We start from the raw sequence: 108354 nt of genomic DNA, 5'->3' as shown, positions 1-108354 counted from the left end.
AGCGTCGGAAGAGTAGGTCGTCGCCAGGCCTGCAAAACAGACAAAAACCTCACAACGTCCTCACCCACACCGCGGGGTGGAGCAGCCCGGTAGCTCGTCAGGCTCATAACCTGAAGGTCGTAGGTTCAAATCCTACCCCCGCAACCAAATTCCTCAAAGAATACAGTCGCTTGAGAGCCTCCCGCACGGGAGGCGTTTTGTGTTCCGCGCCCGTGTCAACACTGTGTCAACAGAACCCCGACGCCCCGTGTCAACGAATGGCGCCGACTCGCGCCCCACTCTCCGCTTGATCGAGACGCGCCCGCGAGCCTGATGGTCCCCGACACCACCACGGGAGACCACCCCATGCCGAAGACCAACGACGCCGCGCTCGCCGCCTTCATCGCGCGCAAGGCCGAGATCGACGCGGCGCTCGACCGCATCCGCGCCGCCAGCGAGGACCATTTCTTCGCCAGCCCAGAAGACGTGAACTGGGGCCATGTCACGGGCCTCGCAGACCACGCCGCGCTGCTCAAGCGGATCACCGACGCGATCTACGCCGAGGGCGAACATGCTCAGCCAGACGCGACCGGAATGTAGAGGAAACGGAACTGTCCGAAGCGCCCGTCGATGCGGGAATAATCGCGCCAGTTCATGGCATAGGCACCCTTGAGGACGATGGACGCTTCCCGTCCGCGCTTCGTCCCTGGCCCGGCGTGATCCGCCCAGTCCAGTATCCCCGTCACCGTCCGACCCTCACGCAGCTCGAACGCAACGTCGCTTGCGCCAGCGCTCTTCCGCCCTCTCCAATATGAGGGATCATTACTGAGCACGAGGACTGCGGCAGAAGCGCCGGGTCGGCTGGCCCGGAACTGTTCCATGCGCATGATATCTTTCAGCACGTCGTAACGTCGAGTGTCCTGTGCGCCTTGCGGCTTGAGCGCGAACGGCTCGCCATCGACCTGGTACTCGACGCGTTGGCACAGGTACTTCAGTTCCAGCGCCATCTCCTGACCGCCATTCCTGACCAGGATGTCGATGGCCGCATTGCTCGGACGGGCGAGCGGGTATTCGAGGCGTACCTGAAGATCGGGGTGCACTTCGCGCAGGTGCCACGCCAGCTCATGCTGAAGGTCAGCCTCCGAATGAAAGACCGGCCTGCGCGCGGCAAGGTCGGTGAGCAGTTCCGGGATGTCGAGGTTCAATCGGCACTCCTTGTTCGTGGCACCCTATTCGGAGCGCCGAAGCCCCTGCGATTTTCTATCGGCCCGCCCCCGTCACCTCAAGAAACAGACGCCCTGAAGAGGTTCTCGCAGGGGATGTCGGAGAAACCAACATCCCGAGAAAATCGCGTTGCAACCGCCAACGCGATTTGCCCGCGCCATCACGCCGCCGCCGTCGCGATCCCATCCAGCCGCACAGCGACGCTGGTGACGCCGTTCCCCGCCGCCTCGACCGCCACGCCGATGGGGAAGCGCCCGGCGGCCGGGGTGGTCACTTCCTTCGTCGTGTTGTCCCAGGCCACGCGCGCGCCGACGGTGAGGACCGCAGCGCTGGCCTTCGGCAGCTGGAACACGCCGGTGGTGGAGAGCTCGACGGGATCGCCCTCGGCCGAGGAATAGGCGGCGATGCCGAAGATGCTGCCGACGATCAGCGCGTCGCCCGAGGCGATGCCGCCCGCGGGCGTGGTGACGCGGACGATGTGGCCGTTCTGGAGGTAATTCTTCATCTCAGAGCCCTTTCGAGGATTGGATGCGGACGACCGAGATGCGGTCGGTCGCCCCCGCGATCTGTCGGTTGAGGTCCGCGAGCGCGGCGGCCATCTCGCCGTCGCTCGCGTAGGTGACGCGCTTGCCGTCGTATTCGACGGTGCGGACGCCCCGGTAGCGCGCGGCCATCAGGGCGTCCCGCCAGGCGGTGAGCTGGGCGAGGTCGGCCATCACGCGCCCGCGTTCATGAACCAGCCGCGGTGGTCGATGAACCCGGCCCCGAAATCCAGGATCACCCGGATCTCCACGCCGTCCACGTCCCAGCCCGAGCGGCTCTCGACCTGCGGGCCCTCCGCGCCCGAGAGATAGGCGAACTCCAGCCCGTCGATCTCGCCGGGATCGGCGGTGACGTACCAGCGGGTGGCGCTAGACAGGCGCGGCTCGACCACCAGCGAGAGCGACCCGGAGAACGGGTTCACGTCGGCCGCGGTCGCGGGCGCGATGGAGGCCAGCCACTTCTCGGCCGTGGTCTCCAGCGCGGGTGGGACCAGCAGGTTGCGGGGCGTCACGCGGATCGTGCGATCCTCGATGCCCTTCTGCGTGCGGAGCGCCAGCCGGGCGGCCGAGAGGGTCGCGTCGGAGATCGCCGCGCCGGTGCCCGCCTTGTTGCCGTGATCGGCGTGGAACAGCGTCTTGCCGTCGGATAGGGTCGGCCCGTTGCCGCTGCCCGCCTCGAGGAGGGTCACGAGGATCCGCGCCTCGGTCTCGGCCGCAGCCTGGCCCATGCGACGGGCGAGGTCCGCGAAGGCGCCGAGATCGTCGTTGACCAGCACCTGCCGGGTGATCCCGATCTTCCGCGCCCAGGTCTCGACCTTGTAGGCCTCGCGCGCCTCGGCCATGGTCCCGGCCTTGATCTCGCCGTGCTCGTTCAGTTTCTCCAGCAGCGGCGCCTCGCCCAGCATGATCTTGTTCACCGCGCGGAAGTCCCGCGCCGTGGTCTGGCGGCCGAGGCGGCGGATGCCCGAGGGTGCGGCCTGATAGGCGTCGCGCAGCACGCGGCCCACCGTGTCCCCGAGGATGATCGGGAAGTCCGATGTGGTGTGCAGCGCGCGGGTGACGAGGCTCGCGGGCGACAGCGCCATGGTGGACTCGCCGCGCATCGTCAGCAGTTCCTTCGCCATGTCGACGGGTGTCGAATAGGCGTAGCGCCGGGCCGGTTCGCTCAACTCGTGGCGCGGGTTGATCCGGGCGTAGAGCGCCTCGCCCATCTGCCGGGCGCGCAGGGTCGGATCGTCCTGGCTCTCGCCCATCTCGACGCGGACCTGCTCGGTGCGGATCGCAGGTGCGGAGCGCTTGGCCAGCGCCTCGAAGGCCGCGCGGCGGGCGGTGTCGGGATCGGCGCCTCCGTCGATCTGGCTGTCGATCCAGGACTGGTCCAGCCCGGCGATCCGAGCGATGGAGCGGATCTCGGCATTCGCCTCGGCGCGGGTCTGGGTGGTCGGCGCCGTGTCGGCGGCCCCTCGGGTGGTCGTGTCGGTCATCTCTGTCTCCATGCGAATGTGGGCGCCGGGATCGGCGGGCGTCGGCACCAGGGAAATCTCGTGGGGCGTCCAGCGCACGGCGGTCAGCACGCGCGCGCCGTTCTCGGCGGTCTCGGCCCAATCCTCGACGGAGTAGCCGACCGAGACGTGGCGCAGGATGCCCGCCAGCACGTCCTGCCAGACCGGCTCGACCTCGGGCCGCGCCGAGAACTGGATGACGGCGGTGCCGCGCTTGCCGTCGACGGCGGCGCTGCGGACGGAGCCCAGCACGTCGCGCACCGCGGTCTGGCGATGCGCATCGAGGACGCTGGCGCCCTCGAGGCGAGACAGGTCCACGGCCTCGGGCGCGAGGCTCAGCCGCTCGATGTATGGCCCCGCCATGTCGCGGCGGCGCACGGGCGCACCGGTGGACCAGACCACCTCGACGGTGCGGGCCTCCGGATCGGCGGTGGCGGGCGCCAGCGTCGCGCGACGCGTGAGCAGGCAAACGTTGTCGGTTCCGACGTTTGAGCGGCTCGATGCCGGGGTTGTCTCGGTCTCAGCCATCGGCGGCCTCCTTCTCCTGCGGCGACCCCGTCTGGCCGAAGGCGAGCCCCAGCCCCTCCGCGCGCTCGCGGTCGGCGGCGATCTCGGCATCGACCTGTTCGGCGTCGTAGCCGCGCTCGGAGATTGCCTGGGACCGGCTCTTGAGCCCGGCGCCGATCGCCATGATCTCGGCCTGCACATCCTTCATCGGATCGACGTAGTCGAACTTCGGCGGCAGCCATTCGCAGCCCAGGTAGGCGTCCGGGTTCCGGTCGAAGTCACGCGCGGGCAGGTCGCCGGTCAGCACAGCCAGCCGCACGAACCGCTCCCAGACGGGGCGGCAGAACAGATGCACCACCACGTTGTGCTGCAACTGCTCGACGCGGCGACGGAACTCGATGAGCCCGGCCCGGATCGAGGAATAGGTGACGCCCTCCAGGTCTCCGGAGACCAGCTCGTAGGGCAGGCCCAGCCCCGCCGCGACGGCGCGCAGGTGGTTCTTGACGAAGGGCGCGTAGGCGTCGTGCTCGGTCGGGTTCGAGAAGCGGATGTCGGTGCCGGGCGGCAGCGGGATCAGGCTGCCGGGCTCCATGCCCACGGTCAGCGCGCCGCCGGTGTTGGTGCCCGAGAGCCCGCCCGCCGTGCCGTCGGGATCGGTGATGAAGCCGGTGAAGAGCGCCGCGACCTTGGCCTTCACCAGCGCGGCGTCCTCGAACTGGTCGAGCTCATGCAGCCGCAGGAGCACCGGCGCCAGCCAAGTGATGCCGCGCAGCTGGCCCGCGGCGAGCGGCTTGAACAGGTGCAGGCAATCGGCGGCGGGGACGCGGAGCGGGTCCATGCGGAGAGACCCCAGCGGATCGCCCGGGCGGGAGGACAAGACCCGGTAGGCGACCCGGCGACCGGCGGCATCGAACTCGATGCCCGCGCGGATCCGCGCCCCGCCGCCGATCTCGCGGTGCAGATCCATGGGAACCTGCTCGCGATCCAGAAGCTCGAGATGGAGGGGAATGCTGGCGGCGTCGCTGGCCACGCGCAGCCGGGCGAAGCTCTCGCCGCTCTCGACCATCGCGCGCACGGCCATGGCCTGCAGACCGTAGAAATCCGCCAGCCCATCGGGGGCGGCGTGATCCGTCCAGCGCAGCCAGAGCGCTTGCAGCCGCTCGCGCACCGCCCGGTCCGGATGGGTGGATTGCGGCTTTATCCCGGCGCCGACGACATTGCCGACCAGGCTGTCCACCGCCGCCGCGACCCACGGATTGTTCCGCGCGTACCACCCGGCCCGCCGCGCCGCCGTGGTCGCCCCCGCCAGGATCGCCGCGTTCAGCCCATCGACCGTCCGCGCCCCCTCCCAACGCCGCCCGCAACCCGCAGCGTCGAAGCCGCGAGCGCGCGCGATGCCGAGAAGGCGATGGAGGAAGGTCCGCATGGGCGGGAGAATCGCCCGAAGTGGACTCTCAAGCTATTGGGAATGTTTGGGAATCCCAAGATGGGGGATGGCGCAGCGACGCGGCGCCGTGCTCTCATAGCCATACATCGGACCCTGTCCGTCCATCCTGCCCGCCCGCGCTCGGCGGGCGATTTATCCGCAACAGCTCTAACTTCACGTTTTGTTCTTGTTTCGCGTGTCAAATCCTGGCAGTATGACAAAAAAATACCTAGCGAGGGGCTATGCTTCAAACCGTTCAGCCAGACTTCTCGAGCCTGCGGCAGCAGGCGGGAATTTCCATCGATGAACTGGCACCTCTGGTCGGGTTCTCAGTGAGCACGCTCTATCGCTGGGAGCGGGGACAGACGCAGCCGCGCAAGGCGGCGCTGGCGTTACTTGAAGAAATCATTCGGCGCAGTCAGCCCCAAGAGGCGCCAGACGAGAAGTTTCGATTCGTGGATCTGTTCGCCGGGATCGGCGGGCTTCGTCGCGGTTTCGAACCGCTAGGTGGGCGTTGTGTATTCACCTGCGAGTGGGATCGATATGCTCAAGCGACCTACAAGGCGAACTACAACTGCGATCATGAACTGGCCGGTGATATCACCAAAATTCCAGCTGCCTCGATTCCGGAGCATGATGTTCTGCTGGCGGGCTTTCCGTGTCAGCCATTCTCGATCGCTGGGGTTTCGAAGAAGAACGCTCTGCGGATGCCGCATGGCTTTCTGTGTGAAACACAGGGTACGCTGTTTTTCGAAGTCGAACGAATCCTTGCACATCACCGTCCGAAGGCTTTCCTGCTGGAGAACGTCAAGAATCTAGTAAATCACGACCGCGGCAGAACGTTTGATGTCATTCGACGAACGCTGCGCGAGAAGCTCGGGTACCATGTTCACACCCGCGTGATTGACGCCAAATCTTTTGTCCCGCAGCATCGCGAGCGCATATTCATAGTCGGCTTCCGCGATGCAAGCGGCTTCTCTTTAGATGATCTCATACTGCCTGATCCTTTGAATGGACCGAAGCTCGGTAGCATTCTGCACCCGGAAGATGGAACCGAGGCACCTGACAAACCCTTTACCGACAAGGATGGACGCGTGAGTGCAAAATATATACTGACGGACCATTTGTGGGGTTATCTCCAGCAATATGCAGCAAAGCATAAAGCGCGTGGAAATGGATTTGGTTTCGGCCTAGTGGGGCCTGGTGACGTGAGTCGCACGCTTTCGGCGCGCTACTACAAGGATGGTTCGGAGATTCTTGTCAGCCGAGGGAACGGAAATCCGCGCCGACTCACCCCGCGGGAGTGCGCCCGTTTGATGGGTTTCGAGCGACCCGGCGAGGCCCAGTTCACGATACCCGTCTCGGATACACAGGCCTACAAGCAGTTCGGCAACGCGGTGGTTGTGCCCGTGGTTCAAGCAGTTGCTAAGCACATGGCTCCGTTCATTGGCGCTTCGGACGCAGTGGATCAGGAGGACCTGCAGAGAGAACTGCCGCTCGTTGGCTGATGTTGTAGACAAAGCAACGCGTAGCCGGATGATGTCTGGCATTCGGGGCAAAGATACAGCCCCAGAAATGCTGGTACGCCGAGCTCTGCATGCGCGCGGCTTTCGCTATCGTATTCATGATCGCAGACTGCCGGGGCGTCCGGATATTGTCTTCCCCAGTCGACGTGCTGTCATCCTCGTACAGGGATGCTTCTGGCATGGACATGACTGTCACCTCTTCCGTTGGCCATCTTCACGGCAGGAATTCTGGCGTGCAAAGATCGGCGGAAATGCAGAGCGGGACGAGCGAAATGCCGACGCATTGAAGGGCGCGGGCTGGCGCGTGCTTACCGTTTGGGAGTGTGCGCTGAAGGGGCGAACGCGTTTGCCAGTCGATGCAGTCATCGATGGCATAGCCGCGTGGCTGCACAGCGACACAGACGACTACGAAATCAGTGGCCGTGAGGGTGACTATGGCACTTGCTGATCTGACGGACTGGATCGATGGTTTCTCCGGTCCTTCTTTTGTTTGGTATGTTAAACGCCTTTCAGGGAACGACACGTTGGCCAACGGCTCCCACCAGGCAGGCCCATATATTCCGCGCTCGTTCCTGTTCGATATCTTCCCGTCGATCAACCGAACCGACGTCAAGAATCCTGATCTCCACCTCGATGTGTATATAGACTCCCATGCTGATCATCGGCGCGTACGAGTAATCTACTACAACAACAAGTTTCACGAAAACCCGCACGGCGGTCGCAATGAGGCGAGGATCACAGGTTTCGGCGGAGGCAGTTCGGCGCTTCTCGATCCGGAGAGTACCGGTGCGCTGACGGTATTCGCGTTTGTGCTTGATGAGAATGGCGCGGCGACCGAATGCCATGTGTGGGTCTGCCGGCACGAAACCGAGGAAGACTTGGTCGAGGATCGCATTGGGCCAGTCGAACCGAGCAAATGGACTATTTGGTCGCCGGACCGACTCGTGCAACCGTCGTTGTTCAGTTCTCAGCCCAAGCCACGAGCAGATTGCTGGCTCCAGCCCGAAGAGATTCCGCCTGCTTGGCTCGCGCGCTTCCCGAGCGGTGTAGAGATCATCCGCAAGGCTGTTGAACTACGGGCCGATACGGCGCTTGACCCGGATCATAGATTGATGCGCCGCCGCGAGTGTGAGTTTCAGTTGTTCCGCAGCGTTGAGGAGGCAATAGAGCTACCGATCATCAAGGCGGGCTTCACAACCGTCGATGATTTCATTTCGCGCGCACAGACGATTTTGCAGCGTCGCAAGTCCCGCTCCGGGCGATCTCTGGAACTGCATGCTCGAGAGATTTTTATAGAAGAACGGCTTTGCGAGGACGTCGATTTTTCACATGGTCCGGAATCGGAACCCGGTCGACGGCCTGATTTCCTATTTCCATCGCAGATGGCTTATCGCAACGTAGGATATCCTTCGGGCAACCTGCGAATGCTGGCGGTCAAAACAACCTGCAAGGATCGGTGGCGCCAAGTTCTCAACGAAGCCGACCGGATACGGGTGAAGCATCTTCTCACACTTCAGGAGGGGGTTTCGGAAGGTCAGTTCCGTGAGATGACCGACGCAGGAGTGAAACTTGTTGTACCATCGCCTATAGTTGCGTCATTCCCGAAGAGCGTTCAGCCGCATCTGCAGAGTGTGGAAAGTTTCATTGCGGATGTGCGACTGCTCCCGAAGCCGGATACCGAGTGAGAAAGCAATTTTTCTTACGACAATAGTCGCGTCGACCTGCGTGGGCAATAGACTCAGGTCATCCACGCCGATCGGATTACACGCCCGGCCTCGGCTCCCTGCCGCACCGGCACCGACGCCACCCCCTCCACCTCCTCGTTCAGCCTGAGGCCCATGCTGATGAGCCCGTGCAGGGCGGCGTGGGCGTAGACGAAGGTGTCGAGGGCCTCGTTGCGTTCGCCGTCGCGCTTGGGCTGCCAGGAGCGGATGGGGCGGCCCCGCTCGAAGCGGGTGACGACGCGCTCGGCGGTCAGCTGGCGGAAGTAGTCGGCGTCGAGGCGGCGCGGGAAATGGATCGCGCCGGGGCCGGGCTCGGTCAGGCGCAGGCGCGCATAGACGGCGTCTTTCACCGCGTCCACCCCGACGATGAAGAGCGGGATCTTGCCCTTGTTCGTCCGCGTCGGGCGGCGCGGCCAGACCGGGATGCCGGGCCCGCCGCGGCCCTTGATCGCCCAGATGCGTCGGGCGAGCCGGGTGCGGCAGAACTCGTAGGCCATCTTGGTGTGATGCCCGCCGGTGTCGATGGCGGCGGCGCGCACGGGCAGGTCGATCCCCGCGGGATGCGGGAAGGTCGCCTGCAGCACCATGTCGAGGTCGGACCAGAGGCGCGGCCCGGACGGGTCGCCCCAGAGCACGCGGTAGTCGATCACCCACGCTTCCTCGTCACGGCCCCAGCCGAGGATCTGAGCCTCAATCCGGTCGCCCTGCACGTCGACGCCCGCGGTCAGCACGGCCACCGAGGCGGGCAGCGCCTCGCCCCAGTCCTCGCGCCGGGCCATGAGCGGGTCGGCCGGAACGGTGTCGCCCGCCTGGTCCTCCCAGGACTCGCCCAGCTTGGTGTTGACCCAGACCTGCAGGCGCGCGGGATCCTTGCGGACGCGGCCATGCTCGGCAGCGATCTCGGCCCATGTCTCCCACGGGGAATAGAGCGCGGAGAGGTGGAAGCCTGCAGTGCGGCCGTCGCCCTCTGCGGTCGCGCGCCACTCGCCCGAGGCCAGAAGGCGCGGCTTCTCGTGCTCGTGATGGATGCCGCCGCAGGCCTCGCAGACCAGATGCGCCTGATCGCGCCGCCCCTCGGGCCAGCGGATGCGCGCCCAGGTGACCGGGGCCATGTCGCCGCAATTCAGACAGGGGACATAGTAGAAGCGCCGGTCGCTGTGCTCGAAGGCCGCCTCGATGCGGGAATGGCCCTTCAGCGTGGGCGTGGATACCATGTAGATCTTGCGCCGCCCGCGGAAGGTGGCGGTGCGCTGGATCGCGAGATCGACGGGATCCCCCTCGCCATCGGCGTCGCCGGGATAGCCGTCCACCTCGTCGAGGAACAGGTAGCGCACAGGCGTGGAGCGCAGGCCGACAGCTGAATTGGCCCCGGTCATCACCAACTGGCCGCCGGGGAAGGACTTCCGGAACAGGCTGTTCCCGGCGTCGCGGGAGCGGGGCGCGGCGACCAGTTCGCGCAGGGCGGGCGTCGCCTCGATCAGCGGGTCGATGCGGACGGTGGTGTTCCGGCGCACCATGTCGAGCGAGGGCATCACCAGCATGGCGATGCCAGGGGCGTTCTGGATGATGTAGCCGAGCCAGTTCAGCCCCGCCTCCGAGCCGCCGGTCTGCGCGCCCTTCATCAGCACGACGCGCTCGTAAGGACTCGCCGTCGAGAGCGCGTCCATCACGGCGCGCAGGTAGGGCGTGCGGTCGGTGCGCCAGCGGCCGGGCTCGGCCGAGGTGGGCGGCAGGATGCGGTGCCGGTCGGCCCAGTCCGAAACCGGGATCGGCGGTTCGGGGCGGATGCCGCGCCGCCAGGCGAGGTCGACGTCAGGCACCATCGCCAAAACTCCCGAGCGGCAGGTCGGCCAGGTGTTCGAGATGCTCACGCATCATCCGGTCGAGGGCGGCGAACGTCGAGCGGGGATCGGCGCCGAGTTCGGCAGCCAGCAGGGGCGCCGTGCGCTGGACCCACGCCAGATGCGCGTCGCGTTCGGCACGGGCGCGCGCGAAGACCGTGCGCCGCGCCTCGTCGGCGTCGATCAGCTTGCCCTGTTCGCGCTCGAAGGCCAGCCGGGCGCGCTGGACCTTGACGATCTCGTGCAGCCGCTTCGCCTCGGCCAGCGTGGCGGTGCGGGTGGTGGCAGAGGGCGCGCCACCCTTGTAGCGCCGGGCCGGGTCGAGGTTCGTCTCGATCCAGGCCAGCCCCTCGGCCACATCGATCCGCCCGTCGGCGCGCACCGGCAGGCCCTCGGCCACCAGTTGCGAGATGCGCCCCTTGGTCAGCCCAACGCGGGCGGCGAACGCGGTCTTGGTCTCGGCCCCGTCGAGTTTAGGCATGACCGGCCCTCACGCTGGCGACGCAATGCGCTGCGCGTCCCCACATACGGATCGGCCCGGGAGGAACCGCCGCTTTCCCGATCCTTCCGCCTTGACGCCGCCTCGGGCGGGCGGGCTCGGCGCCTCGAATGACGCACCGGTGACGCAGGAATGACGGGCTTTCGGGCGCAAGTCCCTGAAAGTGTTGAGATGACGCACCTCCCCCGCCATCCTTTTGAATAGGGGGGAATGGAATGATGGAGGGGGAGATGGTTTTCCCCCTTATCAAAAAGGTTGAAGCCAAGTGCGTCATCTCAACACTCTCAATGGGTTAGGGGCCAAATCGCCCGTTTGGTGCGTCACCATTGCGTCACCGTCAGGCCGACGAAGAACCGCCCGGAGCTGGTGCGCTTGTGCTGGATCCCCGCCACGCGGGCCTGCACGCGCTGCACGAAGCCGTTGATGGCGGGCAGCTTCTCGGGCTTGTAGCCCTCGGCCAGCGCCCAGTTCTGGAAGCGGAGGTGGGCGTCGCGCGTGGCGATGGTCGGCCCGCCGTTCACGATGGGCACGACCTTCACGCAGGCATCCACCCAGGCAGCGACGGGATCCTCGCTCAGCACCCATTCGAGGAGTTCCTCGTGGCAGCTCTGCGGGATTGCGTAGTTGCGCTGGCGGATCAGGCGCGACGCGCCGTCCACCGCCCATGCCAGCAGCAGGTCCGGTTCCTCGGCCGCGATGCGCTTGCCGATGTCCTCGACGCGCTCTTCCAGTGGGATCGTGCGGGTGAAGGTGATCAGCAGCAGGCGGCGCTGCACGCCCCGGTCCACCCCGCCCTTGAAGCTCGGCAGTTGGTTCGCGGCGAAGAGGTTCTGCGCCACGGAGCGGAACTCGACCCGGCTCTTGTAGACGTCGCGCCCCTCGATGGGATCGCCGGTGACGACCGCCTTGAAGGTGTCGGATGCGATGGCCTCGGCCGAAAGCTCGTCGGAGGCGTTGAGCAGCTTGCCGACGAGCCCGATGACATGCCGCTCGTCGCCCATCTTCGAGGCGGGGACCGAGCAGATCGCACTTTCGGGCAGGAGGCCGCGGGCCAGCTCGAGCACCTGGCTCTTGCCGTTCTCGGCGGTCTTGCCGTGCAGCACCACCGCACGCGGCTGCATCAGCCTTGTGGCGTAGCCGAGCGCCGCCGCGCCGCAGACCTCCGCGAGCAGCGCGGATTTCGCCTCGGCGTCCGGGTCGCCCTTGAAACTGCCGGCGAGCAGTCGTGCCAGCAGCGATCCCGCGGGCGGCGTGCCCGAGGCGCCGGGCTGCCAGTGGCCGGGCAGCGTATGGCGGCAGCGATGCTCGCGGTGATGCGCCTCGAGGTGCGGCACCCCCTCCGCGTCGAAGCGGATGAAGCCTGAGGCGCAGTTGATGCCCGCGGGCGGCTTCTCGAAGTATTCCGGCTCGGCGCAGAGCGCGGCGCATTCGTGCAGGACCGAGTCCACACGGGTCTTGGTCAGCTTGACGTTCGAGGGCTCGCCCGCGGGCGTGAGGAACCCGGCGCCGTCATAGGCGTGGACCGGCATGCGCAACTCGTGATCGGGGATCGCCTCCCAATGGGTGCCGCCGTAGCGCCAGAACTCGCCCTCGGCATGAACGATGCGCCCGAGGCGTTCGGTCAGATCCTCGCGCACGCGCCGCGACATCTCCACGTCCGAGCCGATGAAAAGCCGCTTCCGTTCGGTGTCGGCCTCCTCGGCAAGGAAGCGTTCGGCGGCCTCGATGCGGTCGCACACGGCCGCCTCGCCCTCGCGGACCAGCACATCGTTGAAGTCCTGCTCCTCGGGCGGGGTGGCGATCAGTACGGTCATGCCGCGATGCACGAGCTGGCTCGCGGCGCGGGTCATCTGGCCCTCGGCCTTGCTGCCGGGCAGGTCGCCGTCGCGGGCGACGATCACCGTGGCGTTCTCGGGCACCGGCGCGCGGCCGATGTTCGAGATGCCGAGGCAGGCCCAGGTTTCCTGTCCCGTCGCCTGCCAGACCGAGAGCGCGGTCTCGACTCCCTCGCAGAGGATGAGCGGTTCCCGACCGGGGAGACGCACGGCGGCCTTCGCGGCCCAACCATCGACGGCCTTGTTGGTGCGCTTGACCACCTTGACCGGGGCCTTCCGCCCCTCGGCCGTCAAATAGACCTGCTGGATCGCAAGCACCTCGCCCGCCTCGTCGGTGGCGAGCGCGACCATGGCGCCGAACTTGCCGAAGGCGTACTGGCGATAGCGGATGCAGTCGGGCGGCGTGGCGGTGATCCCGCGGTGCCGCAGGTAGGCGAGCACCGGCGTGGAGACGAGGGTCTCGGTGCGGCGCACGATCTCGGCTACCTTCGCGGCGCGTTCCTCGGGCGTCGGCTCCTTGGGCCTGGCCGAGCCCGAGGCGGAACGCGCGGGCGCCGCGGGCGGCGCTGCCGTCCAGGACGGACCGGCGTCGGGCTCACCCAGCCACGACCGCGCCCAGTCCCACGCGGCCTTGTCGTCCAGGCGCAAGCGATAGCCGATCAGCTCCAGCCCCGCGCCCCCGGCGCCATGTTCATGGTCGAACCAGCGGCCCTTGTTCGCGCCGTCGATTTCCACGGCGACGCTGCCCTTGGTGCCGAAGCGCAGGGTCTGCGCGCTGGAAAGCTCCCGGTTCGGTTCGCCCAGCAGCTCGCGGGCCAGGTCCGCGATGCGCTCCTCCAGCATGTCGGCCAGCTGGGCGACGGACATGCGGGTGGCGGCATGGGCGCGGCCGCCTGGCGGCGTGCCGTTGAAGTCGAGAGGCTGCCCCTGCACTGTCATTGGCGCGGCCCCTTCACGGTGCAGAGCAGGATCGGCATTTCGGGGGAGACCGCCTGCACGCGGTTGGTCCAGGCGATCTCCTGCTCGGGCCGGGTCTCGATGATCAGCCCGTTGCGCTGCGCCATGGCCATCAGCGCGATGCTCGAATAGGCCTCGGGCGGCGGGGCGCAGGAGATGATGGCGACGCCATCGGCCATGCCGATCAGCCGGTCGAGCGCCTTGCCGTCATACTGATCGGGGCCGAGTGCGCAGTCGGTGTCGTCGCCCACCATGACGATGAAGGGCCGCTGCAGCAGCTTGATGCCGCGATGGAGCCCGGTCGCGCGCTGGGGGATCACTAGGAAGCCGACACCGTGATCGCGGATCGCGTGGACGACGGGCAGCAGGTGCGGCGCATCCGCAGCGACCTTGGTTTCCAGCTGTTCGAGGATCGATCCGGTGAACTGGATGGGCGTGTCAGGCATTGGCGAAGCCCTCCTGCAGGGCGATCCAGTCCATCAGCGTGGAGCGGCGCGTGGCGATGCGGCTGCCCAGCCGGAAATGCGGCAGCGGGCGCTTCGAGCGCGTGCAGAGGTAGTAGACGCGGCGCTGGAACCGGAATTCGTCGGAGTCGAAGAGGAAGCGGGCGATCTCGGCGGCGCCCACCATCATGTCGGGCGCGAGCGTGGCGGGCGCGGTCATCGGCCCCTCCCGGCGCGCGGGGCGCTCGGCTTGCGGGAGGCCTCCTGTTCGCGGGCGAGCAGCCAGTCGCGCACCGCCTCGATGCGGTAGTAGACGCGGCGGCCGATCACCACGAAGGGCGGGGACTGGCGCAGCTGGCGGTCGCGCTGGCAGGTGCGCAGGGACACTCCGCGGCGGGCGGCGTATTCCTCCTCCGAGATGAAGCCGTCGAGGAAATCGGTGGGCGGGGCGACGGAGGCGGCCCTCTCGGCGCCTCCGGATGCAAGGGGGTGGGTCATTGGCGTCTCCTTCGTGCCAGGCGACGCAACGCGCCGCCGATGCCCGAGAGATGCCGACGTTCAGCCCCCCGAAAAACCGCCCTGAAAATGCCCCCGGAGCAATAATTTCAGGGGATTACGCAGTCCTTAGGCGAACTGCGCGCCACGCCTCGCGAAGGTTGTTCTCGATGGTCTTGGTGGTGGGACAGTCCCGCCGCGGATAGGTCTCGCGATACCACGCCTGCAGTGCGCGGGCTTCGGCGGCGAGACTTTCGGCAATCTCGCCCGCATCGACGCGGCGCTGAAACTCGATCCGGATGATGTCGATTCCCTTCTTCGGCCGTCCCGGCGTCCCGGTCGGCATGTGGTCGTCGGCATCAGGCGGCAAGATGTGGATGTCGTGCACGATGTTCGCGCCGACGCTGGCCTCGCCCTTCCGGACATTGGTGATGCGCAGCTGCCGCCACGCGGGCGCCGGGATCGCGTGCCACGGGCCGAAGGGCGGATCTTCCTGGCCGAACGCGGTGAGCTCGCCCGCCTCCAGCTTCGCCTTCATCGCGGCGAGCATGCCGTTCCAGACGCGGTGCAGATCGGCCCGCGCCGAGCGCGTCCGGTTGGCGGCGTCATGCGAGTCCTTGGCGTCCTGCCAGTCGCTGACGGACATGCTGAGGTAGCTCGGCCGCTTCGGGGCGTTCTTGCGGGCCTCGGTCGCGCGGGCGTGCTCCTCCCACATCTCGGCGGGCAGGAATTCCTTCATCGCGTCGGACAGCGGGATGGCGTCGGGCGGTGGCCCGTAGGGCTTCTGATCCGTCATTTCTGCTCTGCCTCGTTTGCGCTGAACTCCTCTGGCGAGCGCTGCAACACGAAGGCGCCCACCGTCTCGGCGGCCTTGCGCAGCGGGTCGTCGAACAGATGGGCGTATCGCTCGGTGGTCTGGACCTGCGTATGGCCGAGCATCTGGCCGATCAAGGGCAGCGACGCGCCCGCCGACACGAGGATGCTGGCGAAGGAATGGCGGATGTCGTGGATCCGGACATTCGGCTTGAACTCGGTCTTGGGCTCGCCCTTGCGGTCGAGGACCGGCTTGCCCTTCGCGTCCAGCACCGGCGCCTCGGCGCCGAGCCCCGCCCGGCGGCAGACCGAGACCCATGTCCGCTTGATCTCGGTGAGCGGCTTGCCGGTCGGGCCGGGGAAGACATAGGGGCTGGGCGGGACGCCCTGGGCCTCGGCCTTCGCCTTCGCGGCGGCCTTCATCTCGACCAGCAGCTGCACGGCCGGGCCCGAGAGCGGCACGCGGTGCAGCTTGCGCTGCTTGGTGTGCGCCGAGGGCTTGGTCCAGACGCCGTTCTCGAGGTCGAACATCTCCCAGGTCGCGCCCAGCACCTCGCCGCGTCGCGCGCCGGTCAACATCAGCAGCTTGATCGCGTTCGCGGACATGGGCTCGGAGTGGTCGTTCAGCGCCTGCGCCAGCGCGGCGATCTCGGTGCGGTTCAGATAGCGGTTCCGCTTTTCCTCCTGATTGCGGCGCACGCCCGAGGCGGGATTGTCGTCGCGCCATTTCCAGCGGATCGCGAGATTGAACGCCTTGCGCAGCACCTCGACGGTGCGGTTCGCGCGGACGGGCGTGCCGCGGATCTCGGTGATGTCGCGGTGGAGCGCATCGACATCGTCATGGGTGATCTGCGCGACTTTCATCTTGCCGAAGCGCGGCAGGATGATCTTCTCCCACATCATGCGCTCGTCGGCCTGACTGCGCTCGGCCTTCTTGGGCAGGTGCTCGCGCGCGTAGCGCTCCCACATCTCCTGCACCGTCGGCGCCTCGCGTTGCGCCTGCCGCTCGCCCATCGGGTCGTGGCCGAGATCGACCTCGCGCTTCATGTCCTTCGCGGTCTGGCGCGCGGCGGCCACCGTCCAGTCGGGCCATGCGCCGATGGTGATCCGGCGCTGCCGCCCCTCGGCGCGATAGTCCAGGACGAAGGACTTGGCCCCGCCCGGCGTCACCCGAAGGGCGAACCCCTTCACCTCCGCGTCCCACAGCATGCTCTGCCCGCGCACCGGCGGCAGGGCCTTCCGGGCGGCGGCTTCGGTCAGTTTCTCGGTCATTCCAGCCTCCCCGTGTCAACACTGTGTCAACACATCATATGGCTGTTTTTGTCGTTCGCTGGCGGCGAGTAACAGGCGGTCGCGCCGAATAGCCACGATAAAACAGCCGTCTAGGAGACTAGGCCGGAAAATGCGTCAACAATCAAGGCTCTAGATATTGTGGTGAATCTGGCTCATAACCTGAAGGTCGTCAGTTCAAATCTGGCCCCCGCAACCAAGTCAAAACAAAAGCCCACGAGCCATAACTCGTGGGCTTTTTGACGTCACGGCATTCATTTGCGTGAACGGCGCCCGGATCTGCTAGCCTCGACCGATGAGCCCCATGCGCCCGCCACCATTGCAATTGTTGCCCGCCTTCGAAGCCTCGGCCCGGCTGTTGAGCTTCAGCAAGGCGGCGGTGGAGTTGCATGTGACGCCGGCGGCGATCAGTCAGCAGATGCGGCAGTTGGAGGCCTATCTCGGCTTTCCGCTGTTCCAGCGGCTGACGCGGCGCGTGGAATTGACGGATGCGGGCCGCCAGTTCGCCGAGGTGGTCACGCAGACCCTGGCGACCTACAGGCGCGGGCATGCGGAGTTGATGGACCGCTTCATCAAGCCGTCGCTGCGCCTCGCCATGACGCCGCAGGTCGCGCATCGATACGTCCTGCCGCGCCTGTCGGAATTCCAGGCGCAACACCCGGGCGTCAGCATTTCGCTGGATGCCAGCATGGGGCTCGCCGATTTCGAGGAAGAGCCCCTGGATGCAGCGATCCGCGTCGGCGCCAGGCCGTGGCCCGGCCTCGAGGCCTGGTTTATCTGCGATTGCGACGCCGTCGTCATGGCGACGCCGGAACTGGCGGCACGCCACCCGGTGAACCAACTCGAAGACCTTCGGCATCATACGTTGATCCATCGCCGCAATCCGCAGTTCGGGTGGGAGGCGCTCGCCCAGCTTGCCGGGATCCCCAGGATCCCGAGTGCCGGCGATCTCGTCGTCGACTCCGACCTGGCCGCGCTTCACGCCGCCGAGCAGGGACTGGGCGTGGCCTTGAGCATCATGCCTTCCGGCTCGCCGGCCCAGGGCGATGCTTCGCCGGTCCGGCTGGTCCCGGCGCTCGCCCCCTTCAAGACCCCGCTCAAGGTCTATTTCGTCTTCCGCCCCCACAGCGGCAAGGACGACCTGCTCCGGGCCACATTCGAATGGCTCCGCGCATCCGTCGTGGCCGGGGGCGCGGCGGATACTTAAGTCCCGCTAATGCGCGGGAAAGAAATCATCGTTCGTCATTGATTCGGGTCGTCTCTAGCGTCGGTCGGGTCGCCTTTCCGTGAGGCCCGTGACCGGCTGGAACACCATGAACGCGCCCTCGCCGTGCCGCAGACCCCGAGGACGGGCATCTACGGTGTAATCGTGGGGGTATTGTAATGCGTAAGATTTCAGTACTGGCGTTCGGTGCCGCCATCGTCTTCGCGGGGCAGGCCGTCGCGAAAGTCTCGTCGCAGGAGGCCGATCGCCTGGGCAAGGACCTGACCCTGCAAGGGGCGATCAAGGCGGGGAATGCGGATGGCACGATCCCGGCCTATACCGGCGGGATCAAGGTGCCGCCAGCGGGCTTTTCCCCCGGCATGCACCCGCCCAACCCCTTCGCCGGCGACCCCATCGCCTTCACCATCACCGGTCAGAACGTCGACCAATACGCGGACAAGCTGACGGCGGGCATGATCGCCATGCTGAAGACGTTTCCCGCGTACAAGATGAACGTCTACGAGAGCCGGCGGTCGTGCAGCCTGCCGGCGCGGGTCGATGCGGCGACGAAACGGAACGCCATGACGGCCACCATGACCGAGGACGAGAACGGCCTGGCGGGCGCCCTTCTCGGCGTGCCGTTTCCCATGCCGCAATCGGGCGTCGAGGCGATCTGGAACCATCGCCTGCGCTACCGCGGGTTCAAGTTCCGCCGCTTTTTCGGCGGCGCCGCGGTGAATCGCGATGGCAGCTTCCTCCTCTTCAAGACCAAGGACGAGGGCATCCTGCATTACTCAGGCCCCGGTCTCGCCGAGGTCGGCGATGTCGCGGACGTCAAGCAGTTGAACAATATCGCCATCTCTTATCTGAACGTCACGACGGCGCCGTCGCGCCTTGCCGGTTCGATCGTTCTCGTCCTCGATACGATCAATGCCAAGGAATTGCCGCGCCAAGCCTGGCAGTACAACCCGGGAACAAGGCGCGTGCTGCGCGCGCCCGAGCTCGCCTATGACAACCCGCTGTTCAATTCGGACGGTCTAGCCACCATGGACCAGTTCGACATGTTCAACGGCGCCACCGATGCCTATACGTTCGAGCTTCAGGCCCCGACGGAGAAATACGTCGGTTACAACGCCTATGAGCTCATGTCCGACAAGCATTCCTACAAGGACTTGCTGCGGGAAGGCTTCGTCAATCCGGCGCTGCAACGCTATGAATTGCACCGTGTCCGGACGGTCGAGGCGAAGCTGAAGGAAGGCCGGCGTCACATATACGCCCGCCGCAGCTTCTATCTCGACGAGGACAGCTGGAACATCGTCGCCGCCGATCTCTACGACGCGCGCGGCCAGTTGTGGCGCAATCACGAAGGTCCGGTGGTCAACTACTACGACGTTCCGCTGTGTTCGTCCGCGCTCGAAGTGTCCTACGACCTGGAGTCCGGCCGCTACGTCACCTTCGGCCTGAAGGGCGAGGAACCGATGCTGAACTGGAACGCGACCGACGTCGACCACAGTCAGTTCACGCCCGATGCCATCCGCCGCCTCGGCGCGCGCTGAGACGGAGCAGGGCCATGACCAAATTCGTATGGCGCCCGGCCGCTCTGGCCACCGCCGCATGTGCGCTGACCCTGTCGGCGACGGCGCTCGCCCGCGAGTTCGACCTCGGTGAGGAGGTCTCGGGGACGATCATCATGTCGCTGTCGACGGGGGCGCAGCTTCGCGTCGCCGATCGCGACCTGCGTAACTATGGATATTACTACCACGATATGCCGGGAACCGGCGGCCTGACCTCGGCCGGCAACGACGACGGCAATCTGAATTTCGACAAATACGATCTCATCAGCCAGATCACGACCGCCAAGACGGAACTGAGCCTGCGCTGGAAGGAGTATACGCTCTATCTTCGCGGCGCCGCCTTCTATGATGCCGTCGCCGCCAATAATGACCTCGCCGATTTCAAGCCGGAGCTGCGTCCCTATACCAGTGGACGTTACAGCGCGGGTGCCGAGCACAAGGCCGACTGGGATGCCTATCTGCTCGACTACTACGTGAAGGGCTTCTACGACATCGGCGACATGTATCTGACCGTGGGGGTCGGCAGCCAGATCCTGAACTGGGGCGAGGCGCTGTTCACCATCAATGGCGTTTCGATGGTCAATCCGATCGATGTCGGCAAGATCCGCGTGCCGGGCGCCGAGTTGAAGGATGCCCTGATCCCGGTCCCCATGATCACGGCCAACCTCGAAATCGCCAGCGGGTTTTCGGTCGAAGGCTTCTATCAGCTCGATTTCGAGCCCTTCAAGCTGGACGCCTGCGGCAGTTTCTTCTCCTTCATCGACACCTTCTGCGACGGCGTCAAATATTCGTCGAGCTTCACCGATCCATGGGATCCGCGGAGTTATATGACCGGCGTCGGCGGCGATCCGTCCCCTTACGACAATGCGGCGACCGAACTGATCGCGGTCAACGCGCCGATCACCACGCTGGATGATCCGAGTACGAACGACTGGGGCGTGGCGCTCCGCTATTTCTCGCCCGAGCTGAACAATACGGAATTCCAGTTCTATTACGCCAACTACACGTCGCGGCTGCCGTCGCTCTACGCCCAGATGCCGGATCACTACGAACCGGGCACGGGCCAGGTCAATCTGGCAACCGTTCCTGTCCCACTGCTCCAAGGTATCCTGGACCAATTGGGCGTCGATCAGTTGAATGCCCTGACGTCGGCTCTGTCCGCCGTTCTCGGCGGCCCGGTGGCCGATGTCGCGGGAGCCCTGACCAATCCCTTGAGCAGTGTGCTCATCGACCCGCCCTTCGGGACGGCGCCACGCTCGACCGAATTGCGCAATCTCGACAATGCCGATCTCTATATCTACTACCCGGAAGGGCTGCAGATGCTCGGCTTCGCCCTCAACACCACCTACGACCCGCTTTCGATCGCCATCAACGCCGAGGTCAGTTGGAAGCACGACGTTCCCATATGGGTGTCGGAGCCGGCCTTCCTGGTCGGCATCTACAATGCCGCCGGCGGCGTGCCGATCGATCAGGCGGCGGAAGCCCTGACCGGGATCTGCGTGCCGGGTTCCGTCTGCGTGCCCAATCCCGGCATCGCGCCCGTCGTCGAGACCGGCATCATCGCGCAGGACGACAGCTATCCCCCTGGTCACATCGTCCGACTGGACGAACGCCATGAAGTCTGGCAGGCGGCGGTGCGCTTCATGAAGATCATGGGCGGGACGGACTGGCTGGTCTCGCTGGTGGGGGGCAGCCAGATGTTCGCCCTGGTCGAATTCGGCGCGCTCTATGTCGATCTCGACAAGGACAAGCAATATGCCGCCTATGGCCAGAACGGCTTCTCCGGCTTCATGACGCGGCCGCTCGACGTCGCGGGCTTCGAAGTGTCGGGGCCGATTTCGGCGACCGACCTCGGCTCCTATTTCCCCGCGACGTGGAAGAAGCCGACGCGCTGGTCGGGCGGCGTTCAGGGGCTGGTCTACTGGGATTATCCGAACGTGCTCGACGGCGTCACCATGACGCCTTCGATCGGCTTCTCCCACGGCCTGTTCGGTACCACGCCGGCGCCGACGCCGGGCTTCACCAAGAGCGTCACATCGCTCAATTTCGCGGTCCGCTTCGACTATCTGAACAATTGGTCGATGAGCGTGAATTACTTCAAGAGTTTCGGCGCCGGCGGAGGCAATGGCGGATCGCGCAATCCCTATATCGACCGTGATTTCGTCGGCCTGAATGTAACCTATATGTTCTAGGCGGTCGGCATTCCCTTTCACCCGCGCCCGACCCCTCCTGTGATAGGGCGCGGCACTTGCTCCGGGGCGTCAGTTCTCCCCATGACGCCCCGGATTTTTTTCGTCCTCGGCCTTGGCGGAGCGATCGACGGCGGATGCTTAAGTCCCGCTAATGCATGGGAAAGAAATCGTCGTTCGTCAGGAGCTCGAGCCGTCTCTAGTGTCGGCCGGGTCGCCCTTTCGCGAAACCCGAGATCGGCAGAGCTCCATGACCACATCCGCACATGCCCTGGGACAGACCCCTTCCGCTGCCGTTGGCCTCGCCGCGCCGCTGACCCTGAAGACGGGCACGGTTCTCAAGAACCGCATCGTCAAGGCGGCGATGCATGAGTCGATGGGCGACAAGATCGGCACGCCGTCGCGCTGGCTGTTGCCGCTCTATGAAGCCTGGGCGCGGGGCGGTCTGGGGTTGAGCATCACGGGCAACGTCATGATCGACGGCCGGGCGCGCAGCGAACCCGGCAATGTGATCGTCGAAGACGAGCGCCACATGGAATTCCTGCGCGAATGGGCCCGGCGCGGCAGCCTGAACGGCACCCAACTCTGGATGCAGATCAATCATCCGGGCAAGCAGGCCATGAACGGTCTGAACGCCGAAAACCTCGCGCCGACGGCGATCCCCTTCAAGCCCGAGTTGGCGCCCTATTTCCCGATGCCGCGCGAGATCCGGCCCGACGAGATCGAGGACATCATCGCGCGCTTCGCCCGGACGGCGCGGATCGCCAAGGAGGCGGGTTTCGGCGGCGTGCAGATCCATGGCGCGCACGGCTATCTGATCAGCCAGTTTCTGTCGCCCTATCACAACCGGCGCGAGGACGATTGGGGCGGCACGCCGGCAAGGCGCCGCCGCTTCCTGCTCGCGGTTTACGGCGCCATTCGCGCCGCCGTCGGGTCGGATTACCCGGTGGGGATCAAGCTCAATTCGGCCGACTTCCTGAAAGGCGGCTATGACGAAGACGAGGCCATGGAGGCCGTCCTGGCGATCGCCGAGGCCGGCATCGACATGGTCGAAATTTCCGGCGGCTCTTACGAGGCGCCGGCATTCACGGGACTGGAAACGCCCAAAAAAGACAGCACGCGCCGCAGGGAAGCCTATTTCCTGTCCTTTGCGGAAAAATTGCGTGCGCAAACCTCGGTGCCGCTGATGGTGACGGGCGGTTTCCGCACCGTCGGCGGCATGACCGAGGGACTGGAAAGCGGTGCGATGGATCTGGTCGGCCTCGCCCGCCTGCTCAGCCTCGACCCCGAAGTGCCCCGACGCCTGCTGGACGGGTTGGACCCTCTCCACGAGGTTTCGCCGCGACTGTCCGGCGTCGGGGCGATCGATCGGTCGCGGATGATGGAAATCCTCTGGTACAGCCACCAGCTGATGCGGATCGCCCGGAAAGGCAAGGCACGCCCGAAGGAGTCCGTCCTGAAGGTGGCACTCTTCTATCTGGTCAGCAATTTCATGCGCGGCGACATCGGCCTGCCCAAGTTCCGCGCCGGCTAGGCGGATCGCCCGACCTCACCCCGGCAACCCGACGAGACATCCCCCCAGGAGAAGCCCAAGATGGCCATCGGATTCACCCTCACGCCCGAGCAGATCCAACGCAGGGACCAGGCGCGGGCCTTCGCCCAGGCCCATCTCGCCCCCCTGGTCGAGCGGGTCCGCGAAACCGCCGATCCCTTCGAGGCGGCGCTCCTCGTGAAACCGGCGCATGAGGCGGCCGTGAAGGCGGGCCTGATCAAGGGCATGATCCCGGAATTCTGCGGCGGCACCATGGGCAGCGGCATCGACGCGGCGATCGTCACCGAGGAACTGGCGGCCGTCATGCCGGATTTCGTCGCCAGCCTCGGCGGCGTGCTGCTGGCGCTGACGCCGGTCTATTTCGGCGGCACGCCGGAACAGATGCAGCGCTTCCTGGTGCCGTTCCTGGCCGACGACGGCGCCCCCCAGGCGGTCATGGCCCTGTCCGAGCCGGCGGGCACCGCGAATTTCGCCGCCCCGGCGCCTGCGGAAGGTATTCGGACGACGGCCGTGCCGGACGGTGACGAATGGGTCATCTCCGGCGACAAGCAATGGTCGGCCAACCTCGGCGGTTGGGACGGCACGGGTCCCGAATTCATGACCGTCGTCGCCCGCACCCCGGGCGGCGTCTCCCTGATCGGTGTGGAGAAGGCGCATTTCACGGCCGACAATCTGGAGGTTCTCGAGACGATCGACATGCCGGGCCTGCGCGGTCACCTGACGCAGACGATCCGGCTGAAGGGCGTCCGCGTGCCCAAGGCCAATCTGATCGGAGAGGAAGGGCAGGGGCCCGACCTGGCGTATCTGGCCTTCACTGCCAGTTCGGCCGCCGTCGGGGTGATGGCGACGGGCACCATGCGCGCCGCCTTCGACATCGCCTTCCGTTTCGCCAAGGAACAGACGCGCGGCGGCGGCGTGCCGATCATCGCCCATCGCCCCGTCGCCGATCTGCTCAGCGAGGCCAAGGGAAGGATCGAGGCGACACGGCTCCTGTCCTGGCGCGCACTCGATGCCGTCGCGTCCGGTGACGGCGCCGGGCTGGAACTGGCGCTGCACGCCAAGGTCTTCGGGTCCGAGACCGCGGTCGACGTGATCCACAAGCTGATCCAGGTGGTCGGCGTCCAGTCGTACAACAAGGCGTTCCCGCTCATCCATCACCTGCTCAACGCCATCGCCTACCCCATCTTCGAGGGCGGCAACATCAGCGTCCGCCGCCGGCAGCTTCAGGGCATACTGTCGGCCGAGGGGTGGGACCCGCTTTCCGCGTCCGGCCTCGCCTGACGCGGTCGCGTGGCCGGCGGGCGCCATTGCGCGGCGCGCCCGCCGGTCACGCCTGGGCGCCGGGAGACCACATGCGGCGCAACCGTTCAAAACCGGAGAAGGAAGACCAAAATGGCACGCCGGCACTTCACGAACGAGATCATCCCGCGCGAGAACCTGGACTTCGGGCTCGACACATCGGTCCCGCGCTTCTGGTGGGGCGGCAATCCCTATAAGACGCGCCTGTTCGATTCGATGCAGTCGACCTTTCCCGACGGCGAACGCTATTTCATCGCCAGCGTCGTCGCCTTCCGGAAAGGGATCGACGATCCCGCCCTCGCCGAGGACGTGCGGCGGTTCTCGCGCCAGGAGGGGCAGCATGGCCTGGTCCACGAGCAGTACAACCGCATGATCGAAGCCGGCGGCGTTCCGCTCGCCAGGATCATCGCGCCCATCACCGGCCGGCTGAAGCGTCGCTCGGAAAGATTCTCGCCCGAATTCAATGTCGCGCTGACCGCCGCCGCCGAACATTTCACGGCGATGATGGCCGAATGTTTCTTCGACAAGAAATGGGTCATGGCTGACGCCGACCACCGCATGCGGGCGCTGCTGGCCTGGCATGCCATCGAGGAGATGGAGCATCGGGCGGTCGCCTTCGACGTGATGCAGAAGGTCGCCAAGGTCGGCTATGTCAAGCGGGCCTGGGCCATCCTTTACCTGAGCCGCGATCTGATCGACGTCATGTTCCGCGCGCCGCATGCCATGATGAAGGCCGACGGATTGTCGGCGCGCCGGCGCTGGACCCTGCAGATCACGAATATCCCCTGGCTCGTCAGGCTCTTCGGGCCCTTGATGTCGAAAGCCGGCGCCTATCTGGTCCCCGGATTTCACCCGCTGAAGCAGCCGCCGATGCGCAATTACGCCAAATGGCTGGAGGTCTACGCCCGGACCGGCGATCCGCTGGAAGCGGCCGAGGCCCTGGCCGCGGCGGCCGCCTGACGCGCGAGCATTTTGGCGGATCCGGCATCGCCTTGGCCATTCAGGCATGGCCCGCCCGTCTATCGTTTGACGCCTTGGTTCAGGCAATGGGCGGATATTCGCGATGTCACTGGCACACAACACCCTGTCGTCGGGCGGCGCCGTCCGGATGGCGGCGCTTCGTCTCTGGACGTTGCGCGGGCTCGCGGCATTCCTCGCGCTTTTCGTCGGCGCCTACGGCATCGTCGCCATCGACATGGGGCTGGTGAACTTCAGCGGGGCCGAGAACGCGGATATCGCCGCGCAGCGCCGCATGATGGTCGAGGCGGCGGAAAGCGGTGACGACGCGGCGGCGAACGCGGGCGTCATCGAACACTCCGGCCTCGGCCTTGCCCTGGTCGCCGAGGCGACCTCGCCCCGCTTCGCCTATGGCGAACAGGGGTTGAGCGAACCCCTGATCCACTACGCCGAAATGCCGGCGGCCAACGCCTATGTCCTCTCGGTGCACAATGTGGTCGGCGGGCTCGCCATGCTGTTCGGCGCGCTCCAGTTCTGGCCGGCCTTCCGCCGGCGCTTCCCGCGCTGGCACCGGGGCTTCGGCTTCGTCTATCTGATCGGTGCCAGCATCGGCATGGTGACCGCCATGGTCTATATGACCATGACTCCCGTCGCCCGGATGTACGACGAACTGACCTTCACCGTCGGTCTCTGGATCCTCGCGGTCGGGACGCTGGCCAGCCTGTGGCTCGCCATGCTCCACCTCTGGCGCCGTCAGATCCCGCAGCACCAGGCCTATATGGCGATCAGCTACGGCTTCCTGCTGACGGCACCTTTCACCCGCTATTTCTGGGTGCTGGTCGGCCTCATGGGGCCGGACCTGCGCCAGCTCGAAGCCAATTACGCCGGCACGGCCTGGCTCCTGCCGTTCTGCTTCCTGGCGTCCTACGGCATCTTCACCGTCACCCGCCTGCAGGCGAAGCCGCTGGGCGTGGAGCCGCTGCGCAAGGCCATGGCGGAGTTTCCCGGGCTGGCGGCGGCCGGTCCCTGGCTGGCGGGCGGGCTGATCGCGGGCGCATTGCTGGCGGCCGTGGCCGCGGTACAGCATTTCGCCATAGCGCCGGGCCTCTCGAACTTCGAGGCAGGGCGGGGGCTCGTCCCGCCCGGCGTCGTCGCCCTGGATGCGGCCGTGATCGGCGCCGACGGGCCGTTCCGCCTGATCTTCACCGGTGCCACGGTGGCGGGCCTGCTGATCGGCGCTCATATCCTCCACGCGGGCCTCGTCCAGGGGCGTGCGGTCGGCCGGGCCGCCGGCTATGGCCTGGCCATCGCTAGCGCCATCGCCGGCGCCACCATGCTGCGCTGGGGCATCGCCATGGGCCTGCCCAGTTTCGCCACCCTGGCCGGCGGCGCCACCTGGGCTTTCGCCGGGACTGCGGCCCTCGTTTTTTCCGCCCTCGTCGCCCTTGCCCTGGCGATGGGATGGCAGAGCTTCGCACGTGAATGGTGCCTGTTCGCGGTCCTGTGCCTGATCGGGCCGCCGGCCCTCTACGCGCTTCTGCCGGTCTGGGGGATGGTCGGTATTCCCGCATCCTATGTCGAGACGGGGCATCTCTATCGTCTGGCCACCTATTCGGAGGGCATCTTGCTGTTCGCCGGCTTCGCCTACAGCATCTATGGACAGGCGACGCGGGAGAGGGTCGCGCGCTGAAATCGCGCGCCATGCAGAGAACAGGATGAAAGACCCGAGAGATATCGCCTTTCCGGCCCAATATCTGGAAATCGTCCAATCCCTGCTGCCGGCGGTCGGCCTCGATCTGCAAGCGGTCTACCGGCGCTGCGGGATCACGGCCGCGCAAGCCTTCAAGACCGGGCAGACGATCTCGGGCCGGCAATTGCTGGACCTCATGACGATCTTCATCGGGCATTGCCCGCCCGGTGACATGCCGACACTGCTTTTGATGGCGCATTTCCCGCTGACCATCCACGGGCCGGTCGGCATGCTGGCCGTGACCTCCCAGACCCTGGGCGACGCCCTGGCCGCCGGGCTGGACTATCATCCGCTGATCATGCCGGCTTTCGCGATCCGTCGGCACACGCGCGGGCGGCGCATCCATGTCACCTTCGAGCAGGTCTGCGATTTCGGTCCGGCCAATCGCCTGCTGACCGAGGCGGTGGTCTGCACCTTTCTCAAGATCGGGCCCTTCCTCGCGCGGCCGCCGCGTATCGAGGTCCATTTCCGTCACGCCCCCGATGGTCCCGACACGGCACGGCTCTACGGCGAAGCCCTCGGCGCCGATTTCACCTTCGACGCCCCCGTGACCCAATTGGTCCTGGGGGCCGGCGACCTCGCCATTCCGCTGATCGCCCCCAGCCGAACATCGCGCCTCCTGATGCGGGAGACGCTGGAACACCAGCGCCGCCAGCAGGCCCCGCACAAGCCCGTGACAGCCGCCGCCCGCAACCGGCTGCAGGCTGCGATCGAAGCCGGCCGCGCCATCGATGCCGCCGAGATCGCCGAGGCGCTGGCCCTGTCGCTCCGAACCTTCAGCCGCCGCCTCGCCGACGAGGGAACCACCCTGCCTCAACTCCGCGCCGAAGTCGGCACGGCCTTCGCCGAACTTCTCCTTGCCGAAGGCCACCTGCCGATTGCCGAAATCGCCCGCCGTTCAGGCTTCGAAAGCGCGGCCAGCTTCGCCCGCGCGTTCAAGCGCATGACCGGCCAGACACCGACCGGCTATCGCGGCGACGGATGACACATACGTCGAACCGCACGAGCAGCAACGCTGTTAGTCGGCAGATCGCGCCGCTTCATGCGAAGGGCTGGGGTTCGAGCCCATCACCAAGACTTGCGCAGACGGTGAAGGGATCGACGAGCAGGACGAATTACGTCCGGGGATCGTCATGAAGCGCCTATCGACCGTCTGCCTGTCGCCCCCGGCAATCGCCCGCAAGTCGTCCAGGAACGGCCCAACGCACTCGACACAGGCTTGTTATCATCCATAGGGCGAGTTCCGTGCAGGGACGGCCGTCCTCAATCATGCGGATCACCTTGCGCAAACGGCCCTCGGACCGCTTCAGCCGCTTGGCGACGTCGACATGGCTTTCGTGCTTAATGCACCGATCCCATCCCCCTGGAGGGGATATGGAAAGACCCGGAGTCGGGTCTTGATGTTCGGCGAGCGGACAGGGGAGTTTTTGCTTCTCAGGCCAGACGGCCGTCCTTCAGGCGAAGGTTCCGCGTCGCGATCGAATGGCGGAAGTCGGCATCGTGGGAGACCACGACCATGGCCTGGGGCAGGGACAGGAGGATCTCGATCAGGCGGGCTTCGTTCCGCTCGTCGAGGGCATTGGTCGGCTCGTCGAGGAGAAGGACGTCGGGCTCCATGGCCAGCACCGAAGCCAGGGTGACGAGGCGCTTCTCGCCGCCCGAAAGGCGATGGGTGATCCGGTCGCGCAGGTGCCGGAGGTCGAGCCGGGCGAGTACCGCCTCCACGATGGTGAGTGCTTCCGCCCGCGATTTGCCGAGGTTGAGGGGGCCGAAGGCGATGTCCTCCGCGACCGTCGGGCAGAACAATTGATCGTCCGCATCCTGGAACACGAGGCCGGCGCGGCGCCGCACCTCGTGGAAATCCTGTTCCTCGCGGCGTTCCGCGCCGAAGGCGGTGACGCGGCCGGACGTCGGTTTCAGCAGGCCGACCATGATCTTCAGCAGGGTCGATTTGCCGGCGCCGTTGGGGCCGGCGATGCACAGACGCTCGCCCGGCGCCAGGGTGAGGGCGGCGCCGTCGAGTATGGGCGGCTGGCCCGGATAGGCGAAGCCGATGCCGGCGAGGTCAAAGCAGGACATGAGTGCTTTCCAGGGCGACGAGCGATGCGGCGATCCCGCCGAGTACCAGGGCGAAGACGCCGTCGCGCCGCGTGAACGAAAGATGGGCCAGCAGGGGGATGGCGCCGGTGAAACCCCGGCATTTCATGGCGCCCAGGATCCGTTCCGAACGCTCGACGGCGCGCACCAGCATCATGCCGATCAGATAGCCGAAGCTGCGCCAGGTATGGAGGCTGTTGCCGGGGCGAAAGCCCCGCGCCTTCATGGCCTGGCGCAGGCGCAGATATTCCGCGTGCAGCACCTCGACATAGCGGACGGTGAAGAGCAGCAGATGGACCAGGGGCGCCGGCACCCGCAGCCGGTGCAGGGCGTGGCCCAGGGTCACCGGCTCCATCGTCCCGACCAGCACCATCAGCGCCAGGATGACGGCATTGGCCTTCAGGCCGATGGTCACGGCCTGCATCATGCCTTCCCGGCTGGCTTCGAAACCCCAGAGCGTGAAGAGCGCCTGGCCCTTCACCGTGAAGGGCAGCAGGACCAGCATGAAGATGATGAAACCGTCCATCGTCGCCATGCGCTTCAGGGTCCGGCGCGGCGCCAGGCCCGCCAGCACCATGGCGCCGACGGCGAAGGCGAGCGCCAGCACCAGCACCGGGATCCGGTTGCAGGACACCGTGACCACGGCGAAGAGCACGGCCCCCAGGATGCGGGCGCGCGGATCGACGCCGCCGAGAACGCGCACGCCGCCGGCGCCGGGCGCCTTCAGCGCGCGCTCGCCGGGCGAGAGAACGTGGCCCATGGCGGCCTCAGGCCTGGAGCCGGCGCCGCGCCGCCAGGAAGAAGCCGAGCCCGAACAGGCCGGCGATGTAACCCATGCCGCCGAGGACGGATTGAAGGTCGTTCTTTTCCTTATAGGCGTCGATTTCCCGGCGCAGCGGGCGGATCTCGTCCCGGACGGCGGCGGCGATCGCCTCGGAAAGGGCTGTGCCCTCGACGGTGGCGGCGGCCGCGGCCGGCGGGGCGTCGGCCGGCGCCGCCTTGCCCATGATGGCGGCGATCTCGGCCGCATCCATCACCACTTCGGCGACGTGACCGGCCCCCATATTGGCCTTGAAGACATGGGTCACGGCCTGTGTCGGCGTGTAGGTGAAGAAACCGTCGTCGTCCGTATGGGTCTCGCCGATCCTGGTGCCGGCGCCGTCGAAGATCTCCACCAGCTGGTTCGTCGCCATGTCGCCGTTGGAAAAGCCGATCTCGCCTTCGATGGCGCTGCCGCTCGGAAAGACGGAGGCGATGACCTTGTGCGCCTGGGCCGGCGCGGACGCCACGAGAAACGCGAGGAGGAGGGAAAGCATGGCAGTTCTCATGAGCGACCTCCAGGGACCGCCAGCACGCCGAAGAGTTCGGGCTTCACCTTGCGGGCCAGATAGACGGCGGCGGCGGACAAGACGGCCTCGACCGCCATGATCGGGATATGGGCGAAGAAGACGAGACGGGCGGCGGGCACGAATTCCTCGCCCGAAAGCGCCAGCGCGACGGCGACGCAGCCGGTGGTGAGCGCGATCGCCAGCCCGCCGCCGACGGCGCCCCAGATGGCCGCGACGGCGGGGGAGGCGGCGCGCACGCCGTGCAGGCAGAGGTAATGGACGATCACCGCGGGCAGCGCGATGTCGAGCGTATTGACGCCGAGCACGGTCAGGCCGCCGAAACCGAAGAACACCGCCTGCAGCAGCAGCCCGACGAAGAGCGCCGGAAAGGCGGCCCAGCCGAGCACCAGCCCGGCCAGCCCGTTCATGATCAGATGGACCGACGACGGCCCGATCGGGACATGCACCAGGGAGGCGACGAAAAAGGTGGCGGACAGCACGCCCGCCACCGGGATCTTCTCCATCGGCAGTTTGCGCAAGCCCAGCGCGATGCCGCCGACGGCGAGCAGCGTGCCGCCGATCACGACCGGGGTGGAGAGCGCGCCGTCGACGATATGCATGTGCGCCGCCCCTATTCGATGTCGTAGGCGCGGATCCAGATCACCGCGTCCTGGCTCAGTTCCTTGCCTTCATGTTCCGTCGCGGGGCCGGCGCCGAGCGCGGCGAAGCCCCAGTAGCCGGCCTTCGGGATGCCGAAGGTGAAGTAACCGTTCGCGTCCGAGATGGCGACAACGGCGCCGCCCTTCATGGGCCCGGCGGTCGGCGTCTTCGGGGTGCTCGTCGCCATGTCCGGCTCGGCCGCCATATATTCGATCTCGATCTCGGCGCCGGCGACCGGCTCGCCCTCGGCCAGCACGCGGCCGGTGAAGGTCGAGCCGGCGATGATGTTGGTCGGCTTGTTCAGGGGCAGGATTTCGGTCGGCAGCCCCTGGGGTTCCGTCCAGTCGGTCGGCAGTTCGCTTCGGTTCAGATAGGCCTTGGTGATCTGCTGGATGTAGATGTCCTCGCTCTCCTCGTAATAGGGGGCGGGTTCGAGGACGAGGATGTAATCGCCGGCGCGTTTCACCGGCACGGTCGCGTCGAAAGCGGCGGCGGCATTTTCGCTGCCGGTGAAGGTCGCTTCCTTCAGGCGGTCCATGAGGTCGATCCTCTCGCCGTGGCTGACGGCGTAGAAGGCGATGGGCTTGCCCATGTCCATGACGTGGCCGTTTTCGAACGGGTGCCAGAAGACCAGCTTCAGGGGCACGTCGCCCGGCCTGTCGATCTGGCTGTTCTCGCTGTAGATCAGTTGGAAATGTGCCTCGGCGGCCGGCGCCGCCAGGGGCGACGCGGCGACGATGCTCGCGAGGACGAGATTGCGGAAATTCATGTGTCGTCTCTCCCAGGCCTCCCGGCATGGGAAGCGTCGTGGAAAGGTCGACAGGGAAAGTTCGGCGCCGAGACGGACGTCGGGCGCGGGGAAGCGCGACCGGCCCGTCTCACCGCCAGACGCTCACCCCGGCGCCCGGTTACGGTCGTGGATGCGGTTTTGCATCCGTGCGCGGGGCAGGTCTCCTGGCTCGCGGGTCGTCGCTTCTCGCCCGCCTTCCCGGCCTGGCGGCCAGTGGCGTTTCGGGCGAAGGCTCGCCGCTTACAGTTGCGGGGGCAGCCACGGCCTTGGTCCGGGAAGGACCGCACCGTGTTCCCTTTTAATGCCCGGCGTTCCGGCGCCGGGGCAACCATGCGCGCCCTTGGTGTCCCGCATCGGCGCGTCGCCTGTCAAGCGATTTGCGAATTCCCCGTTGACGGGATCGTGGCGGCTGATCAAGATTGCGCCGCTTCGGTGGTTCCATGGCCTGTTCGGGCCGGGATTAAAAGGGAACGACGGAAGGCGGCGATCATGCCGTCGAGCCGTGGCTGTCCCCGCAACTGTAAGCGGTGAGTTCGTCCCCCATGTCACTGGTCGCGCGCCTTCGGGCCGGCCGGGAAGACGGGGCGATACGAGGATCCGCGAGCCAGGAGACCTGCCATCGAGGGCATCACTTTACCGCCGGTCGGGTGAACCGGAGGTGGCGGGCCAATCCGTAGCAGTGATGCGTCCATCGACGTTGCCGCGGCCGGCCCGGAATTCCGTCCTGTCCGCTTCGGCATCCCTCGTCGGGCCGTGTAACCCGGTCCGTGGCGACGTCCGTCTGTCGTCTGTCCGCTTGCGTGGACGGGGCAGGACGCGTGCGCCCGAACGGGATCCGCCATGTGTCCTGCCCGACCCTGAAGGGGTTTGTCATGGATTGGTTCAAAACGGGCGGATGCCTGGTCCTGCTGTCGCTTCCCGCGATGGCCGTCTCGGCGCGTGCCGAGGAGGAGGTGACCGTGCTGCCCACGGTCGAGGTGACGGCCCGGGCCGACGCCGGTTCGGGGGTGGCGCAGGAAGCGGCCACCACCGCGGTTTCGGTCGTCACCGCCGAAGAGATCGAAGCCCGCCAGATCCGCCGGCTCGAAGATGCCCTGCGCCTGGTGCCCGGTGTCACCCTGTCGGGCCAGCGGGGCCTGGGCCTGCCGGGCTCGGTCACCATTCGTGGTCTCGGGCCGCGCAACGTCCGCGTCTTCATCGACGGGGTCGAGGTCAGCGACACCTCCCAGGCGCAATCGCAATATGCGATCAGCGAATTGAACATGGCGGATGTCGAGCGGATCGAGGTGCTGCGCGGCCCGCAACCGGGACGTTTCGGCGCCGATGCCGGCGGCGGCGTGATCAACATCACGACCAGACGCCCGACCAGGCCCTTCGGCGCCAATGCCTATGTCGAGGGCGGATCCTACGGCACCCTGCGCGGCAATGCCTCGGTCTCCGGGCTCGCCGGGGCCTTCGACTACAAGCTGACCGCGACCGCCACCACGATCGACGGCTATTCCGACTTCAACGAGGATCGCGGCGGTGTCGAGGACGATCCCTTCCGGCAATATTCGGTCGGGGGCGCCTTCGGTTACCAGGTCACGGACGACCTGCGCCTGGATGTTTCCGGAAACTACATGCGCGAGGACGTGTTCTACGATTCATCGAGCGCCGACAACGACTGGAACCGCGACGAGAGCGAGACGAGGCTACACGCCGGGATCGCCCATACCGCCTTCGACGGCCGGCTGCAGCAGTCCCTGGGGGTCGGCTATGCCGTCAATACGCGCCAATACTGGGGGGCCGGCACGGCGGGCGATACCTATGACGGTTACAAGACGGCGATCGACTACCGTGCCCTCTTCGCGGCGACGGAGCGGCTGAACCTCGACATCGGCGCCGACGCCGAGCGGGAGCGGATCGAACAGAACACCCCGGGCTTCGCCCCCCTGACGCCCGTCATGGAGGATGAATTCTGGAACTACGGCGCCTATGTCACCGCCGGGTTCACGCCGATCGACAAGCTGGATCTGACCGCGACGGCCCGTTTCGACGATCACGAGGATTTCGGTGACGAAGTGACCTGGCGTATCGGCGCCTCCTATGAGCTGCCGACGGCGACGCGGCTCCACGCCAGCTATGGCACGGCCCGGCAGACGCCGTCGCTCTATGAACGCTTCGATCCCTGCTACGGCAACGCGGCCTTGCAGCCGGAGAAGAGCGAGGGCTGGGATGCCGGCGTGGAACAGGCTTTCCTCGGTGGTGACATGATGGTCGGCGCCACCTATTTCCAGCAGGAGACGGAGGATCAGATCAATTGGGCCTACAGCCCGCCGGTGTCCGCGCTCTGCTATGGTGGCGGTTACGTGAACATCGATCGCACCCGCTCCCGCGGGGGCGAGGTCGAACTGGTCGTCCGCCCCCTGGCGACGGTCGATCTGCGCGCCTCCTATACGCGCCAGACCGTCACCAACCTCGGCACGGGGCTGCGTCTCAAGGATTGGCCGCGCAATCAGGCCAATGTCTCCCTCGGATGGCAGGCCAGCGCCGAAACCCGCGTCGACCTCGGCGTCGACTACCGCGATTCGATCGATCGCTATGGCAAGGGGCAGGCCTATTGGCTGGTCAATCTGGATGGCCGGCACGCGCTCACGGATACGATGACCGTGTTCGCCCGGGTCGAGAACCTCTTCGATCAGGACTATGAGGCGACTTGGGGCTATGGCACGCCCGGCATTTCAGGCTACCTCGGCCTCGGTCTCGGCTTCTGAGGTGCGGTCATGAGCACGACCCCCTCCCGCATCGTCGAGGAAGCGGGCAACGGAAAGGTGGAGATCTTCCCTCTTTCCGTGGCACCCGACTTCCTGTTCGAATTGTGCCGCTTCCTGTTCGAGGAGCATTGGCACGAGATCGTCTTCGGTTCCTGCGTGCAGGGTGCCGTTTTCGAGATCGCGGTCGATGCCGCGCCGAAGAAGGTCAGCCTGTTCGACGGCTATCTGACCGTCGATTTCGGCAGGTGGCATTTCCACCTCTGCATCGGCGAGAACAAGGGCAGCCCGCGCAATCCGACCCCGGCCGATCTCGCCGCCCGGCGCCGCACGGCCCGGGCCGAGATGTATCGCAACCTCTCGGCCGACGGCGTGCCGCGTTCGTGGGGCTTGCGCTTCTTCAACGGCGCGGGCGAGCAGCAGATGACGGTGTTCCTGCCCAATCCCCTGCTGACGCCGGCGATGAAACCCTCGCGGCCGCCGAATTTCGACCGGCTGGCGCTGTGGGACGAATTGCGCCGGCGCTGTCTCGGCCTCGCCCCCGATCCCCTGGACCGGACGGCCAGGGGCTTTCCGTGCGGCGGCTGATCGCCGGCCTCGTCGGGCTGCTGGCCTTCGGGCCGGCGGCCCTGGCGGGGCCCCGCATCGTCTCGATGAATCTCTGTGCCGACGAATTGGTGCTGCGTCTCGCCGACCGCGATCAGGTGGCCTCGGTCTCCTTCCTGTCCGGGGACCGGCATATCTCCAATGTCGCCGATCTGGCGGAAGGGCTGCCGGTCAACCATGGCCTGGCGGAAGAGGTGGTGACGGCGGCGCCGGATCTCGTCGTCGCCGGGCGCCATACGACGCGGAACACCGTCGCCTTGCTGCGCAAGCTGGATTTTCCGGTGCTCGAGCTGGACGTCCCCGCGAGTTTCGCGGCGGTGGAGGCCCAGATCCGCGAGGTCGCCGCCGTCGTCGGCCATCCCGAGCGGGGCGAGGCCATGATCGACGGGATCCGCGCGGGACTCGATGCCATCCCCCGGCGTGGCGACCGTGCTCGGGCCCTGGTGCTGCGCCCGAACGGGTTGACCGCCGGCGCAGGAACGCTGGTCGATACGCTGCTCGGCCGGGCCGGGCTCGTCAATCTCGGCACCTCGCCGGGGCTGGAGGGTTACACGGGCCTGCCGCTCGAATGGGTGGTGACGCTCAGGCCCGACATCTTGATCGTCGACAGCGAACCCTATCCGGCACCGGCCAGGGCGGCGGACGTGCTGCATCACCCCATCCTCGGGAAACTGCCCTTCGAGATGCGGGTGATCGGCGTGCCCAACCGGCTCTGGACCTGCGCCGGTCCGGCCATGGTGGAGGCGGTCGCTATTCTGGTGGAAGCCCGGGACGGGCCGGCCTTCGCCGCAGCAGATAGACGTCCATGATCCAGCCGTGGCGGGTCCGCGCCTCGGCCCGGGCCGCCACGATGCGCGGCGCCGTCCCGGCCAGGGGGCCCGCCAGGGTGATCGCTTGCGCCATGCCGAGGAAGGCGCCCCACCAGATCTCGATCCCGTCCGGATCGAGATGGCGGAAGGAACATTCGCCGTCCAGCATCACCACCACCGTGTCGACGCCGGGCGGCCAGCCTTCGTCGCGCAGCCGCCGGCCGGTGGTGACGACGAAGGGGGCACCGATCTCGTTCAGGGGGATGGCATGGGCGGCGGTCAGGGCCTGGATCGCCGTGATGCCGGGGATCACGTCGATCCGGGGCGGCGGCGACAGGCGGGCGGCGATGCGCAGGCTGCTGTCGTAGAGGCCGGGATCGCCCCAGATCAGCAGGGCGACGCGTTTCACTGCCGGCTGGGCGGCGATCGCTGCGGCCCAGGTCGCGGCGATGGCGTCGTGCCAGTCGTCGACCCCGGCGCGATAGTCGGCGCGCGCCGCGTCGCGGACCGGCAGGTCGAAGGTGCCGATCCGGGTTTCGGGATTGGTCAGCACCTCGTCCAGGATCGCCCGGCGCAATTGGGCGAGGTCGGCCTTGTCGGCGCCCTTTCGCGGAATCAGGATCAGGTCGGCGCGATTGAGGGCGCGGATCGCCTGAAGGGTCAGATGGGCCGGATCGCCGGTGCCGATGCCGACCAGCGCGAGATCAATCATGATCGCCCTCCGCCAGCGGGCCATAGAGGATCAGGGCGGGGGCCGCACCCGCCGGATCGGTGGAGTCGAGGTAGCGGGCAAGGGCGGCGACGGTGGTCCGCATCCGTTTCTCGGTCGCGAGGCTGGCATCCTCCACGATCAAGGCCGGGGTATCGCCCGGCAGGCCGGCGGCCATCAGGGTCGCGGCCAGCCCGGGGAAGGTGCGCCTGCCCATGAAGACGGCGGTCACGGCGCCGGGGTCCGCCAGCGCCCTTATATCGAGATCATTGGGCAGCCGGCCCGAGACGTCGTGGCCGGTGACGAATTGCAGGCGCCGCGCGGCGTGGCGCCGGGTCAACGGCAGGCCCGCGCCCGCCGCCGCCGCGCAGGGGCTGGGCACGCCGGGCACGATCTCGAAAGGGATGGCGGCCGCGCGCAGGGCCTGCACTTCCTCCTCCAGCCGGCCGAAGATACCGGCGTCGCCCGACTTCAGGCGCACCACGCGAAACCCGCCGGCGGCGTAATCGACCAGCAGGCGGCTGATATGGTCCTGCCGGGGCGAGGCGCGGCCGGCGCGCTTGCCGACGCCGACGAGATCGGCCCCCGGCCGCGCATGGTCGAGGATCGGTCCGGCGGCGAGATCGTCGTAGAGCACGGCATCGGCGCGTTTCAGCCGGTCGACGGCCTTCAGGGTCAGCAGTTCGGGATCGCCGGGCCCGGCCGAGACGAAGGAGACGAAGCCGGTCATCACGCCCCCGCGATCAGATGAAAGAAGGTGCCCGTAGCGCGGCCACGGCGCGAACCCGTCTCCGCGACCAGGGTACCATTGGCGTCCCGCACCTCGGCCAAAGGCTCGTCCGCCTGTTCGATGACGGTCGAATAATGAAACTCGTGACCGCGCAGCGCGGCCCCCGGCCCGTGGCCGGGCATGGCCCGGCGCAGGACGGCCCGGCGATAGCCGAGATGCATGCGGCGTCTTTCGTAGGAGGTGACGAGGCCGAGCAGGCCGGCCATCTCATGCCGCCCGCCGTCGGCATCGATCAGGGCGGCACCCATGGCCATGTAACCCCCGCATTCGCCATGAACCGGCCGGGTCTCGGCGAAATGGCGGAGGCCCGCCTTGAAACGGTTCGCGGCGGCCAGGCGCCCGGCATGGAGTTCGGGATAGCCGCCGGGCAGCCAGGCGATGTCGGCGCTTTCATCCGGTGCTTCGTCGGCGAGGGGCGAGAAGGGCAGCACCTCCGCCCCCGCGCCGTGCCAGGCGTCGAGCATATGGGGATAGACGAAGGAGAAGGCGGCGTCGCGCGCCAGGGCGATGCGCTGGCCCGGCGGCGCCGGGAATGGCGCCGTGCCCGCCGTAAGGGATCCCGCCGCTGCCGCTCGCAAGGCGTCGAGATCGACATGGGCGGCGACGAGAGCGGCGGCATCCGCGATCAGTGCCTCGAGCGCGCCATGTTCTTCCGCCTGCACGAGGCCGAGATGGCGCTCCGGCACTTCGATGGCGGCGCGCCGGGGCAGGGCACCCAGCACCGGAATGCCCGCCGCCGCCATGCCGGCACGAACCAGCGTCTCGTGACGGGGGCTAGCCACCCGGTTCAACACGACACCGGCGAGTGTGATATCGGGCCGGAAGCGGGCGAAGCCCAGGGCGACGGCCGCCGCCGTTTGCGCCTGGCCCGAGACGTCGAGGATCAGCACCAGGGGCCAGCCCGTCATGGCGGCGATGTCGGCGCCGGCGCCGATGCCCATGGCGCCGGGCACCGCCACGCCGTCGAAGAAGCCCATGGAACCTTCGGCCAGGATCAGGTCGGCGTCGGCCCCCTTGGCCGCCAGGCCCGCGATCAGATCGGCTGGCATGGCCCAGGAATCGAGATTGAACGATGGTCGGCCGGCGGCGGCGGCGTGAAAGGCGGGATCGATATAATCGGGCCCGCTCTTGAACGGCTGGACCGTCAGGCCCCGGTCGCGGAAGGCCCGGCACAGGCCGAGCATGAGGGTGGTCTTGCCGCTGCCCGAGGCCGGCGCCCCGATGATCAGGCCCGGCGGCATCATTCCCCCTCCGGGAAGCGGGGGGCATCGCCCGTCGGGCGGAAGCGGCGGTCGTAGTCGGCGGCATAGAGCCGGCTTTCGGCGAAATCCGCCGCCCCCAGCACCCGGCCGACCAGGATCAGCGCCGTCCGTTCCATGGTCCCCGCCACCGCCTCCTCCAGCCGGCCGAGGGGGGCGCGGATGATCCGCTCGTCCGGCCAAGTGGCGCGGAAGACGGCGGCGGCCGGGCCCTCGGCGCCGTAGAAGGGCAGAAGTTCGGCGACGACCTTGGCCAGGACATGGATCGAGAGGTGGATCGCCAGCGTGGCGCCGGTCGCGGCGAAGGCGGCCAGGGTCTCGCCCTCGGGCATGGCGCTCGCCCGGCCGGAGGTCCGGGTCAGCACGAGGGATTGAGCCACGCCCGGCAGGGTCAATTCGCAGGCAAGGGCCGCGGCGGCCCCGGCGAAGGCCGGCACGCCCGGCGTCACGTCATGGGGAATGCCCAGGGCGCGGAGCCGGCGCAATTGCTCCCCCAGGGCGGACCAGACGGACAGGTCGCCGGAATGGAGGCGGGCGACGTCCTGTCCCGCGTCATGGGCCGCCGCCATTTCATCGATGATGGCGTCCAGCGACAGGGGCGCCGTGTTCACGATGCGCGCACCCGGCGGACAATGGGACAGCAGGGCGGCGGGCACCAGCGATCCGGCATAGAGACAGACCGGACAGGCCGCGATCAGGTCGCGCCCACGCAGCGTGATCAGGTCTGGGGCGCCGGGGCCGGCGCCGATGAAATGCACGGTCATGGTTCCTCCGTCTCGGCGATCGCCGCCGTCGCCATCCCGTCGGGGGAGACGGCGCGGGGCGCGACAAGGCGGGCACCGGGGCCCGCCGCCGCCAGCGCCGCCGCCTCGGCGACGCTGCCCGTGCCGAAAGCCTCGCTCGTCCGGGCCGATCGCGTCGCCGTCGCCTGGGCTGAAAGCAGGTCGCGGGGCACGGCCCGCAAGGGCAGGCCGAGATCGCGGGCCAGCGCCAGCAAGACCGGCGCCTCGGCTTTTTCCGCCGCCGTCGCCAGCAAGGAGACGCCGGTGGTGCCGCCCGCCGCATCGAGGGCGGCCCGCAGGGATTCGATGCCGGCCACCCGGCGAAAGCCGATGCCCGCTACGCGCATTTCGTCACACTCCATTGCACGATGGGCCGGGCCGGGACCCAGCCGCGAAAACTGCCGAGGGGTTTGGCTTCGGCCAATTCGAAGCGCAGCAGCGTGCCGCCGAGGCGTGCCGCCGCCTCCGCCAGCAGATGTTCGGTCTCCAGGGTGACCGCGTTGATCACCAGCCGCGCCCCGGGGCGCAGCCGGGCCCACAGCGCGGCCAGCGTCGCCGCCGTCGCGCCGCCGCCGACGAAGACCGCATCCGCCGCCGGCAGGTCGGGCAGCGCGTCGGCCCATTCGCCCCCGATCACGGTCACGCGGTCCCGAAGGCCGAAGGCGGCGAGATTGGCGTCGAGCCCGGCCAGACGATCCGCCCGCCGCTCCACCGCAACGGCGCGGCCACCGGCGGCAAGGCACCATTCGACGGCGATGGAACCCGACCCGGCACCGAGATCCCAGAGCATTTCGCCGCCGCGCGGCGCCAGCGCCGACAGGGTCAGGGCGCGGACCGGCGCCTTGGTGATCTGACCGTCGTGAACGAAACGATCGTCCGGCAGGCCGGGCGCGCGGGGCAGGCCCGGGGGCCCCGCCGCCTCGATGGCGATGGCGACGGGGGTGGCGACGTCGTCGAGAGCGAAGTCCCTCGCCCTGGTGGCGCGGATCCGCTCGCGCGGGCCGCCCAGGGCTTCGAGGACATGGAGCCGGCTGTCGCCGAAGCCCCGATCGCACAGCCAGGCCGCAAGGCGCGCGGGCGCCGCGCCGTCGCGCAACAGGCACAGCAGGCGGGCGCCGGCTCTCAGATGGGTCAGCATCCCCTCGAAGGGCGCGGCATGGAGGCCGAGGCACGCGGTGCACTCCAGCGCCCAGCCGAGACGGGCGGCCGCCAGGGCGAAAGTGGAGGGGGCGGGATAGGCCACCCATTCCCCGGCTTCGAGCGCGCGGGCCAGCACGGCACCGGCGCCATGCCAGAACGGATCGCCGGAGGCGAGCACGGCGGTGCGCCGGCCCCGGCAGGCGATCACCGGGCCGATGTCGAAGGGCACCGGCCAGGGCCGCCCGCGCGCGCCGACGCCGGCAAGGGCGAGATGGCGGGGCCCGCCGAAGACGAATTCGGCCGCCGCCAGGGCGTTCCGGCTTGAAACACCGAGGCCGGCAAGGCCATCTTCCCCGATGCCGATGATCGACAGCCAGGGTTCAGCCATGATCCGCCCCCTCATTCTCGGCGGCACCACGGAAGCGGGCCGTCTGGCCCAGGCCGTCGCGGACGCCGGGATCGCGGGGATCTATTCCTACGCCGGGCGCACGGCCGCGCCCAAAGCGCAACCGCTGCCCATGCGTGTCGGCGGCTTCGGCGGCATCGACGGTCTGGTCGATTATCTGGGCGCCGAGGGCATCACCCATCTGATCGATGCCACCCATCCCTTCGCGGCGAGCATGAGTGCCCATGCCGTCGAGGCCGCGCGCCGGGCGGGCGTGCCCCTGATCGCCTTCGAACGCGCACCCTGGACACCGGGACCGGGAGACGACTGGCGTTCCGTGCCCGACATGGCGGGCGCCGTCGCCGCCCTCGACGGGCCAAGGCGCCGCGTCTTCCTGGCGATCGGACGCCAGCACCTCGATGCGTTCGCCGGCCTTTCGCAGCACCGCTATCTGCTCCGTCTCGTCGATGCGCCGGACGGGCCGCTGCCGCTGGCCGATGCGGTCGCGGTGGTGGATCGCGGCCCCTTCACCCTGGCGGGCGACCGCACGCTGATGGAAGCGCAGGACATCGAGGTCGTCGTCGCCAAGAATGCCGGTGGTGATGGCGCGCGGGCCAAGCTGGACGCGGCGCGGACGCTCCGCCTGCCGGTGATCATGATCGAACGGCCCGCCGTGGCGCCGCGCCCGACGGCCGGCACGATCGAGGCAATCCTGGACTGGCTGCATCATCCCGCCGACCTCGGGGTATAGAGCCAGCGCCCCACGCGTTGGGTGGTGGAGGAACCGACCAGGACGACGGTCCGCATGTCCGCCATCTCGGGCGTCGCGGCGCCGAGGTCGGTGATCGCAATCGCTTCATCGGCACTGCCGACGGCGCGGGCGAAGACGATCGGGCGTGCCGGGCCGCAGGCCGCGCGCAGGATGTCCAGCGCCCGGGCGAATTGGGCGGGCCGCGCGCGCGAACGCGGGTTGTAGAGGCCCATGGCGAAATCCGCCTCCGCCGCGAGTTGGAGACGGCGCTCGATCAGGGGCCAGGGCTTCAGATTGTCGGAAAGGTTGATGGCGCAGAAATCATGGCCCAGCGGCGCGCCGATCCGCGCCGCCGCCGCCAGCATGGCGGTGATGCCGGGCAACACGTCGATCGCGATCGTGTTCCGCGCGGGATGATCCGCCACCGCCTCGAATACTGCCGCCGCCATGGCGAAGACGCCGGGATCGCCGGAAGAGACCACCACCACCCGGCCCCCGGCCGCCGCGAGATCGAGAGCGAGGCGCGCCCGTTCCAACTCGACCCGATTGTCGCTGGCGTGGCGCGCGGCGCCCGATGGCGCCACCCGCGCGACATAGGGGCCATAGCCGACGATGTCGCTCGCCGCCGCCAGGGCTGCCGTCACCTCGGGCGTCACCTGGGCGTCGGGTCCGGGGCCGAGGCCGGCGATGGTCAGGTGCCCGCTCATGCCACGTCCTCCCGCGCCGGGCGGCGGCCCTGGCCGTGGACGAGGACGATGGCGAAATAGGGGCAGGCGTCGTCGGCGACATCGGTCAGGGGGCGGATCCGTTCCGCCGCCATGGTGCCGTGCTCGATCAGGACGGCGGCGGAGAGCCGGCCGGCGGCGGCCAGCGCCCGGCGGATCTTGGCCAGGTTGCGCCCGGTCTTCATGACGACGATGGCATCCGCCGCCACCATGTGACGGGCCAGATCACTTTCCGTCATGGTGCCGGTCAGGACGGTCAGCACGTCGTCGCCCCAGGTCATGGGGCGGCCGGTCGCGGTCCAGCAGCCCGCCATGCCGGGAATCCCGGGGATCACTTCCACCGTCACCCGGTCCTTCATGCGGGCGTGCAGATGCATGAAGGAACCGTAGAAGAAGGGATCGCCCTCGCACAGAACCACCACGTCCTCGGTTACGGCGAGGGCGGCGAGGCGGGTGCTCCAATCGTCGTAGAAGCGGGCCAATGCGTCGTTATAGGCGGGACTGTCGAAGGGCAGTTCGGTGGTGACCGGATATTCCATGGCGTGTTCGATCGCATCGGGGCGCAGCAATCCCTCGACGATGCGGCGGGCCTGGCCGCTGCGGCCTTTCTTTCGGAAATAGGCGATGTGGCAGGCGGCGCGGATGGCGCGGTCGGCGCGGACGCTCATCAATTCGGGATCGCCGGGGCCGAGGCCGGCGCAGATCACCTTGCCCATGGTCTCACTCCGGCTGGCCGGCAAGGGCATTGACCGCCGCCGCCGTGATCGCCGAGCCGCCCAGCCGGCCTTCGACGATCAGGCTCGGCACCGGTGCCGTTTCCCACAATTCGGCCTTGGATTCGGCGGCGCCGACGAAGCCGACGGGACAGCCGATGATCGCCGCCGGGCGCGGACAGGCCGGATCCTTCAGCATGTCGAGAAGGTGGAACAGGGCCGTCGGGGCATTGCCGATGGCGACCACCGCACCTGCCAGATGGGGCCGCCAAAGTTCCAGCGCGGCGGCGGACCGTGTCGTCGCCAGGGCGCGCGCGGTCTCCGCGACGCCGTCATCGTTCAGGGTGCATATCACCGTATTGCCGGCCGGCAGGCGGCTGCGGGTGATCCCCTTCGCAACCATATGGGCGTCGCACAGAATGGCGCCGCCGGCGCGAAGGGCGGCACGGGCGGCGAGCGCCAGGTCCGGGGTGAAGCGGATGTGGTGTTCCAGCCCGACCATGCCGGCGGCATGGATCATGCGAACGGCCACGACTTCTTCCTCGGGCGTGAAGCGGGCGAGATCGGCCTCCGCCCGGATGATCGAGAAGGAGCGGGCATAGATGGCGGCGGCGTCGGTTTCATAGCGGCGCGGCGTCGTTGGGCGCGAAGTCATGGGGCCTCGAACGGCAGATGGAAATCTTGAATCAGGTCTTGGGGCGAAAGGCCGAGGCGCAGCGGCGGATCGCCCGCGCGGCCCCGCCGGATCAGGGCGAAGCCCCCGGCACCGGCGGTCAGGGTCAGGTCGGCGGGGCCCGGATGGGCGCAGCCCTTGGCGCAACCGCTGACGTGGAGATGGCGCTGTGGCGGCACGCGTGGCGCCAGCGCGCGGGCGAGATCGCGCACCGGGGCGAAGGCTTGCGGGCAGCCGGGCGCGCCGGTGCAGGCCGAGACGCGCAGCCGGGCGTCGCCCGGATCGCGGATCAGGCCGGGGGCATCGCCCGGCGCCCCACCGCCCTCGATCAGGATCATGCGCCAGGGCGTCAGGCGCAAGCCCCGGCTCTGGGCGGCGAGATGGTCCAGCGTCTCGGCGCCCAGGCGGCCGAATTCGATGGCTGCCAGAAAGCCGAGGTCGTGGGCGCCGGGGCCGGGTGGTTCGGCGGCGGGCGCCGGCCGCGCGTCGCCGGCGAGATCGGCGGGCAGCCGCACCCCACGGGCGATGAGGTCGCGCATCCGCCCGCGCCCGTCCCGGACACCGCCCGCCGCGACGAACCAGGCGGCGAGCGCCGCAACCTTACCGGTCACGTCCTCCCGTTCGATCGGCCGCCCGGTCGCGGCGCCATCGGCACGCAGCAGCAGGCGGCCGGTCTCGTCCCGTTCGATCCGGATGTCGCCCGAGATGTCTGCCATCACACGGACAGGCCCGCAGTCGAGCACGGCGCCGAATTTGCCCGGCAGGGGCGGGGCATCGGCGAGCCCGTCCTCGATCGCTTGGGCCAGGGGTTCGGTACCATCGGCGAAGGGTGTCACTACCAGATTGCGCTTTGCTTCCCGTGTCGCATCGCCATCGACGAGACCGAGCGCCCGGAGATCGGCGAGAAGCGCATCGTGGCGTTCCGGCGCAATGCCCCGCAGTTGCAGGTTGGCCCGGGCGGAAAGATCGATCGCGCCATTGCCATGGTCGCGCGCGGCGCGGGCAAGGCCCCGCGCCTGGCCGGGCGACAGGCGGTTCAGGGGGGCGCGGATGCGGGCGATCAGGCCGTCGCCCGATGCCATGGGGCGAAGCGCGCCGGGGCACCAGCCCCTCACCGTGAAGCCGGCGCCGTTCATGGTCCCGTCTCCATCGCCGCGACGATCGCATTGCGCCGGCTGCGCCACAGGCCCGCGTCATGCAGGCGCCGGAAACGATCGCGCAGCGCCGCCAGGGCCCCCGGATTGGCGGCTTCCAGGAAGGCGACGACTTCGTCCCGGCCAAGGGTCGCGTCATGATAGAGGTCGAACAGATGGGCCGGCACGGCATGCGCCAGATAGGCGAAGGCGGCCATATGGTCGAGGGTGGCGGCGATCTCCGCCCCGCCGCGAAAGCCGTGGCGCATCATGCCGTCGGCCCAGGCCGGATTGGCCGCGCGGGCCCGCACCACGCGGGCGATCTCCTCGGTCAGCAGGCGGGCGCGCGGCGTGTCCGGGTCGGTCGTGTCGAGATGGTAGAGGGGCCCGGCATCTTCCCCACGCGCCGCCGCGAAGCCTCCGATATGGGCGGCATGATCGAGGGCGAGGAGAAGGTCGGTTTCCGTCAGGTCGTGGACATGGACGAATCCGTCCGCCGCCGCCACGCGGCCGACCAGCAGATCGCGTCCCGCCCCGTCGCCGTCGAAGGCGTGGGACGAGGCGGAGAGCCAGGCCGCCCCCGCCGCCTGCCGGCCCTCGGCGTAATCCTCGACGGTCGTGCCGAGGTCGAGGCCATAGCGCCCCGGTGCCGGCCCGAACACCCGGGGCCCGCCGCCGAGGAAGGGATTGTCGGCCCGCGTCTCGGTCCGGCCCGAGAGCGCCGCCGCCGCCTGGCCGAACAGGCTGACGAGATCGGGAAAGACATCCCGGAACAGTCCCGAGACGCGGAGCGTGATCCCGATGCGCGGGCGCTCCAGGAGGGAGAGGGGGATCACCTCGAAGCCGGTGACGCGGCCCGAGGTCTCGTCCCAGGTCGGGGCGAGGCCGGCAAGGTGAAGCGCCATGGCGAATTCCTCCCCCGCCGTCCGCATGGTGGCGGAACCCCAGAGGTCGATCACCAGATCGCGCGGCCAGTCGCCCTGGTCCTGCAGGTGCCGGCGCAGCAATTCCTCCGCCAGCCTCACGCCCTGGGCATGGGCGGCACGGGTGGGCACGGCGCGGGGATCGACGGCGAAGAGATTGCGCCCGGTGGGCAGCACGTCGCCGCGCCCCCGGCCGGGCGATCCGGCCGGCCCCGCCGCGACACGGCGCCCGGCCAGGGCCGCCAGCATGCCGTCGCGCTCCGCCGTGCCGCAGGCCCCCCGGCCCAGAATGTGTAGCCCGTCGCCGAAGCGGCTGTCCTTGATGTCGCAGACGAAACGGTCCAGCCGGGTCAGGGCCTCGGCGGCGGAGGCTTGCGGCGGCAGGCCCAGATCGTCCTCCACCCCGGTTGCCCGCGCCTCCGCCCTGATGTCGGCGATCAGCCGGTCGCGCCTTGCGGGATCCAGGCCGTCGGCGGTCGAGAATTCGTCGAGCAGGCGTTCCAGGCGGCGCAATCCCGCCGGCACCTCGCTGGCGATCTGGGGTGGCGGCAGATGGCCGAGGGTGAGGGCGCCGATGCGGCGCTTGGCCTGGGCCGCCTCCCCCGGATCATTGACGATGAAGGGATAGATCACCGGCAGGTCGGCGATCAGGGCTTCCGGCCAGCATTCGGCCGACAGCGCCACCGCCTTGCCCGGCAGCCATTCCAGGGTGCCATGGGCGCCCATGTGGACGAGGGCATGGAGGCCCCGGCGCCGCAGCCAGAGATGAAAGGCGACATAGGCATGGCGGGGCGGGCGTGACTGGTCGTGATAATCGGCGTCGCGTGTCTCGGGCCGGCCGCGTTCCGGCTGCAGGGCGATCAGGGCCCGGCCGCGCTGGACGGCGGCGAAGGCGAAGCCCGCGTCGGTCAGCGCCGGATCGTCCTCGGGCGGGCCCCAGGCGGTGGTGATGTCCGCGATCAGGGCGGCGGGCAATTCGTCCAGGGCCGCGCGATAGGCGGCCAGCGGCCAATGTTCCCGTCCGATGCTCAGGTCGCCGGCGAGATCACCCGCCGGCGCCACGCCGTAACCTTCGGCGTCCAGATCGTCGAGCAGGGCCGCGACCGAGGCGAATGTGTCGAGGCCGACGGCATGGGCCATCTGGTCGTCGCGCCCCGGATAGGTCGAGAGCACGATGGCGAGATCGCGCTTTCCCGCCGGCGTCGCCGCCAGGCGGTGCCAGGCCGCGATGCGCCCGGCGACGGCGGCGATCCTTTCATCATCCGGCCGATGGCGGGCCAGGTCGCATTGAAGGATGTCGTCGCGCGCGGCCGCCTTGAAGCTGACGATACCGGCGAAGAGCCGCCCGTCCACTTCCGGCAGGACCACATGCATGGCGAGATCGGCGGGGGATAGACCGCGCGCCGCCGCCGCCCAATCCGCCCGGGGCGCGGTCGACAGGGCGACCTGGAACACGGGGCATCCCGCCGCATCCAGGGGCGATGCGTCGTCGCCGCCTATGGCCGAAAAGGCGGTGGTGTTCACGATCGCGGCGGGTCGCCGGGCGGCGAGGAAGGGCGCCAGATGCGCCGCCACACCGGGGGCTTTCAGGGACGGCGCGAAGAAACCGAAGGCGTGGAAGCCGCGTGCCCGCAAGGTGGCGATCAGGGCATCGACCGGGCCCGTGTCGCCGGCGGTCAGATAGGCGCGATAGAAGACCACCAGGGCTTCGGGGCGCACGGTTTCGGCGGGCGGCTCGGCCGTCGCGCCGGTGGCGGGATGGTAGAAACCGACGTCCGGCACCGTCTTCCCGCCCGCCACGGGGGCGGCATAGAGGCCGGCGGCCAGCGCCATCTGGGCCAGCGCGGCCTCGGCCGCCACGGCACCGCCCGCGTCACAGAGCGCGGCCAGCCGGCGCAGGGTCGAGGCCGGCAGGGTGGAGAGCGCGTCCAGCCGCGCGTCGGGCCGGCCGTCGCCGGGCAGGACGGCAAGCGCGATTCCCTTGCGAAGCGCCAGATCGCGCAATTGCATCAGGCCGTAGGACCAGAAGGCTTCGCCCCCGATCAGGCGGACCAGGACGCCCCGTGCCCCTGCGAGCGTGCGTTCGACATAGGTATCGACCGAGAGCGGATGGCGCAGGCGCCCGAGATTGGCGAGCCGAAGCGCCGGCAGCCGCCCTTTGGCGCGATGCCAGCCCGCCGCGAAAGCCCCGAGGTCGCTGTCCGAGAAGGACAGGACCACGAGATCCGCCGGATCCTGGGCAAGGTCGACGGGACTGTCGGCCTCGTCCAGCCCGTGGCTTTCGCGGAAGACCACATGCATGGGCGATCAGACCCCGAAGGCGGCGCGAACCAGCGCCTCGTCCAGATCGCCGCGTTCGGCGATGACGACGAGGCGGGATTGGCGCGCGCCCGGCCAGGGCCGGTCGAACTGGCTGCGCACCCGCTCCCCGACCGCCTGGACCAGAAGCCGCAGGGGCTTGCCCGCGACCGCGACATGGCCCTTCACGCGGAGAATGCGCTGGTTTCGCGCCAGGTCGCGAATGGTCGCGGCCAGCGCCTCGGGATCATCGATCTCGCCGATCTCGATCACGGTGGAGGCGAAGTCGTCGTGCTCGTGATCGTCTTCGCCGTCGTGGTGGGACGGGCGGGCGGCGATGTCGTCCTCCGCCGCCGCGTCGAGGCCCAGCACCACGCGGGGATCGATCACGCCGTCGGAAAGCGTCAGCACCGGCAGGGGGCGGGGCGCTTCCGCCGCGATCACGGCGCGGGCGGCGGCGATGCCGGCCTCGCCCGCGAGGTCCGGCTTGGTCAGGAGGACGAGGTCGGCGCAGGCGATCTGATCCTCGAATACTTCCGCCAGCGGGGTCTCGTGCTCGCTCGGTCCCATGGCCTCGTCTGGGGCGAAACGGCCGGCCGCCAGGGCTTCCGCATCGGCAAGGGCGATGACGCCGTCGATGGTCACGCGGCTCCTGATCGCCGGCCAGTCGAATGCCTTCAGCAGGGGTTTCGGCAGGGCGAGGCCGGAGGTCTCGATCAATATGTGGTCGGGGCGCCGGGGCAGGGCCAGCAATCGCTCGATGGTCGGGATGAAATCGTCGGCGACGGTGCAGCAGATGCAGCCGTTGGCCAGTTCGACGATGTTTTCCGCCGGGCAGTTCTCGTCGGCGCAATCCTTCAGCAACTCGCCGTCGACGCCGACGGTGCCGAATTCATTGACCAGCACGGCAAGGCGCCGGCCCTGGGGATGGGCCATCAGATGGCGGATCAGGGTGGTCTTGCCGGCGCCCAGGAAGCCGGTGACGATGGTGACGGGGGTCTTGGCGAGATCGGCCATGGCTCAGGCTTCCTGCGGCGGGATACGGGCGACGATGTTGCGGCGGAACAGCTCTGGTCGCTCGCGCCAGGGCACGATGCCGTCCGGCGCGCCGGCATAGAGGCGCGCGCCCTCGGCGACGTCGGGCGCATCGCTCTCGGGCGTGATGCCGCCATAGACATAGGTCCAGCGCCCCGGTGCCGCGAGGGCGACGGCGCAACCCTTCGAACAGGTCGACAGGCAGGAGACGGGGGCGATGGTCACCCCCTCGATCGGCGCGCCTTGCAAGGCGGCATGGAGGCGTTCGCCCGCGCAGGGCTCCCCCTCCACCACCGGCCTTCCGGCGCGGCAGGTGATACAGACATGAAGCGTTACGGCCATCCCCGGTCCTTGCGCAGGGGCAGACGGGATGGGGCCGTAGGAGGGACGCAGGGAAAACGCGCCCGCCTGCCGGTCGCGGACACCCCGCCCGCCCGATCAGAAACACGCGTCGGCAGGTCTCCCGGCTTGCGGATTCAGGAATCTCTTCCAACGGGCGCCCGCCTTCCCGGCCTTGCGGCCAGTGGCTTGGGCGACCTCTCCGGTCACGGTCGCGGGGGCGGCTGCGCTTTGGGTTTCCCCTATCGCATTCCCTCTTCGCCTGTCATAGACAGGAACCGACGCGGCCCCAACAGAGGGCCGGACCGAGATTTTGTCAAGCATCGGAGAGACGCGGATGGAGGCGACGGAGGCTGCGGAGGCGGCCGAACACGCGGCGAAAATGGCCCGCATCAAGGCGGCCCGCGACCGCATGGTGGCGGAACGGGACGGCGAGAAAGGCCTGATCATCGTCCACACCGGCCCCGGCAAGGGCAAGTCGTCCGCCGGATTCGGCATGATTCTGCGTGCCATCGCCCACGACATGCCGTGCGCCGTCGTTCAATTCATCAAGGGGGGGCGCGACACCGGCGAACGCCGCCTGATCGAGGAACATTTCCCCCACCTCTGCCGCTTTCATACCATGGGCGAAGGCTTTACCTGGGAGACCCAGGACAAGGCCCGCGACATCGCCGCCGCCCGCGCGGGATGGGAGAAGGCGAAGGAACTGATCCGCGATCCCGCGATCCGCATGGTGCTGCTCGACGAGATCAACATCGCGCTGCGCTACGACTATCTCGAGCTCGGCGAGGTTCTCGCCTTCCTCCGCGACGAGAAGCCGCCCATGACTCACGTCGTCCTCACCGGTCGAAACGCGAAGCCGGAGCTGATCGAGATGGCGGACCTCGTCACCGAAATGACCCTGGTCAAACATCCCTTCCGCGCCGGCATCAAGGCCCAGGCTGGGGTGGAATTCTGAGCCGCCGCGGTATTGCACGACGTCGGGACCTTCCTGGTCATGGCCCATGACGGTCGACTGGGCACGCTATGCCCAGTCCCTGACCGAGAAACCCATGAAGGGCATGCCGACCGGGCCGGTGACCATGCTGCAATGGTCCTTCGTGCGCGACGATCTTCCACGCGCCGACGTCTGCCGTCAGATCGCGCTCGCGCTTCGCGACGAGGTGAACGATCTTGAGGCGGCGGGCATCGCCGTCATCCAGATCGACGAGCCGGCCTTCCGCAAGGATTGCCGCTGCGCCGGGGCGAGCGGGGAGCCTGATCGCCGGTGGTGGGGTGCGGGGCGGATAGGGGACAATCTTGACAGCGGCCGCCCTTTGGCGGAGAGATGGTTCTCTTCCCGGTGCCCGCCTCGGCGGGTGAAGAGGGAAGCCGGTGCAAATCCGGCGCTGCCCCCGCAACTGTGAGCGGCTAGCCCGAACCGATCATGCCACTGGACCGAAATGGTCCGGGAAGGCCGGCGAGGGCGGCGATCCGCGAGCCAGGAGACCTGCCGAGAGGAATGACGTCACCGGGCGGGGTGTCCTGGCGGATGCGCCATGGCTCGTCTCATCCCCGGCCCTGGTTCGCCGCCCCGATCCCCCGCCCGAAATCGCCCGCGAAAACACCCACGCGTGGGGCATAGAGGTGTGTCCATGAGCCTTTCGTCCATCCCGGCCTCGTTCGGTCTCCTGTCGGGCCTGTCCGCCCGCGCCCGCAGCCTGATCTGGATCGGCTTCATCGCCGCCGCCAGCACGGCATTCTCCCTGGTGCTCGCCTGCGCGACGCCCTTCGCCGCCCTCGCCGCCGTCTCGGCCCTGAACCTGTCGCGCCGCGACGCGACAGTGGCCGTCTTCACCGCCTGGATCGCCAATCAGGCGATCGGCTTCGGCCTGCTCGGCTATCCTCACGATGCCTTGACCTATGCCTGGGGCGTCGTCATCGGGATCGGCGCGCTGCTGTCCCTCGGCGGTGCCGTGGCGGCGGCCGATCTGCTCAGGGGGCGCGCCGCGGTGCTGCGCGGCATCGCGGGGTTCGCCGTGGCGTTCATCGTCTGGCAGGGGGCGCTCCATGCCTCGGCCTTCGTGATCGGCAGCGGCGAGGCGGCGTTCACCTTCGAGATCATTGCCTATGTGCTGCAGATGAACGTGCTGGCGCTCGCCATTCTCGCGGTCTTGCATCAGGCGGCTATCGCCCTCGGCGTGATCGCCCGGCCCCTGCCCGTGGCGGCCGCCGCCTGATGGCCTTCCCGCCGTCGCGGATCGTCTGCCTGACCGAGGAGACGGTGGAAACCCTCTATCTCCTCGGTGCGCAGGACCGTATCGTCGGCGTCTCGGGCTATTGTGTGCGCCCGCCCGAGGCCCGGCGCGACAAGCCCCGGGTCTCCGCCTTCACCTCGGCCGACATGCCGAAGATCCTGGCCCTGGCGCCGGATCTGGTGCTGACCTTCTCGGATCTCCAGGCCGAAATCGTCGCTGGTCTGGTCCGGGCCGGCGTCGCGGTCCATGCCTTCAATCAACGCACCATCGCCGGGATTCTGGACATGATCCGTCTGCTCGGTGCCTTGGTCGGGGAGGGGGCGAAAGCCTTTGCGCTGACCGAGACGCTGCGCCGTCGTCTCGACGAGGCGCGGGACGTGGCCGCGCGGCGCGTCCATCGTCCCCGCGTCTACTTCGAGGAATGGGACGAGCCGATGATCAGCGGCATCGCCTGGATTTCGGAACTGATCGAGATGGCGGGCGGGCAGGACGTCTTCGCGGATCTGGCCGGCGCCAAGGCCGCGCGTGACCGCATCGTCACGCCTACGCAGGTGGTCGAGGCCGCACCCGAGGTGATTGTCGCCTCCTGGTGCGGCAAGAAATTCCGGCCGGAGAAGCTGGCGGCAAGGCCCGGCTTCGACCGCATTCCCGCGGTTCAACACGGCAGGCTCCACGAAATCAAGGCGCCGATCATCCTGCAGCCGGGACCGGCGGCCCTGACCGAGGGGCTCGACGCCCTCCAGGCCCTGCTTTCGCCAGAAGTGTCGCCATTGGAATGACCGCCGTCGCGGAGCTCGAAAGCCGAATGGGGATCGCGCCGACTCACCTGATGGCGGGTGGCGAGGAGAAGGGCGGCCGCCAGGATTATGCCGCGACCCGAAACAAACCAACGTCCAGCGCCCTGGCCAGCCTGATCAACAGGCTGTCGTTTGCGGCGACCGAACGCAATTCGAAATGATTGCGGGCCCCGCAATCAAGTCGAAATAAACCCCGGCAAACTCAACGAGTTGCTGGGGGGTTTGTTTTGCCTGGATGTCTCCCGCAGCGGCAATGTCAGCGATCGGAGGGCGACCGCCCCGGGACGTCTTCTTCCGCGCGGACCAGGCGGTAGCCGATGCCGGGTTCGATCAGGATGAAGCGCGGTCGGGAGGGGCGGGCTCCAGCTTGTCGCGCAGATGGCCGATGTGGACCCAGAGATATTCGGTCTGCCCCTCCTGGGCCGGGGGCCGATTTGCCGGTCGCGCATTCGGTGAAGATGCGGGTGCCGAAAGCTTCACCGGAATGGCAGGCCAAGACCTTGCCGGTTCCAGGGCTGCGATTGGCCGGCGTCGTGCGAAGGAACGGCAGGCGGCCCCGACAGTGAATGTGGTCGAGGCCGAATTCCGTGTTGTTCAGTTCGGGCGGGGAATAGTGGCGTGCGATGCCCCAGTCGGTGCCGGTGGCGCCGCCGTCGGTCGTCCGTCGTCCGTCGGCCGATCGGACGAGTCGCCACCGGATAGCAGACACCCTGCGAGACGGCCTTCGGTGGGGCCTCGCGCGGGCATCGTTGACAGTGCGTTTAATTTATATTGTATTCAAAAATGCCATCCGGGGGACCCGCGATCCATGGCGGCGGTCCGTCGGTATGGCGCCAAACCGGGCGAGGGAGAGACGCTGTATGCCGGCCTTGACTGCTTATTCGTTCGGGCCCGGCTTCTGGCTGCTCTTCCTCGCCAACTTCTTTTCCTTCATGGCGCTGGAATTCTGCTTTCCGGTGGTGTCGCTGCTGATCGGCGACCTGGGCGGCGGCAGTGCCGCCATGGGGGTGGCCATGGCGGCCATGGTCGGCGCCGCCCTTGCCGCGCGCGTCGTCGGCGGCCGGCTGGCCGGCCGTTTCGGCCTGAAGGCGATCGCCGTCGCGGCCATGATCTTCGAAGGCGTGGCGCTGATCCTGCAACTCGTCGCCCAGGAAGTCGGCCTGGTCCTGGTGGCGCGGACGGTCTTCGGGATCGGCTACGGGCTTTCGACCACGGCCCTGAACGCCTGGGTTCTGGCCGCCGTGCCGAACGAGCGGATGGGGCGGGCCGTCGGTCTCTTCGGCATCGGCACGACCTTCGCCATGGTGGCGGGGCCGTTCGCCGGCTTCATCGTCTATGTCGACTGGGGCGGCAATACCGCGAATGCGGGCATCGCGCTGGCGATGGTCGCGGTCGCGCTCGCCGTGGTGCTGCCGGCCGCCGAGACGCGGGCCGCCAAAGGGGCAGCCGCCACCGGGGCCGGGCCTGCGCGCGTCGAGCGCCGGGGCCGGCCCGGCGCGGGAGTTCGCCCGGCGGCGCCGGTGGCGGCGATCATGCTGATGTCGCTCTGCTATGGCACCACCATGTCGTTTCTGCCGGTCTATGCCGTCAGCCTGGGGATTGCCGATGCCGGGGTCTATTTTCTGGTCCAGGCGCTCGCCGCCGTCGTGGTGCGCTATCCCGCCGGCCATGTCCAGGACCGCCGGGGCCTGCGCCATGTATTGGTTCCCGGCTTCCTGTTCGCGGCGGGCGGCTATGCCGTGCTGGCGGGATTGGAGGGGACGGTGGGCCTGTTCGCCGCCGCCGCCCTGTTCGGCGCCGGCTTCGGCATCGTCGAGCCCGCGGTCCAGGCCTGGATGGTGATGATCTTTCCCAAGACGGAAGGGGCACGGGCCAACGGCCTGTTCTTCAACGCCTTCGATACGGGCATGGCGATCGGCGCGCTGGCGGTCGGACTGTTGGCCGGCTTCGTCGGCTTTTCCTGGCTGTTCGCCGCGGGCGCCGTCCTGCTGGCCGGGGCGGCCCTGCTGTCGACCGCCGCCGTCGTCGTGCCCCCACCGGTGGGGAACGGTCAGGAGGGACAGCCGGTCAGGGGCAGCCGGTCGGGTGATGCAGGGCGGGTTTGAAGAATTGCGCCGAAAGCCAGGGATCGTTCATGCCGGCGGCGAAGGCGCGCCGGCGCAGCATCTCGGGCATATGGATCACCTCGCCGTAGAGCGCCGAATATTTCTGGCAATGTTCGACGATCGGCCGTTCCGACGCTTCCCAGGCCCGAAGCCGTGCCGGGATCTCGCTCCGGTCGCGAATGCCGTCCAGCAGATGCGCGAGGGCGAGGGCGTTCTGCATCGCCATCCCCGCGCCTTGACCCAGATTGGGCGGCTGGGCGTGGGCGGCGTCGCCGATCACGGCGACATGGCCGACCGACCAGGCCTTCAGCTTGATGATGCTGTAGACGTCCCAATGGCCCATGTCGTCGGTCACCCGGTCGATCAGATGCGACCACATGGGGAAGGCGGCCTTCCAGTCGTCACGGTCGAGCGGTAGCCGGCATCCGGGGTCCGAGTCGAGCGCACTGAAGGCGAGATAGGTTTCGCGGCGGTTGATGGGCGTGATCAGCAGGCGGCGGTGGCCGGCCCATTGTTCGATGTATTTGCCCCGATCGGCATCCGAGAAGTCGTCGTCCCGGATCGGCACGATCAGGCGGATGGAGCCTTCGGCCGTGGTGTCGTCGACCCGGAGCAGGCCGAGGCTGTCGCGGACGCGGGAGCGCACCCCCTCCGCCCCGATGACGAGGTCCGCCTCGAGCCGGCGTCCGTCCGCGAGGTCGAGGCGGCCCTCCTCGGATGCCCCCACCGCCTGGGATGAGACCTCGATCTCGGCCCCGGCCGCGACCGCCGCGCCGCGCAGGCCGCCCAGCACCCATTCCCGAGGCACGGTATAGACGCGCATCGAAGGCGGCAGATGGCCCGGATCGACGATGCCGCCGTCGCAGTCCCGGATCTCGAAGACCGACCCCCGGTGGCCGTCCCGGATCACGGCGTCGTAGCAGCCGAGGACTTCGAGCACGCGGAGACCATTCTCCCAGATATAGAGGCCGGCGCCGATGGTGCGCAGCGCGCTCTGGCGTTCGTGGACGCGGACGCGCCAGCCCGCCCGCGCCAGGGCGGCGGCCGTGGCCAGGCCACAGATGCCGCCGCCGGCGATCTCGGCGCGGAAGGGCCCGGCCATCAGCCGATCGAGCCGCCGAGCACGGCGCGGTGCCAGGCGTGGCACAGCGGATGATCGGCATCGGCCAGGGCGTCCACCACCGAATAGTGATGACGGCCCTCGACATCGTGGAAATCGACGATGGCACCGCTGCTGCGCGCATAGTCGGCATATTCCGCCGTCTGGCGATGGAACTCGGTGGTTTCGAGCGCGCCATTGGCGAGGACCAGGGGCACGACGTTGGCGATCGGGTGGACCATGGGGCTGAGCGCCGTCACTTCCTCGGGCGTCAGGTGGATGTCGTCCTGAAGGTTGGCGACCGAGGGGATCGGCGTCAGGTCGAAGAGGCCGGACAGCGCGCAGGCGCCCCGGATGGCGAAATCGCCGAGGCCGAAGGTCTTCCAGTCGGTCTGCAGCATGGAACCGACCAGGTGCCCGCCGGCGGAATGGCCCGAGAGATAGAGGTTGCCGGGATCGCCGCCGAATTGGGCGATGTTGCGCACGGTCCAGGCAAAGCCGCGCTGGCATTGGGCGACCAGCTCGGCCATCGAAACATTCGGGCAGAGCTCGTAGTTGACGATCACGGCGCCGATGCCGGCGCGGAGGCCGGGCAGGGCGACGAAGGCATATTCGTCCTTGTGCAGGGCGCGCCAGTAGCCGCCGTGGAAGAGCACCTGGACCGGCGTGCCCGGGGCCCAGGTCTTCGGCAGTAGAACGTCCAGCGTCTCGGCCGGGTGATCGCCGAAGCGGATGTCGAGATGATCCGAAAACTCGGCCCGGACCGGCTTGCTGGTGTCGCGCCAGCGGTCGAGGAAGGACCGGAAGTCCGGCACCTGTTCGCGCACGATGTACTGGCCGTGCAGGTCCTTCGGGGAATAGGTGCTCCAGGCGGGATATGCCGACATCTCTCTACTCCAACAGATGCCGCCCGATGGGCGGCGATGCGATCCGGTTCGAGCGGTCCAGGGCCTCGTGACAGGTTCCGCCACCACTTGAATATAGAAGATTGTATTCAAAAATGGATTGACGGTCGAGATGGAGAATGACACGATTTTTTCAGGTTTGGCGCCGGCACGGCCCGGGCGTACGGCAGTCCGCGAAAGCCGATCCATAACTTCCAGTGCAGAAAGATGTGACACATGGTCGAGATCAAGCCCATCCACCCGAAAGAGCCGCTTCCTGAATACAATATGCCGTTTCTGCCGGCGGTGACGAGCGAAGGCGGCAGGATTCTCTGGATCGCGGGCAACGGCCCCGTCCCCCTCTACCACAAGCACCCCCATGTGCCCGAGGAAGAGAAGGAATGGGTGGCCGGCGGCTTTCGCGAACAGTTCGACCGGACCATGGCCAATCTGATCATGGTCCTGGAGGCGGCGGGCGGCACCCTCCAGTCCGTGGTGAAGATGACCGTCTATCTGACGGACATGTCGCTTCAGAACCAGTTGAACGAAGCCATCTTCCACTATTTCGGCCGCGAGAATCCGCCGCCGCGCACCCTGGTCGGCTCCGGCCTGTCCCACGAGGAGATGCTGGTGGAAATCGACTGTATCGCCGTCGTCTGACGGTACGGCGGGGCCGGCCGCGGCCGGCCCCCTGCCTTGGCCTGGGAGATCGAAAGTCAGGCGTATCCGGATCAACCGAGCGGTGCGTTCCCCGTAACGGGCGGCGCCCGCGCCAGCAAGGGGCATGACATGGGCACGAAAAATCGCAAGATCACCCGCAGGACGGTACTAGCCGGCGCGGCGGCCACCGGGGCGTCCTTCGCCATTCATCGGCGCGCGCGCGCGGTGGAACCCGTGAAGATCGGCTTCACCATGCCGAAGACCGGCTATCTGGGTGTCGCCTGTCCGGTGGCCTATCAGGCCTACGAACTGTGGCGCGACCAGGTCAACGCGGCTGGCGGCCTGAAGATCGCGGGCTCGGAGCCCCGGCCCATCGAATTCATCAGCTACGACGACCAGTCCGAACCGTCGAAGACGGTGCAGATCTATCAGAAGATGATCACGCAGGATAAGGTCGATCTGCTGCTCTCGCCCTATGGCACCCCGTTCCATCTGGCTCTCGGGCCGGTCGCGGAACGCCATAAGTTCCCCATCGTCGGTTCCACCTCCAATTCGACGCTGCTGCGCGATCTGGGGGTCAAATACATGTGGGCAGGCCAGCAGGCGCCGGACGTCTATGCCCCCGAGATGGTGAAGTTCATGCAGTCCGTCGGCATCGATTCCGCCTCGATGCTGACCCTGCAGCTTCCCGCATCGCTGGAATTCAAGAAGTTCCTGACGCCGGAGCTGGAGAAGGCAGGCATCCGGCTCGACGCGAACGACGAATATCCGAACTCGATCACCGATATGACCGCCATGGTCGGGTCCGTGAAGGCGGCCGGATCGAAGGCGGTGCTGGGCCTGTCCTATCCGCTCGATTCCGCGCTCTACGTGAAGACCGCGCGGGAGATGAAGATCGACGTACCCATGCAGCTCCTGTTCATCGGACCGGCGCTGCCCTTCTTCTCGCAGCAGTATACGGGCGCCGATCTCGAGGGCCTGATGACCATCGGCGAATGGTCGCCCAGCCAGACGGCGTGGCCGAAGGCCAAGCCCTTCTACGACGCCTACATGGCGAAGTGGAACGAGAAGCCGGACTACCTCGATTCCGTGATCTCCTATGCCTCGTGCGAGATCCTGGAGCAGGCGGTGGCCAAGGTCGGCCTGGACCACGAGAAGCTCCGCGAGGTGATCTCGACCGATACCTTCGATACGATCAAGGGCCCGATCAAATTCGACGGCAACGACAATGTCGCCACCAAGCCCGGTCTCCTGCAGGTCCAGAACGGCGAACTCGAGATCGTCTGGCCGAAGGAAATCGCGACCGCGACCTTCAAGCCCAAGCAGGGATGGTCCTGATCGGCCGCGCCGGCGTTGAATGACCCGCGTAGGGGGTGGTATCGGTGATTGCGCAACTCGTCTTCGTGGGGCTGACGACCGGGGCCATCTATGCCTTGATCGCCGTCAGCCTCAACCTGATCTACGGCACCATGCGGCTGCTGAACATCGGTCACGGCGACATGGCGATGGTCGGCGCCTATATCAGCTTCTGGCTGTTCACTCTGGCCGATGTCCCCCCCTATGTATCCTTCCTGATTGCTCCCGCCGTCTCGGGCCTGTTCGGGCTGCTGCTCTATCGCGGCATGTTCGCGGGGCTGTTGCGGCGGGTGCAGGGGGATGCCGTCGAAGGCTCGTCGCTCCTCGTCTTCTTCGGCATCTCCATGGTCGTGCAGAATTCCGCGTCGCTGCTGTTCAGCGGGACGCCCCGGGCCTATCGCTATTTCGACGGCATCGTCGAATTCGGCGGCATCGCGGTCACCGAGAGCCGGCTGGTCGCCCTCGCCGTCGCGGTGGTGGCGATCGGCGCGGTTCTCGCCTTCCTCAAGTTTTCGATCTGGGGGCTGGGCGTCCGTGCCCTGATCCAGAATCGCGCCGCCTCGGCGATCGTCGGCATCAACGTCGATTTCGCCTTCACCTTCGCCAGCGTGGTCGGCTTCGCCCTGGCCGGGCTGGCCGGCGCGGTCATCAGCATGTATCAGGCGGTGACGCCCTTCATGGGTGGGCCCTATACCACGGTCGGCTTCGTGGTGATCATCCTGGGCGGCCTCGGCAACATTAACGGTGCCATCATCGGCGGGCTCGTCGTCGGCCTGCTCGAGACCGCCGGCATCGCGCTCACCGGGCCGAACTTCCGCGATCTCCTGATCTACGGGGTCTTCATCGCGGTTCTCATGCTGCGGCCCCAGGGCCTGTTCGGCAGAAAGGGGGCGCACTGATGAAAGCCCCGTCCTGGTTCGCCGGCCCCATCGGCGGCGCGCTCGTCGTCGCCCTGCTCGCGGCCTTCGTCGTCCCCGGCATGGCCGGCGACTATGGCATCGAATTCGCCACGACCCTGGTGCTCTGGATCGCCCTGGTCCAGAGCTGGGTGATCCTGTCGGGCTATACCGGCTATGTCTCGCTGGGACATGCCGCCTTCGTCGGGGCCGGCGCCTATGTCTTCATCCTGACCTGGGGGGCGGTGCCCTTCTGGTTCGGCCTCGTCGCCGCGGGTTTCACCAGTGGCCTGCTGGCGCTGATCGTCGGCGGGCCGTGCCTGCGGGTGCGGGGGCCCTATTTCGTGATCCTCACCCTCGGCGTCGCCGAATTCGTGAAATACGCGGTGATCAACATCGAGGCGAGTCTCGGCAAGTTCGGGCGCCTGATGATCGGCACGCCCGAACCGGTCGACATCTACCGCATGGCGGTCGGGCTTGCCGCCATCGCCTTCGTCATGGCCCTGGTCGCGCGCTACAGCCGCTTCGGCGTCGGCCTGCGCGCGATCCGCGAGAACGAGGTCGCGGCCGAGATGACGGGCATCCGCGTCCGCTGGCTGAAGGTCGGCGCCTTCGGCCTGTCGGCCCTGGTCCCGGGCGTGGTCGGCGCGCTGATGATCTGCCGGACCGGCTATTTCGAGCCGCTGCAGATGTTCAGCCCGCAGCTTTCGCTGACCATCATCACCATGTGCGTGGCGGGCGGCAGCGACAATCCCTGGGGGCCGCTGATCGGTGCCCTATTCCTCAACATCCTATCGGAACTGCTGTGGGATTCGGCGCCCGAGCTCTACACGGTCATCCTCGGCGTCGTGCTGGTCTTCGTCGTGCTGCGCATGCCGGAGGGGATCTACGGCACGGCCGTCAAGCGCCTCGCCCGGCGGTCGCGGAAGGCCGTGCCCGGGGAGACGACGCCATGACCGCGCTGCTCGAGGTCGAGGCCGTCGGCAAGGTGTTCGGCGGCCTGGTGGCGGTGAGCGACGTCAGCTTCACCCTGGCCCAGGGCGAGATCGTCGGCCTGATGGGGGCCAATGGCGCCGGCAAGACGACCCTGTTCAACCTGATCAGCGGGGCCATGGCGCCGACCTCGGGCCGCGTCCGCTTCGAGGGGTGCGCGATCGAGGGGCGGCGCCCCGACGAAATCTGCCGGCGCGGCATCGGCCGGACGTTCCAGATCGTGAAGCCCTTTCCCGGCATGACGGTCGCCGAGAATGTCGCCGTCGGCGTGCTCTACGGGGCGCGGCGGCGCACGCCGTCGGCCCGCGAGGTCGCGGCCGAAACCGATGCGGTGCTGGCGGAGATGGGCCTTTCGGCCATGCGCGACAAGCTGGCCGGCGAACTCACCCTGGCGGGGCGCAAGCGCCTCGAGGTGGCGCGCGCGCTCGCGTCCCGGCCGAAGCTCCTGATGCTGGACGAGGTGATGGCCGGCCTGACGCCGATCGAGGCGGCGGGCGCCCTCGACATGCTGCGCCAGGTGCATGAGACGCGGGGCACCACCATGCTGGTGGTCGAACATAACCTGAGGGCGATGATGCAGCTCTGCCAGCGGATCGTCGTGATGCATCACGGCGAGAAGATCGGCGAGGGCCCGCCCGAAGTGGTGATCCGGGACGAGAAGGTGATCCAGGCATATCTCGGAGCGCAGGCATGAGCGGCCATATCCTGGAACTCGACGGCATCCATGCCGGCTATGGCGAAGTCCGGGTCCTGCACGGCGTGTCGCTGAAGGTGCGGACCGGGGGCGTCACCGCCCTGATCGGCAGCAATGGCGCGGGCAAGACCACCCTGCTGCGGGTCATTGCGGGGCTCCTGCCGGTGCGCCGGGGCAATCTGGTCTACGACTACAGGGAATTCACCGATGCCGACGCCGCCCATCGGGTCGAGGCGGGCATCGCCCTGGTGCCGGAAGGACGCATGGTGTTCCCCGACTTCACGGTCGAGGAGAACCTGCTGATCGGCGCGTTCACGCCGCGCGTCAGGGCGCGCCGCGTCGAACTGGCGGCCACGCTCTACGACCGCTACCCGATCCTGAAGGAACGTCGGCGCCAGTTGGCGGGCACCCTTTCCGGCGGCCAGCAGCAGCTCCTGGCGATCGCGCGGGGCCTGATGTCCGAACCGAAACTCCTTCTCCTCGACGAACCGAGCCTCGGCCTTTCGCCCCAGGCCGTCGCCGATCTGTTCCGCATGATCGAGGAGATCCGGGCGACCGGCGTCACCATCATGCTGGTCGAACAGAACGTGCGCAGCACGCTCGAAATTTCCGATACCGCCTTCGTTCTCGAAACCGGTGAGATCGCGCTGTCGGGTCGCGCGGCCGATCTGCTGGCCGACGACCGGGTCAGGCAAGCCTATCTGGGACTTTAGATCATGACGTCTGACGTTACCGCGCGGGAGGGCACGGGCGGCCCCGCGTCCTTCCGCTTCATCGCCATGCTGAGCGCCGCCGCCTTCGCCACCACCGCCGGCACCCGGATCGCCGATCCCCTGCTGCCCCAGGTGGCCGAAGAGCTTCATGTCGGCGTCGACGAGGCGGCGGTCGTCGCCACCGGCTTCACCCTGGCCTATGGCCTGTGTCAGGTGTTCTGGGGACCGATGGGGGATCGCTACGGCAAATACCGGCTGATTTCCGTCGCCACCTTCGTCGGCGGTTTCGCCACGCTGCTTTGCGCCTTCGCGACCGACATCGCCGCCCTCGGCCTCGCCCGGCTGGTCGCCGGGGCCCTGTCGGCGGCGATCATTCCCCTGTCCCTTGCCCATATCGGCGATCACGTGCCCTATGAAAAGCGGCAGTCCGTGCTGGCGCGCTTTCTCTCGGGCCAGGTGCTCGGCATCATCACCGGGCAGGCCGCCGGGGGCATCCTCGGGCTTCATCTCGGCTGGCGCGGGGTCTTCGTCGCGCTTGCCGTGGTCTATGTCGTGATCGGCGTACTGCTGATCGTGTTCGGGCCACGGGGGCGGGCGCCGGTGCCTTCCGGCGCCAGGGGCGGCATCGCGGGATTGTTCGCGACCTATGGCGCCCTGGCGCGCCGCGCGCGGGTGCGCCAGGTGGTGATCACCGTGTTCTTCGAAGGGTTTCTGTTCTTCGGCGCCTTCACCTATGTCGGCGCCCTGATCCGGCGGGAATACGGTCTCGACTATGATTTCGTCGGTCTCTGCCTCGCGGCGTTCGGGATCGGGGCCCTGCTCTATACGAGTTTCGCACCGAGAATCGTGCGCCTGCTGGGCGAGGGGCGGATGATCACCACCGGCAGCCTGCTGCTGGCGGCCGCCTTCGGCAGCCTGGTGATCCATCCGCCGGCCTGGCTCCTGCCGCTGCCCGTCGCCGCCTGCGGGCTCGGCTATTATCTGTTTCACAACACGATGCAGACCAAGGCGACCCAGATGGCGCCGGAGGCGCGCGGCGTCGCGATCTCGGTCTTCGCCGCCTGTTTCTTCACCGGCCAGGCCCTGGGCGTGACGGCCCTCGGCGCCCTCATCGAGCGGGCGGGCTTCGGCCCCGCCTTCGTGGTCGCCGCCGTCTGCCTGCCCGTCTTGGCGGCCCTGTTCCGTATGCGTCTCGCCGCCGGCGAGCGGCGCCGGGCGGCGGGGGAGGCCGGCTGAATTCATTCACCGATCCGCCTTTTTTCTGGCGGATATTTTGAATACAATATTCTCTAGTAGAGCCGAGCGCCGCGATGCGCGCCATGACGCCGAAGGAGTGAGCGATGAGCAGAGTGATCGGAGCCTTCAGCATGTCCCATCCGCCAGGGGCCGTCGGCTGGCCGGATTCGCCCCCTGCGGAGGTGCGGCGCAAGATCGACGCCGCCAATGCCGAATACGCGCGCCGTCTCGAGGCGGACAAGCCGGACTTGATCATCGCCTTCCTGGACGATCACTTCGAGAACCACTTCCGGACCCTGATGCCGGCGCTGGCCATCGGCATCGCCCCCAGCCACGCCGGACCGGCCGACTACATGATGAAGGCGCTGCGCTTCGACGAGAAGGCGGTGATCCCCGGCGAGCCGGAGACGGCGGAGCACCTGCTGCGCGAACTGACCCGCGCGGGCTTCGACATGACCCGCATGGGCGAGATCGAATACGGCAACAATCTCCTGGTGCCGCTGAAGTTCTTCCGGCCCCAGTTCGACATTCCGGTGGTGCCGATCTTCATCAACGTCTTCTCGCCACCGCTGCCGACCATGGCGCGGGCCTTCGACCTGGGCGTGGCGGTGCGCCGCATCGTCGAGGCCATGCCGGACGACCGCCGGGTCCTGTTCCTGGCGACCGGCGGCCTGTCCCACTGGCCGCCGGTCTGGACCGAGACCGCGCCCGAGGACGACAGCTTCCTGCAGCGCCAGCGCCGCTACCAGACCGAAGGCAAGGGCGTGCTGGAAAGCGACCCGACCCTCTATTCCGATCTCGCCCAATACGAGATCGACATGATGAACCGCAAGCAATGGCCGCTCGGCTATCAGCACCCGCTGGTGAACGAGGCCTGGGACCGCGAGGTGCTGGATGCCTTCGAGCGGGGCGACGTCGAAAGCCTGCGCGCCATGACCTTCGATTCGATCGAGGAGGGCGGCGGCCATGGCGGCCACGAAGTGCTGAACTGGATTGCCGTCATGGGCGCGATGAAGGGCGCCCCGGCCGAAATCCTGGCCTATGAACCGGTGCCCGAGTGGATCGGCGGCATGGGCTACATCGCCTATGGCCCCGACGTCGCTCGCGACCCGGCCTAGGCCGAGCGGGCGGTCTTGGGCGCGCGGCTTCGCGGCTTGGGGGGCATCGTCGCTGCGGGGGGCGCGGCGACGATGTCCGGCAGTCCGACGGTGCCGCCGGCCTCGAGCGCGGCGGCGGGACCGAGATCGGTGACCTGCTGCTCCGAAACCTCGAGAAGGAGGCCCTTGCCATGAAGGACGGACAGGAAGCGGCGCGCGGTGAGTTCGCAATGCACCCGGCTGAGCACGCTGACGCGGGCCGCGTCGCCGGCCTTGAAGGCTTCGAAGATCTCGCGATGGAAATGGTGGCCGTCGACCAGGTCGTGGGTCGTGTTCAATTCCAGCATGATGTAGGGGTCGATCTTCGCCGCCATGTTGCTGGCGAGCTGCTGCACGTCCGGCCGGCGCGAGGCGGCGAAGAGCTGATCGTGGAACCGGCGGTTGAGCACGAGCCAGCGCCCGATCTGGGCTTGGGTCAGATCGCGGGAGGGGAATTTCTCCATTTCGCGGAGGGTCGCCTCGATCTGACGGACGTCGGCCTGGGTGCGGGTGCGGGTGGCGACATAGCCGGCGTATCCCTCGATCAGCATCCGAAGCTGAAGGATGCCGAGCACCTCCTGGCTGTCGAGCGCGGTGACGGCATAGCCGCGGCGCGGCCGCAGGACGACGAAACCGTCGGCCTGGAGGTGTTGCAGCGCCTCGCGCAGGGGCACGCGGCTGGTGTTGAACTGCTTGGCGAGCTCTTCCTGCTTCAGAACCTGGCCCGGACGCAGATTGCCGCTCAGGATCGCCTCCCTCAGGCGTCGGTAGATCGTGGCCGGCAGCGATTCATGCTCGGTCATTCCCGCGGCATCGAGGGCGGGCAGGGTACTCGCCGATTTTGTCCTGGGCATTCCGTGAGTCCGCGTCTTTTCGAAATTGAAGGATACCACGCCAGCACGGCCTTTTGACAACCTGGCAGTGCGTCCGTCTGGAGGCCTTTGATCTTAGCGCATCGGTAAATTTTATACAAAATACAGTTTGCCGATCCCGGCCCGACGCCGGCCGGCGATCCTCCCCGCAGCCGTCGTCCATCCGCAAAGGAACGAACCATGTCTCAGAAGAAAGTCGAAATCGCCGGAGCCGGTCTCGCCGGCCTGGCGCTGGGTACGCGCCTCGCCCAACTCGGATGGAAGGTGGTGCTGCACGAGAGGGCCGACGACCTGCGCATGTTCGGCTCGGGCATCTGGCTGTGGGACAACGGCCTGAAGGCGCTGAAGATTCTCGGCGCCTACGACAAGGCCGTGGCCAATGCCCGCAAGATTCGCGAATGGCGTATCGAGGACGGCAACGGCGGCCTGCTGATGAGTCAGATCCTGCTGGGCGAGGGGCGGGACCGGCTGCTGCTGCCGCCTCGGGCCGACCTCTACGAGGCGCTGATCGAACGGGCCGGATATTACGGCGTCGAGGTGCATACGTCGTCGGTCGCGACGGCGGTCCGCAAGGAAGGCGTCCTGGTGATGGAGAGCGGGGAGGAACGCAGGGCGGATCTCGTCGTCGTCGCCGACGGCGCCTATTCCCGCCTGCGCGAGAGCCTGTTCGCCACGGCGTGGATGGACTATGGCGTCGAAGGCGGCTTCCGCCTGCTGGTGGATCACCGCGAGGGCGATCCGACCGACGTCATAACCGAATGGTGGTCCGGCCCCTGGCGGGTGATGTTCAATCCCTGCACCGACGGTTCCGACTATGTCTATCTGGGTGGGCCCGTCGGCGAGGACCGGGCCCGGGTGATCCCTGTCGAGGTCGATTTCTGGGCGGAGAAATTTCCTGCGGCAGGGGACCTGTTCACCCGCGTCGACACGGCGTCGCGCTGGGACCGGATCGTCAACGTCCGCCTGCGCGAATGGTCGTCCGGCCGGGTCGCCATCGTCGGCGATGCCGCCAATGCCATGCCGCCGAACCTGGGCCAGTCGGCCAACATGGCGTTCAGCAATGCCATGGCCCTGGCCATGGCCGTGGACGGCTGCGCCCTGGACGACATTCCCGGCGCCCTGCGCGAGTGGGAGGCGCGGCAGCGCCCGCTGACCGACCATGTGCAATGGTGGTCCTATATCTACAATCTGGTGCTCGGCAAGTGGCCGACATCCTTCATGCCGCTCCGCAGCGATCTCGTGCGTCTCGTCGCGGGCATGGAATGGTTCAACGCGGGCCTGTTCCGGGGGGCGCGGCATACGCCGGCCGGCTACGACACACGGGATTGACGCCGTCGCGCCCGCAGCGCGGCGGGCGTCGAGCCATCGAGCAGGACATCGCGGTCTTCGCGATGTCCTTCGCGCATTTAGCCTTGCCAGATTGGATACACAAATACAAAATCGCCACGCGCACAGCCGGTGAAGACCGCCGGCTGTCGGACATGAAGCGTCGGCGGTGGCCGTGATCGCCGACGTCGCTGATTTTGGGAGTGGCTTTGATGAAGACGCAGACAGTGGAAATCGCCGGCGCCGGCCTGACCGGCCTGATGGCGGCGGCGCGCATGGCGCAGCTCGGCTGGAAGGTGACTCTGCACGAACGTTCGCCGGATCTGCGCATGTTCGGCGCCGGCATCTGGATGTGGGAGAACGGCCTGAAGTCGCTCCAGGTGGTCGGCGCCTATGACGATGCCGTGCGCCGCGCCAAGCACATCAAGGAATGGCGCTGCGTCGATCAGGACGAGCGGGTGCTGATGAGCCGCACCTTCAACGACCGCGACAAGCTGCTGCTGCCGCCGCGCGCCGATCTCTATCAGGCGCTGATCGACCGGGTTGTGGAACTCGGCGTGGAGATCAAGACCTCCTCCGTCGTGACCGGAGTCGATCCTTCGGGCACCCTCACGCTCGAGACCGGCGAGGTCCGTCGGGCCGATCTGATCCTGGCGGCGGATGGCGCCTGGTCGCGCCTTCGCGAGCAGCTCAACTGCTCCCGCTTCGCCGATTTCGGCGTCGAAAGTGGCATCCGCATGATGATCGACCGCAAGGACGGGGATCCGGACGACGTCATCACCGAAAATTGGCACGGCCCCTATCGCCTGCTGTTCAACCCCTGCGTCGACAACGAGAACTACATCTTCCTGGCCGCGCCGGTCGAGGAGATGACGTCGGACAAGAAGGTGGACCGGGAACTGTGGGCCCGCATGTTCCCGCATTGCCGCGACTATGTGGAACGTTTCGCCGAGGCGGGGCGCTGGGATCGCATCATCGCCGTCGTGTGCCGGCGCTGGTCCAGCGGCAAGGTCGCCATCGTCGGCGATGCCGCCCATGCCATGCCGCCGAACCTGGGCCAGGCGGCGAACACCGCCTTCGTCAACGTTCTGGCGCTGGCCACCGAGGTGACGGGGACCGACGACATTCCGGCCGCCCTCGATCGCTGGGAGACGCGCCAGCGCGCCCTGACCGATCACGTCCAGCGCTGGTCCTATGTCTATGGTCTGCTCGCCGGGCACTGGCCGTCGGCTTTCGGCCCGATGCGCACGGACTTCATCCAGTCCATGACGGCGAAGCCCTGGTTCCAGGCGGGCCTCAATCGCGGCGCTTATCACATCCCGGATGGTTACGTCGCCGGGGCCTGACCGGCGGCATTCCGCCGAACGTAAAACGCCGCCCGGATTTCGGTCCGGGCGGCGTTTTCTTGTCCTGACGCTTTCAGGTCGCGGCGCTCAAAGGCGGGTGACGTATCCTGTCCCCTGCGTCTCGTCGTAATGCAGGCGCCCGTCGAGGAAGAGCTTGTGACGCTCGAAGAACCATTCGCGCGCGACGGGCGGCGGTGTCAGGTCGACGGCACGGCCGCCCTTGAAGACGAAATCGAAGCGGCTCTTCTTCTGGAACAGGGTGATGTCGGCCCCGACGTCACCGTCGATCACCAGAAGGTCGGCATAGCGTCCGGCCTCGATCTTTCCGACTTCATGGCCGAAGCGCCGGAAACAGCGGGTGGCGGCCAGGGTCGCGGCATGGATGGCCTCGATCGGCGTCATGCCCAGATGCTCGACGAAGATCTGAAGCTCGCGCCCGTGCCAGTCGCCATAGGGCACGTAGCACCAGCCGCTCTCCGAGCCGCAGACCATGGGCACGCCGGCGCGATAGGCGCGGGGCAGCATTTCGAAGGCCGAGTCGAGCTCGCGACGGATGCCGTCCGCCGCGCTCGAGGCATGGGTGCCGGCCGCGGCATCGACGATGTTCATGAGGAAGGTCAGCGTCGGCGTAATGGTCAGGCCGTGACGCAGGCAGTTCTCGATGCCTTCGTCGTCGATATAGGAGGCATGGAAGAGGATGTCGAAGCGGGCGGCCGAGGCATCGCGGCAGGCATCCCGCGAACGGGCATGGACCGAGCAGATCCGCCCGAGCCGATGGGATTCATCGGCGATCATCGCGAATTCCTCGGCCGTGAAGGCGGCACCGTCGAGGGAATCGGGCGTGATCATCAGGTCGTTGGAGCCGGAGACCTTGATGCAGTCCACCCGGTCCTTGATCTGATAACGGATCGCCTCGATCAGGTCGTCGCGGCTCTTGATCAGGACCGCCGCCTGACCGGGGGGCCAGGCCATGTTGTTGGGGAACGAGTCCTCGAGGCCCTGATGCGTCGTCAGCTGCTTGCCGGAGACGGCGAAGCGCGGCCCCTCGATCAGGCCGGCATCGATGGCATCGCGCACGTTGACGGCGACGTCATAGGTGGTCGCCGCGTCGAAGGCGCTGGTGACGCCGGCCTGGAGCACGCGTTTCGCGTTCACGCCGGCCTTGATCGCCCGATATTCGACGGGGGTATAGAGGGCCAATTCCTCCTCCGAGCGGGCGTTGCCGAAGGAAATATGGGTATGGCCGTCGATCAGGCCCGGCGTGATGCTGCGGCCGGGCCGGTCGATGCGGGTGGCATCGGGCCGGTCCCAGCGCTCGGGCAGGGCCGCGCGCGGCCCTGCCCAGGCGATACGCTCGCCCGCGATGACGACCGCGCCGTCGTCGAGCGCGGGATCGAGAGTACCGTCGAAGACCTTGCCGAAGAGGATCGTCGGCGCGGCGTGGTCGGTGGACATGGGGGCTTTCCTCGATTGCGGGTCAGGCCGACGCCGGCAGGCCCACGACGGCCTCCACCTCGATCTTGAGGCCCGGCAGGGCGAGTTCGCGCACGCCGATCAGCGTGCTCGCGGGGCGGGCGTCGCCGAAGTATTTCTGGCGTACCGGGTTGATCCGCGTGCGGTCGGCGACGTCGAGCAGATAGACGGTGACCCGCAGCACGTCGGCGAAGCCCGCGCCGGCCTTGGCCATGATCCGTCCGATGACGTCGAAGATGTAGTCCGCCTGCTCGGCCACATCGTCGGACACGACCTCGAGATCCGCGTCGATGGCGACGATGCCCGAGATGAACAGAAGGTCGCCGAAGCGCACGGCGTCCGTATAGTGGCTGATCGCCGGGGTGATGCCGAGAGAGATTTCCTCGCGTCCGGCACGGAGGGGCTTTAACTGTTGCATGATCGCTCCGTATAAATGGATAATTGGATCCAAACATGGTGGCGCTCTGCCGTCAACCGACCTCGGCACCGCCGAGCCTGTCGCGACATCGGCTGTATCGTGGCAATGTTCCGCAAGGGCACCGTGCATGGCTCTTCCCTGCTTCGGACGGGCAGGGTATGTACCTATCCAATCGGCCTTTTTCGGCAGGGCAGAGGGAGAAGCGCGTTTCATGTCCTTCATCGATGGTGATGCTCAGCAATCGGCACAGCAGCAGGCCTATCGCTATATCCGCGACCAGATCGTCGGCGGCGCGATTCCGGGCGGCACCAAGATCGTCCCATCGGAGATCGCCGAAGTCCTGGGCATCAGCCGCATGCCCGTGCGCGAGGCGCTGGTTCAGCTCGACGCGGAAGGCCTGGTCACCAACAGGCCCAACCGCGGCGCCATCGTCACCCCGCTGAAGCCCGAGGACGTGGAGGAATTGTTCCAGATGCGCGCCGCGCTCGAAGGGCTGGCGGCACGGCACGCGGCCGTGAAATGCACGGAAATGCATCTGCACGAGCTGGAAATCATGGCCGGGCGCATGGATCGCGCCGCCGATGACGCGCAGCTCTGGCTGCGCCATCACGACGAATTCCACGACTATATGTGCAGCATTCCGGGCCGTGCCCGGCTGCTGGCCGAGATCCGCCGCATCCGGGCCTCGGTGCATCCCTATCTGCTGCTCTACAATCGCGTCTACGACCGGCCGGAGATGGAGGGCGCGGAACACCGCGCCCTGATCGACGCGCTGCGCACGAAGAACGGCACTTTGGCCGAGCGCGCCGTCAGCCACCATATCGATACGGCCGCTGTTAGCGTCATCGCCTTCCTGCGCCAGCGGAACGGAACCAAGGTCGCCGGTCTCTGACACCCGACGCCCCGTTGGGCGAGGAAACTTCGGGCGGGAAAGCGTCGGGCGCGCAGGGAATCGGCGGAAGAACAGCGATATCTTCGGTTCTGCCGCTCATTTTGCGCTTCTGCATAATTGGATACACGTGTACAGTTTTGGGACGCGGGAAATCCGGCACTCGGGTCGGGCACCGTCCAATCGTGCAGCGAGGCTTCATGACGACCATTTCCTCTCCCCGTCGATCACGCTTTCGCGGGCTCGTCGCCCTGGCCGCCATCGGCCTGACCGCCTGGCTCTCGAACGGTGCCGCGCGCGCCGAGGAGCCCGATCGTTTCCTGGGCCTGATCGAGCCCGTCGTCGCGACCAAACCGCTCCGCTTCGGCGTCACCGTCGTCCATCTTCAGGACAATTACTGGAAGGGCATGGCCTATGGCATCGTCGACGAGGCGAAGCGCGCCGGCGTCGAAGTGGTGCAGGTCAGCGTGGCCGGGGCCTATGGCAACGTCAGCCAGCAGTTCGGCCAGATCCAGACCATGAAGACCCGCGGCATCGACGTGCTGGTCCTCGGTCCGGCGGCCTTCGACGGCTACAATGCGATCCTGACCTCGCTGCGCAAGGCCGGCACCATGGTGATTGCGGGGGGCATTCCGGTGAACAGCGATCAGGTCGATTTCGGCGTGGTCCAGGACGACTATTCGATCGGCGCCGGCCTCGCCGACTTCGTCTGCGGCCGCAAGGAACCGGGCCCGGCCAAGGCCCTCTCCATCCCCGGCCCGGCGGGTGCCGAATGGGCCAACCTGCGGGCCAAGGGCTTCCGCGAGCAGGCGGAGAAATGCGACGGCCTGTCGGTGGTCGAAGGGCCGGTGGGCGGCGCCATCGATATTTCCTACGCGCTCGGCCTCGCCTCCGACATGATGGAGAAGAACCCTGACGCGAAGTTCTTCTTCACGCCCGAGGTGACGCTGGGCATGGGCGCGATCCAGGCCGCCAAGCAGCGCAAGATGAAGATCGGCGTCGTCTCGTCGACCGTCTCGGAACATATCTTCCCGGCGCTCGAGGACGGTTCCCTGCTCGGCCAGAGCACCGAACCCTCGATCCTCATGGGCCGCCTGATGGTTCAATACGCGATCCGCAAGAACGAGGGTCTGCCGATGCCGGATCTGAAGCAGCCCGAGGGCGCGCTCTATCCCGCGCTGATCGTGCCGGAACAGATCCTGACCAAGGAAAACGTGCACGACTATCCCTATTACCTGACCGACATCCCGCCCGCCGACTGGTCGATCAGCGCCTTCCAGTAAGGTCTTCCGCAGACTGTCGGGAGGACGGCGCCGGCCCTCGTGGCCGGCGCCGTTTCATTTGGTGCGGGGCGTGTGGCCGCTGACCTCGGTGCCGGCCCGGGCGGCGAGGGTCAGGGTGTCGATCAGGGCCATCAGGGCGATGGCGCCGATCACCAGGAAGGCGAGGTGAAAGCGGGCCAGATCCCCGGCGGGGGCCAGCGCCTCGCCCAGGCGAAGGGCGACGGCGCCGAGGGTGATGCCGAGACCGATCGAGATCTGCTGCACGATGGTGAACAGCGTGTTGGCGCCGTTCATGCCGGCCGCCGGAACGTCGGCGAAGGCAAGGGTATTGACGCAGGTGAACTGCATCGAGCGTGACATGCCCCCGATGAAGAGCAGGACGACGATCAGGGCGACGGGCGTGTCGGGCGTGAACAGGGCATAGGCGAAGATCGTGGCGGCATTGACGAGGCCGGTGACGATCATCGTGCTGCGAAAGCCGAAACGGCGCAGCACCGCGGTCGTGCCCGGTTTCATGGCGAGATTGCCGGCGAAGATGGCGAGCACGAGAAGGCCGGCCTGATAGGCGTCGAGACCGAAGCCGAGCTGGAACATCAGCGGCATCAGGAAGGGAATGGCGCTGATCGCCATGCGAAAGGCGGAACCGCCCCAAATGGTGACCGCGAAGGTGCGGATCGACAGGGCGTCGAAACGCACCAGCGGATGCGCCGCTCGCCGGGCGTGGCGCACCATGGCCCAGCCGGCCAGCAGGCTGGCGCCGAGCAGCGTGGCGACGAGGCTCCACGAGACATGGGGCCGGGCCGCCAGTTCGACGGAATACATCAGTGCCAGACAGGCGAAGCCGCTCAGGGCGAAGCCCGGCCAGTCGAAGGGCGTGCGGCGGTCTTCCGCCTCGCCCCGGATCAGACGCAGCGCCAGCACCAGGGCGATCAGGCCCAGCGGCACGTTCAGCAGGAAGATCCAGCGCCAGCTGGCGAAAGTGGTCAGGAAGCCGCCCACGGGTGGTCCCAGGATCGGCGCCACCAGCCCCGGCCAGGTGATGAGTGCGATGGCCCGCACCAGGTCGCCCCGATCCGTGTGGCGCAGCACGACGAGACGGCCCACCGGCACCATGAGGGCGCCGCCCACGCCCTGGAGCACGCGGGACGCCGTGAAGGTCGTCAGATCGTCGCTCAGGCCGCAGAAGATCGACGCCACGGTGAAGATGGCGACCGCGGTGGCGAAGGTCTGGCGCGGCCCGAAACGATCGGCGATCCAGCCGCTGACCGGAATCAGCACGGCAAGGGTGAGCAGATAGGCCGACATGCCGACGTTGAGATCGACCGCCGGCACCTCGAAGGTTTCGGCCATGCTGGGCAGGGCGGTGGCGATCACCGTACCGTCCAGCATTTCCATGAAATAGGCGCCGGCGACCAGCAGGGGCACCGCGAGGGAGGTTCGTCTGTCGCGCACGCTGGGAATTCCTCTTCGTCCCGGCAGCCGGCACCGGGAACCATGAGAAACGGGACGGAAAGCCGGCCGACGGCCGGGCCGCTCACTCCATGTCGTAGGCGACGTAGCTCATGCCGGTGATCCATTCGACCACGGACTCATATTTGACATAGGTGGCGGGGGCGCCCTTCACCGCGCCCATCAGGGCCACCCAGTTCAGCAGTTCGTGGCCGCCGTGGCCGCCGCGCTCCTCGACTTCCTCATAGGTCAGGTCGCGGAAATAGCCGATGTCGCCCCGGCCGAAGGCTTCCAGGATCTCGCGGTCCCATTCCTCGTTCACCAGCGGATGCTGATAGCCGAGCGGCCATTGCTTGCGGTTCATCATGTCGATCTCGTATTGGGCGAGATCGGAATAGAGGGTCGGGTCGCTTTCCAGCACGCCCTTGCCTTCGGTCTGGTAGCGGCGCTGACGCTGCAGGAAGGTGTCGTCTTCGGGTGCCCCTTCGGTCCAGACCGGCGGCCAGTGGGACAGCCCGCCGGTGGCGAGGAAGGCGACCCTGGTGTCGCCCGGCAGGGCGTCGAGCACGCGGCGCACGGCGGCCCCGAAATCATAGGCGCGGGCATAGGGCATCAGCGGCGGCGAGAAGACGTTCAGATAGAGCGGGATCACCGGCAGGTCGAATTCCGGCCGGATGAACTTCAGCGGCACGAGGAGGTTGTTGCCATATTCGATCGACCCCATGCGGGTCATGTCGAAGCCGCCCTTGGTCAACTCGCGCAGCAGGGTCTCGGCCGTTTCCTCCTCGCCCGGGATGACGACCTTCTCGTCGAACTGCAGCGCCTTCATCATGTAGTCGGCGGGACCGCTGTGGCTGGCCGCGACGGCGATCGACAGGGTCGGCATCATGTAGCGGAAGTGGTTCTCGAAATGGTCGTCCAGGAAGGCGACGATGATGTCGGGCTTCGCCGCCGCGAGCCGCTCGCGCAGGTCCTCGTGGATCCGGGCGATGCGCGCCTTCTGATCCGCCGGCGGGGTATCGGCCCAACCGACGGCGCCCGGCGCATGGGACATACTGATGGCCGTGACGATCTTTGCCATTGAAGGAAATCCTTTTTCACGAAGTAGGCGGGGGAGGGCGTCGCGTCAGCGAAAGAAGCCGAGCATGGCGTTCAGCAGCTTGTCGGGATGTTCCAGGGCGGGCAGATGGCCGCAACGGGCCAGCAGCAGCAGGTCGGCCTGGGGCAGATGGCGCGACATGGGGATGGTGGTGCCCTCGGCGGGGAACATGACGTCGTTCATGCCGTGGACCATCATGACCTCGCAGGTCACCTTCGCCAGTTCGGCGGGCGACAGCGCGGCCGCCTCGATGAATCGCTGCTTCTCGCCCTCGAACATGGCCGAGAAATGGGGGCCGTAGACACCGTCGTGCAGGATGCCCATGCGGTAGTCCAGCAGTTCGTCGGTAATGCCGTCGTGATCGTACATCAGCGCCTTCAGCGTCCGGCGCAGGTCTTCCCTGGTTTCCGGGAACGTCCAGCAAAGGGCGGTATAGGGCGTTTCGAGATAGTTCCAGCCCATGGTGGCCGTGGTCATCAGGCGCGTGATCCGGGGCGAGCGCCCGGCGAGGCGCAGGGCCGTGGTGCCGGAGATCGAATGCCCGACCAGCCCGACCTCCTGCTCCGGAATCCGGTCCAGCAGCGCCTCGGCCTGGGCGAGCCAGAGGTCGAGATCGAAGAAGGGCGCTTCGGTCTTGCGGCCCGACTCACCGAAGCCGATGAGGTCGGTCATATAGACGCGGTAGCGGGCGGTCAGGGCGTCGATGACATGGCGCCAGGTCCCCTGCGACGCCGCGCCGGGGCCGGAGCCGTGCAGCAGCATGAGCGGCCTGCCGCTGCCGCCGGCCCAGCACCGCGCGGCGACACCCTGCACATCCATGGTGAAGCTTTCGAGAGACATCCTGCACTCCAAGTCCGTCCGCGACCCGCCGGTCCGATCCGGTTTTTGCAAAGTTAATACGTGTATCCAATTTTCTGTTGCTCACCCTATACCACGATGCCTACGATGCAAACGGTTTAGCGCAGACGGCCGTCGAAACCGTCGACGAGCAGGAGTATCGAGCAGATGAGTAACGGGATCCGCTATATCAATCCGGAAGGCACCTGCCCGGCGCAGGGGCTCTATTCCCACGCCACCTACACCCCGGGCGGCCCGCTCTATTTCATCGCCGGCCAGCTTTCGGTCGGCCTGGACGGCGGCGTGGTCGGCACCGGCGACTTCGCGGCCCAGTTCAAGCAGGTCTTCGACAATCTCGGCGATGTCCTGTCGGGCCTCGGCGCCGGTTTCGAGGATGTCGTCAAGTTCACCACCTATCTCGTCGATTCGCAGAACATCGCGGCCTTCATGGATCTGCGCGCCGCGCTGTTTCCCGAGATCTTCAAGGGGCCGCTGTTCCCCCCCAACACGCTGCTGATCGTCGACCGGCTGGTGAAGCAGGAATTCCTGCTCGAGGTCGAGGCGGTGGTTCAGGCGAAGCAGGTCGCGTCATGAAGTTCGTAACCGTCCTCATCGCCGGAACCGAGAAGGTCGCCCTGCTCGACGCCGAGGCGGGCACCGTCCGCCCCCTCGCCGGCGTTTCCACCATGCTGGACCTGATCGAGCGCTACGAGGCCTTGAAGGGTGGCCTGAGCTTCGCGGGCGACGCCCTGCCGCTGGAGAGCGTTTCCCTGCTGGCACCGATGCCGCGGCCGCCGCGCAACATCATCTGTGTCGGCAAGAATTACTACGACCACGCCCAGGAATTCGCGGACAGCGGTTTCGACACCAGTGCCGCCGCCGGCGCCTCCGCGATTCCGGACGCGCCGATCGTCTTCACCAAGGCGCCGGAAACCGTGGTGGCGCCGGGGGCCGCGATCGTGCTGCCCAAGGGGCTCAGCGATCAGATCGACTACGAGGCGGAACTGGCGGTCATCATCGGCAAGGCGGGGCGGGCCATTCCCCGCGCCGAGGCGATGGACTACGTATGGGGTTACAGCATCCTGAACGACGTCACCGCCCGCGACCTGCAGCAGCGCCACAAGCAATGGTTCCTCGGCAAGTCGCTGGATACCTTCTGCCCCATGGGGCCCTGGGCGGTCACGGCGGACGAGGCGGACGGCACCGGGCTGGACGTCAAATGCTGGGTCAGCGGCGAATTGCGCCAGCAGGCCAACACGGCACAGCTCATCTTCGACATCCCGACCCTGATCGAGACGATCTCGTCCGGCCTCACACTGCGCCCGGGTGACATCATCGCCACCGGCACGCCGGCGGGCGTCGGCCTCGGCTTCGATCCGCCGCGCTTCCTGGCGGCCGGGGACGTGGTCGAGGTCGAGATCGCCGGCCTCGGCCGTCTGGTCAATCCGGTGATATGAGGGGCGGCGCCATGTCGACGATCGAAATCGTCAATCCGGAAGGCACGGGGCGTCCGCTCGGCCAGTATTCCCAGGTCGCGCGGGTGAAGGCGTCCGAATTCCTCTTCATTTCCGGCCAGCTGGCGACGGGGCCCGACGGCGCCGTCGTCGGCGAGGGGGACTTCGAGCGCCAGTGCGAACAGGTCTTCGCCAATATCGGCGCGGTCCTGAAGGGATGCGGCGCCGATTGGGGCAACATCGTCCAGCTCACCTATTATCTGGTGCATTCGCAGGACGTCCCCAGGCTGATGGCCTATCGGCGGCTGGCGTTTCCCGAGATGTTCCCCGATGGCGCCTATCCGCCGGCGACATTGCTGATCGTCGACCGACTCGTGCAGGAGCCCTTTCTGTTCGAGGTGACCGCGACCGCCGCGCTCTGAGCGGCGCTCGCCAGAATCAGGAGGGCCGGGGATGAACCTCGTTCCGGATGTCGCGACCGTCGAGGTCAGGCGGACCAGCAAGAGTTTCGGGCCCACCCGGGCGCTGAACGACGTCAGCATCGCCTTTCATGCTGGCCGGGTCCATTGCATCCTCGGGGAAAACGGTGCCGGCAAGTCGACGGTGGGCAAGATCGTCGGCGGCCTCTATGCCCCGGACGACGGCGAGGTGATGGTCGACGGCCGGGCGGTCGCCCTGCGCCAGGTCGGCGACGCGCGCCGCCTCGGCATCGCCATGGTCTATCAGGAACTCTCCCTGGTCGCCGATCTCACGGTGCGCGAGAACATATGCCTGGGGACGGAAGGGGCACGCCACCCGTTCCAGCGCCTGCGCCGGCGCCAGGAAACCGAGGCGTGCCGCGCGCTGCTGTCGCGCTTCGGCCTCAGCTTCGACCTCGATGCCAAGGTCGGCACGCTGCCGGTCGCCGATCAGCAATTGCTCGAGATCGTGAAGGCCCTGGCGCAGAACCCCCGCGTGCTCATCCTGGACGAACCGACGGCGATGCTGGGCCTCGTCGAACAGCAGCGCCTGATGGAAATCATCGGCGAGCTCAAGACCCAAGGTATCGCGATCATCTTCGTCACCCATCATGTCGAGGAAGTGGTCGCCGTCGCGGACGAAGTCTCCCTGATGAAGGACGGGCGCGTGGTCGAATCCTTTCCCGTGACCCGGGAGACCGAAACCGCCTTCGTGGTCGCCAAGCTGGCGGGCGGGATGGATATGACGGCGTCGCATCGCGAGGCGGCACCGGGCCGCGAAGTCCTGCGTTTCAGCGGCCTGCGGTCGCGCCGCGGGCGTCTCGCGGCCATCAGCCTGCGCGAGCGCGAGATCGTCGGCCTCTACGGCGTCGTCGGCTGCGGGCGCGAGCGGATGGCCCACGCGAGCGTCGGTCTGGCAAGCCCGGGCGACATCGAACTCATGCTCTGGGGCCGCAACTTCCGCCCGGCGAATCCGCAGGTCGCGGCACGTCACGGCGTCGCCTATCTGCCGTCCGGACGCGCCGCCAACGGCATCCTGCCGAACCGGAGCATCCGCGAGAATCTGATGCTTACCCAATTGGCCGGCCATCAGATCGCGGGTTTCCTGCGTCACCGCCGGGAGGCGGACCATGCGGAACGCCAGCTCGCCCGGCTGCGGACCCGATATGCCGATGCCGCCGACGCCATCACCAGTCTCAGCGGCGGCAATCAACAGAAGGTGATCCTCGGCCGCTGCCTCGCCGGCGACGGCAGCCTGATCGTGCTGGAGGATCCGACGGCCGGCGTCGACATCGCGGCCAAGCGCGACATTCACGATCTGATCCGCGCGCGCGCCGACGCCGGTGCCGCCGTGCTGCTGATCTCCAGCGACCTGCAGGAGACGATTGCGCTCTGCGACGTCATCTACACGGTGATCGACGGCGAGATCGTCGACGAATACAGGCCGCCGAGCCATGAGGACGAGGCCGCGATCGTCGCCGACATTCTCGGCCATCGCGAGCAAGAGGCGGTGGAGGCCGCCGCATCATGAAGATGACGAAGGATCAGCCCATGACCACCAGCGAGACCCAGCCGGCGGCGCCCGCGCGGTCGCGCCGTCGTTTCAACCCCGCCGACGCGGTTCTGCCCGCACTGATCGTTTTGCTGGCGGCCGGTGTCGGCATCGCCGAACCGAAGTTCCTGACGGGCAGCAATCTCGCCAATCTGGGCAGCCAGATCGCCCCCCTGCTGATCGTCTCGGTGGGCCAGGCCTTCGCCATCATCGGCGGCGGGCTGGATCTTTCGATCGCGGCGGTCATGTCGGTGGCGGGCGTCGTCGGCATCCTGGCGGTGCCGTCGCTCGGCATCGTCGGCGGTGTCCTGGTGATGGCGCTGGTCGGCCTCGCGGTCGGGCTGGTCTCGGGGGCGATCATCGCCTATATGCGGACCTCGCCGCTGATCGTCACCCTGGGCATGGCCTCGGTCGCCCAGGCGATCGCCCTGATCCTGGCGAACGGCGTGCCGATCTATTCGGTGCCGCCGGAACTGACCGATGCGATCGGCTTCGGCGCGGTCTACGGCATTCCCGCAAGCGATCTGATCGCGGCCGGCGTCCTGATCTTCGCCGCCGTCATCCTGCGCGGCACCACCCTGGGGCGCTATATCTATGCGATCGGCTCCAACCGGGCCGCAGCCTTGAAGTCGGGCGTGAACGTGCCGTTCCACACCATGCTGATCTACGGCCTCTCCGGGCTCACCGCCGGCATCGCCGCCATCGTCCTGACGGCCTGGGTCGGCGCCGCGCAGCCCACGGCCGAGCCGGGCATCACCCTCGAATCCATCGCGGCCGTGGTTCTCGGCGGCATCGCCCTGACGGGCGGTTCCGGCGGCATGATCCATGTGATCTACGGCGTGCTGATCCTCGGCATGCTGTCGAATGCGATGAACATGCTCGGCATATCGTCCTATTTTCAGATCCTCGCCGTCGGCATCGTGATCATCATCGCGGTGGTGCTCGACCGCCTGCGCCGCAAGGAGAGTTGAGCCCGAGGCGGGTTTCCGGCTGGCCCTTTTCGGGCATTCGACGGATCAGGTCGAATTGAGCCGCGATCTGATCGAGGATCGTGTCGGTCATCGGGTCACAGGCCTGTTTGACGGCGCATGTGCCTTCCCGTCCTCGAGCGGGATGGCCGCGCCGCGCCCGTGGCTCGCGGCAACGGTATGTGAGGACAGGTCGAGACGGCCGCTGTCCGCATGTCTCTTGCGTCCGATGCGAGCGTGTACCTGAACGCGGGAGCCACGCTAGGTCATGGGGCGCGGCGCGACAATTCCTGGGCGAAGGCAGCCAGCCCCGCGAGAGCGGCAATTCGCGGCGATTGCCGGCACCCGCGCTCAAATTCCAAAACAGCCCAACAGTTTGATCGAAAGACCGCTCCCAAAGGGCGGCCCTTTTGATGGAGGCGTGGTCGCTTCGCGAGCCGTGTCACGGGCGGTGGGGCTGCATGCCGGCAAGCGCGTCAAGTAAGGCCGCGCGCAGCCATGCATGCCCGGGATCGCCGGAAACCGCCTCGTGCCAACTGGCGTAGAGCTGCAAAGTGGGCAGTTCGAACGGGACGGGCAGGACCTGCAGCATGTTCCGAAAGAATTCGCTTCTCACCTGCCATTCCGGCAGGAGCGCCAGGGCATCGCTTTGCGCGACGAGAAATGGAATTGCGCCGTGATGGCTGACCTCGAGCAATACGTCGCGGTCCTGCCCGACGGGATCGAACAGCCGGGATATGTGCATGCGCTGCTCGGCAGTCAGGGCCAGCGTGATATGGCGTTCGGCGAAGAATTGCGCTGCCGTCAGGCGGCCGTCGATGCGGGGATGCCCGTGCCGGGCGATCACGCGGCTCGGCGCGTCGAGCACGAGTTCGGCCGACAACCGGTCCGCGGCAGGCGGCGCGTAGGACAGCATGAGGTCGAAGGCTCCACTCGTCAGCTGGGCTTCCGCTTCTTCGAAGGTCGTGGAAATCGCCTGCAGACGCAGCGCGGGGGCATGGGCTTGCAACCGTGACAGGATCGGCGACAGCAACCCTGTTTCGTCGACCAGCGCGAAAGCGACGCGAAACAATCGGTCACTCGTCGCCGGATCGAAGGTGAGGGCCTGCTGGATCATGGCATCGATGCTGGCGAGGAGATGGCGGATTTGCGGGGCGAGGAGCCGCGCCATCGGGGTCGGCGTCATGCCGGCGCGGCTGCGCAGAAACAGGGGATCACTGAAGCCTCGCCTCAGACGGGCAAGTGCCTGGCTGGCCGCCGACTGAGTGACGCCGATCTCATCGGCGGCACGGGTCAATTGCCCGGTGCGGAACAATGTGTCGAACAAGCGAAGCAGGGGAAGATCGAGATCGCGGAATGGCACTGGTGTGTTCATCCAACATGATTATCACTTATGAAAAACATAAAAAACATGAATTTGAATAATCTCGATGCGACGCCTAGCCTCAGGCATGTCTTGTGACCCGATCCGCCAAGGAGGACGACGTGACCCTGTTTGGATATGCGATGGAGCCATCGGCCTTTGTCGGCGTGGTGACCTTGGGCGCCTTGTGCGTTCTGGTGCTGTACGAATGGGCATCGGGCAAATATGGCGGCGGTCGGAAGACCGCCAACGACTGGAAGATGTTCGCTCTTTCGGGCCTCGGCGTCGGGCTGGTCGAACGGCCCGCGCTCGCGGCTTTGGTGGCGGGGATCGCCGCGCTCGTCGTTCCGCAATGGGCCGGCGCGTTTCACCATGTCGAACAGACGCATTTCTGGGCCTGCCTCGTTGCATTCCTGCTGATGGACGAGTTTCTGCACGGGCTCGGCCATTATTTTGCGCATCAGCCGCCGCCGGCGAACTGGTGGGCCGCCAAGGTCCATGCGTTCATGCGCGAGGCCCATCGCGCGCACCATCAGTTGGGAGACGACGAGCGCGCGGAGTTGAGCGTGACCCAGTCGGTCGTGGCCGGCTGGGGATGGCTGTTCCTTCTGCCCAACTATTGGTTCGGCCTCGTCATGCTCTACCTCGGGTTCGTGGAGTGTTTCGTCGTGGTGGCGCTGATCAAGACGCTGTGGGGCATGCATGTGCACACCAATTGGCAGTACGATCTCTATCTGCTGAATCACGGGAACCGGTTCGTTCGTGGGGCGATGCGGGCCGCCGCGCATGTGCTGACCTTTCCCAATCAGCATCATCAGCACCATTCCCGCTCACCCAATTCGGCCAAGAACCTGCAGAACGTGCTCGCCTTGTTCGACTGGCTGGTATGGGGCACGCTCGTCATCGAGACGGAACGTCCCGCAATCTACGGGTGGCGTCAGCAGCCCCGGGAACGCAACGTATTCCATCGCTATTTCGCGCGACCGCTCAAGACGCCCCGTAAGCGTCTGGTACCGGACGCCGGGGCGTGACCGTCCCGAGGTCCGCGCCTCGAGACCGACCCGCCGGCGATTTCCTCGGGTGCCGGTTGCCGAGGGGGCGCCGAATGCGTCGAAGGCGGGCAGGGAAAGCGGCGGGAAGGCCGGCACGATGAGCCGCCGGCCGTTCCCGCCGTCCTCAGGCCGCTTGCGGTCCGGCGTCCGGTTTCAGCGGGCATTTCCGCAGGATTTGTCGGAGGATCCCGTGGCAGACATCCAGGGGCGAAGACTTCGAGGGTAGCGCGATGACCAGGCCACGGACGCGGGAAAGCTACGAAACGCGCCTCGAGAGAGTCACGGACTATCTCTATCGGCACCTGGACGAAGACATTCGCCCGGAGCACCTCGCGGAGATCGCTTGCCTGTCCCCCTATCATTGGCATCGTATCTATTCGGCCATGCGCGGCGAAACGCTCGGCATTACGATCCGGCGGCTGCGACTCCAGCGGGCGGCCGACAGGCTGGCGAATACCGGTGCGACGGTCGACGTCGTCGCGGACCGCGCCGGCTACAGCTCGGCCGATTCCTTCGCGCGGGCGTTCAAGGACGCCTATGGGCAGACTCCGGCGGCCTATCGGACGACCGGCAGTCACGCCCGGTTCAAGTCGGCGGCCGAAACTCGGGATGTCACGGGTTTCCCGGTGACGATCGAGACTTTGCCCTGCGTCCGATGCGCGAGCATCCCTCATTCAGGCCCCTATATGGAGATCGACCGCGCCATGGCGCGATTGTTCGGCGCGCTTGCGGCGCGCGACCTTGTCGCCGCCGACCAGAAGATGATCGCCGTGTTCTACGATGATCCGGATCTGGTTCGCGTCGGCGATCTGCGCTCGCGGGCATGTTCGCCGGTCACGGACGATGTCGCCTTCGGGCCGCCGCTGGAGGTCGCGGAATTGCGCGGCGGGCTTTACGCGCGCCTGCGCTATCAGGGGCCTTACGCCGACATGAAGAACGCCTATCGCTGGCTGATGGGGGTGTGGCTGCCGCGATCGGGCTATGAGCCGGACGACGCGCCGGTCTTCGAAGCCTATCTGAACAGCCCCCGGCAGGTCCCGGCGACGGCGCTCCTGACGGACATCCATCTTCCGGTGAAGCTGCCATGACCGGCCGGCGGGCCCCCGTCCCGGCGATGCCGGTCCAGGTGGCGCGGGCCTTCGACGCGTTTCCGGCCGCCGTCCGCCGCAGGCTTCTGGACATGCGCGCCCTGATCTTCGAGACGGCGGCGGGGAACCCGAGCGTCGGCCCGCTGACCGAAACGCTCAGATGGGGCGAGCCCGCCTATCTCGCCGAGGCGACGGGCAGCGGCACAACGATCCGCCTGGGCATGACGAAAGGCTCCCCGCCGCAGTGCGCCATGTTCGTCAATTGCCGGACGACGCTGATCGACGCCTTCCGCCTGTCGTTTCCGGACGCCTTCGGTTACGAGAAGAACCGGGCCGTTCTCCTTCCGCCGTCCGGCCCGCTGCCGAGGGAAGCCCTGGCGGTCTGCGTGGCGATGGCGCTTACCTATCGTCGGCGGGCCACCGCCAAAGGAGCCTTCCCGCCGTGCGCGACGTGATCGCGGTCCGGAACCCGCGCCCGTCCAACCGTCTCGCCGCCGCAACCGGTCGTGGCGCATGGAAGTCGAAAATTGTCATATTGGCGAAGGCGCGCCAAAACGCGGCGGCGTATGGTGAAGCACCGACCATCGCCTTAACCGACCATCGCTCTGGAGATGCGCCATGCCAGCGACATTCCGTCATTTCGCCATCAATGCGGACGATGTGCCACGGGCCAAACGCTTCTACGAAGCCGTCTTCGGCTGGCGTTTCGATCCATGGGGGCCGCCCGACTACTACCAGGTGAAGAATGCGGGGGCCGGCCTGCTCGGCGCGCTGCAAGACAGGCGGGAGATCGTCCCCGGCGTCCATGTCGCGGGCTATGAGGCGAGCTTCGGCGTCGATGATCTGAGGGCGACCATCGCCGCGGTCGAGGCAGGGGGCGGCAGGGTCGTCATGCCGCCCTTTCGCATCGAGGGGGTGGGCGAACTGGTCTATTTCGAGGACACCGAGGGCAATCTGGTCGGCGCGATGCAATATGATCCGGGCGTCTTCGATTGACGGCCGGTGCCGGCGATTTCGACATCCGCACTCTGGCGACGACATACGGCGCCGGGACGGTACTGGCGCCTCATCGCCATCGCTCGGGCCAACTCGTGTTCGCCGCCAGCGGCGTGATGCGCGTGATGACCGATGGCGCCGTCTGGCTGATACCGCCGACGCGTGCCATCTGGCTGCCCGCCGGCACTCGTCACGCCGTCGCCATGCAGGGCGACGTCGCCATGCGCACGCTCTATATCGCCGCGCCCCGTTCCGCGCCGCTGCCGGAAATTCCGCATGTGCTGGAGGTGGCGCCTCTGCTGCGTGAATTGATCCTGCATGTTCTCGGCATCGGCATGCTGACGCCCGCGCGCCCCGAGCATGACCGGCTCGCCGGCCTGCTGATCGACCTGATGCTGTCGGCGCGGCCGGAAGATCTCATGCTGCCGCTTCCCCGTGACGCCCGCGCCAGGAGGCTGGCGGCGCACTGGCAGCAGGAGCCCGGGGACCGGCGCGATCTGGCCCAATTGGCATTGGAGGTCGGCGCCAGCCTTCGCACCTTGCAGCGCCTGTTCTCTCGCGAAACCGGGCTGACGCTCGAGGCATGGCGACAGAAGGCGCGCCTGATCCATGCGGTCGGTCGTCTCGTCGGCGGGCGCAGCGTCACCAGCGTCGCGCTCGATTGCGGGTACGAGAGCGTCGCGGCCTTCAGCGCGGCCTTCCAACGGCACTTCCGAACCTCGCCCGGGCGCTATCGGGGTGGCCAGCGATCGTCTTGAGCCGGCGGCGGCACGGCAAACTTGGGTCGGAACCGGAAGGGAACGCGAATGCCCACCTTTGTCGCCTTGCTGCGCGCGGTGAACGTCGGCGGAACGGGCAAGCTGCCGATGGCCGATCTTAAGGCCATGTGCGTCGCTGAAGGGTTCGGGGAGGTCGAGACCTATATCGCCAGCGGCAATGTCGTGTTCACGGCCGATCGCTCCGCCCGCGAGGCCGGGGAAGCACTCGAGAAACGGCTGCGCGCCTATGCCGGCAAGCCGGTGGGGGTCTTCATCCGTACCGCAGAGGAAATCGCGGATGTTCTCGACGCCAATCCGTTCGCCGATACGCCCCTCAACTGGACCTACACCATCTTCCTGAACGATGCCCCGCCCGCCGACACCCTCGAAACCGTGCTGGGCAGGATGGACGAGGCGTCCCGCAAGCTGTCCTGTGATCCGCGCAACCGCTTGCGGCGCGCCGTCGTCCACTGGGCCTGTCCCGACCTTCCGTGCAAGCAGATGGCGCTGCGCCGGGCGAACCCCGCTTCCGCGCTGAAATCCGCCGCCTGACGGGAGAGATGGCCTCGGCGGCCTGATCGCGGTCGGCGGACCGACGCGGGAGGCCGGAATTGGCGTTACGATCGGCGCCCGGGCCGCGGGATCGAGCCCGTGGAGGCCGTGCGTCGCCAAGCTGGCGGCATGAGGCGGTTCCCTGCGGTCCCCGGCAACCAAATCTCACGGCACGCCCACCGCCGACAGCACGCGGGCTTTCTGGTGCATGGCCGTCAGCATGGCGGCGGGCCCATGATTGAGGCATGGTCGCTGCGCCCGTTCCCGTATCGATCGAGACGATTCCCATGACAAACGAGAGACCGCCGGCGATCGAAGCCGTCATCCGGACCATCGCCATGGCGGCGGATACCGGTCCCGTGGGCGATATCCTCGGCGGCTGGCTGGTGGCGCGGACGGATCCGGCGGCATGAGCCGGCTGGACAGTTTCATCCGCCGCATGGTGGCGCAGCGCGATGTGCTGGCCGAAGCACGCCGTCTGATCGCCGACCGGCCCGGCCCGATCCTGGAACTCGGTCTCGGCAACGGCCGGACCTATGATCATTTGCGCGAAATCTTCCCGGGGCGGCGCATCATCGCCTTCGACCGGGCCCTGGCCGCCCATCCGTCCTCCGTCCCGCCGGAAGGCGATCTCATGCTCGGGGAAATTCGCGAGACGGCGGCGGGCCTCGCCGGCATCGGGGCGGCATTGGTTCATGCCGATCTCGGGTCGGGCAAGCCCGAGATCGACGCGGCGCTGTCGCGCTGGTTGCCGGGCATCGTGCGGGACCTGCTGGCCGAGGGCGGTATCGCCGCCAGCAGCAGCCCGCTTCAGATACCGGGGCTGGAGCCCCTGACCTTGCCCGACGGCGTCGGGACCGGCCGCTATTTCCTCTGCCGTCGCGGCGACTGATCAGGCCTTGACGACGCGGCTCATGTCGGCGCCGGCGCGGGCGCAGGCATTGCGCGTGTCGATTACAAGGCGGGCGTCGCGGGCCAGCGCCCGATAGTCGACGGCATCGTGATCGGTCGCGATCAGGACGGCGTCGTAACCGGCCAAGGTCTCGGGCGTCAGCTCGACGGAACGGCGTCCGGCCAGGGGCGCATGTTCCCGCGTCCTGGGGATCACCGTGGCATGAGGATCATGGAAATCGACCGCGCCGCCCCGATCCTCGATCAATTCGATCAGTTTCAGGGAGGCGCTCTCCCTCGTGTCGTCGACATTCTTCTTGTAGGCGATGCCGAGCAGCAGGATGCGGCTGCCGTTCAGGCCGCGCTTGAAACGGCGGTCCAGCGCCTCGGCGAGACGATCGACGACGTGGCGCGGCATGGCCGTATTGATTTCGCCGGCCAGTTCGATAAAACGCGTCGCGACCTCGTATTCCCGCGCCTTCCAGGTCAGATAGAAGGGATCGATCGGGATGCAGTGGCCGCCCAGGCCCGGCCCCGGATAGAAGGGCATGAAGCCGAAAGGCTTGGTCTTGGCGGCGTCGATCACTTCCCAGACGTCGATCCCCATGGCGTCGTAGACGACCTTCAATTCGTTGACGAGGGCGATGTTGACGGCGCGGAAGATGTTCTCCGTCAGTTTCACCGCCTCGGCAGCGGCGGGCGAGGTCACGGCCACGGTGCCGGTGACGAAGGCACCGTAAAGCGCCGTGGCCATGGCGAGCGCCGCCGGCCCGTCGCCGCCCACGACCTTGGGAATGTCCTGCGTGCCGAAACTGGCATTGCCCGGATCTTCCCGCTCGGGCGAGAAGGCGAGGAAGAAATCCCGGCCGGACAGGAGGCCGCCGCGCTCCAGGATCGGCTTCACCACATCCTCGGTCGTGCCGGGATAGGTGGTGCTTTCCAGCACGATCAACTGGCCGGGGCGAAGGGTCTTGGCGATATCCTCGACCGTGCGCGCGACATAGGAAAGATCGGGCTCGCGCTGACGGGTCAGGGGCGTCGGCACGCAGATCAGGATCGCGTCGGGCTCGGCGAGGCGGGTGAAATCGTCGGTCGCGGTGAAGAGCCCGGCCTCGACCGCCGCCCGGACCGGGGCGGATGGGATATGCCTGATCTGGCTGTCGCCCTGATTGAGGCCGGCGACGCGTCTTGAATCGATGTCGAAGCCGAGCACGCGAAAGCCGGCGCGGCAGACCGCGAGCGCCAGGGGAAGGCCGACATAGCCGAGGCCGACGATGCCGACCAGCGCCCGGCGCTCGGCGATCCGGGCAAGCGCTTCGGCGGCGAAATCATTCATGAAACAACCATTCTAGCTATAGGGGTCGGCCGCATCGCGCAGCCCGTCGCCCAGGAAGTTGAAGGCTAGCACGGTCGCCATGACGGGAATCATGGGCACCAGCAGCCACGGGTAGAGGGTGACGGCGGCCAGGTTCTGGGCCTCGTTCAGCAGGACACCCCAACTGGTCACCGGTGGCCGCAGGCCGAGGCCCAGGAAGGACAGGGCCGTCTCGCCCAGGATCATGGCCGGGATGGAAAGGGTCGCGCTGGCAATCAGGTGGCTCATGAAATTGGGAATCAGATGGCGCGCGATAATCCGCCGACGCGAGGCGCCGATCAACTCGGCCGCGCGGACATAATCCTCGGCGCGCAGCGAGAGGAGCTTGGCCCTGACCGCCAGGGCGAGGCCCGGCCAGTCCAGCAGCCCCAGGATCAGGGTGATGCCGAAGAAGACGAGGATCGGGCTCCAATGGGCGGGCAGGGCAGCCGAAAGCGCCAGCCAGAGCGGTAGTTCGGGCAGGGAGCGCAGGATCTCGATCACCCGCTGCACCAGATAGTCGACCGACCCGCCCAGATAGCCGGCCAGCCCCCCGAGCGTGAGGCCCAGGGCGAAGGATATGGCGATGCCGACCAGACCGACCGTCAGCGAGATGCGCGCGCCATAGGTGATGCGCGACAGCATGTCCCGCCCCAGCCGGTCGGTGCCGAGGAGGAAGGCGGTGCCGCCGGACGGCGGGCACAGAAGGTGGAAATCGGCGTCGAACAGGCCCCAGAGCCGGTAGGGCTCGCCACGGCAGAAGAAGCGGAGCGGCTGCGGCGTGCTCTCGTCGGAGACATAGCGGCGCTGGAATTTCTCGCGGTCGAATTCGAAGCGATAGGCGTAGACGAAGGGGCCGACGAAATCGCCGTCGTGGAACAGATGCACGCGTTGCGGCGGCGCATAGATGTGGTCGCCGTGGCGCGACTGCAGGCCATAGGGCGCGATCACCTCGACGAAGGGCAGGGTGACATAGAGCGTGCCGAGCAGGACGAGGGCGAGCAGCGCCAGGCGATGCGTCCTGAACTTCCACCAGATCAGGCGAAGCGAGGAGGCGCGGTAATAGCGCTCCTCGCGGGCGCTCATGGTCTCGCCGGCGGCGGGATCGAAGGGCGCCGGATTGACGTAATGGGGAATTTCGCCGGCCATCAGGTCATTTCCCGAAACGGATGCGCGGGTCGATCAGGGCCAGGACCAGATCGGCGATCAGCATGCCGACGACGGTCAGCACGGCGACGAAGAGCAGGATGAAACCTGCCAGATATTGGTCCTGCATGCGCAGCGCCTGAACCAGGATCGGCCCAACCGTCGGCAGGCTCAAGACCAGCGAGACCAGGACCGAACCTGAAATCAGGCCCGGCAGCATGTTGCCGATGTCGGCGACGAAGGGGTTGAGCACCATGCGGAAGGGATATTTCAGCAGGGCGCGGGTCGGGCCCAGGCCCTTGGCCCGCGCCGTCACGGCATAGGGCTTGTGTAATTCGTCCAGCAGATTGGCCTTCATGCGGCGGATCATGGCGGCCGTGCTGGCGAGCGCGATCACCACGATGGGCACGATCAGATGAACCGTGATCGAGCCGAGCTTCTCGAGCGAGAAGGGCGCATCGGCGAGATCGGGATCGACCAGACCGCCGATCGAAATGCCGAACCAGCGATTGAGGTAGAAGAGCAGGATCAGGGCCAGCAGGAAGCTCGGCGTCGCAAGGCCCAGATAGGCGAGGAAGGTGATGGCCTCGGCCACGATGCCCCGCCGGCGGACGGCGGTGAAGACGGCAAGGGGAATGGCCAGCAGATGGATGAAGACCAGCGCGGCCAGATTGACGATCAGGGTCGCCCCCAGGGCGTCGCCCACGACATCGATCACCGGCAGGTCGTATTCGAAGGACCAGCCGAAATTGCCCTGCAGCAGGCCGGAATAGGCACCGGCCCGGGGCCAGAGCCCGATCCACGACAGATATTGCTGCCAGCCGGGCAGGTCGAGGCCATAGGCGCGGCGCAGAAAATCGGCCTTGGCCGCGGCGGCGCTGTCGCCCTCGGCCATCAGCTCCTGGATGCGCATGGTCAGGAAATCGCCGGGCGGCAGCTTGATCACCACGAAGATCAGCACGGAAATCGCCAGCAGGGTGACCGCCATGGTCGCGAAACGGCGCAGGAAATAGCGCGTCATGGCCGGCCCCCGTAGAAGAATTCGTCCATGCGATAGGCGCCGATCAGGGCCACGGGTTCCCAGGCGAAGGGTGCCGATTCCGGCACATTGCGCAATTGCCCGGCGATGACGACGGGCTGGATGTCGCCGGAGACGGTGCCGATGATCCATTGATTTTCGGCGTGCAGCGCCAGCATCTCGGCCCAGATCGCCTGCTTTTCGGCCATGCCGCCGCTGTGACACCAGGCATTATAGAGGCTCATCAGGCGCTGCGCCCCCGGCATGTCCGGCGCCTGGCCCAGCTTGCCGGCGGTCTCGTGGTACTGGCCCCATTTCGGCCAGGCGAAATTCGCCTGTTCGACCGGGGCAAGGCCGGTCGGCACCATTTCGGGCGTCGCCAGGGCATTGTCGAAACCGGTCGATGCCACCATCAGGGTATCGCCGGCATAGGAACGGTTGCGGATATTGGCGATGTCGCCGGGCTTGATGAACAGGCGGACACCGACGTCGGCCCAGAATTCAGCGGTAATCTCGAGCGCGTCGATCAGCGTGCCGGCCTTGCCCTCGACGTCGACGATGAGGCGAAGCGGCCGGCCGTCGGGCAGCAGGCGGGTGCCGGAAGCATCCCGCGCGGTCAGGCCCATGGCGTCGAGCAGGTGGTTCGCCTCGGCTGGGTCGAAGGTGGCATAGAGGCCGCGGTTCGCCTCGGAATAGAGGGGCGAGGCCGGCGCCATCGTGTTGTTGCCTTCGACGCCGAGGCCGAACCACAGCGAATTGTTCAGCGTGTGCCGGTCGATCGCCAGCGACAGCGCCCGGCGAAAGCGGACGTCGCGCAACACGGCCCGCCAGACCGGATCATTGGTGGTGAGATTGGGATAGAGGGCGAAGGCCGAGCCTTCGGCCTTGGGCCAGAGCAGGGTGCGGTAATCATGGGTCGCCTCCCCCTCCTTCAGGACCGGGATGTCGGCCATGGCGAGACCGCGCGCCTGGAGATCGACAGCGCCCGCATTCGCTTTGGCGGCGAACAGGCTGGGGGCGGCGAGCGAAACCACGATGCGGTCGACATAGGGCAGTTGTTGCCCGGCCGGATCGACCCGGTGGAAATAGGGGTTCCGCTCGAAGACGAAGCGCTGCGCCGGCGCTGCGGTCACGACGGTCCAGGGGCCCAGCGTCGGCATGTCCGGGTTCGAGAAGTCGTAGGGCTCGTCCATCTTGTTGTGGAGTGCTGCCCAGGACGACAGACCGCGTCGCGCCGCTTCCGCCGCCAGTCTGGTCGGATCGACATAGCGGGCGTTGAACTGTCGAAGGTAATGGGCCGGCGCATAGATGAAGGCCGGGCGCGGCAGGGCGAGCGACGGCAGGAAGACCGGATTGGGCCTGTGCCAGGAATAGCGGATCCGGGTCGGCGACAGGATTTCGACCTCGGGCAATTCGCCGTCGACCCGGAAGACGCTGGGCGGGCCAGCCGGGGAGAGGGCCGGATTGTTGGCGACGTCTTCCCAGTAGTAGCGGAAGTCCTCGGTCGTGAAGGGGGCGCCGTCGGACCAGCGATGACCTTCGCGCAGCGTGAAGGTGAAGACCTTGTCTCCCTCGTTCTCCACAGCGAGCAGGAGATCGGGCTTCAGGTGGAGGGAGGCGTCATAGCCGACCAGCCGCGTATAGGCCATGACCGAGACATAGCGGAGGTCCCGCGCCTTGGCCGCCAGCATGCGCAATTCGCCGCCATGGCGTCCCTCCGCCCGCCCTTCCGCCGCGAAATCGGCGACCAGCGGCTGCCGGGGCAAGCGTTCCGCCATGGGCGGCAGCGTGCCGGCGGCGACCGCAGGGGCCAGCATGGGCACCTCGCCGGCGCCGGGCGAGACCGCCCCCGCGGCCGCCGGCGCCAGCGCCAGGGCGACGAGGAGGAACAGGCGGCGGATCATGCGACGGCCCCGATGGCGGCGTCGCCATAGCGGACGAAATGATCGGGCGCCACTTCGACCATGGCGCTTCGCGCCGGCTCCGGCCCGATCCGGAAGGGTTCCGGCCAATCGCCGGGGCGCAGCACGGCGCCCGCCGCCGCGACATCCAGCGGGCGGTCGATGTCGAGATCGGGCACGGCGGCGATCAGCACTTTCGTATAGGGATGCACGGGGGCACTGAACAGGCGCGCGCGCGGCGCGCGTTCGACCACCATGCCCCGGCACATGACCATGATGTCGTCCGCCATGTAATCGACCACGGCCAGATTATGCGAGACGAAGAGATAGGACAGGCCCAGCCGCGCCTGAAGGTCGCGCAGCAGGTTCAGGATCTGCGCCTGGACCGAGACGTCGAGCGCCGACGTGGGCTCGTCGCAGACGATGACCGAGGGCGAGAGCGCCAGCGCGCGGGCCATGCCGATCCGCTGGCGCTGGCCGCCAGAGAAGGAGTGCGGGTACCGCTTCAGATGCCGCCGGTTCAGGCCGACCAGCTCGATCAGCTCGGCCGCCCGCTCGCGCCGCTGGGCCGGCGTGCCGTCGCGGTGCACCGTCAGCGGTTCCGTCAGGATCTGTTCGACCGTCATGCGCGGATCGAGGCTGGAATGGGGATCCTGGAAGACATATTGGATCCAGCGCCGGAAGGCCTTCAACCGGCCGGGGTCGAGGTCGGTGATATCGGTCAGGCCGCTGCCGTCGTCGAAGCGGATACGGCCGGCATCGGGTGCCAGGGCACGGGTCACGATCCGCGCCACCGTGGTCTTGCCCGAGCCGGACTCGCCGACGATGCCGAGCGTCCGCCCCGCCTTCAGGGTGAAACCGACGTCGGTCACCGCGGGGATCGCCTGGCGCTTGCGGGCCCAGGGGGCGGCGCGGGGGTAGAAGCTCTTGGAAATTCCCTCGACCGACAATACGTCGCGCGGTGCGCCGGGCGATGCGGGGGCCTCGGCCACGGCCGGCAGGCGGATCTCGCGAAGCGGCACCAGGCGTTCGCCCGGCATCATGTGAAAGCGCGGCACGGCCCGCATCAGGGCCCGGAGATAGGGATGCCGTGGATCACGCAGGAGCTGGTCGCGCGTGCCGCTTTCCATGATTTCGCCCCGGAACATGACGGCGATCTCGTCCGCCATCGTATTGACGATGCCGAGGTCATGGGTGATCAGCAGCACCGCCATGTCGCGCTCGTCCTGCAACTCGCGGATCAGATGCAGGATCTGGGCCTGGGTCGTGACGTCGAGGGCGGTGGTCGGCTCGTCCGCGATCAGCAGCACGGGATCGCAGATCAGGGCCATGGCGATCATGGCGCGCTGGCGCATGCCGCCCGACAGTTCGAAGGGATAGGTGCGCAGCATCGCTTTCGGGTCCCGGAAGCCGACCCGGTGGAACAGCGCCATGGCAGCATCCGCCGCTTCGGCCCGGCTGGCCCGCGTGTGGATGCGCATCGCCTCGGTCACCTGATTGCCCACGGTATGGACCGGTGACAGGGACGACATGGGTTCCTGGAAGATCATGGCGATACGGTCGCCGCGAAGGGCCCGCATGGCCTTGGACGACGGCGAAAGGCGGGCGATGTCGACCGCGCCGCCGTCGCGCTTGCCGAAGAATTCGATAGTACCGCCGGTGATCCGGCCGTTGGCGGGCAGCAGCCCCATGATCGCCTGGGCGGTCACCGACTTGCCCGAGCCGGATTCGCCGACCAGGGCGAAGGTGCGGCCCCGGGGGATCGCGAATTGCGCGTTCCGCAAGGCCTGGACGGGGCCCGTGGCGGTCTCGAAACTGACGCCGAGATTCCGGATGTCCAGCAGTTCGCGGCGGCCGGTCGTGGGTTCAGCCATCAAATGCCCGGGCCTCTGGCGGTGCGAAGGTCGGCGACGATGATCGGCCAGCCCGTGGCCCGGCGCAAGTCTACTCGAAGGCCCGAGCCGGGCCGACGAAGCGAACGGCGGGGGATCGGCGCAACAGGCGCAGCAGTCGTTCCAGCCAGTGCCAGACCCAGGGATCATGCACCAGGTGATGGGTCAGGATGCCGAGCGGTTCCGCCGGCGAGCGGCCGTCGACGATGGCCGCGATCCGGGCCGCGAGACCGGTCAGAAGCGCCGGCACGGGCGCCAGGCTCCGGCCGCCGTGCCAGTCGATCGGATCGAGATGGGTATTGGCGATCGAAAGCCCCGGCACGGTCCAGCGGGCGCGCGGGCCGAAGGTAGAGAGGCCGGTGAAACCCTGGGCGGGCAGCAGTTCGGCGACGGCGGGGTCGATCCGGTTCCAGGGCGGGACCAGGACGGGCAGGGCGCGCGTACCGAACAGGGCCCGGCATTGGGCCATCGCCCGGCCCAGGTCGGCGGCGATCGAGGCCGGCGGGCCGAAGCCGAGTTCCTGCTTCTTGGCGCCGGGCGGGGCATTGTTCCGATGAGCAAGACCATGCACCAGGACGGCGACATCGGCGGCGGTCGTGGCTAGTCGATCGGCCAGTGCAGGCCCGGTCAGCGCCGGGATGACGGCGAGCGCAAGCGGGGTATCGGCCGTCTCGGCCAGCGTGAGGAGGCGGTCGAGGGCGGGCCCCGGCGCCACCGCATCATCGTCGCGCCACCAGAAATCGAGGGTCAGGCCGACCTTGGCGGCGCCATCGAGAGCTTGGTCCAGCGCCGCTTCGGCCACGGCCACTGCGGTCGCGGCTTCGGCCGCCGCCTCGATTTCGCGGCACCCCCCTTCGATACCGCCGAGATCGAGCGGACTTGCCGCCGGCCGGGGCTTGGCCAGGGCGCGATGCGCGGCGGCGGCCAGCGTGGCGGGCGTCAGATCGGCTTCGGGCACCACTTCGACCAGGCCGCTCGCGGCGAAACATTGGGCGCGCAGGCGCTGCTCCGCCTCGTTTCCCTGCTCGAAGGGCACCACCACGGCACGGGCCCGCGCGATGGCGAGGTCGATCATCGTGTTATAGCCCGCCTGGCTGACCGACAGGGCGGCACCGGGCAGCAGGCGGGTGAAGTCGGCACGGGCCCGTTCCACCACCAGCCTGGCCGAGGCCCGGCCGGCCAGCGCGTCGAAATCCGCCGCCGGCACGCCATGACCGATGAAGAGACGCCAGCGCTCCGCCCCCGGCCAAGTGGCGGCGGCATCGGCGGCGGCGCGGAACAGCGGCAGGCTGGCCGCACTGCCGCCGCCGGAGACGAAGATCTCCCCGCTCTCATCGGTGACTTGTGGGGCCGCCGGACGGTCTTCCGCGACATAACCGGTATAGCGAAGGCGCCGGGCCAGGGCTTCGTTCACCGGCCAGGAGGCGCCGAGCGCGGTCACGGCCGGATCGCCATGGACCAGCACGCCGTCGTAATAGGCGCCCAGCCTCTCCAGGGCCTCGGCCGCTTTTTCCGGGCGGGACGGCGGGTTCAGGATGTCCCGGACCGAGGCCAGGACGGCGGGCCGGACGGGGCGCCGGGCGGCCGCTTCCAGCAGCGCCAGGAATTCCGCCGCCAATTGGCGCCGGCCGAAGGGGAAGGTCTCGGTCACGACGACGTCGGGCCGGGACGTTCCCAGGGCATCAAGAATACCGTCGATCCGGTCGCGGCGAACCGCATCGCCGATCGGCTGGCCGTCGTCGCCCAGCAGGGTACGGAAATCGACGCCCCGGCAATGGACCGGCGGCAATTGCACGACCCGCAACCCGTCGGTCCGGACCAGCGGGGCCGGCCGGCCCCCGGTCACCAGGGTGACGTCATGGCCCGCCTGGGCGAGACCGCGACCCAGCGCGGCGGCCCGGGTCAGGTGACCGACACCGAGCAGATGGGTGACGACGATCAGGACGGCATGGGGCATGACGCCGCCTCCTTCAGGATCGGGTCGAGTATCAGCTTCAGCCGGGCGGCGGCGGCGGCCAGCGTCCGTTCGCCGAGGACGAAGCGCCGCGCCGCCGCGCCGAGGTCCGCCGCGCGGCCGGGCGCGTCGGCCAGGCCGGCAAGGGCGGTCGCCAGGGCGGCGGGATCGCCCGGCGGGACGAGGAGACCGGTTTCGCCGTCGCGGATCACGCCGCCGACCCCGCCGACATTCCCTGCGAGGGACGGACAGCCGTGCAGGGCGGCTTCGAGAAAGACCATGCCGAAGGCTTCGTTCACCGCCGGCCAGATCAGCAGCCCGGCCGTCCGATAGAGAAGCGACAGCGCCGCGCGCTCGAGCCTGCCGTGCCAGGAAACCCGATCGCCGAAGGGCCGGAACATTGCTTCGACGGCCGGCCGGGCCGGGCCGTCGCCGACGATCCGCAAGCGCCAAGGCAAGTCGGCGCAGCGGCTCAGGGCGTCTGCCAGCAGGCGGTAGGAATCGAGCTTGTCGCCCTCGCGCATCATGGCGACGGTCAGCAGGTCCAGGGGCGCGCGCACCGCTGACCCGCCGTCGTGGTCCGGCCAATCCGCCGGATCGACGAAGGGGGGAAAGGCGGTCAGGTGCTGGCCGGGTGGAGCGGCGGCGGCCAGGCCCGGCCGATCGGCCTCGTTCAGGATCAGGATCGCGGCCGCCTGGTCCAGCGCCGCCTCCGCCAGGGCATGGCCTGCCGCCCAGGGGCCGGCCGCGCGTTTCGCCGCGCGGGAGCCTTCGGCGACGACATAGGGAATGTTCAGACGGCGGGCGACCAGGGGGCCGATCACATCCGGCGCCTTGTAATAGACGTGATAGGTGAACCACAGCGCGGGGCGCGAGGCCGCGGGCCCGGCCGCCCATGCCGTGCTCAGGGCTTCGCCTTCGGCGCGGGCGGCGGCGATCGTCTCGGCCCTGGTGCCCGAACCGTCGTAGAGCCGGCGGCTGCTGGCCAGCACGGGATCGTAGCCGGCCTGCCGGAGCGCCGTCAGAAGAAGACGCGCCATCGTCCGGTCGCCGGACGGGACCGGATCATCCGGGCTCTTCAGCGGGGCGTGGAAGCCTATGACCGGGGGCACGGCGAAGGATCGCGGCCGAGTTTCGCCAACAGGGTTTCGACCCCCGTCCGGAACGAGAAATCGGCGATGCGCCGAAGCGCCGCCTGTCCCATGTCGAGACGAAGCGCCGGATCGGCGGTCAGCTTGGCGAGGGCCCGCGCCAGGGCCGGCGGGTCGCCGGGCGGCACCAGAATGCCTTCGATCCCGTCGCGCACGAATTCCGGCACCCCGGCGAAGCGGGTCGAGACGATCGGCAAGGCCTGGGTCGCCGCCTCCATGATGACATTGGGCAGGCCGTCGCGGTCGCCGTCCTTCCCCTCCTTGCAGGGGAGGACGAAGACGTCGGCGGCGCGCAGTGCCTCGATCACGCCATCCTGCGCCAGCGGGCCCATGAAGCGGACGCGATCGACGATGCCGAGGCGCCGGGCCTGCGCGTCGAGCGACTCGACCAGGGCGCCGCCGCCGATATGGACCAGGCGCCACGACGGGTTCGAGGCCGACATCAGGGCCAGGGCGGACAGAAGATCGTCGAAGCCCTTTTTCTCGACCGCGCGCCCCACGGTGACCAGGGCGACAGGCGCACCGGACGCGCTGGCGGCCCGGGCGGGCGGCGCCGGAAAGCGCTGAAGATCGAGCCCGTGATAGACTAGGGCGACCCTGTCGCCGTCGGGCGCAAGGTTGGAGAGTTTCTCGTGACCTTGCCGGGTGCAGGTGACGCCCCAGGCGCTGTCGGCGATCTTTTCGCGCAATTCCCAGTCGGGCGTCGTCCAGATGTCCTTGGCATGGGCGGAAAAGCTGAAGGTCCGGCCGGTCAGATGGCAGGCGTAACGGGCGACCGAGGCCGGCGTATGCAGGAAATGGACATGCAGGCGGCGGATCTCCGGCGCCATCTCCCGCGCCATCACCAGCGCCTGACCCAGCCGGCGCAGGCGGTTGGCGCTGGGATCGCGCCGCAAATCGCGCCAGAAGAAGCCGAGCACCCGGAGGAAGCCGCGCCGCCGAAGGCCCGAAATCAGGCCCTTCAGAACCCGGAACGGCTCGTCGCGCAGATATTCGGGCAGATAGCGGACCGGCGCCTGGATCGCCTGATGCAGGGGGTGGCGCTTGCCGTCGGTCGGATGGCGCAGGGACCAGATCTCGAGATCAAGCCCCGCCTGTTCGAGGGCCAGGATTTCCTGGGCGATGAAGGTTTCGGACAGTCTTGGATAGCCCTTCAACACGATCGCGAGGCGCCGGGCCGGCTCCACCCTCATTCGGCGCTGCCCTCGGCCGAGCGCCGCGTGGACTCGGCCGTGGGCGAGACGGCCAATTCGTTGCTCAATGTCGCAATCCGGTCCAGACCGCCCAGCATGTCGGGCAGGAGGCAGGTCGAGGGCAGAGGCTGGTCCGGCAGGGCGCGGATGGCGGCGGCCATCGCCTCGGCATCGTGGCTGGCGCCGGCATCGAGGTTGGCGGCTTCGATGTAGCGAAGCAGGCCGAGACTGCTGGCCCTTTCGGTCCGGATCATCTGTTCCATGCGGGGCGAGCTGCGCGGCAGGATCAGGGCCCGCTTGTCGAAGGACAGAATCTCGCAGAACGTATTGTAGCCCCCCATGGAAATGACCGCGGCGGCATCGTTCATCAGATGCTCCAGCCCCGAATCGAAGGTCAGGGCCTCGACGTCGGGCAGACGGGCGATCCGTTCGAGGAACAGGGCGCGTCTCTCGCGGGGCATGAAGGGGCCGAAGACGACCAGGGCGGCATAGGGAAGATTGCGGTCCCGCTCGTAGGCGGACAGGACCCAGTCGATCATCTCGTGACCGTCGCCGCCGCCGCCCGCGGTGACCAGCAGGAAGGGCCGCCGGGTCAGGCGGGGATAGCGGGTGAGCGGCTGGCGCGGCGGCAGTTCGCGCCGCAGATAGCCGGTATAGACGATTCGCTGGCGCAGCGAGGCGGGCAGGGGCAGGGCATCCAGCGGTGCATAGAACTCGCGCAGGCCATAGACCCATATGTCGTCGTAATAATCGGCCAGCGCCGTCGCGGCACCCTTGCGGCTCCATTCGGGCACCAGGGCCTCGGGCGCGTCGAGCACGTCGCGCACGCCCAGAATGATGCGCGCACCCCGGGCCCTGGAGAGGGCCAGGGCGGGCAGCAGCTCGCCGCGAAACCCCGTCGGCTCCTTGTCGACGATGACGATGTCGGGCTCCAGGATCCGGCAGCTTTCCAGGATGATGCCCTTCCGCATGTCGACCGCCTGGTCGAGCGACATGTTGAGGTTGTGGGTGTTGTAGGTCCCGTCCGGCAGTTTCACGACCCCCGGCACGCGCACATAGTCGACCCCGTGTGCGAAGTCGAAACTGCCGATGACGGGCGAGCCCGAGACGATGACGATCGAGGCGCGCGGATGAGCCGACATCAGGGTATTGGCGATCGCCCGCGACCGGCGCAGATGGCCCAGCCCGTATGTGTCGTGGCTGTACATCAGAATGCGCAATTCGCGGCCGCCCTCATCAGGTGCAACGGCGGCGAAACTCCGCTCGAACCAAGACATGAATGGCGCCCCCCAACGCAGGAACTACGGGCTCAGAATCTGACAAGGACATCAATGCAGTGGCCTCCGCTTCTTGTCCAGCGGTTCGCAGTTGTCTCGAAAGTCATGCCACGCCACCATGCCTCGCGGTCTGAGCGCGGCCAACCCGGAGAGACGGTCTTTGGACACCAATCTGTTTCGCTACGCCTGGCGCCACAGCAAGGGGCAGCAGCTCGTCTTGCTGGCGGTCATCATTATTTCACTGCCGTTCTACTGGATTTCGCTGGAAGTTCCGAAACAGATCGCCAATGACGCCATCCAGGGCAGGGCCTTCGCCGACGGCAACCTGACGGCGACCCTGTTCGACATGAAGATCGGCCTGCCGGCGTTTCTGGGGGGCGGAAATCTGGTGATCAGCGAGGGGTTGGACCTGGAACGGCTGCCCTTCCTTCTGGTGCTGAGCGGCTGGTTCCTGGCGCTCGTCTTCGTGAACGGCGCCTTCAAGTATTTCATCAATCTCCGCAAGGGGGTGCTGGGCGAGACGATGCTCCGCCGGATGCGACACGACCTCTTCGTGCTGTTGCTCCGCTTTCGTCCGGAAGACGTCGCCGCGGTCAAGCCGGCGGAAGCCGCCAGCATGATCAAGGACGAGGTCGATCCGATCGGCGGCTTCATCGGCGATGCCTTCATCCAGCCGGTCTTCCTGGGCACCCAGGCGGCGACGGCGCTGATCTTCATCTTCGTCCAGAGCGTCTGGATGGGTATCGCGGCGGCGGCGGTGGTGACCGTCCAGGCCGTGATCATCCCGCTGCTGCGGCGCGAGCAGCTTCGCCTGGGCCGGATGCGCCAGATCGAATCGCGGCGCTTCGCCGGCCGGATCGGCGAGGTCGTGGAAACGGCGTCGACCGTCCATACCTTCGGCGCCTCGGCCGATGTCGATGCCGATGTCGCGAACCGGCTGGGCACGCTGTTCACGATCCGCGCGCGGCTGTTCAAGCGGAAGTTCGCCGTCAAGTTCCTGAACAACATGCTGTCCCAGGTGACGCCCTTCGCCTTCTATTCGGTCGGCGGCTATTTCGCGCTGCGCGGCGAGATGGACATCGGGCAGCTGATCGCCGTCATCGCCGCCTACCGCGACCTGCCGCCGCCGATCAAGGAATTGATCGACTGGGATCAGCAGCGCCAGGACGTGACCATCAAATACGAGCAGGTGATCAAGCAGTTCTCGCCGTCGAAGCTGCTGCCGCCCTTCGACGAGGCGGCGGGCGGAAACGGCTTTCCGGCGAGCGGCGCGCCGATCGAAATCCGTTCCGTCTCGATCGGCGATGGCCGTGGCGGCCATGTGCTGGATCGCCTGTCGCTCACGCTGGCCCGGCCCGGCCATATCGCCTTCCTGGACGAGGTGGGCGGCGCGCGCGACGTCCTGTGCCGCCTGATCGGCCGACAGATCACCGAATACGAAGGCTCGATCGCCGTGGGCGACTGTGATCTTTCGTCCTTTCCCGAGGCGACGCTGGCCCGGCATCTCACCTATTGCGGGCCGTCGCCCGATCTTTCCGCCGGTTCGCTGCGCGACAATCTGCTGATCGGCCTGCGCCGGATGACCGCGGCACCGGGCGAGGACGACGTCGATTACAGCCGGCTCGGCCCGGGGGAGGGACCCGAGACCCTGAGCCGGCGCCTGCACGAGGCGATCGACGCGGTCGGCGGGAACGAGCATGTCCGGCGCCTCGGCCTGAATTCGAGGCTCGAAGGCGAATTCCTGGATCACACGGCCGACCGCATCGTCGCCGCGCGGCGCCTGCTGCACGAGCGGATCGAGACGGCGGGCCTGACCCATGTCATCGAACGCTTCGATGCCACGCGTTACAACAGGCAGGCCACGATCGGGGAGAACCTGATGTTCGGCATTCCCGTCGGCGGCCGGCTGAAGGGGACGGGCCTCGCCCATGATCCCTTCACCCTGTCGATCCTCGAAGCCGAGGGGTTGCTGGGATCGCTGCTCGCCGGCGGGCGGAAGATCGCCGAAATGGCGGTCGAGACATTCGCCGGCCTGCCGCCCGACCATCCGGTGTTCGAGCGCTACTCCTTCCTTTCGCCGTCCCTGGTCGAGGAACTGACGGATGTTCTCGACGCCCTGGCGAAGCAGGGGGACTGGGGGCCGACGCCGGCGCTTCGCGGCGAGCTTCTCGAACTCGTATTCGAATTCATCGAGCCCCGGCATCGCATCGGCCTGCTGACGCCGGAATTCCGCGCCCGGCTGCTCAGGGCACGCCAGAGTTTCCAGCGCCACCTGCCGCACGAACTGCGGGACGCGATCGAATTCTACGACTACGACCGCTACATGCGTCAGGCCCCCATGCTGGACAACCTGCTGTTCGGGCGCATCGCCGGCGACAAGATGCATATGCGCGACAGGATCGTGCCCCTGGTGACCGCGGTCCTGACCGAACTCGGCCTCGACGAGACCGTGTTCGATCTCGGTATGCGCTTCGATGTCGGCAAGGGCGGGCAGAATCTGCATCCGCAGCAGCGGGCGCGTTTCGCCGTGGCGCGCGCCCTGTTGCGCCGGCCCGAGATTCTGGTGCTGAACGGCACGCTCGGCGCGCTGCCGGCCGCGGATGCGGCGACCCTGCTCGACGGGGTGCGCCGGGCGATGGCGGGACGCACCCTGATCACCAGCCTAGGCGACGGCGACGAAGCCGAGGGGTTCGACGCCGTCTATCGGTTCAAGGGGGGGCGCCTGGTGTCGGGCGGCGCTTGAGGCTGTCGCCGTCGGGCATTGGCTTATCGCTTTGGCAGGGGTCCGGCTATATGATGGGCCGGCAGGAGAGGAAGGGACGATGGCGCTCGAGTCTGAAATTTCGACCTTGCAGGAGACGCCCAACTTCAGGGGCACGGACGCCGGTTCGATGCGCCTGCTGGCCTGTCTCAGCGACCGGGTCCGCCTGTCGACCGGGGAAACGCTGTGCCACGGCGGCGATCCTTCCGACGCGGTCTATATCGTGCTGAACGGCGACGTCGAATTCGTGCGCGAGGGCGGGGACGGGCTCCAGCGCTTCGGCGTCGACGGCCCGGGCGCGGTGATCGGCGAGGTCGGCGTGCTCTGCGACGCCGAACGCTCGCTGACCGTGCGTGCCGTCTCGGACCTCGAATTGCTGCGCCTCGACCGCGACAGTTTCTTTCGCCTGATGCACGACAAGCCCGATTTTTCCCTGGCGGTGGCTCGGAACCTGGCCATGCGCCTGCGCACCGAAGCCGCGCGCGGCTTTTGATCCCCGCATGACCGCCGGACCCCGCCCGTGACCTTTCGACCCCTGCCCGAGGTGCGCGCCGATGAGTGACGCGCCGCTCACCGCCGAGGCGCTCGGCCCCCGTTCCCGTCTGATGGCGATCGAGACCTCGCTGCGGCTGTGGTCGGGCATCGTCATGTTCGTCTTCGTCTCTCTGCATCTGATCAATCATGCGATGGGCATCATCGGGCTCGAGGTCATGACCGAGGTGCAGACCTGGCGCGTCTGGCTGTGGCAGACTTGGCCCGGGACGGTGCTGCTCTACGGCGCCTTCGTCGTCCATTTGACGCTGGTGCTGCGGCGCCTGCTCCGGCGGCGCACCCTTTGGATGCCCTGGGACGAGGCGGTGCAGATCCTGCTCGGCCTGACGATCCCCTATCTGGTGATCGATCATGTGGTGACCATGCGGATCGGCCATTGGGGGCGTCCGGACGAAGTCGAATACGGCAAGGTGCTGGCGTGGCTCTGGGATTCACGGGCGGATCTGCAACTCGCCATCCTGACGTGCGCCTGGGTCCATGGCTGCATCGGCCTGACCCAGATGCTCCGCTCGCGCCAGGGGTTCCGGCGCTGGCGCAATTTCTGGACCGCTTTCGTCGTCCTCGTGCCGATCCTGGCCTTTTCCGGCTTCATCGGCGCGACGCGCCAGGCCCGCGAGCCGGCGCCGGCGCCCGCCGCCGGCAGCTACGGCGGGGGCTATGGACGTGACGACTACGGCGCGGCCGCCGCGGAGACGGCGGACGACGACCCGGTCAAGCATCTCTATCCGATCATCGATACCTCGCGATACGTCTTCCTCGGCCTGGCGGGCTCGGTTCTGATGTTCATCGGCGTGCGGCAGACCGTGCGGCGCCGGGCCGGCCGGGCGACCGTCCGGTTCGTCGGCCATCGCGAGATCAAGGTGACCAAGGGGACCAGCGTGCTGGAGGCGAGCCGCATCGCCCGCGTTCCCCATCCCGCGATGTGCGGCGGGCGCGGGCGGTGTTCGACCTGCCGTGTCGCGATCGGCGTCGGGGCCGACAAATTGCCGCCGCCCAACGATCTGGAAGCGGCGATGCTGAAGCGGATCGGCGCGCCCGGGAACGTCCGCCTGGCCTGCCAGCTCCGGGTCGCCGACGATATTTCGGCGCAGATCCTGTTGCCCATCCTGCCGCAGACCGAGCGCCAGCAGTCGATGGACGATACCTATCGCTGGGGGGCGGAGCGGCGGGTCACGGTGGTGGTGGTCGACATCCGGGCCTTCAACGGCCTGACGCGGCGCCTCACCCCCTATGACATGACGCTGATCATCAACACCTTCATCAAGGAGATGAGCCAGGAGGCGGAAGCCCACGGCGGCCGCGTCGACAGTTTCATGACCGACCGGCTGCTGGCGGTCTTCGGCCTGGACGACCGGGAGGGGGCCGGCGCTTCCTGCGCGCTGGGCGCTTCGCGCGCGATGCTGTCGACCATGGAGGCGCTGAACGACAAGTTCGCCGCCGCGCTGCCCTTTCCGCTGCGTATCGGCATCGGCGTCCATACGGGCACGGCGATCGTCACGGTGATCGGCGACCCGTCTCGCGGCCTGCTGTTGACCGCCATCGGCGATACGGTCTCCGTCGCGGCGCGGCTTCAGGACGCGACCAAGGAATTCATGGTCGATTGCGTGGTCTCGGACGAGACGGCCAAGGCCGCCGGCGAAAACCTGCCGAAACTGGCCGCCAAGACCCTGGCCCTCGGCGACGAGGAAGCCGTGATCGGCCTGCACGGCCTGACCGCCCTCAAGGCCTGAGACCATGTCGGGCACCCGGCGGCCGCGGGACGGCCTTCGCGAGGCGCGGCTCCGGATCAGCTCCTGAGCGCGGACGCGCCGTCGGCTGCCATGCTCGCGGTCGACACCAGGCGCACACTGCCGTCTGGCGCGAGATGCCAGACCGCGTCGTGCGGCGCCGGCAGCGCCACGGTCGCCTCCCGCTCCAGGCCTTCGTGAACGCCCCGCAGCAGCCGGCCGAAGATGCTGTGGGTGACCACCACGGCGGGACCCGCCAGATCGCGGAGGAAAGCTTCCGCCCGCCGCCGGGCGGCGTCATAGGCTTCGCCGTCCGGCGCCTCGAAATACCATTGGGGTTTCGGCACGGCCGCGAGGCGGGCGGCCCAGGCCGCCTTCACCTCGGACCGTGTACGGCCTTCCCAGTCGCCCAGCGCCACCTCGCGAAGCGCCGCGTCGGCGATCGGGGGCGGCCCCGGCCAGCGGCCGCGGATGATCGAAGCCGTCGCCAGGGCCCGGGGCAGGGGACTGCAGATCAAGGGCAGGCCCGGCCTGTCGTGGAGCAGGCGGGCCAGGCAATCGCCGGCCGCCGAAGCCTGGTCGCGGCCGGTCGCCGTCAATGGCGAATCCCGCAGGCCCTGGAACCGTTTTTCACGATTCCAGACGGTCTCGCCATGGCGCACGAGAAAGAGATCGTGTCGCGCGGCGCGGCCTGTCGGTTCGAGCGGATCATTCATTGTCGTGTCCCGAGGCGTAGTGTAGGCCGCCACCGGCGAAATCCCGGCAGGGTTTGTTCGCGAAGACGACCCCGAGCGCGCACCGACGATCACCGTCGGGATGATGCACCCGAGGCGGGTCGGCGGAGAAGAGCGGGAATGCGCGCGACCACCCGGTCCGGTGGGGCGGGACGTCATCCGCCTTGAAACCGGGTGTGAAGGTCCCGTTCCACACCATGCTGATCGATGGCGCGTCGATCCTCGGCATCTCGTCCCGCCGTCAAATTCCCGCCATCGGCATCGTGGTCATCGTCGCCGTGGCGCTCGATCGCCTGCGCCGCAAGAAGATCCGGGCCCGGGGATTTTCCTGGGTGATCGGCTTTCCGTCTCGACAGGGACTTCCGCACGGGGCAGGAATGGATCGGCGGACGGCCGGGGGCCGGCCGGGCAAGACGAAACAACGGCCGGAAAGGCCGGACCGGGGAGAGGGGACGATGTTCGATACAGTGATCAGGGCGGGATCCGTGGTGGATGGGACCGGCGCCGCCGCGCGGACGGCCGACATCGGCATCAAGGACGGCGCGATTGCGGAAATCGGCCGGATCACCGGGCCGGCGCGGCGGACGATCGACGCCGATGGCGCGCTGGTGACGCCCGGCTGGATCGACGCCCACACCCATTACGACGGCCAGGTCACCTGGGACGAGCGGCTCGAAGGCTCGGCCGCGAACGGCGTCACGACGGTCGTCATGGGCAATTGCGGCGTCGGCTTCGCCCCCGTGAGGCCGGGCGAGGCGGAAGCCCTGATCGATCTCATGGAAGGGGTCGAGGACATTCCCGGCACGGCGCTGCACGAGGGCATGCCCTGGGGCGCCTGGGAGAGCTTCGAGGATTATCTCCATTACCTCGACGGCCGGCGCTGGACCATGGACGTCGGCGCGCAGATCGGCCATGGCGCGCTTCGCTTCTACGTCATGGGCGAGCGCGCGACCCGGGACCACGCGGCGACGGCGGAGGACGTCGCGCGCATGGCGGCCATCGCCGAAGGCGCCGCGCGGGCGGGCGCCGTCGGTTTCTCGACTTCGCGCATCCAGGGCCACCGCTCGCTCTCCGGCGACCCGGTGCCCGGTACTTTCGCGGCGGAGGACGAGCTTCTGGCCATCGCCCGGGGCCTGAAGGCGGGCGGCGGCGGCGTGCTGCAGGCGATCGGCGCCAACACGACCGGGCAATTGCCGGGACTGCCGCCGGAACAGGCGCCGTTGCTGGACGAGGTGGCGATGTTCGCGCGGCTGTCGCGCGCGACCGATCAGCGGGTGGTCTTCACGACCGTGCAGATCGCCTCCCAGCCCGGTGTCTGGCGCGACGTGCTCGACGCGACGGCGGCCGAGAACGGCCGGGGCGCGAAGCTCGCCCCGATGATCGCATCGAGGCCAGTGACCTTCCTGGCCTCGCTCCTCGCCTATCATCCCTTCATGCGCCGGCCGACCTATCTGCGCCTCGCCGATCTGCCCAGGGCCGAAATGCTGCGCGAATTGCGCAAGCCCGAGGTGAAGGCGGCGATCCTGGCCGAGGACAATGTGCCGACCGGTCGGCCGGGGGCGACGGAGAATGCCTTGCCCGGCTTTTACGCCATGCTGCTGCCCATGATGTTCAAGATGGGCCCGGGCTTCGACTACGAACCGACCTTCGACCAGTCGATCGGCGCCCTGGCGGCGGCGGCGAACCGGGATCCGGTCGACTATTTCTACGACTATCTGCTCGAGGACGAGGGCCGGACGGTCGCCGTTTTCCTCGGCTCCAACTTCGTCGACGGCAATCTGGACGTCTGCCGCGAGATGCTGATGGACCCGAACAGCGTCACCGGGCTTTCGGACGCCGGCGCCCATGTCCGTTTCATCTGCGACATGTCCATGCCGACCTATGGTCTGACCCATTGGGTCAGGGGGCGGTCGCGGGGCGCGCGCCTGCCGGTCGAACTGGTGGTGTCCAAGGCGACGTCGGTGCCGGCGCGCCTGTTCGGCTTCGCCGATCGCGGCACGCTCGAGGTCGGCAAACGGGCGGACGTCAATGTGATCGACCTCGACAATCTGCGTGACCACATGCCGGAACTCCATGCCGACCTGCCGGCGGGCGGCGCCCGCTTCCTCCAGCTTTCGACGGGCTATCTCGCGACGCTGGCCCATGGCGAGGTGACGCGCCTGAATGACGAGGACACCGGGGCCCGCCCGGGCCGGGTGGTGCGCCCCACGCGCTGAGCCGGTCGGAAGACGTTCAGGCGGCGAGGAGCCGGCGCAGCGCGGATCTGTAGCGGGGCTCGATCCGGTCGCGCGCCTCGTGGCGGCCGTTGCGGACCTGATGGCGGCCGGCGGACCAGACGTCGGTGACGAGGCGGTCGTCGCCGGCGAAGAGCCAGGCGTCCAGAATGCGGTCGCCCTTCCGTCCGTCGAGGGCGAGGGCGTCACCGTCCAGCGCGACGAGATCGGCGAGGCGGCCGGGCGCGATGCAGCCGGCGTCGCGGCCGAGAGCCCGACCGCCGCCGGCCAGGACCGCCTCATAGAGCGTTCGGCCGTTCGAGGCGTCTTCCGGGCAGATCACGGCGCGCGACTGATGGGACAGGCGCTGGCCGTATTCGAGCAGGCGCAATTCCTCGGCAAGGGCGATGCGGACGTTGGAGTCGGAACCGACGCCATAGGTGCCGCCCGCCCCGGTGAAATCCGCCATGGGGAAGAGGCCGTCGCCGAGATTGGCCTCCGTGATCGGGCAGAGCCCGGCGACGGCACCGCTTCCGGCCAGGGCCTCGGTTTCGGACCCGGTCATATGGGTGGCGTGGATCAGGCACCAGGCGGCGTCGATCGGCAGATTGTCGAGTAGCCAGGCGACCGGCCGGGCGCCGAGCCATGCCTCGACGTCCCGGACTTCGCGCATCTGTTCGGCGATATGGATATGGATCGGGCCGCCGGCGAAGGCGGTGGTGGCGGCG

101 protein-coding genes, 1 tRNA gene, 2 pseudogenes and 4 riboswitches (1 of these 108 cut by a window edge) are annotated in these 108354 nt (G+C 67.8%); of the genes and pseudogenes, 52 read left to right on the top strand and 52 right to left on the bottom strand.

Translation table 11 applies throughout. The features are described 5' to 3' along the window. Nucleotides 1–70 precede the first annotated feature (70 nt). A tRNA-Met gene (locus L2U69_RS17400) sits at nucleotides 71–147 on the top strand. Nucleotides 148–345: 198 nt separating this feature from the next. Next, nucleotides 346–579, top strand: a complete 234-nt coding sequence (locus L2U69_RS17395) for a hypothetical protein (protein WP_236108404.1) — start codon at nucleotides 346–348, stop codon at nucleotides 577–579. Here L2U69_RS17395 and L2U69_RS17390 read toward each other — a convergent pair. The 5 genes from L2U69_RS17390 to L2U69_RS17370 all read right to left on the bottom strand — a co-directional run bounded on the left by L2U69_RS17390 (nucleotide 555) and on the right by L2U69_RS17370 (nucleotide 5180). Continuing rightward, entirely contained in the window at nucleotides 555–1184 is a 630-nt protein-coding gene (locus tag L2U69_RS17390; RefSeq protein ID WP_236108403.1) for a hypothetical protein, read from the bottom strand. The two genes, L2U69_RS17395 and L2U69_RS17390, sit on opposite strands and share 25 nt — an antisense overlap. 179 nt (nucleotides 1185–1363) lie before the next feature. Further along, nucleotides 1364–1708, bottom strand: coding sequence for a DUF2190 family protein (locus L2U69_RS17385; RefSeq protein ID WP_236108402.1), 345 nt, complete (start codon nucleotides 1706–1708; stop codon nucleotides 1364–1366). A gap of 1 nt (nucleotide 1709) precedes the next feature. After that, nucleotides 1710–1919 carry a phage head-tail joining protein gene (locus L2U69_RS17380; RefSeq protein WP_113290898.1) on the bottom strand — a complete coding sequence of 70 codons (210 nt, stop codon included), beginning with the start codon at nucleotides 1917–1919 and terminating at the stop codon, nucleotides 1710–1712. Then, the gene (locus L2U69_RS17375; RefSeq protein ID WP_236108401.1) at nucleotides 1919–3775 is read right to left on the bottom strand and encodes a prohead protease/major capsid protein fusion protein; all 1857 of its coding nucleotides are present in this window, start codon (nucleotides 3773–3775) and stop codon (nucleotides 1919–1921) included. The genes L2U69_RS17380 and L2U69_RS17375 overlap by 1 nt, the downstream gene beginning before the upstream one ends. Then, the gene (locus L2U69_RS17370) at nucleotides 3768–5180 is read right to left on the bottom strand and encodes a phage portal protein (RefSeq protein ID WP_236108400.1); all 1413 of its coding nucleotides are present in this window, start codon (nucleotides 5178–5180) and stop codon (nucleotides 3768–3770) included. Before L2U69_RS17370 ends, L2U69_RS17375 begins: the two co-directional genes overlap by 8 nt. 242 nt (nucleotides 5181–5422) lie before the next feature. On the opposite strand from L2U69_RS17370, the gene dcm reads away from it, so the two are divergent. From dcm to L2U69_RS17355, 3 genes are read left to right on the top strand one after another with little or no spacing between them, the layout of a single operon-like run. After that, complete coding sequence (gene dcm, locus L2U69_RS17365) at nucleotides 5423–6688, top strand: DNA (cytosine-5-)-methyltransferase (protein ID WP_329605423.1); 1266 nt, start codon at nucleotides 5423–5425, stop codon at nucleotides 6686–6688. A gap of 28 nt (nucleotides 6689–6716) precedes the next feature. Continuing rightward, nucleotides 6717–7154 carry a very short patch repair endonuclease gene (locus L2U69_RS17360; protein ID WP_329605422.1) on the top strand — a complete coding sequence of 146 codons (438 nt, stop codon included), beginning with the start codon at nucleotides 6717–6719 and terminating at the stop codon, nucleotides 7152–7154. Then, nucleotides 7141–8391 carry a type II restriction endonuclease gene (locus tag L2U69_RS17355; protein ID WP_236108398.1) on the top strand — a complete coding sequence of 417 codons (1251 nt, stop codon included), beginning with the start codon at nucleotides 7141–7143 and terminating at the stop codon, nucleotides 8389–8391. The genes L2U69_RS17360 and L2U69_RS17355 overlap by 14 nt, the downstream gene beginning before the upstream one ends. A gap of 53 nt (nucleotides 8392–8444) precedes the next feature. On the opposite strand, the gene L2U69_RS17350 is transcribed toward L2U69_RS17355, so the two are convergent. From L2U69_RS17350 to L2U69_RS17315, 8 genes are all read right to left on the bottom strand, one after another. Next, nucleotides 8445–10253, bottom strand: coding sequence for a phage terminase large subunit family protein (locus L2U69_RS17350; protein WP_236108397.1), 1809 nt, complete (start codon nucleotides 10251–10253; stop codon nucleotides 8445–8447). Then, entirely contained in the window at nucleotides 10243–10752 is a 510-nt protein-coding gene (locus L2U69_RS17345; protein ID WP_236108396.1) for a hypothetical protein, read from the bottom strand. The genes L2U69_RS17350 and L2U69_RS17345 overlap by 11 nt, the downstream gene beginning before the upstream one ends. Before the next feature lie 338 nt (nucleotides 10753–11090). After that, on the bottom strand, nucleotides 11091–13544 hold the full coding sequence (locus L2U69_RS17340) for a DUF7146 domain-containing protein (protein WP_236108395.1): 2454 nt from the start codon (nucleotides 13542–13544) through the stop codon (nucleotides 11091–11093). After that, nucleotides 13541–14008 (bottom strand): hypothetical protein, encoded by a 468-nt coding sequence (locus L2U69_RS17335; protein WP_236108394.1) that lies wholly within the window; start codon nucleotides 14006–14008, stop codon nucleotides 13541–13543. Before L2U69_RS17335 ends, L2U69_RS17340 begins: the two co-directional genes overlap by 4 nt. Continuing rightward, entirely contained in the window at nucleotides 14001–14225 is a 225-nt protein-coding gene (locus L2U69_RS17330) for a hypothetical protein (protein ID WP_166583617.1), read from the bottom strand. Before L2U69_RS17330 ends, L2U69_RS17335 begins: the two co-directional genes overlap by 8 nt. Further along, nucleotides 14222–14503, bottom strand: coding sequence for a hypothetical protein (locus tag L2U69_RS17325; RefSeq protein ID WP_236108393.1), 282 nt, complete (start codon nucleotides 14501–14503; stop codon nucleotides 14222–14224). The genes L2U69_RS17330 and L2U69_RS17325 overlap by 4 nt, the downstream gene beginning before the upstream one ends. Nucleotides 14504–14618: 115 nt before the next feature. Further along, the gene (locus L2U69_RS17320) at nucleotides 14619–15296 is read right to left on the bottom strand and encodes a hypothetical protein (protein ID WP_236108392.1); all 678 of its coding nucleotides are present in this window, start codon (nucleotides 15294–15296) and stop codon (nucleotides 14619–14621) included. Beyond that, nucleotides 15293–16585 carry a tyrosine-type recombinase/integrase gene (locus L2U69_RS17315; RefSeq protein ID WP_236108391.1) on the bottom strand — a complete coding sequence of 431 codons (1293 nt, stop codon included), beginning with the start codon at nucleotides 16583–16585 and terminating at the stop codon, nucleotides 15293–15295. Before L2U69_RS17315 ends, L2U69_RS17320 begins: the two co-directional genes overlap by 4 nt. Nucleotides 16586–16907: 322 nt before the next feature. Between L2U69_RS17315 and L2U69_RS17310 the strand changes: the two genes are divergently transcribed. The 8 genes from L2U69_RS17310 to L2U69_RS17275 all read left to right on the top strand — a co-directional run bounded on the left by L2U69_RS17310 (nucleotide 16908) and on the right by L2U69_RS17275 (nucleotide 28113). Continuing rightward, a complete protein-coding gene (locus L2U69_RS17310) occupies nucleotides 16908–17810 on the top strand; it encodes a LysR substrate-binding domain-containing protein (protein WP_236108390.1) in 903 nt (300 codons plus the stop codon). 176 nt (nucleotides 17811–17986) lie between these two features. After that, nucleotides 17987–19363, top strand: a complete 1377-nt coding sequence (locus L2U69_RS17305; protein ID WP_236108389.1) for a DUF1329 domain-containing protein — start codon at nucleotides 17987–17989, stop codon at nucleotides 19361–19363. Nucleotides 19364–19377: 14 nt separating this feature from the next. After that, the gene (locus L2U69_RS17300) at nucleotides 19378–21573 is read left to right on the top strand and encodes a DUF1302 domain-containing protein (RefSeq protein ID WP_236108388.1); all 2196 of its coding nucleotides are present in this window, start codon (nucleotides 19378–19380) and stop codon (nucleotides 21571–21573) included. Nucleotides 21574–21820: 247 nt separating this feature from the next. Beyond that, nucleotides 21821–23104, top strand: coding sequence for an NADH:flavin oxidoreductase/NADH oxidase family protein (locus L2U69_RS17295; RefSeq protein WP_236108387.1), 1284 nt, complete (start codon nucleotides 21821–21823; stop codon nucleotides 23102–23104). Nucleotides 23105–23164: 60 nt separating this feature from the next. Then, complete coding sequence (locus tag L2U69_RS17290; RefSeq protein WP_236108386.1) at nucleotides 23165–24403, top strand: acyl-CoA dehydrogenase family protein; 1239 nt, start codon at nucleotides 23165–23167, stop codon at nucleotides 24401–24403. 111 nt (nucleotides 24404–24514) lie between these two features. Continuing rightward, nucleotides 24515–25381 (top strand): metal-dependent hydrolase, encoded by an 867-nt coding sequence (locus L2U69_RS17285; RefSeq protein WP_236108385.1) that lies wholly within the window; start codon nucleotides 24515–24517, stop codon nucleotides 25379–25381. A gap of 103 nt (nucleotides 25382–25484) precedes the next feature. Continuing rightward, complete coding sequence (locus L2U69_RS17280; RefSeq protein WP_236108384.1) at nucleotides 25485–27068, top strand: DUF2306 domain-containing protein; 1584 nt, start codon at nucleotides 25485–25487, stop codon at nucleotides 27066–27068. Nucleotides 27069–27093: 25 nt separating this feature from the next. Next, the gene (locus tag L2U69_RS17275; protein ID WP_236108383.1) at nucleotides 27094–28113 is read left to right on the top strand and encodes an AraC family transcriptional regulator; all 1020 of its coding nucleotides are present in this window, start codon (nucleotides 27094–27096) and stop codon (nucleotides 28111–28113) included. A gap of 157 nt (nucleotides 28114–28270) precedes the next feature. On the opposite strand, the gene L2U69_RS17270 is transcribed toward L2U69_RS17275, so the two are convergent. From L2U69_RS17270 to L2U69_RS17245, 6 genes and pseudogenes are all read right to left on the bottom strand, one after another. Beyond that, entirely contained in the window at nucleotides 28271–28474 is a 204-nt protein-coding gene (locus L2U69_RS17270) for a metal-sensing transcriptional repressor (RefSeq protein WP_329605424.1), read from the bottom strand. 88 nt (nucleotides 28475–28562) lie between these two features. Next, nucleotides 28563–29138: pseudogene (locus L2U69_RS17265) on the bottom strand (energy-coupling factor ABC transporter ATP-binding protein); the annotation flags it as partial. A 55-nt stretch (nucleotides 29139–29193) separates the two neighbouring features. Next, nucleotides 29194–29985, bottom strand: a complete 792-nt coding sequence (gene cbiQ / locus L2U69_RS17260; protein ID WP_236108380.1) for a cobalt ECF transporter T component CbiQ — start codon at nucleotides 29983–29985, stop codon at nucleotides 29194–29196. A 7-nt stretch (nucleotides 29986–29992) separates the two neighbouring features. Further along, entirely contained in the window at nucleotides 29993–30541 is a 549-nt protein-coding gene (locus L2U69_RS17255) for a cobalt ABC transporter permease (RefSeq protein ID WP_236108379.1), read from the bottom strand. An 8-nt stretch (nucleotides 30542–30549) separates the two neighbouring features. After that, on the bottom strand, nucleotides 30550–31173 hold the full coding sequence (cbiM, locus tag L2U69_RS17250; protein WP_236108378.1) for a cobalt transporter CbiM: 624 nt from the start codon (nucleotides 31171–31173) through the stop codon (nucleotides 30550–30552). Nucleotides 31174–31184: 11 nt separating this feature from the next. Then, nucleotides 31185–31982: a DUF4198 domain-containing protein gene (locus tag L2U69_RS17245; RefSeq protein ID WP_236108377.1), complete on the bottom strand. Its 798-nt coding sequence runs from the start codon at nucleotides 31980–31982 to the stop codon at nucleotides 31185–31187. Nucleotides 31983–32140: 158 nt separating this feature from the next. Continuing rightward, nucleotides 32141–32351: riboswitch (cobalamin riboswitch) on the bottom strand. Between the two features lie 68 nt (nucleotides 32352–32419). Next, nucleotides 32420–32638, top strand: a riboswitch (cobalamin riboswitch). Nucleotides 32639–32875: 237 nt separating this feature from the next. On the opposite strand from L2U69_RS17245, the gene L2U69_RS17240 reads away from it, so the two are divergent. The 3 genes from L2U69_RS17240 to L2U69_RS17230 are packed head-to-tail and all read left to right on the top strand — an operon-like array spanning nucleotide 32876 to nucleotide 36168. Further along, complete coding sequence (locus tag L2U69_RS17240; RefSeq protein ID WP_236108376.1) at nucleotides 32876–34756, top strand: TonB-dependent receptor plug domain-containing protein; 1881 nt, start codon at nucleotides 32876–32878, stop codon at nucleotides 34754–34756. Between the two features lie 9 nt (nucleotides 34757–34765). After that, nucleotides 34766–35341 (top strand): DUF7676 family protein, encoded by a 576-nt coding sequence (locus L2U69_RS17235; protein WP_236108375.1) that lies wholly within the window; start codon nucleotides 34766–34768, stop codon nucleotides 35339–35341. Continuing rightward, nucleotides 35329–36168, top strand: coding sequence for an ABC transporter substrate-binding protein (locus tag L2U69_RS17230; protein ID WP_236108374.1), 840 nt, complete (start codon nucleotides 35329–35331; stop codon nucleotides 36166–36168). The genes L2U69_RS17235 and L2U69_RS17230 overlap by 13 nt, the downstream gene beginning before the upstream one ends. Here the strand turns inward: L2U69_RS17230 and cobF are convergent. The 6 genes from cobF to cbiE are packed head-to-tail and all read right to left on the bottom strand — an operon-like array spanning nucleotide 36110 to nucleotide 41236. After that, nucleotides 36110–36880, bottom strand: a complete 771-nt coding sequence (gene cobF / locus L2U69_RS17225; RefSeq protein ID WP_236108373.1) for a precorrin-6A synthase (deacetylating) — start codon at nucleotides 36878–36880, stop codon at nucleotides 36110–36112. The genes L2U69_RS17230 and cobF overlap by 59 nt on opposite strands. Continuing rightward, entirely contained in the window at nucleotides 36873–37607 is a 735-nt protein-coding gene (gene cobA / locus L2U69_RS17220) for a uroporphyrinogen-III C-methyltransferase (protein WP_236108372.1), read from the bottom strand. The genes cobF and cobA overlap by 8 nt, the downstream gene beginning before the upstream one ends. Further along, nucleotides 37607–38911: a cobyrinate a,c-diamide synthase gene (locus L2U69_RS17215; RefSeq protein ID WP_236108371.1), complete on the bottom strand. Its 1305-nt coding sequence runs from the start codon at nucleotides 38909–38911 to the stop codon at nucleotides 37607–37609. Before L2U69_RS17215 ends, cobA begins: the two co-directional genes overlap by 1 nt. Further along, nucleotides 38908–39690, bottom strand: a complete 783-nt coding sequence (gene cobM / locus L2U69_RS17210) for a precorrin-4 C(11)-methyltransferase (protein ID WP_236108370.1) — start codon at nucleotides 39688–39690, stop codon at nucleotides 38908–38910. The genes L2U69_RS17215 and cobM overlap by 4 nt, the downstream gene beginning before the upstream one ends. Then, a complete protein-coding gene (locus L2U69_RS17205) occupies nucleotides 39687–40055 on the bottom strand; it encodes a cobalamin biosynthesis protein (RefSeq protein WP_236108369.1) in 369 nt (122 codons plus the stop codon). The genes cobM and L2U69_RS17205 overlap by 4 nt, the downstream gene beginning before the upstream one ends. Next, the gene (gene cbiE / locus L2U69_RS17200; protein ID WP_236108368.1) at nucleotides 40046–41236 is read right to left on the bottom strand and encodes a precorrin-6y C5,15-methyltransferase (decarboxylating) subunit CbiE; all 1191 of its coding nucleotides are present in this window, start codon (nucleotides 41234–41236) and stop codon (nucleotides 40046–40048) included. Before cbiE ends, L2U69_RS17205 begins: the two co-directional genes overlap by 10 nt. Between cbiE and L2U69_RS17195 the strand changes: the two genes are divergently transcribed. Further along, on the top strand, nucleotides 41235–41984 hold the full coding sequence (locus tag L2U69_RS17195) for a cobalt-precorrin-6A reductase (protein WP_236108367.1): 750 nt from the start codon (nucleotides 41235–41237) through the stop codon (nucleotides 41982–41984). The genes cbiE and L2U69_RS17195 overlap by 2 nt on opposite strands. On the opposite strand, the gene cobJ is transcribed toward L2U69_RS17195, so the two are convergent. From cobJ to L2U69_RS17160, 7 genes are read right to left on the bottom strand one after another with little or no spacing between them, the layout of a single operon-like run. Beyond that, the gene (cobJ, locus tag L2U69_RS17190) at nucleotides 41960–42691 is read right to left on the bottom strand and encodes a precorrin-3B C(17)-methyltransferase (protein WP_236108366.1); all 732 of its coding nucleotides are present in this window, start codon (nucleotides 42689–42691) and stop codon (nucleotides 41960–41962) included. The genes L2U69_RS17195 and cobJ overlap by 25 nt on opposite strands. After that, nucleotides 42688–43425 carry a precorrin-2 C(20)-methyltransferase gene (locus L2U69_RS17185; RefSeq protein WP_236108365.1) on the bottom strand — a complete coding sequence of 246 codons (738 nt, stop codon included), beginning with the start codon at nucleotides 43423–43425 and terminating at the stop codon, nucleotides 42688–42690. The genes cobJ and L2U69_RS17185 overlap by 4 nt, the downstream gene beginning before the upstream one ends. A 4-nt stretch (nucleotides 43426–43429) precedes the next feature. Beyond that, on the bottom strand, nucleotides 43430–44077 hold the full coding sequence (locus L2U69_RS17180; RefSeq protein WP_236108364.1) for a precorrin-8X methylmutase: 648 nt from the start codon (nucleotides 44075–44077) through the stop codon (nucleotides 43430–43432). Next, nucleotides 44074–45231 carry a precorrin-3B synthase gene (cobG, locus tag L2U69_RS17175; RefSeq protein WP_236108363.1) on the bottom strand — a complete coding sequence of 386 codons (1158 nt, stop codon included), beginning with the start codon at nucleotides 45229–45231 and terminating at the stop codon, nucleotides 44074–44076. Before cobG ends, L2U69_RS17180 begins: the two co-directional genes overlap by 4 nt. Then, on the bottom strand, nucleotides 45228–48452 hold the full coding sequence (gene cobN / locus L2U69_RS17170) for a cobaltochelatase subunit CobN (RefSeq protein ID WP_236108362.1): 3225 nt from the start codon (nucleotides 48450–48452) through the stop codon (nucleotides 45228–45230). Before cobN ends, cobG begins: the two co-directional genes overlap by 4 nt. 6 nt (nucleotides 48453–48458) lie before the next feature. After that, a complete protein-coding gene (gene cobW / locus L2U69_RS17165; protein ID WP_236108361.1) occupies nucleotides 48459–49466 on the bottom strand; it encodes a cobalamin biosynthesis protein CobW in 1008 nt (335 codons plus the stop codon). 3 nt (nucleotides 49467–49469) lie between these two features. Continuing rightward, nucleotides 49470–49826 carry a DUF1636 family protein gene (locus L2U69_RS17160; RefSeq protein ID WP_236108360.1) on the bottom strand — a complete coding sequence of 119 codons (357 nt, stop codon included), beginning with the start codon at nucleotides 49824–49826 and terminating at the stop codon, nucleotides 49470–49472. A gap of 94 nt (nucleotides 49827–49920) precedes the next feature. Continuing rightward, nucleotides 49921–50121: riboswitch (cobalamin riboswitch) on the bottom strand. 39 nt (nucleotides 50122–50160) lie between these two features. Here L2U69_RS17160 and cobO point away from each other — a divergent pair. The 6 genes and pseudogenes from cobO (at nucleotide 50161) to L2U69_RS17130 (ending at nucleotide 54962) form a co-directional block, all read left to right on the top strand. Next, nucleotides 50161–50781 carry a cob(I)yrinic acid a,c-diamide adenosyltransferase gene (gene cobO / locus L2U69_RS17155; RefSeq protein ID WP_236108359.1) on the top strand — a complete coding sequence of 207 codons (621 nt, stop codon included), beginning with the start codon at nucleotides 50161–50163 and terminating at the stop codon, nucleotides 50779–50781. A gap of 46 nt (nucleotides 50782–50827) precedes the next feature. Further along, nucleotides 50828–50989 (top strand): annotated as a pseudogene (locus tag L2U69_RS19320) (hypothetical protein); the annotation flags it as partial. A 157-nt stretch (nucleotides 50990–51146) separates the two neighbouring features. Further along, nucleotides 51147–51334, top strand: a riboswitch (cobalamin riboswitch). Between the two features lie 123 nt (nucleotides 51335–51457). After that, the gene (locus L2U69_RS17145) at nucleotides 51458–52042 is read left to right on the top strand and encodes a hypothetical protein (RefSeq protein WP_236108358.1); all 585 of its coding nucleotides are present in this window, start codon (nucleotides 51458–51460) and stop codon (nucleotides 52040–52042) included. Continuing rightward, complete coding sequence (locus tag L2U69_RS17140) at nucleotides 52042–52839, top strand: cobalamin-binding protein (RefSeq protein WP_236108357.1); 798 nt, start codon at nucleotides 52042–52044, stop codon at nucleotides 52837–52839. Before L2U69_RS17145 ends, L2U69_RS17140 begins: the two co-directional genes overlap by 1 nt. Next, nucleotides 52836–53018, top strand: a complete 183-nt coding sequence (locus L2U69_RS17135; protein WP_236108356.1) for a hypothetical protein — start codon at nucleotides 52836–52838, stop codon at nucleotides 53016–53018. The genes L2U69_RS17140 and L2U69_RS17135 overlap by 4 nt, the downstream gene beginning before the upstream one ends. Before the next feature lie 699 nt (nucleotides 53019–53717). Continuing rightward, nucleotides 53718–54962, top strand: coding sequence for an MFS transporter (locus L2U69_RS17130; RefSeq protein WP_236108355.1), 1245 nt, complete (start codon nucleotides 53718–53720; stop codon nucleotides 54960–54962). On the opposite strand, the gene L2U69_RS17125 is transcribed toward L2U69_RS17130, so the two are convergent. Continuing rightward, entirely contained in the window at nucleotides 54925–56064 is a 1140-nt protein-coding gene (locus tag L2U69_RS17125; RefSeq protein WP_236108354.1) for an FAD-dependent oxidoreductase, read from the bottom strand. The two genes, L2U69_RS17130 and L2U69_RS17125, sit on opposite strands and share 38 nt — an antisense overlap. Next, a complete protein-coding gene (locus tag L2U69_RS17120) occupies nucleotides 56064–56948 on the bottom strand; it encodes an alpha/beta hydrolase (RefSeq protein WP_236108353.1) in 885 nt (294 codons plus the stop codon). The genes L2U69_RS17125 and L2U69_RS17120 overlap by 1 nt, the downstream gene beginning before the upstream one ends. A gap of 234 nt (nucleotides 56949–57182) precedes the next feature. On the opposite strand from L2U69_RS17120, the gene L2U69_RS17115 reads away from it, so the two are divergent. The 8 genes from L2U69_RS17115 (at nucleotide 57183) to L2U69_RS17080 (ending at nucleotide 64611) form a co-directional block, all read left to right on the top strand. Next, nucleotides 57183–57605, top strand: coding sequence for a RidA family protein (locus L2U69_RS17115; protein ID WP_236108352.1), 423 nt, complete (start codon nucleotides 57183–57185; stop codon nucleotides 57603–57605). A gap of 129 nt (nucleotides 57606–57734) precedes the next feature. Continuing rightward, a complete protein-coding gene (locus L2U69_RS17110; protein ID WP_236108351.1) occupies nucleotides 57735–58943 on the top strand; it encodes an amino acid ABC transporter substrate-binding protein in 1209 nt (402 codons plus the stop codon). 44 nt (nucleotides 58944–58987) lie between these two features. Then, nucleotides 58988–59860 (top strand): branched-chain amino acid ABC transporter permease, encoded by an 873-nt coding sequence (locus L2U69_RS17105; protein ID WP_236108350.1) that lies wholly within the window; start codon nucleotides 58988–58990, stop codon nucleotides 59858–59860. Next, nucleotides 59860–60813 carry a branched-chain amino acid ABC transporter permease gene (locus L2U69_RS17100; RefSeq protein ID WP_236108349.1) on the top strand — a complete coding sequence of 318 codons (954 nt, stop codon included), beginning with the start codon at nucleotides 59860–59862 and terminating at the stop codon, nucleotides 60811–60813. The genes L2U69_RS17105 and L2U69_RS17100 overlap by 1 nt, the downstream gene beginning before the upstream one ends. Next, the gene (locus L2U69_RS17095) at nucleotides 60810–61544 is read left to right on the top strand and encodes an ABC transporter ATP-binding protein (RefSeq protein WP_236108348.1); all 735 of its coding nucleotides are present in this window, start codon (nucleotides 60810–60812) and stop codon (nucleotides 61542–61544) included. Before L2U69_RS17100 ends, L2U69_RS17095 begins: the two co-directional genes overlap by 4 nt. After that, nucleotides 61541–62257 carry an ABC transporter ATP-binding protein gene (locus tag L2U69_RS17090; RefSeq protein WP_236108347.1) on the top strand — a complete coding sequence of 239 codons (717 nt, stop codon included), beginning with the start codon at nucleotides 61541–61543 and terminating at the stop codon, nucleotides 62255–62257. Before L2U69_RS17095 ends, L2U69_RS17090 begins: the two co-directional genes overlap by 4 nt. Before the next feature lie 3 nt (nucleotides 62258–62260). Beyond that, entirely contained in the window at nucleotides 62261–63493 is a 1233-nt protein-coding gene (locus tag L2U69_RS17085; protein ID WP_236108346.1) for an MFS transporter, read from the top strand. Between the two features lie 104 nt (nucleotides 63494–63597). Beyond that, nucleotides 63598–64611 (top strand): DODA-type extradiol aromatic ring-opening family dioxygenase, encoded by a 1014-nt coding sequence (locus tag L2U69_RS17080; RefSeq protein WP_236108345.1) that lies wholly within the window; start codon nucleotides 63598–63600, stop codon nucleotides 64609–64611. On the opposite strand, the gene L2U69_RS17075 is transcribed toward L2U69_RS17080, so the two are convergent. Further along, nucleotides 64608–65432, bottom strand: coding sequence for a GntR family transcriptional regulator (locus L2U69_RS17075; protein WP_236108344.1), 825 nt, complete (start codon nucleotides 65430–65432; stop codon nucleotides 64608–64610). The genes L2U69_RS17080 and L2U69_RS17075 overlap by 4 nt on opposite strands. Nucleotides 65433–65681: 249 nt before the next feature. Between L2U69_RS17075 and L2U69_RS17070 the strand changes: the two genes are divergently transcribed. Together L2U69_RS17070 and L2U69_RS17065 are read left to right on the top strand one after the other, a co-directional pair. Beyond that, complete coding sequence (locus L2U69_RS17070; protein ID WP_236108343.1) at nucleotides 65682–66830, top strand: FAD-dependent oxidoreductase; 1149 nt, start codon at nucleotides 65682–65684, stop codon at nucleotides 66828–66830. 209 nt (nucleotides 66831–67039) lie between these two features. Further along, nucleotides 67040–68173, top strand: a complete 1134-nt coding sequence (locus L2U69_RS17065; protein WP_236108342.1) for an FAD-dependent oxidoreductase — start codon at nucleotides 67040–67042, stop codon at nucleotides 68171–68173. An 87-nt stretch (nucleotides 68174–68260) separates the two neighbouring features. On the opposite strand, the gene L2U69_RS17060 is transcribed toward L2U69_RS17065, so the two are convergent. Further along, nucleotides 68261–69628 carry a metal-dependent hydrolase family protein gene (locus tag L2U69_RS17060; RefSeq protein WP_236108341.1) on the bottom strand — a complete coding sequence of 456 codons (1368 nt, stop codon included), beginning with the start codon at nucleotides 69626–69628 and terminating at the stop codon, nucleotides 68261–68263. Between the two features lie 22 nt (nucleotides 69629–69650). Next, on the bottom strand, nucleotides 69651–70064 hold the full coding sequence (locus L2U69_RS17055) for a RidA family protein (protein WP_236108340.1): 414 nt from the start codon (nucleotides 70062–70064) through the stop codon (nucleotides 69651–69653). 211 nt (nucleotides 70065–70275) lie between these two features. Between L2U69_RS17055 and L2U69_RS17050 the strand changes: the two genes are divergently transcribed. Both L2U69_RS17050 and L2U69_RS17045 read left to right on the top strand, forming a co-directional pair. Next, a complete protein-coding gene (locus tag L2U69_RS17050) occupies nucleotides 70276–70956 on the top strand; it encodes a GntR family transcriptional regulator (protein WP_236108339.1) in 681 nt (226 codons plus the stop codon). Nucleotides 70957–71153: 197 nt separating this feature from the next. Next, nucleotides 71154–72236 carry a substrate-binding domain-containing protein gene (locus L2U69_RS17045; RefSeq protein ID WP_236108338.1) on the top strand — a complete coding sequence of 361 codons (1083 nt, stop codon included), beginning with the start codon at nucleotides 71154–71156 and terminating at the stop codon, nucleotides 72234–72236. A gap of 54 nt (nucleotides 72237–72290) precedes the next feature. Here L2U69_RS17045 and L2U69_RS17040 read toward each other — a convergent pair whose 3' ends face one another. From L2U69_RS17040 to L2U69_RS17030, 3 genes are all read right to left on the bottom strand, one after another. Beyond that, nucleotides 72291–73688, bottom strand: a complete 1398-nt coding sequence (locus L2U69_RS17040) for an MFS transporter (protein WP_236108337.1) — start codon at nucleotides 73686–73688, stop codon at nucleotides 72291–72293. Nucleotides 73689–73770: 82 nt separating this feature from the next. Beyond that, nucleotides 73771–74766, bottom strand: a complete 996-nt coding sequence (locus tag L2U69_RS17035; RefSeq protein WP_236108336.1) for a DODA-type extradiol aromatic ring-opening family dioxygenase — start codon at nucleotides 74764–74766, stop codon at nucleotides 73771–73773. 45 nt (nucleotides 74767–74811) lie between these two features. Continuing rightward, entirely contained in the window at nucleotides 74812–75624 is an 813-nt protein-coding gene (locus L2U69_RS17030; RefSeq protein WP_236108335.1) for an alpha/beta fold hydrolase, read from the bottom strand. 165 nt (nucleotides 75625–75789) lie between these two features. Here L2U69_RS17030 and L2U69_RS17025 point away from each other — a divergent pair, with 165 nt between their 5' ends. Genes L2U69_RS17025 through L2U69_RS17005 form a run of 5 tightly spaced genes read left to right on the top strand, consistent with a single transcriptional unit; the run spans nucleotide 75790 to nucleotide 80056 of the window. Continuing rightward, entirely contained in the window at nucleotides 75790–76215 is a 426-nt protein-coding gene (locus L2U69_RS17025) for a RidA family protein (RefSeq protein WP_236108334.1), read from the top strand. Then, the gene (locus L2U69_RS17020) at nucleotides 76212–77078 is read left to right on the top strand and encodes a fumarylacetoacetate hydrolase family protein (protein ID WP_236108333.1); all 867 of its coding nucleotides are present in this window, start codon (nucleotides 76212–76214) and stop codon (nucleotides 77076–77078) included. The genes L2U69_RS17025 and L2U69_RS17020 overlap by 4 nt, the downstream gene beginning before the upstream one ends. 11 nt (nucleotides 77079–77089) lie before the next feature. Further along, nucleotides 77090–77497, top strand: a complete 408-nt coding sequence (locus L2U69_RS17015; RefSeq protein ID WP_236108332.1) for a RidA family protein — start codon at nucleotides 77090–77092, stop codon at nucleotides 77495–77497. Between the two features lie 31 nt (nucleotides 77498–77528). After that, nucleotides 77529–79064 (top strand): sugar ABC transporter ATP-binding protein, encoded by a 1536-nt coding sequence (locus tag L2U69_RS17010; RefSeq protein WP_236108331.1) that lies wholly within the window; start codon nucleotides 77529–77531, stop codon nucleotides 79062–79064. Beyond that, complete coding sequence (locus L2U69_RS17005; protein ID WP_236108330.1) at nucleotides 79061–80056, top strand: ABC transporter permease; 996 nt, start codon at nucleotides 79061–79063, stop codon at nucleotides 80054–80056. The genes L2U69_RS17010 and L2U69_RS17005 overlap by 4 nt, the downstream gene beginning before the upstream one ends. Before the next feature lie 439 nt (nucleotides 80057–80495). On the opposite strand, the gene L2U69_RS17000 is transcribed toward L2U69_RS17005, so the two are convergent. Then, a complete protein-coding gene (locus L2U69_RS17000; protein WP_236108329.1) occupies nucleotides 80496–81428 on the bottom strand; it encodes a LysR family transcriptional regulator in 933 nt (310 codons plus the stop codon). A gap of 110 nt (nucleotides 81429–81538) precedes the next feature. Here L2U69_RS17000 and L2U69_RS16995 point away from each other — a divergent pair, with 110 nt between their 5' ends. From L2U69_RS16995 to L2U69_RS16965, 8 genes are all read left to right on the top strand, one after another. After that, entirely contained in the window at nucleotides 81539–82447 is a 909-nt protein-coding gene (locus L2U69_RS16995) for a sterol desaturase family protein (RefSeq protein WP_236108328.1), read from the top strand. Nucleotides 82448–82698: 251 nt separating this feature from the next. Next, complete coding sequence (locus L2U69_RS16990; protein WP_236108327.1) at nucleotides 82699–83556, top strand: AraC family transcriptional regulator; 858 nt, start codon at nucleotides 82699–82701, stop codon at nucleotides 83554–83556. A gap of 38 nt (nucleotides 83557–83594) precedes the next feature. After that, nucleotides 83595–84011, top strand: a complete 417-nt coding sequence (locus L2U69_RS16985) for a DUF1801 domain-containing protein (protein ID WP_236108326.1) — start codon at nucleotides 83595–83597, stop codon at nucleotides 84009–84011. 163 nt (nucleotides 84012–84174) lie between these two features. Next, nucleotides 84175–84552 (top strand): VOC family protein, encoded by a 378-nt coding sequence (locus tag L2U69_RS16980; protein WP_236108325.1) that lies wholly within the window; start codon nucleotides 84175–84177, stop codon nucleotides 84550–84552. After that, a complete protein-coding gene (locus tag L2U69_RS16975; protein ID WP_236108324.1) occupies nucleotides 84549–85310 on the top strand; it encodes an AraC family transcriptional regulator in 762 nt (253 codons plus the stop codon). Before L2U69_RS16980 ends, L2U69_RS16975 begins: the two co-directional genes overlap by 4 nt. A 48-nt stretch (nucleotides 85311–85358) precedes the next feature. Next, nucleotides 85359–85862, top strand: a complete 504-nt coding sequence (locus L2U69_RS16970) for a DUF1697 domain-containing protein (protein ID WP_236108323.1) — start codon at nucleotides 85359–85361, stop codon at nucleotides 85860–85862. Nucleotides 85863–86149: 287 nt separating this feature from the next. Then, nucleotides 86150–86275 carry a hotdog family protein gene (locus L2U69_RS19205; protein WP_268967438.1) on the top strand — a complete coding sequence of 42 codons (126 nt, stop codon included), beginning with the start codon at nucleotides 86150–86152 and terminating at the stop codon, nucleotides 86273–86275. Beyond that, nucleotides 86272–86754: a class I SAM-dependent methyltransferase gene (locus tag L2U69_RS16965; RefSeq protein ID WP_236108322.1), complete on the top strand. Its 483-nt coding sequence runs from the start codon at nucleotides 86272–86274 to the stop codon at nucleotides 86752–86754. The genes L2U69_RS19205 and L2U69_RS16965 overlap by 4 nt, the downstream gene beginning before the upstream one ends. Here the strand turns inward: L2U69_RS16965 and L2U69_RS16960 are convergent, their stop codons facing one another. The 9 genes from L2U69_RS16960 to L2U69_RS16920 form a co-directional block, all read right to left on the bottom strand. Then, entirely contained in the window at nucleotides 86755–88089 is a 1335-nt protein-coding gene (locus L2U69_RS16960) for a nucleotide sugar dehydrogenase (RefSeq protein WP_236108321.1), read from the bottom strand. Nucleotides 88090–88101: 12 nt separating this feature from the next. Further along, nucleotides 88102–89256, bottom strand: a complete 1155-nt coding sequence (locus L2U69_RS16955; protein WP_236108320.1) for an ABC transporter permease — start codon at nucleotides 89254–89256, stop codon at nucleotides 88102–88104. Between the two features lie 4 nt (nucleotides 89257–89260). Continuing rightward, nucleotides 89261–90274 carry an ABC transporter permease gene (locus tag L2U69_RS16950; RefSeq protein WP_236108319.1) on the bottom strand — a complete coding sequence of 338 codons (1014 nt, stop codon included), beginning with the start codon at nucleotides 90272–90274 and terminating at the stop codon, nucleotides 89261–89263. Further along, on the bottom strand, nucleotides 90271–92175 hold the full coding sequence (locus L2U69_RS16945; RefSeq protein WP_236108318.1) for an ABC transporter substrate-binding protein: 1905 nt from the start codon (nucleotides 92173–92175) through the stop codon (nucleotides 90271–90273). The genes L2U69_RS16950 and L2U69_RS16945 overlap by 4 nt, the downstream gene beginning before the upstream one ends. Next, nucleotides 92172–94046 carry an ABC transporter ATP-binding protein gene (locus L2U69_RS16940; protein ID WP_236108317.1) on the bottom strand — a complete coding sequence of 625 codons (1875 nt, stop codon included), beginning with the start codon at nucleotides 94044–94046 and terminating at the stop codon, nucleotides 92172–92174. The genes L2U69_RS16945 and L2U69_RS16940 overlap by 4 nt, the downstream gene beginning before the upstream one ends. Nucleotides 94047–94116: 70 nt before the next feature. Further along, entirely contained in the window at nucleotides 94117–96021 is a 1905-nt protein-coding gene (locus L2U69_RS16935) for a glycosyltransferase (protein ID WP_236108316.1), read from the bottom strand. Next, complete coding sequence (locus tag L2U69_RS16930) at nucleotides 96003–97058, bottom strand: glycosyltransferase family 4 protein (RefSeq protein WP_236108315.1); 1056 nt, start codon at nucleotides 97056–97058, stop codon at nucleotides 96003–96005. Before L2U69_RS16930 ends, L2U69_RS16935 begins: the two co-directional genes overlap by 19 nt. A 56-nt stretch (nucleotides 97059–97114) precedes the next feature. Beyond that, a complete protein-coding gene (locus L2U69_RS16925; protein WP_236108314.1) occupies nucleotides 97115–98362 on the bottom strand; it encodes a glycosyltransferase in 1248 nt (415 codons plus the stop codon). After that, nucleotides 98359–99639: a glycosyltransferase family protein gene (locus L2U69_RS16920; RefSeq protein ID WP_236108313.1), complete on the bottom strand. Its 1281-nt coding sequence runs from the start codon at nucleotides 99637–99639 to the stop codon at nucleotides 98359–98361. The genes L2U69_RS16925 and L2U69_RS16920 overlap by 4 nt, the downstream gene beginning before the upstream one ends. Before the next feature lie 160 nt (nucleotides 99640–99799). On the opposite strand from L2U69_RS16920, the gene L2U69_RS16915 reads away from it, so the two are divergent. From L2U69_RS16915 to L2U69_RS16905, 3 genes are all read left to right on the top strand, one after another. Further along, nucleotides 99800–102382 carry an ABC transporter transmembrane domain-containing protein gene (locus tag L2U69_RS16915; RefSeq protein WP_236108312.1) on the top strand — a complete coding sequence of 861 codons (2583 nt, stop codon included), beginning with the start codon at nucleotides 99800–99802 and terminating at the stop codon, nucleotides 102380–102382. A gap of 79 nt (nucleotides 102383–102461) precedes the next feature. Beyond that, nucleotides 102462–102893 (top strand): cyclic nucleotide-binding domain-containing protein, encoded by a 432-nt coding sequence (locus L2U69_RS16910; protein WP_236108311.1) that lies wholly within the window; start codon nucleotides 102462–102464, stop codon nucleotides 102891–102893. A gap of 61 nt (nucleotides 102894–102954) precedes the next feature. Further along, a complete protein-coding gene (locus L2U69_RS16905) occupies nucleotides 102955–104682 on the top strand; it encodes an adenylate/guanylate cyclase domain-containing protein (protein WP_236108310.1) in 1728 nt (575 codons plus the stop codon). Nucleotides 104683–104738: 56 nt separating this feature from the next. Here the strand turns inward: L2U69_RS16905 and L2U69_RS16900 are convergent, their stop codons facing one another. Then, nucleotides 104739–105395 carry a histidine phosphatase family protein gene (locus L2U69_RS16900; protein WP_236108309.1) on the bottom strand — a complete coding sequence of 219 codons (657 nt, stop codon included), beginning with the start codon at nucleotides 105393–105395 and terminating at the stop codon, nucleotides 104739–104741. A gap of 182 nt (nucleotides 105396–105577) precedes the next feature. On the opposite strand from L2U69_RS16900, the gene L2U69_RS16895 reads away from it, so the two are divergent. Continuing rightward, on the top strand, nucleotides 105578–107629 hold the full coding sequence (locus L2U69_RS16895) for an N-acyl-D-amino-acid deacylase family protein (RefSeq protein ID WP_236108308.1): 2052 nt from the start codon (nucleotides 105578–105580) through the stop codon (nucleotides 107627–107629). 16 nt (nucleotides 107630–107645) lie between these two features. Here the strand turns inward: L2U69_RS16895 and L2U69_RS16890 are convergent, their stop codons facing one another. Next, nucleotides 107646–108354, bottom strand: the 3' portion of a protein-coding gene (locus L2U69_RS16890) for a formimidoylglutamate deiminase (RefSeq protein WP_236108307.1). The gene runs 656 nt beyond the window's last position; only the last 709 of its 1365 coding nucleotides appear in the window; its start codon lies beyond the right edge, outside the window; it ends in the stop codon at nucleotides 107646–107648.

The sequence above is a fragment of the Zavarzinia marina genome (assembly GCF_021568905.1).
Classification (GTDB): Bacteria; Pseudomonadota; Alphaproteobacteria; order Zavarziniales; family Zavarziniaceae; genus Zavarzinia; species Zavarzinia marina.
The sequence above is the reverse complement of the archived record's forward strand: the minus strand, read 5'-3'. Positions and strand labels throughout refer to the sequence as shown.

What these genes read in the sequence shown, in the direction of transcription:
- L2U69_RS17195 (WP_236108367.1), top strand. Translation starts at nt 41,235, where the DNA reads ATGATCCGCCCCCTCATTCTCGGCGGCACCACGGAAGCGGGCCGTCTG.
- L2U69_RS17285 (WP_236108385.1), top strand. Translation starts at nt 24,515, where the DNA reads ATGGCACGCCGGCACTTCACGAACGAGATCATCCCGCGCGAGAACCTG.
- L2U69_RS17325 (WP_236108393.1), bottom strand. Translation starts at nt 14,503, where the DNA reads ATGACCCACCCCCTTGCATCCGGAGGCGCCGAGAGGGCCGCCTCCGTC.
- L2U69_RS17345 (WP_236108396.1), bottom strand. Translation starts at nt 10,752, where the DNA reads ATGCCTAAACTCGACGGGGCCGAGACCAAGACCGCGTTCGCCGCCCGC.
- L2U69_RS17375 (WP_236108401.1), bottom strand. Translation starts at nt 3,775, where the DNA reads ATGGCTGAGACCGAGACAACCCCGGCATCGAGCCGCTCAAACGTCGGA.
- L2U69_RS17065 (WP_236108342.1), top strand. Translation starts at nt 67,040, where the DNA reads ATGAAGACGCAGACAGTGGAAATCGCCGGCGCCGGCCTGACCGGCCTG.
- L2U69_RS17280 (WP_236108384.1), top strand. Translation starts at nt 25,485, where the DNA reads ATGTCACTGGCACACAACACCCTGTCGTCGGGCGGCGCCGTCCGGATG.
- L2U69_RS17115 (WP_236108352.1), top strand. Translation starts at nt 57,183, where the DNA reads ATGGTCGAGATCAAGCCCATCCACCCGAAAGAGCCGCTTCCTGAATAC.
- L2U69_RS17005 (WP_236108330.1), top strand. Translation starts at nt 79,061, where the DNA reads ATGAAGATGACGAAGGATCAGCCCATGACCACCAGCGAGACCCAGCCG.
- L2U69_RS17370 (WP_236108400.1), bottom strand. Translation starts at nt 5,180, where the DNA reads ATGCGGACCTTCCTCCATCGCCTTCTCGGCATCGCGCGCGCTCGCGGC.
- L2U69_RS17300 (WP_236108388.1), top strand. Translation starts at nt 19,378, where the DNA reads ATGACCAAATTCGTATGGCGCCCGGCCGCTCTGGCCACCGCCGCATGT.
- L2U69_RS17240 (WP_236108376.1), top strand. Translation starts at nt 32,876, where the DNA reads ATGGATTGGTTCAAAACGGGCGGATGCCTGGTCCTGCTGTCGCTTCCC.
- L2U69_RS17050 (WP_236108339.1), top strand. Translation starts at nt 70,276, where the DNA reads ATGTCCTTCATCGATGGTGATGCTCAGCAATCGGCACAGCAGCAGGCC.
- L2U69_RS16970 (WP_236108323.1), top strand. Translation starts at nt 85,359, where the DNA reads ATGCCCACCTTTGTCGCCTTGCTGCGCGCGGTGAACGTCGGCGGAACG.
- cobN (WP_236108362.1), bottom strand. Translation starts at nt 48,452, where the DNA reads ATGCATGTGGTCTTCCGCGAAAGCCACGGGCTGGACGAGGCCGACAGT.
- cobM (WP_236108370.1), bottom strand. Translation starts at nt 39,690, where the DNA reads ATGACCGTGCATTTCATCGGCGCCGGCCCCGGCGCCCCAGACCTGATC.
- L2U69_RS17310 (WP_236108390.1), top strand. Translation starts at nt 16,908, where the DNA reads ATGCGCCCGCCACCATTGCAATTGTTGCCCGCCTTCGAAGCCTCGGCC.
- L2U69_RS17045 (WP_236108338.1), top strand. Translation starts at nt 71,154, where the DNA reads ATGACGACCATTTCCTCTCCCCGTCGATCACGCTTTCGCGGGCTCGTC.
- cobA (WP_236108372.1), bottom strand. Translation starts at nt 37,607, where the DNA reads ATGACCGGCTTCGTCTCCTTCGTCTCGGCCGGGCCCGGCGATCCCGAA.
- L2U69_RS17125 (WP_236108354.1), bottom strand. Translation starts at nt 56,064, where the DNA reads ATGGCCGGGCCCTTCCGCGCCGAGATCGCCGGCGGCGGCATCTGTGGC.
- cobJ (WP_236108366.1), bottom strand. Translation starts at nt 42,691, where the DNA reads ATGAGCGGGCACCTGACCATCGCCGGCCTCGGCCCCGGACCCGACGCC.
- cobF (WP_236108373.1), bottom strand. Translation starts at nt 36,880, where the DNA reads ATGATTGATCTCGCGCTGGTCGGCATCGGCACCGGCGATCCGGCCCAT.
- L2U69_RS17385 (WP_236108402.1), bottom strand. Translation starts at nt 1,708, where the DNA reads ATGAAGAATTACCTCCAGAACGGCCACATCGTCCGCGTCACCACGCCC.
- L2U69_RS17130 (WP_236108355.1), top strand. Translation starts at nt 53,718, where the DNA reads ATGCCGGCCTTGACTGCTTATTCGTTCGGGCCCGGCTTCTGGCTGCTC.
- L2U69_RS16910 (WP_236108311.1), top strand. Translation starts at nt 102,462, where the DNA reads ATGGCGCTCGAGTCTGAAATTTCGACCTTGCAGGAGACGCCCAACTTC.
- L2U69_RS16980 (WP_236108325.1), top strand. Translation starts at nt 84,175, where the DNA reads ATGCCAGCGACATTCCGTCATTTCGCCATCAATGCGGACGATGTGCCA.
- cobO (WP_236108359.1), top strand. Translation starts at nt 50,161, where the DNA reads ATGGAGGCGACGGAGGCTGCGGAGGCGGCCGAACACGCGGCGAAAATG.
- L2U69_RS17395 (WP_236108404.1), top strand. Translation starts at nt 346, where the DNA reads ATGCCGAAGACCAACGACGCCGCGCTCGCCGCCTTCATCGCGCGCAAG.
- cbiM (WP_236108378.1), bottom strand. Translation starts at nt 31,173, where the DNA reads ATGCATATCGTCGACGGCGCGCTCTCCACCCCGGTCGTGATCGGCGGC.
- L2U69_RS17305 (WP_236108389.1), top strand. Translation starts at nt 17,987, where the DNA reads ATGCGTAAGATTTCAGTACTGGCGTTCGGTGCCGCCATCGTCTTCGCG.
- L2U69_RS17020 (WP_236108333.1), top strand. Translation starts at nt 76,212, where the DNA reads ATGAAGTTCGTAACCGTCCTCATCGCCGGAACCGAGAAGGTCGCCCTG.
- L2U69_RS17055 (WP_236108340.1), bottom strand. Translation starts at nt 70,064, where the DNA reads ATGCAACAGTTAAAGCCCCTCCGTGCCGGACGCGAGGAAATCTCTCTC.
- L2U69_RS17140 (WP_236108357.1), top strand. Translation starts at nt 52,042, where the DNA reads ATGGCCTTCCCGCCGTCGCGGATCGTCTGCCTGACCGAGGAGACGGTG.
- L2U69_RS17085 (WP_236108346.1), top strand. Translation starts at nt 62,261, where the DNA reads ATGACGTCTGACGTTACCGCGCGGGAGGGCACGGGCGGCCCCGCGTCC.
- L2U69_RS17355 (WP_236108398.1), top strand. Translation starts at nt 7,141, where the DNA reads ATGGCACTTGCTGATCTGACGGACTGGATCGATGGTTTCTCCGGTCCT.
- L2U69_RS17060 (WP_236108341.1), bottom strand. Translation starts at nt 69,628, where the DNA reads ATGTCCACCGACCACGCCGCGCCGACGATCCTCTTCGGCAAGGTCTTC.
- L2U69_RS17185 (WP_236108365.1), bottom strand. Translation starts at nt 43,425, where the DNA reads ATGGGCAAGGTGATCTGCGCCGGCCTCGGCCCCGGCGATCCCGAATTG.
- L2U69_RS17135 (WP_236108356.1), top strand. Translation starts at nt 52,836, where the DNA reads ATGACCGCCGTCGCGGAGCTCGAAAGCCGAATGGGGATCGCGCCGACT.
- L2U69_RS17160 (WP_236108360.1), bottom strand. Translation starts at nt 49,826, where the DNA reads ATGGCCGTAACGCTTCATGTCTGTATCACCTGCCGCGCCGGAAGGCCG.
- L2U69_RS17080 (WP_236108345.1), top strand. Translation starts at nt 63,598, where the DNA reads ATGAGCAGAGTGATCGGAGCCTTCAGCATGTCCCATCCGCCAGGGGCC.
- cobW (WP_236108361.1), bottom strand. Translation starts at nt 49,466, where the DNA reads ATGGCCGATCTCGCCAAGACCCCCGTCACCATCGTCACCGGCTTCCTG.
- L2U69_RS16920 (WP_236108313.1), bottom strand. Translation starts at nt 99,639, where the DNA reads ATGTCTTGGTTCGAGCGGAGTTTCGCCGCCGTTGCACCTGATGAGGGC.
- L2U69_RS19205 (WP_268967438.1), top strand. Translation starts at nt 86,150, where the DNA reads ATGACAAACGAGAGACCGCCGGCGATCGAAGCCGTCATCCGGACCATC.
- L2U69_RS17095 (WP_236108348.1), top strand. Translation starts at nt 60,810, where the DNA reads ATGACCGCGCTGCTCGAGGTCGAGGCCGTCGGCAAGGTGTTCGGCGGC.
- L2U69_RS17235 (WP_236108375.1), top strand. Translation starts at nt 34,766, where the DNA reads ATGAGCACGACCCCCTCCCGCATCGTCGAGGAAGCGGGCAACGGAAAG.
- L2U69_RS17025 (WP_236108334.1), top strand. Translation starts at nt 75,790, where the DNA reads ATGAGTAACGGGATCCGCTATATCAATCCGGAAGGCACCTGCCCGGCG.
- L2U69_RS16925 (WP_236108314.1), bottom strand. Translation starts at nt 98,362, where the DNA reads ATGAGGGTGGAGCCGGCCCGGCGCCTCGCGATCGTGTTGAAGGGCTAT.
- L2U69_RS16945 (WP_236108318.1), bottom strand. Translation starts at nt 92,175, where the DNA reads ATGATCCGCCGCCTGTTCCTCCTCGTCGCCCTGGCGCTGGCGCCGGCG.
- cbiQ (WP_236108380.1), bottom strand. Translation starts at nt 29,985, where the DNA reads ATGGGCCACGTTCTCTCGCCCGGCGAGCGCGCGCTGAAGGCGCCCGGC.
- L2U69_RS16990 (WP_236108327.1), top strand. Translation starts at nt 82,699, where the DNA reads ATGACCAGGCCACGGACGCGGGAAAGCTACGAAACGCGCCTCGAGAGA.
- cbiE (WP_236108368.1), bottom strand. Translation starts at nt 41,236, where the DNA reads ATGGCTGAACCCTGGCTGTCGATCATCGGCATCGGGGAAGATGGCCTT.
- L2U69_RS16900 (WP_236108309.1), bottom strand. Translation starts at nt 105,395, where the DNA reads ATGAATGATCCGCTCGAACCGACAGGCCGCGCCGCGCGACACGATCTC.
- L2U69_RS17290 (WP_236108386.1), top strand. Translation starts at nt 23,165, where the DNA reads ATGGCCATCGGATTCACCCTCACGCCCGAGCAGATCCAACGCAGGGAC.
- L2U69_RS17120 (WP_236108353.1), bottom strand. Translation starts at nt 56,948, where the DNA reads ATGTCGGCATATCCCGCCTGGAGCACCTATTCCCCGAAGGACCTGCAC.
- L2U69_RS17110 (WP_236108351.1), top strand. Translation starts at nt 57,735, where the DNA reads ATGGGCACGAAAAATCGCAAGATCACCCGCAGGACGGTACTAGCCGGC.
- L2U69_RS17320 (WP_236108392.1), bottom strand. Translation starts at nt 15,296, where the DNA reads ATGACGGATCAGAAGCCCTACGGGCCACCGCCCGACGCCATCCCGCTG.
- cobG (WP_236108363.1), bottom strand. Translation starts at nt 45,231, where the DNA reads ATGAACGGCGCCGGCTTCACGGTGAGGGGCTGGTGCCCCGGCGCGCTT.
- L2U69_RS17295 (WP_236108387.1), top strand. Translation starts at nt 21,821, where the DNA reads ATGACCACATCCGCACATGCCCTGGGACAGACCCCTTCCGCTGCCGTT.
- L2U69_RS17245 (WP_236108377.1), bottom strand. Translation starts at nt 31,982, where the DNA reads ATGAATTTCCGCAATCTCGTCCTCGCGAGCATCGTCGCCGCGTCGCCC.
- L2U69_RS17380 (WP_113290898.1), bottom strand. Translation starts at nt 1,919, where the DNA reads ATGGCCGACCTCGCCCAGCTCACCGCCTGGCGGGACGCCCTGATGGCC.
- L2U69_RS17335 (WP_236108394.1), bottom strand. Translation starts at nt 14,008, where the DNA reads ATGCCTGACACGCCCATCCAGTTCACCGGATCGATCCTCGAACAGCTG.
- L2U69_RS17000 (WP_236108329.1), bottom strand. Translation starts at nt 81,428, where the DNA reads ATGAACACACCAGTGCCATTCCGCGATCTCGATCTTCCCCTGCTTCGC.
- L2U69_RS17010 (WP_236108331.1), top strand. Translation starts at nt 77,529, where the DNA reads ATGAACCTCGTTCCGGATGTCGCGACCGTCGAGGTCAGGCGGACCAGC.
- L2U69_RS17090 (WP_236108347.1), top strand. Translation starts at nt 61,541, where the DNA reads ATGAGCGGCCATATCCTGGAACTCGACGGCATCCATGCCGGCTATGGC.
- dcm (WP_329605423.1), top strand. Translation starts at nt 5,423, where the DNA reads ATGCTTCAAACCGTTCAGCCAGACTTCTCGAGCCTGCGGCAGCAGGCG.
- L2U69_RS17340 (WP_236108395.1), bottom strand. Translation starts at nt 13,544, where the DNA reads ATGACAGTGCAGGGGCAGCCTCTCGACTTCAACGGCACGCCGCCAGGC.
- L2U69_RS17255 (WP_236108379.1), bottom strand. Translation starts at nt 30,541, where the DNA reads ATGCTTTCCCTCCTCCTCGCGTTTCTCGTGGCGTCCGCGCCGGCCCAG.
- L2U69_RS17275 (WP_236108383.1), top strand. Translation starts at nt 27,094, where the DNA reads ATGAAAGACCCGAGAGATATCGCCTTTCCGGCCCAATATCTGGAAATC.
- L2U69_RS16965 (WP_236108322.1), top strand. Translation starts at nt 86,272, where the DNA reads ATGAGCCGGCTGGACAGTTTCATCCGCCGCATGGTGGCGCAGCGCGAT.
- L2U69_RS16935 (WP_236108316.1), bottom strand. Translation starts at nt 96,021, where the DNA reads ATGCCCCATGCCGTCCTGATCGTCGTCACCCATCTGCTCGGTGTCGGT.
- L2U69_RS16930 (WP_236108315.1), bottom strand. Translation starts at nt 97,058, where the DNA reads ATGGCGCGTCTTCTTCTGACGGCGCTCCGGCAGGCCGGCTACGATCCC.
- L2U69_RS17330 (WP_166583617.1), bottom strand. Translation starts at nt 14,225, where the DNA reads ATGACCGCGCCCGCCACGCTCGCGCCCGACATGATGGTGGGCGCCGCC.
- L2U69_RS17205 (WP_236108369.1), bottom strand. Translation starts at nt 40,055, where the DNA reads ATGCGCGTAGCGGGCATCGGCTTTCGCCGGGTGGCCGGCATCGAATCC.
- L2U69_RS17350 (WP_236108397.1), bottom strand. Translation starts at nt 10,253, where the DNA reads ATGGTGCCTGACGTCGACCTCGCCTGGCGGCGCGGCATCCGCCCCGAA.
- L2U69_RS16940 (WP_236108317.1), bottom strand. Translation starts at nt 94,046, where the DNA reads ATGGCTGAACCCACGACCGGCCGCCGCGAACTGCTGGACATCCGGAAT.
- L2U69_RS16950 (WP_236108319.1), bottom strand. Translation starts at nt 90,274, where the DNA reads ATGACGCGCTATTTCCTGCGCCGTTTCGCGACCATGGCGGTCACCCTG.
- L2U69_RS17075 (WP_236108344.1), bottom strand. Translation starts at nt 65,432, where the DNA reads ATGACCGAGCATGAATCGCTGCCGGCCACGATCTACCGACGCCTGAGG.
- L2U69_RS17015 (WP_236108332.1), top strand. Translation starts at nt 77,090, where the DNA reads ATGTCGACGATCGAAATCGTCAATCCGGAAGGCACGGGGCGTCCGCTC.
- L2U69_RS17070 (WP_236108343.1), top strand. Translation starts at nt 65,682, where the DNA reads ATGTCTCAGAAGAAAGTCGAAATCGCCGGAGCCGGTCTCGCCGGCCTG.
- L2U69_RS17315 (WP_236108391.1), bottom strand. Translation starts at nt 16,585, where the DNA reads ATGACCGAGAAACTGACCGAAGCCGCCGCCCGGAAGGCCCTGCCGCCG.
- L2U69_RS16955 (WP_236108320.1), bottom strand. Translation starts at nt 89,256, where the DNA reads ATGGCCGGCGAAATTCCCCATTACGTCAATCCGGCGCCCTTCGATCCC.
- L2U69_RS17030 (WP_236108335.1), bottom strand. Translation starts at nt 75,624, where the DNA reads ATGTCTCTCGAAAGCTTCACCATGGATGTGCAGGGTGTCGCCGCGCGG.
- L2U69_RS17035 (WP_236108336.1), bottom strand. Translation starts at nt 74,766, where the DNA reads ATGGCAAAGATCGTCACGGCCATCAGTATGTCCCATGCGCCGGGCGCC.
- L2U69_RS17360 (WP_329605422.1), top strand. Translation starts at nt 6,717, where the DNA reads ATGATGTCTGGCATTCGGGGCAAAGATACAGCCCCAGAAATGCTGGTA.
- L2U69_RS16960 (WP_236108321.1), bottom strand. Translation starts at nt 88,089, where the DNA reads ATGAATGATTTCGCCGCCGAAGCGCTTGCCCGGATCGCCGAGCGCCGG.
- L2U69_RS17180 (WP_236108364.1), bottom strand. Translation starts at nt 44,077, where the DNA reads ATGACTTCGCGCCCAACGACGCCGCGCCGCTATGAAACCGACGCCGCC.
- L2U69_RS17215 (WP_236108371.1), bottom strand. Translation starts at nt 38,911, where the DNA reads ATGATGCCGCCGGGCCTGATCATCGGGGCGCCGGCCTCGGGCAGCGGC.
- L2U69_RS17100 (WP_236108349.1), top strand. Translation starts at nt 59,860, where the DNA reads ATGAAAGCCCCGTCCTGGTTCGCCGGCCCCATCGGCGGCGCGCTCGTC.
- L2U69_RS16905 (WP_236108310.1), top strand. Translation starts at nt 102,955, where the DNA reads ATGAGTGACGCGCCGCTCACCGCCGAGGCGCTCGGCCCCCGTTCCCGT.
- L2U69_RS17145 (WP_236108358.1), top strand. Translation starts at nt 51,458, where the DNA reads ATGAGCCTTTCGTCCATCCCGGCCTCGTTCGGTCTCCTGTCGGGCCTG.